Raw genomic sequence first — 102,480 nt, forward strand, 5'->3', positions numbered from 1 at the left:
GAAGGCGTATGAGATCGCACAGTCGGCGCCGCGACCGCTCAGGACGCCAGGTGCTTGTCGAGGAACGCGAGCTGGTCGGCGATGACGCGTTCGAACGCGGCGTCGACGTAGATCGCGAAATGCCCCTCGGGATAGGTCTTGACCTCACCGAGGGGCGCTTCGGCGGCGTAGCGCAGGGTGGGGCCGGGGGGTGCCACCGAGTCGGTCTCGCAGACGCAGAACAGGATTGGGCATCGCACCTGCGCGGCCAGCCGGCCCGGTCGGTAGGTCATGATCTTCAGTCCGACCCGGGCGGCGACCTCGTTGGGCAGCTGTGTCCCCTCGGGGACCAGCCGCATATAGCCGGGATATGCGTCGGGCGTGCTCATCAACGCGACCTCGCCCGGATTGCCCGCTGTGGCGACCATTACCGGCGGCTTTCCGAGCCGGGCGGCGACCAGGTCACGAACTCCCAACGCCGTGACGCGTGCGGCGACCAGTGGATTCAGCACCCGCAGCGACGCGATGCCGTCGGTAAACGGACATTGCGCGACGACGGCGGCGATGCCCGGCAGCCTGGCTGCTGTTGCGATCACGTGGCCACCGCCAAACGACGTGCCCCACAGGCCTATTCGATTGTGGTTAATGCCCGGCAAAGTGCGGGCGTAGGCCACCGCCGCGACCCAGTCCGCAAGCTGCATTTTGACGTCGAGGAGCTGGCGCGGCTGCCCCTCGCTGTCGCCGAAGTTGCGGTAGTCGAAGACCAGACAGGCGTAACCGGCCGCACTGAAGCGTCCGGCGTAGGCGTCGAGCCGCATCGTGCGCACCGCGCCCAGCCCGTGCGCCATGACCAGCAGCGGCGCGTCGCCGGCGCTGTCCGGCCGGTAGAGCCAGGCGCTGAGCCGGTCATGATTGGAGTTGAACCAGACGTCCGTGCGCATGTGCCGCATCATTCCGTACCGTGGCGTGATACGAAAGACGGCGGAGGATGCGGTGAAATCGACATTGCTCTCAAAGCGAGACCTGGACTTCTTGCTCTTCGAGTGGTTGCGAATCGACGAGCTGACCAAGCGCGAACGCTTCGCCGAGCACTCTCGCGAAACGTTCGCCGACGTGCTCGAGTTGTGTGAGGAGTTGGCGGAGCGCTACTTCGCGCCGCACAACAAGAAGAGCGACGCCCACGAGCCCAGTTTCGACGGCTCCACGGTCACGATGATTCCCGAAGTGAAGGAAGCGCTCGAGGCGTTCGCCGCCGCCGATCTCACGGGTATGGCGATGGACCAGGAACTGGGTGGAGCTCAACTGCCCGCAACGGTGGCGCAAGCCGGCTTCGCGTGGCTCTCAGCCGCTAACGTCAGCACCGCCGGTTACGTGATGCTCACGATTGCCAACGCGAACCTGATCGCGAAGTTCGGCACGGCCGACCAGGTGGCGCGCTTCGTCAAGCCGATGCTGACCGGCCGGTTCGCCGGGACCATGTGCCTGTCCGAGACGCAGGCCGGCTCCTCACTGGCTGACATCACCACCCGCGCCGAACCCCGCGACGACGGCGGCTATCGGCTGTTCGGGTCGAAGATGTGGATCTCCGGTGGCGATCACGAACTGACCGACAACATCGTGCATCTGGTGTTGGCGAAGATCCCCGGCGGCCCGGCCGGCACCAAGGGCATCTCGTTGTTCATCGTTCCCAAGTACCTCGTCGGCGACGACGGCGCGGTCGGCGAGCGCAACGACGTCGTGCTGGCCGGGCTCAACCACAAGATGGGTTTCCGCGGGATCACCAACACCGTGCTGAACTTCGGAGAGGGCACCTTCCGGCCGGGCGGTGAACCGGGCGCCGTCGGCTACCTGGTCGGCGAACCGCATCGCGGCATCAGCCAGATGTTCCACATGATGAATGAAGCCCGCCTCGGTGTCGGCATGGGCGCGATCGCGCTGGGCTACACCGGTTATCTGAAGTCGTTACAGTACGCCCGTGAACGACCTCAAGGGCGGCCGCCAACAGCGAAAGACCCGGCGGCGCCACAAATTCCGATCATCGATCATGCGGACGTCAAACGCATGCTGCTGGCCCAGAAATCCTACGTGGAAGGCGCCATGGCGCTGGCGCTGTACTGTGCCAGACTGGTCGATGTCCAGCACAGCGCGGAATCGGCGGACGAACTCGACGAGGTCACATTGCTGCTGGACATCTTGACGCCGGTTGCCAAAAGCTGGCCATCGCAGTGGTGTCTGGAAGCCAACAACCTCGCGATTCAGGTGCACGGCGGCTACGGCTACACCCGCGAGTACGACGTCGAACAGCACTACCGCGACAATCGCCTCAACCCGATCCACGAGGGTACACACGGAATCCAGAGCCTGGACCTGTTGGGCCGCAAAGTCACCCAGCGCAACGGTGCCAGCCTGAGTGCACTCAACGACGCAATCTCCCAAAGCGTCGGTGCCGCCGATGCGGCCGGCGGCGAACTTGCCGAGTTCGCCGCGCAACTGGATGCCGTGAGCCGGCGCTTGACGGCGGTGACGATGACGATGTTCGGATCCGGCGACATCGACGCCGCATTGGCTAACAGCGCGATCTACCTCGAGGCCTTCGGGCACATCGCGATCGCCTGGATGTGGCTCGAGCAGCTGTTGGCCGCCCACGGCAAGACCGGCGACTTCTACGACGGCAAGCGCCAGGCCGGGCGTTACTTCTTGCGGTACGAATTACCCAAGACCGCACCACAACTCGACCTATTGGAGAGCCTGGACCGGACCACCCTGGAAATGCGCCCGGACTGGTTCTGATCAGATGAGTGTTCTGCAGGCGCTGATGGCGGCGGTCGGCGCCCCGCACGTCAGCACCGATCCAGACGTACTGGCGAATCGCAGCATCGACAACACCGGCCGGTACCGTGGCCGGGCCAGTGCGCTGGTACGGCCGGGCACGGCCGACGAGGCCGCCGACGTATTGCGGCTCTGCCGCGATGCCGGGGCGCACGTCACCATCCAGGGCGGGCGCACCTCGCTGGTGGCCGGCACCGTGCCCGAGTACCACGACGTGCTGCTATCCACCGAACGTCTGTGCCACGTCAGCGATGTCGACACCGCCGAGCGCCGCATCCGGGCCGGGGCCGGGGCCACGCTGGCGGCGGTACAGCGGGCCGCCGGTGCTGCGGGGCTGCTCTTCGGCGTCGACCTGGCCGCGCGTGACAGCGCCACCGTCGGCGGCATGGCCTCCACCAACGCCGGTGGGCTGCGCACCGTGCGCTACGGAAACATGGCCGAGCAGGTGGTCGGATTGGATGTCGCGCTGCCCGACGGGACGGTCGTGCACCGACACAGCAGCGTGCGCGCCGACAACACCGGCTATGACCTGGCGCACCTGTTCGTCGGCGCCGAAGGCACATTGGGTGTCATCACCGGGCTGGAACTGCGACTGCGCCCAATCCCGTTGCATCGGGTGACCGCAGTGTGCGGATTCTCCGAACTGGCCGCGCTAGTCGATGCCGGACAGCGGTTTCGCGACCTCGACAGCATCGCGGCGTTGGAGCTCGTCGATGGTCGGGCCAGCGTCCTGGCCGGCGAACGGCTGGGCATCGCCGCGCCGGTAGCCGGGGACTGGTTGCTGTTGGTGGAACTGGCGGCCGATCACGACCAGACCGAGCGGCTTGCCGACGCGTTGGCGGACGTGACAATGGACAGCGAGCCCGCAGTCGGCGTCGACATGGCCGCGCAGCAGCGGTTGTGGCGGGTGCGAGAATCAATGGCCGAGGTGCTCGGCGTGTATGGCCCGCCGCTGAAATTCGATGTTTCGCTGCCGCTCTCGGCGGTCGCCGGGTTCGCCGCCGACGCTGACACGCTGATCCGCCGCTGCGCCACCGATGCCATCCCGATACTGTTCGGGCATATCGGCGAGGGCAATCTGCACCTCAACGTGCTTTGCTGCACATCAGACGCGGAAGCCGCGCTCTACCCGGCGATGATGCAGTTGATCGCCGATTGCGGCGGCAACGTCAGCTCCGAGCATGGCGTCGGAAGTCGCAAACGCCGCTACGTCGGGATGTCCCGCGAGCCCGGCGACATCGCAGCGATGCGGACCATCAAGGCAGCTTTCGACCCGGCGGGCTATCTCAATGCCGCGGTGCTGTTCGATTGATGCCCACCGCGTGCCGCAACTGGGCAAGGAACTGATCGGCGTCGTCGCTTCGCACGATGTAATGCGATATCGCCACCCGAATGGCCGTCGCGGCCTTCACCGCGCCGCCCGGCCCGGGCATCAGCCGCTGCAGCCCGGCCCGCATGATCGGTATGACACGCGAGAATTCGGCGATCACGTGCTCGGGTTCGATATCGACCATCCGCACTCCGGTGTAGGAGTGCTGGTAGTCGACAATGAATCGTAGTGCGGCGTCGAGCTTCTCGACGCCTTTGAGGCCGGCCGTCGCCCGGCTCAAACCGCTGTCGAATGTGTGCCGCTCATACCGCGAGAATGCGGTCAGCAATTCGTCTTTCGACGGAAACCAGCGGTAGAGCGTCGGGCGCGAAACGCCGGCTTGGCTGGCGACGTCCGAAAGGCTGAGCTTGCGCTTGCCGTTGCGACCGAGCACCTCGGCAGTGGCGGCCAGGATCCGCTGTTGGGTCGAGGTGTCGCCCCCGGACATCGTGTCCACATCCGCACCTTTACAAAATATTGTTGAAGTGTCACCCTCTCCTGGTGCCATCCTCAACGGCCCCTGTGATTCTAAAGCGTGTCACCCACGATCTCGGTGTAAAGCGGGACAGATGACCGGGTACAGCGCTGTCGACATCACCTCACACGAATTCTGGAGCCAGCCGTTCACCGTCCGAGACGAGAGGTTCGCCCGGCTGCGCGCAGCTGACGGACTGAGCTGGCATCCGCCGCTACCGTCGCTGTTTCCGATGGAGGAACCAGGGTTTTGGGCGCTGACCCGGCGCGAGGACATCGTCTACGCCAGCCAGCATCCTGAGCTATTCAGCTCCGCCCAAGGTGTGGCACTGGATCCGATGCCCGCCGAAGTCCAGCGCATCGCAACCTTTTTCCTGACGATGGACCCACCGCAGCACACGGTGTATCGGCAGTTGATCAGCTCGGCATTCACGCCGCGAAACATCAGGCTGATCGACGACCAGATCCACAAGAACGCGGTCAGCATCGTCGACGACCTCATCGGTGCGGGCGATATCGACTTCGTCACGGCGTGTTCGGCGCGGCTGCCGATGATGACGATCGCCGACATGCTCGGCGTCGCGCCGTCGGATCGCGAAACCGTCGCGAAGGCCGCCGAGAAGCTTTTCAGCATGAGCGATGACGAATACAGCACGTTGGAGGAGCGGGCCGCCGACACCGTCAACGAGATGATCTTCTTGAGTAATTGCGGCATCGAGTTGGCCAAGTTCCGCCGACGCCATCCCGCGGACGACCTGATGACCAGCATCGTCAACGCCGAAGTCGGCGGCCACCGGTTGACCGACGAGGAAGTGGGCGCCTTTTTGGTGCTGCTGGCGTCCGCCGGCAATGACACCACCAAACAGACCACCACCCACGCGATGATGGCCCTGGCGGCCAACCCCGGCCAGCGGGACTGGCTGGCAGCCGACTTCGACGGGCGAATCGGTTTGGCCGCTGAGGAATTCGTGCGCTGGGCCACGCCGGTGATGCAGTTCGCCCGGTTCGCCACCACCGACACCGAGATCGCGGGCCAGCCGATCAACGCCGGCGACAAGCTGGGGCTGTTCTACTGCTCGGCCAACCGCGACGAGAACGTCTTCAGCGAACCGCACACCTTCGATCTGCAGCGCTCACCCAACCCGCACCTGGGCTTCGGTGGCGGCGGTCCACATTTCTGCCTGGGCAACCGGCTGGCCAAGACCGAGTTGCGCCACTTGTTCCACGAATTGCTGACCCGCCTGGAACGGATCGAGTTTGGCGAACCGGATTTCCTCTACAGCAATTTCGTGCACGGCATCAAGCGGGTTCCGGCGTTCGTCCGGTAGCTAACCGCGGCGGCGCACCAGCACCGACTGCTGGATGCCGCCAACCGCGCCGTGCTCGTCGAACAGCGTGCCGATCGTCGTGCCGATGCCGTCGGGCCCGTAGTTGGTTTCTGCGCGGATGCCGATCCATTCCCCGTCGGGAACCCGGTGTATGTGGACGACGAGATCGGTGTTGAGAAACGTCCACTTCCTGATGTCGAGTTTGGCGCCAATGCCGTTGGCGTCGTCGGCCACCGCGAAGAGCCGCTCCAGCTGAGTCATCGTCTCGCCCTTGACGAGATCGACCGTCGGGCTGATCCACGATTCGCCGGGACCGTCGTTGAGCGGTGGGGTCAGCCACCGCCAGTCGAGGCTGTGCACATAGTTGCGGTCCCAATCCTTTTCGAGGTTGCGGCTGCGCGCTTCACCGAGCGGACGAAGCGGCGGTTCGGCGGCTCGCGTCACATCGTGGGTGTCCTGCTGCGCTAACCGCCAGCCGCTGGCGCGGGCGACCGGCCGAGGCCGGCCGTCGGGGCCCGGCGCCAGCATTTCAGTGCTGACCAATTCGATCTGTTTGCCGGAGCGCTCCAGTTGCGAGCGCACCCAGAAGTCGCCCTCGGCGGGAACGGGCCCGAGCAGGTCGACGACCACCCTGCTCAGCCGGGTGTCGTCGCGCTGATCGCACCGCTCGAGGCCACGCACCAACAGCGCCGACACCGGTGCGGCGTGCTGGATTGCCGCCGACCACGTACTGCGCACCAAGTCGGTCGCGACGAACTTCTCTCCCAGCGGGTCGGTGGCGTCGATCAGTTCGTAATACGAGTCGGTCATCGTTCACCTTTCAGGGCAGGCCGGCGCCGGGGATGTCGACGGTGACCGTGTCGAGGCGGGAGAGCCGGGTGCCGATCAACCTCTTGGGGTAGGCGTCGGTGCTCGACAGTAGAAACAGCGTGCGGCGCTCGGGCCCACCGAGCGTGCAGGCGATCGCGGCGCGCTCACCGATGTCGATGCGGTCAGTGACGGTGCCGCCGTGGGTAATTCGCTCGAACTGGTGCGCCAGCGTCATCGACGTCCAGACCCCGCCCGCGGCGTCCAGCGTGATGCCGTCGGGTGGGCCGTCGAGGTTGTCGGCGAATACGTGCCGGTCGGTGAGCCCGCCGTCGCCGTCGATGCGGAATCCGGTGAGTCGGCGGCCGATCGACTCGGCGACAATCAAGGTCTGCCGGTCCGGTGTGATCACCATGCCGTTGGGAAAGTCCAGATCGCCGGCCACCACAGTCACCGAACCGTCGGGGTCCAGCCGCACGATGACCCCGCCGTGGAAGGCCTGCGAGCCGATGTATGCGCGTCCGGCCTCGTCGACGACCATGTCCCCGAGGCTGGCCGGTACGGCATCGGCGAGATCCGCTGCGGTGGTGATTGTTTCACCGTCATAGCACAACACCAACCGGTCTTCAGTGGAAGCAATCAGCAAGGATCCGTCGGGACGAAAACCGAGCCCGGACGGAGTGTGACCGGGTAGCGGCAACGTCGTCATCGATCCGCCCAACGTGACGGTGTGCACCGCCTCGCCCAGCATGTCGGAGAACCACAGCAGGCCTTCGAACCAGCGCGGTCCCTCGCCGAAGCAGAACTCCTTGGCCAGCGGTGTGAGCGTCATTGGAGTTCTCGTGCGACGGCGGCGTGGTACGCGTCGATGTAGGCAGGGTTGACGATGCGGAAGAAGGCATCCGGGAGCGGGGCTTCTTTGTCGGCTTCGATCGTCATCGTGCGGGTGAACAGCGTGACGCCGTGGCCAGGGTTGGTGAAGTGATATTCGATCGTCATGCGGCCCGCCAAACCGCCGTTGCCGTCGTGATCGTGGCCCAGCCGGCCGACCGAGTTGAACACAAACAGCTTGGGCCGCATGGCGATGGCCAGATGCCAGGTAAACAGTTTGTCGCCGGCGGGACCCGCTTCCACCCAGGTATCGCCGACCTGGAGCGGGACTTGCGGCAGATCGCCGATGTGCGCGCTGCCGGGGTAGGTTTTCGTCCAGTTGGCCGGATCGGTGACGAAGTCGTAGACGGTCTCGGCGCAGTGGGTGAATGCCGTTTGGGAGCTCGTGGTGACGATGCCCAATCTGATGCCTTTCTACGCAGGTGGCCGGCCTGGCCGCTAGCTTTACATATATGTTCGAAAGTGTCACGCTGTAAGCCATGACGACCGAAGCCGATCAGACCCAATGGTCAGTGTCCGGGCTGCTTGAGCTGTTCGATGTGCGAACCGACGGTACCGACCGGTTCACCGGCGACACCGGCCTCGCCGGCGCCGACGAGCGTCAGGTGGTGGAGGGCACGCAGGTGCTCGCGCAGGTGATTGTCGCTGCGGCCAAACGGTTCCCGGAGAAATCGGTGCGTTCTGCGCATGCGGTGTTCGCCCGCGCCGTGACGGTGGGGCCGCCGGTCGAGTTGGAGATCGACGTGGTCCACGAGGGCCGGTCGACGGCCACGGCGGTCGTGGCTGCCGTGCAGAATGGTCGGCGCTGTATGACGGTGACCGTGCTGGCCGACGTCTCCTCGGCAGATGTCATCAGCCATCACCTTTCCCGTCCCGAGGTCACTGCGCCCGCCGACGCCAACGTCTCGGAAATGCCGATGGTCGGACGACAATTGCGGCTGGTCGACGTCGTCGATGTCAACAGTCCCGACGAGGTGGGCCCGCCGGAGTTGTATGCCTGGCTGCACTATGACCCGATCCCGACGCGCGACGAGCTGGCCAAGGCATTGATCGCCTACTTCACCGGTCATCTGGGCATCTCGACCACGATGCGCGCCCACGCGGGTATCGGCACCAGCCAGTCGCATCTGACGGTGTCGACCGCACCGATGACGGTGACGGTCAGCTTCCACGAACCGGTGCGCTGGGACGGCTGGCTGCTGTACTCGCACGAAAGCACACAGGTCGGCGCGGGCATGTCATATATCCGCGGCACGGTGCACACCGAGGAAGGCGACCTGCTCGCGTCGTTCACCCAGGAAGCATTGATCCGGCCGATGCGGGGCAGTGACACCGCGATCGCCGTCCAGTCGCGGATATAGCGGTGTACGCGGCTTCAGCCGCACCCGACCGAGCCTGCGAGTAACGCGCCGAGACTGCCTTCACAGCGCGAGTTTTCGCCACGAGTGACTGTGGCCGCAGTCTGGGTGGCGGCCTATCTGGCCGACGGCAGTTCTGCGATGACGTCGGCCCGCGCCGCGTCGAAGCTCAGAAAACCCTTGATCGGCAAGCTTTCCGGCGGCGGGTCCGGGTAACTCCAGGCGACGTCCTCCACCACGGCGTCACCGATGACTACCCCCCAGTAGGTCGCATACCCCTTGTAGTTGCAATAGGTCGAGGTGTCGGTGCGCCGCAGCAGATCCGTGCGAACCAACGACGGGTCCACGTAGAGCCGCGGCGGCAGCGCGGTCTCGAACACGATCACGGTGTCGTCGGTGTCCACCAGCGTCGTTCCCCGAACGTCGACGCGTAACCGCCGTCGCGTCGGGCGGCAGTCGACCCGGTGATACGGGTTCGGCGGATAGTGCACCAGCGTGCGGCCCTCGTCCAGCCAGGTGTCGACCGCGTCCCAGGGCACCGTGACATAGCCGGGGGCCTCGGGCTCGGGCGCGCTGGGCAAGTCGCCGACCTCGTCGGCGGGAAAGGCGTAGGACAGCGGTCGATTCCGGCGGTGTACCAACAATGCAAGTTCGGTGTCGATAACGGTGTGTCCGCCGAGAAACGCTTGCACGCGGCGCGGATGCGACTCGACGTACACCAGACCGTCGGGCAATGGTGCCGAGAACCGGCCGGCGGGCTCATCGCTCAGCGGCCCTCTGCCGGCAACCAGGCTCATGTCCACACCATAGTCGATACTTGCAGTATGGCGCCAGTAGCGCCATAATGGCGCCATGCCGAGTGTGCAGATCAAAGACGTGCCGGAAGAGACGCACCGGGTCCTGCGTGAGCGCGCTGCTCGCGCGCACCAGTCGTTGCAGGAATACCTCCGCAGCCGACTTATCGCTGAAGCAGGTCAGCCGACTCTCGATGAGGTGCTGGACCGGCTTGCGACCCGAAAAGGTGGCTCTGTGTCATTTCGCACCGCAGTAAACCACCTTCGGGACGAACGTGATCGTCGTTGATGCGAGCGTATTGGCCGTGGCCCTCGGCGATGACGGTCCGGACGGGCAACGCGCGCGGCATCGCTTGGCGGGTGAAACCTTGGCTGCACCTGAACTCGTGGACCTTGAGGTCTTGTCAGTGTTGCGCCGTCAGGTTACCGCTCGAGTGATGCCTGCGCGCCGAGCATCCGAGGCGACAGCCGATTTGGCCGATCTGGCGCTTTGGCGCTCGCCTCATCGGCCGCTGCTAGAACGGATTTGGCAGCTGAGACACGCCATTACGCCTTACGACGGCGCATACGTGTCGCTGGCGGAAGCGCTGGGCGCAGTGCTGGTAACCGCAGATGCCCGCCTAGCGCGAGCGCCCGGGGCGAAATGCAGAATCGAAGTATTGAGCTGACGCACTGCCGATCAGCTGTCGCCGTTCAGCGGCGATCTCAGCCCGACCGCGTGGCGAAGCTGCGCCAGGAATTGATCGGCGTCATCACTGCGCACGATGTAGTGCGCGACGGCGACCCGGATGGCAGTGGCCGCCTTGACCCCTCCGTTCGGCCCCGGCAGTAGCCGCTGTAGCCGCGCCCGCATCACCGGAATCACGTCGGCCAGTTGGGAAATCGTGACTTCGGGTTCGACGTCGACAACCCGGACCCCCGAGTAAGACTGCTGGTATTCGACGATGAAGCGCAACGCGGCCTCGAGCTTGTCCGATCCGTGCAAGCCGGCGGTTGCGCGGCTGATACCACTGTCGAACATCTGGCGCTCGTAGTCGCCGAAAGCGTCGAGCAGTTCTTCTTTCGACGCGAACCATCGGTAGAGCGTCGGCCGGGAAACCCCGGCCTGCAGCGCGACATCGGACAAGCTCAGCTTGGTCAGGCCGTTGCGGCTGAGTACCTCGGCAGTGGCCACCAGTATCCGGTCCCGGGTGCTCACGACGACAGCGATTTCTCGAGCAACGCCACCGTGTCCAGATCCGTCAGGGCCGCGACGCCTCGCCGCACGCCTTCCAGCGCGATGCTTTCGGCTTGCATGCCGCCCATGCCCGCGGTGATCAACGGCGCCACATAGGCATACAGGGCAGCGGTTCGGTAGCGCTCCCACAACTCTTCGCGATCGAGGAGCGGGCCGCCACTCGCCGCCAGCGTTCGACGATATTCGTCGAGCAATTCGCGCTCGCTGGCCTGGCGGTCGGCGGTGGTCATGCCGGTAATCAGGGTGTAGGCGAGCTCGCGGGTGGGATGTCCACGGCGCACAGCCTGCCAGTCAAGCAGTCCCGCCGCTCCGTTTCGGAAGTAGACGTTGCCCGGGTGTGCGTCACCGTGCACCACCGTGTGCGGCGGCGTATCGATCAATTGCGCGACGGCACGGTAATTCTCGTCGATGAAGCGACCGGCTTCCACAGGTATCGACGTGCGTTCGGCCAGCCGGCGGGCGGATGTTTTGAGCAGAGTGCCTGTCAGCAGCGAAGTGTGATCACCCGATGCGCTATAAACCCAGCGAGGCAGGCGCCCCCAAAACGTTGCGTGCAGCCGGGCCAGCACCTCCACGACCAGACCGGCTTGGTCTTTGTCCAGCGGATGCAGGGTGTCGGGAAACTCGCACTCGTCGACCGCCAGGTCCTCCAGCACCAACACGTAGCGGCCGGTCAGCAAGTCGAACGCCGACCCATACGAGTGGGGAACCCCGACCAGCCCCGAGGACAGCTCGCGGTAGAACCGGACCTCGGTGTGCGCGAGCCGGCCCAGCTCACCCATCAGCCGCGTGGCCACCGTCTGCGCCGTCATCTTGACGAACACCGATCCCGGAACGCCGTCGCCGCGCAGCGCCAGCCGCGCCCGTGACGATGTGCCCGAGTCGCCGGCGATGAGCGACACCGACGACACGGGTCTCCCGATGAGCCGGGACAGCACCGTCGGGTTGAGATCTGCGAGCCGCCGCGGAAACGAGCGGAGTCCGCCGACGAGTGCATCGGTGGCCACCCGCTGCACCCCCCGGCCCAGGTGGGCGGCCAAACCCGCGGCGGGCACCGCGCGGCGGATCGTCCGGGCCGCCGCCGATGAAATCCCGGAATTGCCTGCCACCGGCCGCTAGCCTCCTAGGTCCGCGAGGGTATCCGCGTAGTTTACGAACCAGCGCAGAAGTGTAAAGAGTTTCGTCGAAATCATCGGAGGATCCGCGTGGCTGGACCACTGGAAGGCACGAAGGTCGTCGAACTCGGCGTCTGGGTGGCGGGCCCGGCGGCGGGCGGCATCCTGGCCGACTGGGGTGCCGACGTCGTCAAGGTCGAGCCGCCCGCCGGTGATCCGGGGCGCACATTCGCCCGGATCCTGGGTGGTGGGCTGGACACCAACCCGCCGTTCGAAATGGACAACCGCTCCAAGCGCAGCGTCGTCCTCGATCTCACCGGCGAGCACGGCCGTGCTGCCGCACTCGAATTGCTCAGTGACGCAGACGTTTTCCTCACTAACGTGCGCCCCGGCGCGCTGCACCGGTTAGGGCTGGACTACGAAACGGTGGCCGTCGACAATCCCCGTTTGGTTTACGGCTTGATCACGGGGTACGGGCTGACCGGACCCGACGCCGACCGCGCCGCCTACGACGTCGCGGCCTACTGGGCCCGTGCCGGCCTCGCTCATCTGCTGACGCGCCCCGGAGACACGCCGCCGTTTCAACGGGGCGGCATGGGTGATCACACCGTGGGCATGACGCTGGCCGCCGGGGTCTGCGCCGCACTGATCGCCCGCGCGCGCACCGGCACCGGTCAGCTGGTGACCACCTCGCTGTACCGGCAGGGCGCATACACGGTCAGTTTCGACCTCAACACGTTCCTGCTGACCGGCCAGTCGATCGCGATCGGCCAACGCGAGTCGATGGGCAACCCGTGCATGAACAATTACGTGGCCGGTGACGGGCGGCGCTTCTGGATTGTCGGCCTCGAGGGGGAGCGGCATTGGCCGCCGTTGTGCCGGGTGGTGGGTCGCCCGGAGTGGCTGTCCGATCCGCGCTTCGCACGGCCGCGGTCCCGTGCGGCGAACGCTGCCGCGTTGATTACCGAGTTGGACGAGGTCTTCTCCGCCAAATCGCTGGCCGAATGGGCGGAAATCTTTGCTCGCGAGCCGGACTTCTTCTGGTCGCCGATCAACACGATCGAAGACGTCGTGGCTGACGACCAGTTTCACGCGGCGGGCGGCCTGGTGAACGTACCGGACGGGGCCGCAGGCGTTTCCATGGTTGCGACACCGGTCGACTTTCACGGCACGCCGTGGGCGCCGCGCCATACCGCACCGAACCTCGGCGAGCACACCGATGAAGTCCTCGCCGAGTTGCAATCAAGTCGAGACACCTAGAGGCTTTACAGATTCGCTTAAAAATGTCACGCTGATGACCGATTGCGGTGCGGTCCCACTGCAGCCGCTCAGCCCCGTTACGCACTGAGGATGATGCGATGACGACGTCGACCGTGATTAGCGTTGCGTCAAAGCCCCGTTCACGCCGAAGCGAAGACGCCCGGCAAAGCCCGAAGTATCGGCTTGATGTTCTGGCGTCCGACGTTGTCGACGTGGTGTGCTCGGCCGGCGGTTGGTTGTTCGACCGGGTGATGGCCGGATGGGAGGTCAATGTCCTGTTGCCGCAGAACCAGGACGTTCGGCCACTGCAAATCCTGGGGGTGCGCTGCTTGGATCTGCACACTGAGCTGAGCACACCACTGGCCGGATCGGGGCTGGCGGTCAGCGCCGGGGCCTTGGCGGTGGACTCGCGCATTCGGGACGCGGTGCTCGAGGCACTGGACCACAGTCTGACCGACGTCACGTTGTGGGGTGACGATTGGCCGTTGGCGGTCGATCGTCGGACAGCTGCCGCACAGCACGTGCTCAGCGCGGCCGCACGGTCTTTCAAACGCCACGCGCTCGCGGCGGCCGGGACGGCGTTGCCGGTCGGCCCCACCGAGAGCTTGCGCAGCCACCTCAAAACGTGTTCGCCGGTCGGTTCGGAACTGATCCTGGTCGATTGATGCGCACGTACCACAACCACACGCTGCTCTATCTGCACGAGACCATCGCATTGGGCTGCGGGCGCAGCGACCGCTTCGCCGAGGTGTTCACCGACAGCTACCAGCCGATGATGACCGACCTCGGCGCCCGGCTGTTCGGGATGTGGGAAACCAGCACCTACAACGGTCACTGGCCGCAGGTCACCGTGATCTGGGAAATCGACACGTTCGCCGACTACGCGCGCATCGGCGCTGCGCAGGCGCGCGGCGGCAGCCACGAGGCGCAGGCGGCCAAGTGGTCGGCATTCCTGTCGGAGATCGCAGCGTCAGGGGAGGGCCGGATCATGTATCCGGGGCCCAGCAACAAGACGCTCACCCAGCTGCGCGAGGCGAACTTCGATGCGACCGTGGTGATCCAGGAGATCATGCAAACCAAACCCGGACGTCAGGACGACTACATCCGTGAGCTGGAACGGCTGTACGTGCCGTGGTCGGAGCGGACCGGAAAGCGCTGGCTCGGCTCGTTCACCACCACCTTCCGCTACAACGAGGTCATTCATTATTGGGCGCTGGATGGCGGCTGGGAATGCTTCGCCGAGCACTACCCGTCCTGGAAGGAGAACCCGCCCGCCGAGATCGTCACCTGGATGAGTGTGGCCCCCGCGTTGCGCGACGGTTGGGAAGACTCGATCCTGCAGGCGCTACCGCCGTCGCCGCTGCAATGACTGCGGCACAGAGCTTTACCTACGACCCGTTCGATCCGGCGGTGATGGACGATCCGCTGCCGTACTACTGGGAGCTGCGGAATCACCACCCGCTCTACTACATTCCCAAGTGGGACACCTACGCTGTTTCGCGGTTCGAGGACATCTGGCGGGTATTGGAAGTCAACGACGGAACCTTCGTCGCTTCTGAGGGAACCCTGCCCGCTGCAACGGTTTTGGCAAACCACAACGACGGACCGGTGCCTGACCCGCCGTTACATCCGCTGCCGTTTCACGCCATGTTCGACGCGCCGATCTACGACGGCATCCGCCGGGCGCACGGACGGCCGCTGCGCCCGCGATCGGTGACCCAGTACGAAGCGCGAATCCGTGAGCTGGCCAACCAGCGGCTGGATGAGTTGCTACCGCGTGGACGCCTAGATCTGACCCAGGACTACGGCGGCATTGTGGCCGCCGCGATGGTGTGCGACTTGCTGGGCCTGCCAACAGATCTGGCGGCAGACATACTCGCCGCGGTCAATGCCGGCAGCCTGCCCCAGCCCGAGGCCGGAGTCGACACCGCAACGGCTCGCCCCGGTTATCTGGAATACCTCACTCCCGTCGTCAAGCGCCGGCGTGCGAGCTCGTCCGACGGTGAGCTACCGGTCGTCGACGGGTTGTTCGACTACCGACTGCCCGACGGCAGCGCACTCGACGACGTCGAGGCGGCGACCCAGTTGCTGTGCGTGTTGATCGGCGGGACGGAGACCGTGCCCAAAATCGTCGCCCATGGACTGTGGGAACTCGGCCAGCACCCGGCTCAATTGGCGGCCGTGCGGGCGGATCCGGAAAACAACGTGCCTGTGGTGCGTGATGAGATGGTCCGCTATTGCGCACCGGCGCAATGGTTTGCGCGGACCGCACGAAAACCGTTCACGATGCACGGCACCACACTCCGGCCGGGACAGCGGATCATCACATTGCTAGCGTCGGCCAACCGCGACGAACGCGAATATCCGCAGCCCGACGAGTTCATCTGGAACAGGCCCATCAAACGATCGCTGGCTTTTGGGCGCGGTCAGCACTTTTGCCTGGGCTATCACCTCGCCCGCCTCGAGATCGAGATCCTGGTGCACGAGTGGCTGCGGCGAGTGCCCGACTACCGGATCATCAGCGAAGCCGCATTCCGGCCGGCGTCCAGCTTCCAGTGGGGCTGGAGCAGCGTCCCGGTGGAGGTCTGACGTGTGGTCCTACCGAATCGTCGCTCCCTATCAGTTCGAGCGGACCGCCATCGACGACAAGACCCCGGAGTGCCTTGGTGATCGCCAGGTGTTGCTGCGGTTCTTGGCAGCCGGAGTCTGCGGCAGCGATCTGCCGGCGTTTCGCGGTGTGCGGGGCCGGCTTCCGGGAGACGACGGCCGCAGCGGCGCCGAAAAAGACGGCTACCCGATCCACGAAGTCGTCGGCGAGGTGATCGCCAGCCGCCACCCCGAGCACCGGCCCGGGGACCGGCTGGTGGGTTGGGCGTCCGGGTTCGACGGATTGATGGAACGGGTGGTCAGCGACGGCGACGGCCTCGCCCCGTACGACCCGGCGCTGACACCGCAACAAGCGATCGGCCTGCAGCCGTTGGCGTGTGTGCTCTACGCCGTCGAGCAGCTGCCCGCACTGGACGGTCGCACCGTCGCAATCCTGGGGCAGGGATCGATCGGACTGCTGTTCTCCTATGTGGCCAAGGCGGCGGGCGCCCGGCACGTCACCGGCGTGGACCCCATCGACCGGGCCGGCGTGGCAGCAGCATTCGGCGTCGACACCATGGTGCGCGCCACCAGCGACCGGTGGGTCAGCCAGCTGGCCCGAAATGACCGGGCCGACATCGTCATCGAAGCCGTCGGCCATCAAGTCGCCACCCTCAGTCACGCCATCGACGCCGCCGCGCCGGGCGGCACGATCTGCTATTTCGGCGTCGCCGACGACGAGAGCTATCCGATCAGCATGCGCACCATGCTGCGCAACAACCTGACGCTGAAATCCGGTGTCACCTTGGAACGCCGGCGGGTTTTGGACCTCGCCAACAAGTTCGCCGCCGAGCATCCCGAACTGCTCACGACCTATCTCACCCACACCTTCGACATAGCCCATGTCCAGGACGCTTTCGAGCTGGCCTGTCGCCCGGCCCCGGAGCGCGTCAAGATTGCGATCGCAGGTTCGACATGACCGGAAGCCGGCTGCGACAGGCGTTAAACGAGAAAACTCCGCTGTGGGGCGGCTGGGTCACCGGGCCGACACTGATCGGGCCCGAGGAATTCGCCCGCGCCGGCTACGATTACGTCGGTCTCGACACTCAGCACAGCTACCTCGGCGATGCTGACGTCGCCGCGATGTTGCGCCGCCTGGAGCATGTGCCGATCGCCACGGTGGTGCGAGTGCCCTCGGCCGACCCGGCACCGATCGGGCGAGTGCTCGACGCCGGTGCCGACGCTGTCGTCATCGCGATGATCGAATCGGCCGACCAGGCCGCCGCCGCCGTTGCCGCTACCCGATACCCCCCATCGGGAGTGCGCAGCTTCGGACCGTTGCGGCCGAGCCTGGGCCGCGACACTGCCGAGTTAGAGTCCCGGGCAAGCGTATTCGCGATGATTGAAACTGCGGCAGCACTGGCGGACCTGCAGCGGATCTGCGCTGTCCCAGGGCTTACCGGTATTTACGTCGGACCCGCCGACCTCGCGTTATCCATGGGCGTGCCGGTCGCGGCAGCATATAGCCATCCAGACGTGCGCGAGGCGATGGCCACGATTCATCGCGCGGCCTCGACGGCGGGCCTGGTCACTGGAGTGCACGCCGGAAGCGGGACGACGGGCCGCGTCATGGCCGAACTGGAATTTCACATGATCACCTTGATGTCGGAATCCCAAGCCTTGCGGTGCGGTGCACTCCAGCATCTTCACGAGGCAACGTCGCCATGACAACGGACGACCGCGTCGCCGTGGTCACCGGCGCCGCCCGCGGACAGGGCCGGGCCATCGTGGAACGACTGCGCGCCGACGGGTTTCGCGTCGCGGCCGCTGACATCAGCGCCCCGGAACTGATCGCCGCCGTCGACGCGATGCACGACGACGCGGTGATCGCGGTTGCGCTCGACGTGACGTCGGCGTCTCAATGGGGCGAGGCTGTCGCCACGGTCGTCGATCGGTTCGGGGCGTTGAGCGTGTTGGTCAACAATGCGGGCGTGCTGCACCGGGCGGCCATCGACGAGGAATCTGTCGAGGGGTTCGAAACCGCTTGGCGGGTCAATTGTCTGGGCGCATTCCTGGGTATCCGCGCCGCGCTCGATCAATTGCGGACCGCAAAAGACGCGGCCATCGTCAACACTTGCAGTACCGGCGCGATCCGGGCCTTTCCGCGACACGCCGCATACGGCTCCTCGAAGTGGGCACTGCGCGGGCTTACCCAAACCGCGGCGGCCGAACTGGCCGCATCGGGTATCCGGGTCAACGCGGTGTTTCCCGGACCGATCGCGACGCCGATGCTCGACGATGTCACTCAAGCACGGTTAGTGGCAACGTCGGTGTCCGGCCGTATCGGGCAGCCGACCGAAGTCGCCGACGCGGTCGCCTTTTTGGTGTCGGAGAAGGCGTCGTTCATCACCGGCGCCGAACTCGTCGTCGACGGTGGGCAATGCCTCGCAATTCAATGACTGTCGGCATCATCGGGGCCGGGCCAGGCGGGTTGGCTTTGGGAATATTACTGGCCCGCGCCGGCTTTCACGACTTCGCCATCTTCGACCGCGAGGACGGCGTCGGGGGAACATGGCGAATCAACACCTATCCGGGGCTGGCCTGTGACGTGAAGTCACATCTGTACTCCTACTCGTTCGCGCTGAACCCACACTGGTCCCGGCTGTGGTCCGGCCAGCCGGAGATCCTGGCGTACTTCGAACACTGCGCCAAACACTATGACCTGAACCGGCATTTGCAGCTGGGCACCGAGATACGTTCGGCACAGTGGAACCCGAATTCACAGCAGTGGCGGTTGACCACCACGACCGGCGAGCACCATTGCTTCGACATGGTGGTCTCGGCTGTCGGACTGTTCACCCGCGCGGTACTGCCCGACCTTGTCGAGGAGCAGCCGTTCACCGGAACGGTGCTGCACTCGTCTCGGTGGGACCATTCCGTCGACCTCGAGAACGCGCGCATCGCCGTCCTGGGAACCGGATCGACCGCCGCGCAGCTGGTGCCGGAGCTGGCCAAGGTCGCCGCCAAGGTCTATTCGGTGCAACGCTCGGCGACCTGGATACTGCCTAAGCCGGATCGTCCGTACAGCCCGAGGGAGCGTTGGGTATTCGCCCACATCCCGATGGCGAAGAGGCTGTACCGCACCCGGTTATGGCTACGCAGCGAGGCGAACATCTCCGTGATCGAGCATGGCAGCGACAAGACCCGGGAATTCACCGACATCGCCTTGCGTCTGCTGGAAAAGACGATCGACGACGAACAATTGCGCCGCAGGTTGACTCCTGACCACCCAATGGGCTGCAAGCGACTGGTCTTCTCGTCGGACTACCTGGCGGCGCTGGGCCGGCCCAATGTCGAGGTCCTCGACAGCCCGGCGCGGTTTCTGCGGGCCCGGTCTCTGGTGACCGAGGACGGCACCGAACGCGACGTCGATGTGGTGGTGTGCGCCACCGGCTACGCCGCCGCCGACTATCTCGGCGAGATCGACGTGGTCGGCGAGGGCGGGAGAACGTTGCGTGACGTCTGGCGCGACGGAGCCCACGCCTATCTGGGCATGGCAGTACCGGGATTTCCCAACTTCTTCACGCTGTACGGCCCCAACACCAACGTCGGGTCGAACAGCGTGATCTTTGTGCTGGAAGCGCAGGCGCGCTACATCGTGCGGGTGCTGAAATATCTGCGGCGCAAACGTAAGTCGTACGTGTCGGTGCAGCCCGCCGCGATGGTCCGGTTTCTGGCCAAGATCGACCAATGGATGCAGGGCACTGTCTGGACCACCCGGTGCAGCAACTACTTTCGCGCGCCCAACGGACGCGTCGTCACGCAGTGGCCGCGCAGCGCGCGCGCCTTTTGGGGAATGACACGGCGATTCAAGCCCGCCGATTTCACCTTTGACCCGGTACCTGCCGTCAAGCCAACCGCCCACCTAGGAAGCGGCTAGCGGTGGAGCGACTCGACCCGGTCGTGCGTGCGGTCGCGACAACACGCACAGATCTGTCACTGGACATGATTGGCCCGACCCGCGAGTCGCTCAACCAGCGCCGCAGTCTGGCGGCGACAGACACCGACCTCACCGGGCTGGCAGTCAGCACCGAGACCGCCGGGTCGGTGCCGGTGCGGATCTATCGCGGCGGGCCGTCGCCGGCGCCTGCCGTCGTCTACTGTCACGCCGGAGCGTTCGTCCTGGGCAACCTTGACATCGATCACCGCCAGTGCGTCGAGCTGGCCCGTCGCGGATATTGCACGGTGATATCCGTTGACTACCGGCTCGCGCCCGAAAACCCTTATCCGGCTGGGCTCGACGATGCCGTCGCGGCCCTGCGTTGGGTGTGCACCAATGCGAGGCACCTCGATATCGACGCGTCCCGGCTGGCCGTCGCCGGCAGCAGCGCCGGCGCCGCGTTGGCAGCGTGTCTCGCGCAACGCGCGGCCCCTGGTGTGGTGTTTCAGCTGCTGCATCAGCCGGTGCTCGACGACCGGAACACCGCGTCGAAAACCGAATTCACGGCCACCCCGGCGTTCGACGGCCCCGCCGCCACCCTGATGTGGCGGTATTACCTGGGCGACGCGCGCGCATCCGCAGCTGCGGTGCCGGCACGGCGCACCTCAGTGGCCGGATTGCCGCCGGCGTTCATCAGCTGCGCGGAAATCGACCCGCTTCGCGACGAAGCACTTGACTACGCGGCGCGACTGTTGCGCGCGGGCATCGCCACCGAAGTGCATCTTTTTCCCGGCACCTGCCATGGCTTCGATTCGCTGCTGCCCGACTGGGAAATCTCGCAGCAGCTCTTCGAGTTGCAGGGCCGGGCGCTGCAGCGGATCTTCTACGGGCCGGCGTCGAAAGCGATGAGCTGACGCACGGCGGTGCCGTCAGCGAGCCGATCCATCGCGACATTGATGTCGTCGAGCGAGATCGTCGACGACACCAAGGACTCCACCGGCAGCCGGCCCGCGCGCCACAGTTCGACGAACCGCGGGATATCCCGCGCAGGTACCGCCGAACCCAGGTAGCTGCCGATCAGGGAGCGGCCTTCGGCGACAAAACCCAACGGCGACACGCTGATTCGGGCATCCGGGGGCGGCAGGCCCACGGTGATCGTCCGGCCGCCCGGCGAGGTCAACTCGATCGCCGTCTGCAACGCGGCGGGGTGGCCGGCGGCCTCGATGACGATGGGCGCCTTGACGCCGGCATCGGCGGCCGCCTGCGGCGTGTACATCTCGTGTGCCCCGAGACTGCTTGCGGCCGTGAGCTTCTCGGGTAGCTGGTCAACGGCGACGACGCGGACGTCGTGGTAGGCCAGCGCGGTCAGCACGGCAGCCATGCCGACGCCGCCCAGTCCGACGACGGCCACCGTCTGACCTGGCCGTGGCTTGCCGACGTTGAGCACCGCACCTCCACCGGTCAGCACCGCACACCCCAGCAGCGCCGCCACAGCAGGCGGAACATCGGGTGAGACGGGAACGACACTGGCGCGGTGCACGACGGCATGGGTGGCAAAACCTGACACGCCAAGGTGGTGGTACACCGGCCGGCTGTCGCGGCTCAGCCGCATCCCGCCGCCCAGCAACGTGCCGGCGGTGTTGGCAGCGCTGCCCGGCTCGCACGGCGTCAATCCTTCGGTGGCGCAGGCCGCGCAGTGGCCGCAGCGCGGCAGAAATGCCATCACTACCCGCTGACCAATGCTCAGGTCTGCGACATCCGCACCGATTCGTTCGACGATTCCGGCCGCTTCGTGACCCAACAGCATCGGCACCGGTCGGACCCGGTTGCCGTTGACTACCGACAGGTCGGAGTGGCATACGCCGGCAGCTTCGATACGGACCTGCAGCTCACCGGCTTCCGGGCCCGCCAAGTCAAGATCGTCGACGCTGATCGGCCGCGATTGCGCGTAGGGCCGAGGGGATCCGATGCGCTCCAGCACGGCGCCTCGAATGTGGAGCATGTTCGAATACAACCATGACGGTGTTTTCTGAGGGGCCGCCCGCCCCGGACGGACTCACTAGCCGCGACTTTCCGGTGCATTGGCCGGTCCACACTCGATGGGCCGACAACGACATGTTCGGTCACCTCAACAATGCGGTGTACTACCAACTTTTCGATACCGCGATCAACGGCTGGATCAATACCAGCGTCGGCGTCGATCCGCTCACCATGCCGTTGCTGGGCATCGTCGCCGAATCGGGTTGTCGCTACTTCTCCGAGTTACGTTTCCCGGAGCGCCTGATCGTCGGCCTGGCGGTCACTCGGCTGGGACGCAGCAGCGTCACCTATCGGCTGGGGGTTTTCCGCGCCGCCGACGACGAGCCGCAGGCGATCACCGCACTTGGACACTGGGTCCACGTCTACGTCGATCGCGTCAGCCGCAAAGCGCAACCGATTCCCGAGGGTATTCGTGCGCTGCTGTCGACGGCCTGTGTCGACTCTTAGCGTCGGCGCCGTGACGCAGAAGTGAGGGCTGTGGATCCGGCCGAAATCACGACCATGGCTTCTGTTTCGCGTCAGATAACCTAGCCCGATGCCGATCGTGAGCAAGACCGTCGAGGTCGCGGCCGACGCGGCTTCGATCATGGCCATCGTCGCCGACTTCGAGTCGTATCCGCAATGGAACGAAGAGATCAAAGGTCTTTGGGTGCTGGCCCGCTACGACGACGGCCGGCCGAGCCAGCTGCGGCTCGACACCGCCGTGCAGGGCATCGAGGGCACCTATATCCAGGCGGTGTACTACCCGAGCCCGACCCAGATCCAGACCGTGATGCAGCAGGGCGACCTGTTCAAAAAGCAGGAGCAGTTGTTCAGCGTGGTGGAGATGGGTGCGACGTCGCTGCTGACCGTGGACATGGATGTCGAGCCCGCGATGCCGGTACCCGCGCCGATGGTCAAGAAGATGATCAACAACGCACTGGACTACCTGGCGGACAACCTCAAGCAGCGCGCCGAGCAACCAACCAACTCATAACCGTTGGCTGTTCGCCGTGACGGCCGATGCGGATGGGGTGTTTAGCCCCAGATTCCGCTGCGGTCCAGCTTTTCGGTCAGGCGACGTGCGCCGTCGGCGAACTGCCAAGCGGTGTGTTCGACGACGGCGTCGACGTCGCGGCCGCGCAGTGCGGCGATCAGCTGCCGGTGGTTATCGACGGCGGCCCTGCCCCAGTCCCCGTCCGCGGCGTAGACCAGCAACGGCATATACCTTGCGACGTGCAGCAGAAACCAGGCCAGCTTGATCCGTCCGGTGGCGTGGTTGAAGGTCCGGTGAAACGCGAACTCCAGCGCCGCAACCGCCTCGGTGTCGGTGGTCGCCACCGCTGCCGAGAGCGCTTCGTTGACGCGCTCGAGTTCATCGATGTCGGCATCGGTGATGTTTTCGGTGGCTGTCGTGGCCAACTCCCGGGCGATGGTGGCTTGCAGCCAGAAAATGTCGTCGACGTCCTGCCGGGTGAGCGGCAGCACGACGTGACCACGGTGCGGCTCGAGTTGCACCATGCCCTCGCCGCGCAGTTTCAGTAGCGCCTCGCGCACCGGCGTAACGCTGACTCCGAGTTTGGCCGCGGTCTCATCGAGTCGAATGAACGTCCCCGGCGGCAGTGCACCGGACATGATCGCCGCCCGCAAGTGGCCCGCCACCTCGTCGGATAGCTGCGCGCGGCGCAGCGGAAGCCGGCTGCGACGCTGCATAGGAGTCGGTGCGTTCACGGGCCCTTTCGTATTGTCATCGGGACTTGTCTTCGCGGCGCGAAGACCATAGTGTGACCCAGACAACACTATGTTTTATCAAATATCAACTTCATGGCGTACGTGCGACGAAGGGATTCACTAGTTGACCGCGCAGCTCTCCGGCGAGCAGACCACCGCCACCGACCAGCCGTATCGCGCCCGACGGCAGAACTGGGTGAACCAACTCGAACGGCATGCATTGATGCAGCCCGGTGCGACGGCATTGAGGTTCCTGGGCAACACCATCACGTGGGCCGAACTCCTGCACCGGGTCACCGCGTTGGCCGATGCGTTGAGCCGCCGCGGGGTGGGCTTCGGGGACCGGGTGATGATCTTGATGCTGAACCGGACCGAGTTTGTCGAGTCGGTGCTGGCCGCCAACATGCTCGGCGCGATCGCGGTTCCGGTGAACTTCCGGCTCACGCCGCCCGAGATTGCATTTCTTGTCGAGGACTGCGAGGCGCGGGTGATCATCACCGAACCCGTGCTGGCCGCGGTGGCGACCGGCGTCGCAAACCTCACCCCGGTGCTCGGCAAGATCATCGTCGCCGGCGGTGCGAGCGAAGAAGGCGTGCAGGGGTACGAAGAACTGATCGCCGAGTCCGGCGATAGCAACCAACCGGTGGACATCCCCAATGACTCGCCGGCGCTGATCATGTACACCTCGGGCACCACCGGGCGGCCGAAGGGCGCGGTACTTACGCACACCAATCTCACCGGTCAAACAATGACCGGGTTGTACACCCACGGCGTAGACGCCGACGACGTCGGCTTCATCGGCGTCCCGTTCTTTCACATCGCCGGGGTAGGCAACATGCTGACCGGGATGCTGCTGGGGATTCCGACGGTGATCCACCCGTTAGGCGCATTCGATCCCGGTCAGTTGCTCGACGTACTGGCCGCCGAACGAGTCACCGGCATCTTTTTGGTGCCGGCCCAATGGCAGGCGGTATGTGCTGCGCAACAAGCCAATCCCCGTGACGTTCGGTTGCGGGTCATTTCGTGGGGCGCGGCGCCGGCATCCGACACGCTGCTGCGGCAGATGTCGGAAACCTTTCCGGGAGCGCAGATATTGGCTGCGTTCGGACAGACCGAGATGTCGCCGGTCACCTGCATGTTGCTCGGCGAAGACGCGATCCGTAAGCGTGGATCGGTCGGCAAGGTGATCCCCACCGTCGCTGCCCGGGTGGTCGACGACGACATGAACGACGTGCCCGTCGGCCAGGTCGGCGAAATCGTCTACCGCGCACCGACCTTGATGAGCGGCTACTGGAACAACCCCGAAGCTACCGCCGAAGCGTTTGCCGGAGGCTGGTTCCATTCGGGTGACCTGGTTCGGATGGACGAAGACGGCTACGTGTGGGTCGTCGACCGCAAGAAGGACATGATCATCTCCGGCGGGGAGAACATCTACTGCGCCGAAGTGGAAAACGTGCTCGCTGCCCACCCGGGCATCGTCGAGGTCGCCATCATCGGCCGCACGCACGAAAAGTGGGGCGAAGTACCGATTGCCGTGGCGGCGGTGTCCCAGACCGACCTGCGCCTAGCAGATCTCGACGAATTCCTCACCGAACGACTCGCGCGCTATAAGCACCCCAAAGGGCTCGAGATCGTCGACGCGCTGCCCCGCAACCCGGCCGGAAAGGTTCTCAAAACCGAACTGCGCACTCGCTACGGCGCGCCGAACCCTCCCGAAAGCGCGTCTGTGTCAAGCGATCCTGGGGCCGAGGCAGCAGGCTGACATAACGAAAACACTCCAGGTGAGACTGACAAAGGGTCAATAGTGCAGATGCGGTGCCAGCAGAGCGAGCCATCGGGTATGGTCCTGTGGTCTCTCTTACTACCTGCCAGTAGGGAGACGGCGGTCACACCCGCGAATACAGGGCGAGGAGGACGCGTGCGACACGATCCGCTGTTGCGCCGCGAGGCACGAGGCTCCATCGCAAGGGGGCTCCGGTGACGTCGACGCAGCCACGGCTAACCGATTACGTCCGCGACCAACTAGGTCCGCCGCTGGTCCTCGTCGGCGGCTTCTTCCGGATGTGCGTGCTGACCGGTAAGGCGTTGTTCCGCTGGCCGTTCGAATGGCGCGAGTTCATCCAGCAGTGCTGGTTCATCATCAGGGTCGCATTTCTGCCGACCATGGCGGTCTCGATACCGGTGACGGTGCTGTTCGTCTTCACGTTCAACATCCTGCTGATCCAGGTGGGCGCCGCCGACATCTCGGGTGCGGGCGCGGGGGTCGCTGTGGTCACCCAGATCGGGCCGATCGTGACGGTACTGGTGGTCGCCGGAGCGGCGGCCACAGCCATCTGTGCCGACCTGGGTGCACGCACCATCCGCGAGGAAATCGACGCGATGGAGGTGCTCGGCATCGACCCCATTCACCGGTTGGTGCTGCCCCGGGTTGTCGCCTGCGCCTTGGTCGCGATGTTGCTCAACGCCTTGGTGAGCATGGTGGGATTGGTGGGCGGCTTCATTTTCGGCGTCTACCTCCAGAACGTGTCCGGCGGCGCCTACCTCGCCACGTTGACCCTGATCACCGGGCTGCCCGAAGTGGTCATCGCGACAATCAAAGCCTTGACATTCGGACTGATCGCCGGCCTGGTTGGCTGCTACCGAGGGCTGACCACCAGCGGCGGTTCCAAGGGTCTGGGCACCGCCGTCAACGAGACCGTGGTGCTGTGTGTGGTCGCGCTGTACGCGGTCAACGTGATTCTGACTGCCATCGGTGTGAAGTTCGGAACGGCGGCCCGGATATGACGATGGCCCAAGTACTACGTGCCCGCTTCCCGCGGGCAGCCGGCAGTCTTCGTCGTTACGGCGGCGCTGCGGGCCGACCGCTCGAAGAAGCCGGGAAGATGGGCTGGTTCGCGCTGATCGGCGGCCGCGACATGCTGTGGGCGGTGACCCGTTACCGCACGGAAATCGTACGGCTGGTCGCCCAACTCGGCATGGGCACCGGTGCCATGGCCGTCGTCGGCGGCACCGCCGTGATCATCGCCTTTGTGACACTGTCCTCTGGCTCCCTGGTCGCCCTTCAGGGTTTTTCGGCGCTAAGCCAGATCGGTATCCAGACGCTGCTCGGGTTCGTCGCGGCGCTGATCAACGTTCGCCTCGTTGCCCCGGTCGTCTCCGGCGTCGTGCTTGCGGCCACCGTCGGCGCCGGTGCTACCGCGGAATTGGGCGCCATGCGGATCAGCGAAGAGATCGACGCACTGGAAGTGATGGGCATCAAGTCGATGGCGTATCTGGTGTCCACCCGGGCGCTGGCCGGACTGGTGGTGATCATCCCGCTCTACGCACTGGGGCTGATCACGTCGTTCCTGGCGCCGCAAGTTGTCACCACGGTGTTCTTCGGTCAGCCTTCCGGCACCTACGAGCATTATTTCCGGACGTTCCTGCGCCCCGACGACGTGTTTTGGTCATTCGCGGAGGTCATCATCATGGCCGGCATCGTGATGCTGACCCATTGTTACTACGGGTACACCGCAAGCGGCGGCCCGGTCGGTGTCGGTGAAGCTGTCGGCCGATCGATGCGTTTCTCGCTGGTGTCGGTGAACGTCATTGTCCTGCTGGCCGAGATGATGCTCTACGGCGTCGATCCCAACTTCGCTTTCACGGTGTAGCGGCCATGACATATCCACAGTCGAAAGAAAACAAGCCACCGTTCCAGCCGTACCGGACGGCCGGGGTGGTGGTCGCATTGGTCGGTGCGCTGGTGCTGTGGGTGGTGTACCTGCAGTACAAGGGCGATTTCACGCCGAAGACCCAGCTGACGATGCTGGCTTCACGGGCGGGTTTGGTGATGGACCCCGGCTCGAAGGTCACCTACAACGGCGTGCAGATCGGCCGGGTGGCGAGCATTTCCGAGGTGCAGAAGGACGGCAAGCCGGCGGCCAAGTTCGCTTTGGACGTGTATCCCCGCTATCTCAAGCTGATCCCGGCCAATGTGGACGCCAAAATCGTGGCGACCACACTGTTCGGGGGCAAGTACGTATCGTTCACCTCGCCGAAAGACCCGTCGAAGAAACGGATCTCGCCGCACACCACGATCGACGCGACACATGTCACGACAGAGATCAACACGGTGTTCCAGACGATCACTTCGATCACCGAAAAGGTGGATCCGGTCAAATTGAATCTGACGCTGAGCGCGGCCGCGGATGCGTTGAGCGGGTTGGGCGACAAGTTCGGACAGTCGATCGTCAACGGCAACGCCATCCTCGATGACGTCAATCCGCGAATGCCGACTATCCGTCACGACATTCAGGCACTGGCCGCTCTGGGCGATACCTACGCCAACGCAGCGCCAGACCTGCTGGAGTTCCTCAACAACGGGGCCACCACGGCACGCACACTGCACAGCCATGAAAAGGAACTGGATCAAGCGTTGTTGGCGGCGACCGGATTCGGCAACACCGGCGCCGACATCTTCGAGCGCGGCGGGCCGTATTTGGCCCGCGGCGCCGCCGATCTGGTGCCCACTGCCCAGCTGCTGCACACCTACGCGCCGGCGCTGTACTGCACCGCCCGCAACGTCGACGAGGCCGAACCGAAGATCGCCGCGGGTACGGGCGGCTTTGGCGGCTACGAACTGCGAACCCAACTCACGTTCCTGGGCGGGGCGGGACTGCTCGCGTCTCTCCCGGGGATCGGCATCACAGCGGGCACGATGGGACTCGCGGGGTTAGCCGGACTCGTCGGCGGCGCGCCGAATCCTTATATCTACCCGGAGAATCTGCCGCGGACCAACGCTCGCGGCGGGCCCGGCGGGGCGCCGGGGTGCTGGCAGCAGATCACCCGCGAGCTGTGGCCGACCCCGTATCTGGTGACGGACACCGGCGCCAGCCTGGCGCCGTACAACCACGTAGACGTCGGCTCACCGTACGCCATCGAGTACGTCTGGGGCCGCCAAGTAGGGGACAACACGATCAACCCATGAGTATCAGAGGCACTGTCATCAAGCTCGGCGCCGTCGGGGTGGTGCTGCTGCTCTTCACGGCACTGCTCGTCGTGGTGTTCGGTCAGATGCGGTTCGACCGGACCAATGGCTACTCCGCGGAGTTCAGCAATGCCAGCGGGTTGCGGAACGGCCAGTTCGTCCGCGCCGCCGGGGTGGAGATCGGCAAGGTCAAAAAGATCAAGCTGGTCGACAACGGCCGGCGGGTGCGGGTGGACTTCGACATCGACCGCTCGGTGCCGCTGTATCAGTCGACGACCGCCCAGATTCGCTACCTCAACCTGATCGGTGACCGCTACCTGGAACTCAAACGCGGTGAGGGCGAGGGCGCGGACCGGGTTCTCCCGCCCGGTGGTTTCATCCCCCTGTCGCGCACGCATCCGGCCCTGGATCTCGACGCGTTGATCGGCGGTTTCAAGCCGCTGTTTCGGGCGCTGGACCCGGAAAAGGTCAATAACATCGCGTCGGCCATCATCACCGTCTTCCAGGGCCAAGGCGGCACCATCAACGACATCCTCGACCAGACCGCGCAGCTGACCTCCCACATCGCCGAGCGTGACCAGGCGATCGGCGAGGTGGTCAAGAACCTGAACATCGTGCTGGACACCACAGTCAGGCACCGCAAGGAGTTCGACCAGACCGTCGACAACTTCGAGAAACTGATTACCGGGCTGAACAACCACGCCGATCCGCTGGCCGCAAACACCGCGAGCATCAGCAATGCCGCCGGAACGGTGGCCGACTTGCTGGCCGACAACCGGGCCCTGCTGCACGACACCCTGAACTACCTGGACCCGATCCAGCAAGCCATCATCGATCGGCGCGACCAGTACGACGACCTACTCCACCGGGCACCGACCGGAATAAACATCGTGGACCGCGCGATCGCCAGCTACGGAGACTGGATTAACTTCTACCTCTGCGACTTCACGCTGAAGACCAACGGACTGCAGCCCAACGGGCCGGTCCGCACGGTCAGGATTTTCCAGCAGCCGACAGGTAGGTGCACGCCGCAATGAGAACGCTGGAACCTCCCAACCGCCTCCGGATTGGACTCATGGGCATCATCGTGGTGGTGCTCGCCACCGCCGTCGGTCAAAGCCTCACCAGCGTGCCGATGCTGTTCGCCAAGCCGAGTTACTACGCACAGTTCCCGGACAGCGGTCAACTGCACAAGGGCGACAGGGTGCGCATCGCCGGCATGAACGTCGGCGACGTACAAGGGATCGAGATCGACGGCGACCGCGTCGTGATCAAGTTCACGACCGGGGCCAACACCATCGGCACCGAGAGCCGGCTGGCGATCAAGACCGACACCATCCTGGGTCGGAAGGTGCTCGAGATCGAGCCGCGCGGCACCCAGACACTGCGGGCGAACGCCACGCTGCCGCTGGGGCAAAGCACCACCCCGTATCAGGTTTACGACGCGTTCTTCGACGTCACCAGGGCCGCCGAGGGCTGGGACGTCGACACCGTCAAACAATCGCTGCATGTGTTGACGGAGACCGTCGATGAGACCTACCCGCACCTGAGCGACGCGCTCAAAGGGGTGGAGAAATTCTCCGACACCATCGGCAAGCGCGACGAGCAGATCACGCACTTACTCGCGCAGGCCAACCAGATCGCCAGCGTGCTGGGTGATCGCAGCGAACAGGTCGACCGGCTGTTCGTCAACGCCAACACGCTGCTGGCCGCGTTCAACGAGCGCAGCCGGGCAATCAGCGCGCTGCTGGGTAATGTGTCTGCGTTCTCGACCCAGGTGCAGGGGCTCATCAACGACAACCCCAACCTGAACCACGTGCTGGAGCAATTGCGTAGCGTCAGCGACCTGCTGATGGCCCGCAAGGAGGACTTGGTTCAAACGGTCTCCATGCTCTCCACTCACGTCACCGCCCTCAACGAAACTGTCGCGTCGGGACCGTACTTCAAGGTATCGCTGGAACAGTTTTTGCTGACGCCGTACCAGGTCCTGCAGCCGTGGGTGGATGCGGCGTTCAAGAAGCGCGGCATCGATCCCGAGGAATTCTGGCGCAACGCGGGCCTGCCGGCGTTCCGGTTCCCCGACCCCAACGGCACCCGATTCCCCAACGGTGCGCCACCCCCGGCGCCACCGGTGCTGGAGGGCATCCCGGATCATCCGGGACCGGCGGTTGCGCCGGGATCGCCGTGCTCGTACACGCCGACGCCGGACCTGCTGCCGCGGCCGTGGAACCCGATGCCGTGTGCGGGCCTCGACCAAGCGCTGGGGCCGTACGGGCCTAATGGGCCGTATCCGGTGTTGCCCGATGTCCTCTCGTCACCGCCGAACTCCAACGGCCTGCCGCCGACACCGGGAATCCCGATCGGCGGGCGACCGGGCGATGCGCCTCCGGACGTTCCCGGCACCCCGGTGCCGATCGCGCCGGGACCGCCCGGGTCGCGCAGTGAGCCGCTGGGGCCGGCCGGTCCGCCCCCACCGCCGTCGACATTCGCGCCCGGGCTGCCACCCGGACCCGCAGCGCCACCCGGACCAGGACAACAGCTGCCAGCTCCGTTCATCCCGCCCGGCGTGGGGGGAAGCCAGCCCGGCGGAGGCGGAGGCAGCCTAGGGGGGAGTAGCCCGCCACCATGAGCACCATTTTTGATATCCGCAACCTGCGGCTGCCCAAGCTGTCACGGGCGTCGGTGATCATCGGCTCGCTCGTGATTGTGCTTGCCCTGGTCGTCGGCTTCGTTGGGATTCAGCTCTACAAGAAGTTGGTCAACAACACCGTGGTGGCCTACTTCCCGGAAGCCAACGCGCTCTATTCCGGGGACGAAGTCCGGATCATGGGCGTGAAGGTGGGTGCGATCGACAAGGTCGAGCCGGCCGGCGACAAGATGAAGGTGACCTTCCACTACTCCAATAAGTACAAGGTGCCGGCCAACGCGCAGGCGTCGATCCTCAACCCCACCCTGGTGGCGGCCCGGAACATCCAATTGGATCCACCGTATCGGGGTGGTCCGGTGATGGGCGATAACGCGGTGATCCCGATCGAGCGCACCCAGGTGCCGACCGAGTGGGACGCGCTGCGCAATAGCGTCACCAACATCATCGACAAATTCGGGCCCACCAAGGAGCAGCCCAAGGGACCGTTCGGTGAGGTCATCGAGTCGTTCGCCGACGGGCTGTCCCGCAAGGGCAAGCAACTCAACGCCACGCTGGACAGCCTCTCGCGGTCGTTGACCGCGCTCAACGAGGGCCGCGGCGACTTTTTCGCCGTGGTGCGCAGTCTGGCGCTGTTCGTCAACGCGCTGCACGAGGACGACCAGAAGTTCGTTGCGCTCAACACCAACCTGGCCAAATTCACCAACAGCCTGACCGGCTCCGACCGGGACCTGGCCAACGCAATACAGCAGTTCGACGGTTTGCTCACGACTCTTCGCCCGTTCCTCGCCAAGAACCGTGAGGTGCTGACGCACGACGTCAACAACCTCGCCGACGTGACCAACGCGCTGCTCCAACCCGAACCATTGGACGCTTTGGAAACCTTGTTGCACGTATTGCCGACGGCACTGGCGAATGGGGTTAACATTTACCACCCGGCACAGGGCGCCGTCGTGGCCCAGCCGGTGTCACTCCTCGGTGCCATCGGCTTCGCGAACCCAATGCAGTTGATCTGCAGTACGATCCAGGCGGGCAGCCGGCTGGGCTACCAGGAATCTGCCGAAATCTGTGCCCAGTACCTGGCGCCGATTCTCGATGCGATCAAGTTCAACTACATACCGTTCGGGTTGAACCCGTTCACCACCGCCGCGACGCTACCCAAGCAGGTCGCCTACTCCGAGCCGCGGCTGCAACCACCGCCCGGCTACAAGGACACCACCGTCCCCGGGATCTGGGTGCCCGACACAGCACTCTCGCACCGCAACACCCAGCACGGGTGGATCACGGCGCCCGGGATGCAGGGCGTACAGGTAGGCCCGATCACGGAGGGCCTGCTGACCCCGGAATCGCTGGCCGAACTGATGGGTGGCCCGGACATCGAACCCGTTGAATCGCAGTATCAAACCCCGCCTGGGCCGCCGAACGCGTACAACGAGGAGCCCGGCCCACTGCCGTATATCGGGCAGCCCGGCAATCCGCAACCGATCTCGCCGCCGCCGCCCGGACCGGACGTGGTGCCCGGTCCCGTCGCCCCGACGCCGGCGCCGGTGTCGGGGCCGGGACCCGCAGGACCGCCGCTGCCCGCTGAGGCGGCCGCATCGACAGGAGGCGGTCAGTGAATCGGGTAATGCGCTGGGCACGCTGCCGGGTCTGGGAGGGGCTGGCTCTGTTGGTGGCCGCGCTGATGCTGAGCTCGTGCGGGTGGCGTGGTCTCTCCAACGTGACGATCCCCGGCGGCCCGGGTAGCGGATCCGGTTCCTACACCATTTATGTACAGGTGCCGGACACGCTCGCGATCAACGGCAACAGCAAGGTGCTGGTGGCCGACGTGTTAGTCGGCTCGATCCGCGACATCAAGCTCAAGAATTGGGTTGCCACTTTGACGCTGGGCTTGGACAAAGGTGTGAAGCTGCCGAGGAACGCCACCGCGAAGATCGGCCAGACCAGCCTGCTGGGCTCTCAGCACATTGAGTTGTCCGCGCCGCCCAATGCGTCGACGCAACCGCTGAAAGACGGCGACACCATCTCGCTGAAGAACTCGTCGGCGTATCCGACCATCGAGCGCACGTTGGCCGGCCTCGCGATGATATTGCGCGGCGGAGGCATCCCGAACCTCGAGGTGCTTCAAAACGAGGTCAACAACATGCTGCGCGGTCGCGCGCCACAGATCCGCGCGTTCCTCGGCAAACTGGACACCTTTACCGCCGAGCTCAACCAGCAACGCGACGACATCACCCACGCCATCGATTCCACCAACCGGCTGCTGGCCTACGTGGGCGATAGGTCGGAGGTCGTGGATCGGGTGCTGACCGAATTCCCGCCACTGATCAAGCATTTCGCCGACAAGCAACAACTGCTGATCAACGCCACCGATGCGGTGGGCCGGCTCAGCCAGGCCGCCGACCAGTACCTGTCCGAAACCCGGGGCCCACTGCATCAGAACCTGCAGTCGCTGCAGTGCCCGCTGCGGGAACTGGGCCGCGCCGCGCCTCATCTGCTCGGTGTGCTGAAGATCCTCGCCACCGTGCCGTTCGACCTCGACACCGCTCCGAAGCTGATTCGGGGTGACTTCATGAATTCGTCGATCAATCTCGACGCGACGTTGTCGACCGTTGACAATGCGTTCCTCACCGGCACCGGGCTGTCCGGTGCGTTGCGGGCGCTCGAGCAGTCGTATGGTCGCGATCCCGAAACGATGATTCCCGATGTCCGCTACACGCCGAACCCCAACGATGCCCCCGGCGGACCACTGGTGGAGAGGGCGATATGCTGACCCGTTTCATCAAACGCCAGCTGGTCCTGTTCAGCGCCATCACGGTGATCGCCCTGGTGGTGCTGGGCTGGTACTACCTGCGGATTCCGAGCCTGGTGGGTATCGGCCAGTACGAGCTGACGGCCGACCTGCCGGCGTCGGGAGGCCTGTACTCCACGGCCAACGTGACCTATCGCGGTGTCACCATCGGCAAGGTCACCGCCGTCGAGCCGACCGAACGGGGCGCACAGGCGACGATGAGCATCGATAGCCGCTACAAGATCCCGGTCGATGCGTCGGCGAACGTGCATTCGGTGTCCGCGGTCGGTGAGCAGTACCTGGACCTGGTGTCGACAGGCGATCCGGGCAAGTTCCTTTCGCCCGGACAGACCATCACCAAAGGTACGGTGCCCAGCCAGATCGGGCCGGCGCTGGACGCCGCCAACCGCGGGTTGGAAGTGCTGCCCAAAGACAAAATCGCCTCGCTGCTCGACGAGACCGCGCAAGCGGTCGGCGGGCTGGGGCCCGCGCTGCAACGGTTGGTCGACGCCACCCAGGCAATCGCCGGTGACTTCAAAACCAATATCCGCGACGTCGATGACATCATCCAAAACTCCACGCCGATCCTGGACAGCCAGGCTAATTCCAGCAGCGCGATCGAACGCTGGGCGCGCAACCTGAACGTCTTGGGCGCCCAGGCCGCGGAAAAGGACCAGGATTTGGAAAGCGTGCTGTCGAAGGCGGCGCCGACCGCCGATGACCTCGACGCGGCATTGGGCGACTTGCGGGAGTCGCTGCCGCAGACCCTGGCCAATCTCGCGGTGGTGATCGAGATGCTCAAGCGCTACCACCCCGGCGTCGAGCAGGCGCTGACGATCTTGCCGCAGATTGGTTCGTTCATCCAGACGATCTCCGTGCCGTTCGAGAAAGACCACACGCTTGTGCTGGACCTCGGGTTTGCGATCAATCAACCGCCGCCATGTTTGACCGGGTGGCCTTCGGCAGCGGAGTGGCGATCACCAGCGGACACCAGCTTGATTCCCCACCCCAAAGGCGCGTACTGCAAAATCCCGCAGGACGCCCCCTCCAATTCGGTGCGCGGAGTGCGCAACATCGAGTGCGTCGACGTTCCCGGTAAACGCGCGGCGACGCCGAAGGAGTGCCGCAGTGGCAAACCCTACGAGCCGATGGGCACCAACCCGTGGTACGGCGACCCGAACCAGATCCTCAACTGCCCGGCCCCCGGTGCCCGCTGCGATCAGCCGGTCAACCCCGGCCAGGTGATACCGGCGCCGTCGATCAACAACGGTCTGAACCCACTGCCCGCCAACAAGCTGCCGCCAGAAGGGCTGACGCCGCCGCCGAAAAACGATCCGCTGCAGCGGCCGGGCTCGGGTACCGTCCAGTGCAACGGCCAGCAGCCCAACCCGTGTGTCTACACTCCGAGCGGGGGCCCCACCGCGGTCTATAGTCCGCAGAGCGGTGAGCTGACCGGCCCCGACGGCGTTAAGTACTCGGTCAATAACTCGAGCAGCACAGGAGACGACGGATGGAAGGAGATGCTGGCGCCAGCCGGCTGAACCCAACCGATGCCGACGATTCGTCGTCTTCGGAGGTAAAGAGCGAGGATTCGTCCGAATCCGAGGTAGGAGCCGACCAGGCCAGTACCGAGGCAACCGCCGACGATGACTCCGAGGGAGGGGACTCTCTTGTTGCCGAGCGGAATTCCTCGCGTCTGGGACGACGGTGGTTGATCGGCATCACCGCGGCGCTTCTCGTGTTGGCCGGCGCTGTCGGTACCGGTGGCTATTTCGCGCTGCGCGCCAACCAGGAGAGCCAGGCCATCGCGCGCAACGACGCGGAAGCCGTACAGGCCGCAAAGGATTGCGTCGCGGCAACCCAGGCCCCCGACATCGGTGCGTTGGTTGCCAGCGAACAGAAGATCATCGACTGCGCCACCGGCGATTTCCGCAGCCAAGCGATTCTCTACAGCAATCTGTTCGTCCAGGCGTATCAGGCTGCGGACGTGCATGTCCAGGTGTCCGATCTGCGTGCGGCGGCGGAACGGAGCAGTGGTGAGGGGCCGGTCGACGTGCTGGTGGCACTCCGAGTAAAAGTGTCCAACAGTGAAGCGCAGGACCGAGAAGTGGGCTACCGATTGCGGGTGACGATGGTACCCGCTGAAGGCGAATACCGGATTGCCAAGCTTGAGCAGGTGGCGAAGTGACGGTGGTGCTCGAAGAGACCGAGACCACGCCGGAATTCGAAGCGGCAGCGCCGAATAACCTGGCGCGCTGGCAGATCCGCGCGGCTGCGTTCGTCACCGATGTGTTGCCTGGCGTTGCCGTAGTGGCGACGATGGCGTTGGTCTCGTTGGCGGTGCCGGTGCGCAGCACGTGGTGGTGGCTATGCATTTCGGTCTCAGCGACCGTGATACTGCTGACTTTGATCAACCGGACGGTGTGGCCGGCGAACCGCGGCTGGAGCCTGGGCCGTGCCCTCATGGGAATCTCCGTTGTGTGCCCAGACGGGGGTTCCCCCGGACTGGGGCGGTTGCTGTTGCGAGACCTCGCCCACCTACTGGACACCATCTCGGTATTCGTGGGCTGGCTATGGCCGCTGTGGGACGCGCGCCGACGGACCTTCGCCGACTTGCTGCTGCGCACCGAGGTGCGTCGCGTCCGACCGGATCAGCGGCCCGGCAGCATCCGGCGACTCGCCGCAATCGTGGTCTCGGGCGCGGTGCTGCTGTGCGTAGGCGGTGCCGCGTTGAGCTTCACGGTGGTCTTCCTGCATGATCGTGGGTCCGACCAGACCCGCGCCGCGATCCAGGCGCAGGGACCGAAGATTGTCACCGAGATGCTGACCTACGAGCCGAAATCGTTGCAGGAGGATTTCGCTCGGGCGCTGTCGCTGACGACCGACAAATACCGGACGCAGTTGGCTGCCCAGCAGGAGGAAGTGCAAAAGGGCCACCCCGTCGTCAACGAGTATTGGGTGACCAACAGCGCAGTGCTGTCCGCGACGCCGGATCGGGCGACGATGCTGTTGTTTTTGCAGGGCCACCGCGGCGGGGAGGACCGGGAGCGTTACATCACCGCCACCGTTCGGGTTTCGTTTGTCAAAGGCACAGACGCGCGCTGGCTCGTCGACGACCTGTCGGTGGTCACAAAACCCAAACCACCCAAGAGCGCAAAATGAGCCCCCGCCGCCGAATTCAGCTTGGCGAAGAGCCGCTCCTCATCGAGCGGATACCGAAAACATCGCTGTGGTCGCGCCTAACGGCGCGGCGGTTGAGGTTACCGCGCCAGTGGTGGAAACCGTCGCGGCAGTGGGCCGCGCCCATGGCGATCGCCGTCGCCGGGCTGCTTGCGGCAGGCGCGATCACGTCGTCCTCGCTCATCCTGGTCGACCACAGGTCGCACCACCAGGCAGCGATGAAGGAAGTCGACGTGCTCGGCTTCGCTCGGTCGTTCATGACAAGCTTCACGACGCTGGATCCGTTTCACGCCAACGACTACGTGGAGGGGCTATTGGCCCAGGGCACAGGTGATTTCGCCAAGCAGTACCGTGAAAAGGAGAACCAGGTCCTCCTTCACGTCGCCCAAGCTGAGCCTACCAAGGGCACTGCTCTGGAAGCCGGCGTTGAAAGGTGGAATGACGACGGCAGCGCAAACCTGCTGGTGGCCACCGAAGTCACGTATAAGTCGCCCGACGGAAAGCAAACAATCGAGAACACGAATCGTTGGGTGTTAACCGCTCAGCGGGAAGGCGACCAGTGGAAGATCAGCAGCCTCCAGCAAGTGCTCTGACAAACAACCGCCCGCCACATCGGAAGCGCCGGTGGGCGCGGCTTCGTCGAGGCCGCAATAAGGCCACGGCGGCTCGAACCGAGGAAGTCGGCTCGGCCTCCAGCGTGCCTGAGCCCGACGCCACCGCCGAGACCGAAGCTGCCGAACCAGACGCCCAGCCACCCGAATTGGCGGCGTCCCACGATGAACCCTCGGCCGAAGAGGGGGCCGAAAGCGTCGAAAGTAACGAGGCCGCAACTCGGCCCGCCAACGGCGGTTCTGACCAGATCGGCGTCGACGAAGCGCAAGACACTGACGGCGACACCGAGCGCGAAGGAGATGTCGACGAATTACCGGCCGCGGAAACCGCCGCCAGACGACCGGCCGGCCGGCGGCTTGCCATTGCTGTAGCCGCTGCGGCCGTACTGTTCGTAGGCTCTGCAGCGTTCGCCGGTGCGACCCTACAGCCATACCTGACCGATCGCGCCACCGTGGCTACCAAGCTGCAAGTCGCGCGCACTGCCGCCAACGCGATCACGACATTGTGGACCTACAATCCGGACAACATGGATAAACTGGCTGATCGCTCGGCGCAGTACCTCAGCGGCGATTTCGAAGCCCAGTACCGCAAATACATCGATGCGGTCGTCCCGCCCAACAAGCAAGCGCAGATCACCAACACCACTGAGGTCACCGGTGCAGCGGTGGAATCTCTGAACCCGACAAACGCCACCGCGATCGTGTACACCAATACAACATCTACCAGCCCACTGACGAAAAACGTTCCGACGCTGAGGTACCTGTCCTACCGGCTGATGATGAAACGCGACCACGCGCGCTGGTTGGTGACCAAGATGAACACCATCACCTCCTTGGATTTGACGCCCCACGTGTAAGGCAGCTCACCGAAAGGTACTGGCCCCGATGGCTGCTGGCGCGATCGTCTCGCCGGTATCCGATCGACTGACCGTTGCGGCGCTGCTGCTGCTGACCTTCGCCACCGGCCTGGTCGACGCGATCAGTGTGTTGATCCTCGGTCACGTGTTCGTCGCGAACATGACAGGCAATGTCATCTTCCTGGGTTTCTGGTTCGTGCCGAGCGCCGGCGTCGACCTGACCGCAGCGGTCGTCGCCTTCGCGGGGTTCCTCGTCGGCACTGTGCTCGGCGGCCGCTTGATTCGCATCCTCGGACACCAGACCCGGCGGTGGCTGACAGCGGCACTCGGCTTGGAGGTCACCATCTTGGTGGTGCTGTCAATTTTGGCCGGCACCGGCATCCTGAACTATCACTCCAATACGAAACTCATCCTGATCGCCGGCCTGGCACTGACTTTCGGCGTGCAGAACGCCACCGCACGCCAGTTCCGCATCCAGGAGCTCACCACCACCGTGCTGACGTCGACCGTCGTCGGCCTCGGAGTAGACAGCCGGCTTGCCGGCGGCGGCGGTGAACGTGAAAAGCTGCGCTACAGCGTGATCGCCGCGATGTGCGGTGGTGCCATTCTGGGCGCGACGCTGTCTCGGGTCATGGTGGCGCCGGTGATCGGATTGGCCGCCGCTGTGGTCACGGTGAGCCTGCTGATCTTTCGGTTCGGCCGACCCTGACGCGGCTTAATTGAACGCGAGCCAGCTGGGTAGTGCCCGTTCACGGGAGTCGCACAGTACCTGGCGGGTGTCGCAGGACCCTTTGGGAACCCCGGCGCCGGCCCACATGCCGCCGGTGTCGCGGCGCAGTACGATTGCCGACGATCCACCGCCGTCGAGCAAAACCGCAGTGTCGCTGTTCAATCCGCGGAACAGATCCTGGATGTTATCTGGTGTGTAGCTGCCGCCCTGGAACACATACATCTCGTCTTTGGGCTTGGAGTAGGCGATGGCCGTACGTGCCGCGCTCGGGCCATCGTCGTTGAGCTGGCCGGTGCTGCCGGGCGACAACAGACCCAGCCCGCTCACCGCGACGAACGGCTCGCCCTTGTCCACCAAGCCCTGTACGACCGGGGTGGCGGCGTCGTAGTCCCTGCCGTCCCGACCGCCTCTGGGCCATACCACGAATGGCGCACCGCGCGTCGGCATGATCATCGTTGCCAAGGCGCTCCAGTGCTCGTTGCCGCCCGAGAGGCCCTGTTTGCCGGCATAGGCCACCGTGCCGGTGACCGCTTGGTTGGCCCGGCCTTGGCCGCGGGTGTTGTCGACGTAGGCGCCCAGCGGCGAGCTGCAGCCCGTCGACCGCCACGACCCGCCCTTTTGGCCCCGCACGTCGAAGAAGTTGGCGTTGATGGCAATTGTCGGTTGGCCCAGCAGCTGCCAAGCCTGCAGCGGCGAGTAGATCTCGGAGGCCTGCATCAGCCCGTCGCCGGTACGCGCTCCGGGGGTACGTTCACACCGCGATTGCGCACCGCGGTGGCTGTCCACCAGCAAGTGCGGTGAAAGACGTTGCGAGGCAGCCTTGATGATCATCAAATGGCCGCCACTGGTGCCGTCGTACCAGCTGCCGCCGGCATTGAGCATCGGCGCGGGGTGGCCGGCGCCGAAGTTGTACACCAGGTAGGAACCCCGGGTCCCGGCGATGGCGCTGGCCAGCAAATCCCGCGCCTCGGCGCGGGCCACCGGTTGCCCCACACTGGTGGCCACGGCCACGCACAACATCGCCACGGCGCAGCAAGCTGCCATGCGCCGGAAGGTGACGGCGAGAGTCGACACGGGGGGACCTTTCGGCGCGGACGTCGATACAACAAGCACACCATTAACCACGCCTATAACAGAGTCAACTTGCGTAACGATCGGATGACGCTTTGGCCGCGCCGCAATGACGTTCCGCTGCTTGGACTTTCCGGCGAGTTGACCGCCCGGCCGGACTGAGCGCTACTCGGAAGCGGGCGTCGTTTCGTCGGCGCCGGACGCGGGCTCCTCCGTTGGTGTCGCGTCACCACGGTCCGGCGGTTGCCCGCTGGCCGATGGTTCGGCCGCAGCCGGAATCCGGTGGTAACCCCGACGGTCGTAGATCCGGGTGACGATGCCGCCAAGCAGCAGGCCGATCACCAATCCGATCGTCGTCAAGATCAGCGCATGAGTCAATCCGGCGTCGGCATGACCATCGAGGTATAGCAGTGCCCGCGCGCCGAGAAAGACTTGATGCATGGGCTCGAACTTGGCCAGCCAACCGAAGAACGGCGGCGCGGCCTCCAATGGAACGGTCGCCCCCGCTGACGGCAGTCCGAGGATGACGAACAGCAACATGCTGACCAGGAGGCCAACGGAACCCAGCACGGCGATCAGCGACGTCGACGTCACGCCGACCGCGACGATCGCGAACACCCCGTAAAGCCACAACGCGCGGCCGTGGGGGATGGGCATGCCCAACCCGTTGGCGATCATCATGTAGACGGCAGACGTCAACAGTGCCAACACCACCATCAACGCCCATTTGACCAGTAGCGTGCGGAACCGCGAGATGTTGACCTGCTCGGCGAACCGGTATACCGGCCCGAATTCGGCTGGCGCATAACCGAGCATCGAGTCCACCAGTGTGCTGACCACGATGCTGCCGGTGAAGCCGGCCAGCAAGAGCAACAGCGCGTAGTAGAACGCGGAAAGGCCGTTGCCGGTGCCATTGGGAAGAGGCTTATAAACTTCGCTTTGGATATCGATGGGGTTGGCCAGCATCGCCGTGACTCCGGCGGCCATCGGCGCGGCGTTGGTCTGCAGCGAGACTTCTTCCGAAAGCCGTTGGCCCACTTTGCGGTTGACCGCGTCAGTGGCCCGGGAAAGTGTCTGACCGGCGATGCTTGAAGCCAACGTACCGGCCCGCGGGTTCGTCGAGACGACGATAACCGGTCGGTCGATGCCGCCTGGGGCCACCACGTTTTTCGCGAAGGTCTGCAACTTTGACGAGAAGTTGGGCGGTATCCCCACCGCGCCGTAGACCTTTGCGGTGTCCAGTTGGTGCAGGGCCTCTTTGCGGGTTAGGACGCGCACGTCGAATTTGTCTTTGTCCAGGCCGGCGACCAGACCCTTGACGACCTGCGCACCCGTCGGTCCGGCGTCCTGGTTGACGACCGCCACCGGAAAGTGCCGCAGGCTGGTCATCGGTGTGAGGATGCCGCCCAGGTACAAGGCGGCCAGTGCTGACAATACGGCCAATGTGACGACAATCGGCACCGCCCAGAACCGCACCGTCCGGGTCGCTTTCACGGTGGCCGCTGCGTGGTGCTGAGGTTGAGGCATACCCGCTCCTGTCGTCGGGCCTACCCTATGTCGGCGGAAGACGGCGGGTGGTGATTACGCCGCCACGTTAGGAGATCCGCAAAAGAGGGAACTCCCGGTTGACGATGGCGTCAGAGGACGCTTCGGCGGCAAACAGAGGAGCAGCAATGATTGGAACAATCGTCAGCGCCATTGTCATCGGATTGATCGTCGGCGCACTTGCGCGCCTGGTAATGCCGGGCCCGCAACACATCGGCATCATCATGACAATCCTGCTCGGCTTCGTCGGTTCGTTAGTCGGATCGTGGCTGACCTACAAGCTTGGATACACCAACGCAAACGGAGGGTGGGAAGTCATTCCCTTCTTGGTCGGCGTCGCTGTCGCGGTCCTGCTGATTGCCATCTACGTGGGCATCACCGGGCGCAGTGGCAGCCAGGTCGGCGGGCGCCGGATGGGGCTTCGGCGCTAGCCGCCCAACCCGGTACGCATCTCCCAGACCAGGATTTCTGACGGCTCACCGGCGGTTAGCCGGCGCCCGCCGGAATCGGTGAAGCGGACAGCGTCGCCGTCGACGACCTTGCCGAGGCCTTCGACGTCGACGCTGCCGCGCGCCGCGAACAGGTGCACATAGCGCGCCGACGGCAATTCGACTGCCTCACCGGGACGCAGCCGCGCGCCGTGTAGAGCCGCTGAACGGTTGCCGATGGTGATCGCGGCATCATGGCCGGGGATGCCGGAGGCGATGGTGACCAGCCGGCCGGCCAGCAATTGGTCGCCGACCTCGTCCTGCTGGTAGCCGGGGGCGGCGCCAGATTGGTCGGGCGTCACCCACATCTGAACGAAATGTACTGGCTCGCTATCAGAGTCGTTCTTCTCCGAATGCAGGATGCCGCTGCCGGCCGACATGCGCTGCGCCAGACCCGGGTACACCACTCCGGAATTGCCTGCCGAATCACGGTGGGCCAGTGCGCCGTCCAGCACCCAGGTGACGATCTCCATGTCACGGTGCGGGTGCATGTCAAAGCCCGAACCCGGTTCGACGATGTCGTCGTTGTTGACCAGCAGCACGCCGTGGTGGGTGTTGTCCGGGTCGTAGTGATCACCGAACGAGAACGAGTGCCGTGAGTTCAGCCAGGACGTCTTGGTGACGGCACGGTCCTGCGCACGTCTGATGTCGACGGTGGCAGGCACAGGCTCCACGGTACCCGCCCGTGAACCTTTACCAGTCGGCCTCGGTGTATTGGATGACACCGCGAATGTTCTTGCCGTCGAGCATGTCCTGGTAGCCGTCGTTAATGTCTTCGAGCCGGTAGGTGTTGGTGACCATCTCGTCGACCTTCAGCAGCCCGGACTTGTACAGCCCGACCAGCCGCGGCGTTTCGATGTGCGAATTGCCGCCGCCGAAGATGTTGCCTTTCAACGTTTTCTGCAACATCGTGAACAGGAACAAGTTGAGCTTGACGTCGACGTCGGTCATAGCGCCCATGCCGGTCACCACGCAGGTACCCGTTTTGGCGGTCAGAATCATCGCCTCTTCGATCATCTCCCCGCGCATCTCGCCGACGGCGATGATGGTCTTGTCGGCCATCAGGCCGTAGCTGAGGTCGATCATCGGGGCGATGGCTTCGGCCATGGACGGATAGACATGGGTGGCGCCGAACTTGATGGCCTGCTCACGTTTGAACTCCACCGGGTCGATCGCGATGACATGCTTGGCTCCGGAGAGCACCGCGCCCTGTAGCGCACTCATCCCGATGCCGCCCACACCGACGATCGCCACCGTCTCACCGGGCTGCACCTGCGCGACGTTGGTCGCGGATCCAAATCCGGTCGGCACCGCACAACCCAGGATCGCCGCCGACTCGAACGGCACGTCGGGGTCGATCTTGACCACGGAATCCTTGTGCACCGTCATGTAGGGGGCGAACGTGCCGAGCAGGTTCATCGGCGACACGTCATGAGTCCCGGCGCGCACCCGGGAAGTGCCGTCGGCGATCGCCTTGCCGCCCAACAACACCGCGCCGCGATCGCAGAGTGACCGGAAGCCCTTCAGGCAGGGCGGGCAGGCACCGCAGGCCGGGATGAACGCCAGGATGACGTGGTCGCCCTCTTCCAGTCCGGTGACTCCCTTGCCGACCTTGGTGACGACGCCGGCGCCTTCATGGCCGCCGAGAGCGGGTAGTCCGATCGGGGTGGCCCCGGTGGTCAGGTGGTAGTCGGAGTGGCACATGCCCGCGGCATGCATCCTGATCTGAACCTCGTCGTCGACGGGATCGCCGACCTCGATCTCGTCGACTGCGAATGGCGAGTTCAGCTCCCATAGCAGTGCGCCCTTGGTCTTCATCCGAGCGATCTTAGCCAACGAGCCAGAACACGTTACAGAACAGCCCCTGATTTATCGCCTGAGCTGCTCATATGGTGCCCTACATGGTCTTGTGTGGAACCCCGACCGTCAGGCCTCCGTCGATGGGAAACTCCGCACCGGTGGAGTACGACGACTCGTCTGAGGCCAGGTACACCACGCAGGCGGACACCTCGCCGGGTTCGGCTGCGCGACCCAACGGGATCTGCAGAAAGTCCTCGGGGATGCCCGCTGTCATCGGGGTGCGAATCATGCCCGGATGAATCGAGTTGACCCGGATATTGTGCGGCGCCAACTCCAGCGCCGCGGCCTTGGCCAGCCCGCGTACCCCGAACTTGGAGGCGACGTAGCCGTACAGACCGGGGCTGCCGCGCAGGCCCTCGACGGACGAGATGTTGATGATCGACCCACCGCCGGCCGCGATCATCGGTTCGACGGCGGCCTGCATGCCCAGGAATGTCCCGGTCAGGTTGATGTCGATGATCTTCTGCCAGTCGGCAAGCGGGAAGTTCTGCAGCGTGTTGCCGTTGACGATGCCGGCATTGTTGACAAGCACGTTCAGGATGCCGAACTCGCCCGTCGCCGCCTCCACCGCCGCCTTCCACTGGTCGGGCTGGGTGACGTCGAGGTGGACGAACCGGGCGGCGGCGCCCAGTTCCTCAGCCAGCGCCTTGCCCTCGTCGTCGAGAATGTCGCCGGCGACCACCCGCGCTCCTTCGGCAACCAATGCCCGCGCGTGCGCAGCGCCCATGCCGCGGGCGCCGCCACTGATCAGTGCGACTTTTCCGTCTACGCGCCCCATGGCGGGTCAGGCTACCCCGCGGCCCAGCAGCGTCTGTGCCTGCGTGAGTGCCGCGTCGAGTTCGCTCAGCGTCAACGACTGCGAGCGGCCCAGGTGGATTTCGATTTGATATTCCGGCTGATTGGTGCTGCCGAAGATCGGCAATACAACGAATTCTGTTGACGGCAAGTCCGTTTCGAGCGTCCTGGTTACCGAGCGCAGTGTCACCATCGTCATCAGCGTGCTGAGCTGGCGGGTCACTTGTGCCGTCGGCTCCAGCGAGGCCAGCACGGCGCTGAGGCGATCGTGCAGCGAGGCGTGGGCGTCGTCGAACCGCCATGCTCCGCAGCCGCGATCGCGGATGTCGGCGAGGACTTGCCGGTGTGCGGCGATATCGGCACGGCTGAGCCGCGGAGTGATGCGGCGCAGCCACCCGTCGACCGCATCGTCGTCGCGCCAGGCCATAGCGACCAGGCCGAAGGGCGGATCGATCGGGAACCGTTGGCCGACGGCATGTTCACTGTCGGTGCCGTGGCCCACCGCGTCGACGGTGGTCAGATGGGTCGCGCCGATTCTGGACATCGAGCACCCGGCGCCGAGTTGCTGGTGCAGAAACACCAGTGTTTCGCGGCCACGATCGAGCAGCGGGAACTGCGTGCGCAGGCCGTGCACGAGCCCGAATAGGCCACTGCCCAACACGTACCGCCGGTCACGCCGCGACACCCAGGTACGACGCTCGAGTTCGGTCAGCACCAGGGCACACGTCGAGGTGCTGATGTCGCATATCTTGGCCAGCTCGGCCGAGGTCAAACCCTGGTGTGAATGGGCAAGTGCAGCAAGGACATCCATAACTCGGCGAGTGGGCGGCGACTTGGCCATTGACGAAGCCATGATCACCTCCCTACGATTTGGCCAGCATATTGGAATTTGTGTCCTAATAATAGGAGACTGCATTGCTGAAGGTTGGCGTTTGGGGTCCGGGATCGATGGGGTTGATCGCCCTGCGCGGCGTGATTGACCATCCGAAGTTGCAACTGGTCGACCTGGTGGTCCACAGCGACGCGAAGGCGGGGAGCGACGCGGGGCAGTTGTGCGGAATCGACACCGTCGGGGTGACCGCAACGCAAGACCCCGCTGCACTGCTCGCCGGTGACGCCGACGCGGTGGTCTACGCGGCGGCGGCCAACCTGCGCCCGGTGGAGGCGATCGCGGATATGGCGTCGATTCTGCGCGCAGGCAAGAACGTGGTGTCCTGCTCGGTGGTTCCGCTGGTGTTCCCCGAGGCCGTCGACGCCGCGTTCACCGAGCCACTGTGCGAGGCCGCGCTGGCCGGCGGTGCGTCGCTTTTCACCACCGGTATCGACACTGGGTTCGCCAATGACGTTCTACCGCTGATGCTTTCGGGGGTTTCGCGGGTCATTGAAAGCGTGCGGGTGACCGAAATGTTCAACTACGCTACCTATCCGGACAAGGCGGCGGTCTACGAGATCCTCGGGTTCGGCAAGCCGCCGGAGTTCGCTGCGTTCGCGGCGCAACCGGGAATGTTCACTTTCGGTTGGGGTCCGGTGTTGCACCAGCTCGGCGCCGGGCTGGGGGTGGAGATCGAGCACATCGAGGAGAACGTGGAGCGGGTCGCGGCCAACGAGTCGTTCGACACCCCGACCGGCCACATCGCAGCGGGCACGATCGGCGCCATGCGCTCCACTCTGACCGGCCACGTCGACGGAAGACCGACGTTCGTGATCGATCACGTCACCCGCATGCGCGACGACATTGCGCCGGAGTGGCCGCAGCCGCACATTTCGATCGAGCCAAAAGATCTCGGATATGGATTGGCGTCTGGTCGCGGCCTGTATCGCGTGGAAATCGAGGGCTCGCCGAGCATGCGCTGTGAGTTCGAGATGGCCGACGACCATGATCACGATCTGGGGGCGCGGATCGCCGGCGCCTCGCGAATGGTGAACGCCATTCCGGCGGTGTGCCAGGCGCAGCCTGGACTGCTCTCGGCGTTAGATCTTCCGCTGATCACCGGCGCCGGAGCGGTGCGCCCCGTCGTCGGCCCGCCAGCCGACAGCCGGCTGTTCTGACGTCTAGGTACCGAGTGACCAGTTGCGTCCATGCCCTGCAGCGGAGAGTGATGCCAATCAAAGGCCGGCAGGCAGGCCGAATTTCGCGAACAGTGAGGTGTCGAGGAAGGCGACGACATGGCTGACGCCGGTGTCGGTCACGTCGAGCACCTGCAGTTGGAACGGGAGATGTCTGTCGCCGTCGCGCATGTACATCGCCGCGGCGGGCTGGCCGTTGGCGACCAACGGCAGCAGGCGCATATCACCGGCCGCTTGCGCAGGGCACTGTTGGCGGATCAGGGTGGCGATCGCGCCCGGGCCCTGATACCAGCCGACGAACGGGGGCATCTCCCAAATCGCCTCGGTGGTAAACAACTTCACCAGCCGGTCGACGTCGTAGTCCTCGAACGCCGCGATGTAGCGGGCCAGCCGATCCTGCGTTTCCGCCGAATCCGGCGCAGCCAAGCGATCCTCGGCGCTGGGCCCGGCGGCGTCCAATTGGGCGCGGGCCCGTTGCAGGAGGCTGTTGACGGCGGCGGTGCTCGTGCCGATCGCCTCGGCCACCTCGGCGGCCTTCCACTGCAGCACGTCGCGCAGCACCAACACCGCCCGCTGCCGCGTTGACAGGTGTTGCAGTGCCGCGACAAACGCCAGCCGCACCGATTCACGCGAGCCGACGATCACCGCAGGGTCAGCCGGATCGTTCGACGCGTCGGGCAGCGGCTCCAGCCAGGGCACCTCGGTGCGTTCCACCAACTCCGCCGTCGGGTCGGAGCTGGGCGCCCCCAGCCCGCTCGGCAACGGTCGGCGTGCCCGACCCTCGAGCGCAGTCAGGCAGGTGTTGGTGGCAATGCGGTGCAGCCAAGTCCGCACCGACGACTTGCCCTCGAAACGGTCGAAGGCCTTCCAGGCCCGCAGATAGGTTTCCTGGACCAGGTCTTCGGCGTCGTGCAGCGAACCTGTCATGCGGTAGCAATGCGCGAGCAGTTCACGACGGTAGGGTTCGGCGTGGGTGGAGAAATCGCCGCCTTCGAGGCCTTCTGCGAGCAGGCTCACCCGAGTGAGCCTACGCAGAACGTGTGACATGCTGCCGGTGATGACTACGACCCGTACCGAACGAAACTTCGACGGCGTCGGCGGCGTACGCATCGTCTACGACGTCTGGACCCCCGACACCGCACCACGCGCGGTTGTCGTCCTCTCCCACGGCCTGGGTGAACACGCCGGCCGCTACGACCACGTTGCGCAGCGGTTCGGTGCGGCCGGCCTGGTCACCTATGCGCTCGATCACCGTGGGCACGGCCGTTCGGGCGGCAAGCGCGTGCTGGTCAAGGACATCTCCGAGTACACCGGCGACTTTGGCACCCTCGTCAGCATCGCCGCCAAGGAGCACCCGGGATGCAAATGCATTGTGCTGGGCCACAGCATGGGCGGCGGCATTGTGTTCGCCTACGGCGTCGAACGCCCGGACAACTACGACTTGATGGTGCTGTCCGGGCCTGCCGTCGCGGCACAATCCGCTGTGCCGAAGTTGCTGGCGCTGACGGCGAAGACCCTCGGCGCCGTGGCTCCGGGTTTGCCGGTGCAGGAGCTCGACGCCAACGCAATATCCCGCGACCCGGCGGTGGTCGACGCTTACAACACCGACCCGTTGGTGCACCACGGCAAGGTTCCCGCCGGCATCGCCCGCGCGCTGCTGCTGGTTGGCGAGACGATGCCGCGTCGCGCGCCGGCGCTGACCGCGCCGCTGCTGATCGTGCACGGCTCCGAAGATCGGCTGATCACCGTCGAGGGCAGCCACCGGCTGGTCGAGGCGGTGGGCAGTCCCGACGTTGAGCTGAAGGTCTATCCCGGGCTCTACCACGAGGTATTCAACGAACCCGAGCGCGATCAGGTGCTCGACGACGTGGTGTCCTGGATCGACGCGCGGCTGTGAATAGCCGGAGGGCGATGTCGTCCCCGTCTACTAGCTTGGCGGTATGACCCGCGCCGGCGACGATGCAGAGCGCCCGGGGCACCCCAGCTTGCGAGGGGACGATGAGGAGGAGCGGCGCCTATGACCGACGACAAGATGCTGGCGCGGATCGCGGCACTGTTGCGACAAGCCGAAGGCACCGACAACGTCCATGAGGCCGAGGCGTTCATGGCGGCCGCGCAACGGCTGGCGACTGCGACATCCATCGACTTGGCGGTAGCCCGATCGCACGCCACCAAGCGCACGCCCGCGCAGACGCCGGTCCAGCGCACCATCAGCATCGGCGATGCCGGCACCAAGGGTTTGCGTACCTATGTGCAGCTGTTCGTGGTGATCGCCCACGCCAACGACGTGCGCTGCGATGTGGCGTCGAATTCGACGTTCGTCTATGCCTATGGGTTCGCCGAGGACATCGACACCACCCATGCGTTGTACGCGAGCCTGGTGGTCCAAATGGTGCGTGCCTCGGATGCCTACATCGCTACCGGTGCGCACCGGCCCACCCCGACGATCACCGCGCGGCTCAATTTTCAGCTGGCGTTCGGGTCCCGGATCGGTCACCGACTGACCGAGACCCGTGAGCAGACTCAGCGCGAAGCCAAAAAGGACCGCGGCCGTGCCCCGGGAACCGCTATCGCGCTACGCAACAAAGAAATCGAGCTACGTGACCACTACCGGGGGGCGTCAAAAGCGCGCGGTACCTGGCAGGCCAGCCGGGCATCAGCGGGCTACTCCTCGGCGGCGCGGCGGGCGGGTGATCGGGCCGGTAAGCGGGCGCGGCTGGGCAACAGTCCGGAGCTGTCGGGGGCGCACACCGCGCTGGATCGGTGAGCTCCGAAAACTCTGCTCCCCGCGACGCACAGCGCTCGAAGGTCTATGCCGCTGAGGAATTCGTTCGGACGCTATTCGAGCGCGCCGCTGAACACGGGTCGGGCGACGTCGAATTCTTCGGCGGGCGGTTGACCTTACCGCCCGAAGCTCGCTTTGCCTCGGTTGCGGCGGTGCAGCGCTACGTCGACGACGTGCTGGCGTTGCCGACGGTACGGCAGCAGTGGCCGCACATCCTGCCGCTGAGGGTGCGCTCTCGGCGGGCGGCCACCGCGGCGCACTACGAAAATCATGACGGCGCGGGGGTTATTGCTGTGCCAGATCGCGACACCGCCGACTGGGCGATGCGCGAACTGGTGGTGCTGCACGAGATCACGCATCATCTGTGCGATGCGCAGCCGCCGCATGGGCCGCAGTTCGTGGTGTCCATGTGCACACTGGCCGAGTTGGTGATGGGCCCGGAGCTCGGATACCTGTTGCGGGTGGTGTACGCCAGAGAGGGCGTCCGGTAGGGCTACGGTTGAGCGGGTGAGCGAAATAGGCGCGGTGCTCCCCACCGACACCGACGTCGACATTCGTGCCCGCGAGGCCGAGGCGCAGATGACCGACGACGAGCGGTTTTCGCTGCTGCGCAGTGTGATGGGTGCCAACGAGTTGTTGCCGGTGCGCGATGAGCGCATTCCGCCTGACGTCCCGATGAGTGCCGGTTATGTGCCCGGCGTCCCGCGCCTCGGTGTTCCGGCACTGCTGATGAGTGACGCCAGTCTGGGGATCACCAACCCCGGCTTCCGGCCCGGAGATACTGCCACCGCGCTGCCCGCCAGTCTGGCGCTGGCCGCCGGCTTCGATCCGGAGCTGGCCCGTGCCGCTGGAGAGGCGATCGGGTCTGAGGCCCGCAGCCGCGGCTTCAACGTGTTACTGGCCGGCGGCATCAATCTCGCCCGAGACCCACGCAATGGCCGAAACTTCGAATACCTTTCCGAGGACCCGCTTTTGAGTGCCACGATTGCCGCCGCGTCAATCGAGGGCATCCAGCAGCAAGGCGTCATATCCACGATCAAGCACTACTCGCTGAACTGCAGCGAAACCAACCGGCACTGGTTGAATGCCGTTATCGAACCGTCGGCCCATCGCGAATCGGACCTGCTAGCGTTCGAGATTGCGATCGAGCGCGCACAACCCGGCGCGGTGATGACTGCCTACAACAAAGTCAACGGCGACTACGCAGGCGGCAACGACATCCTGATCAACGACGTGCTGAAAACCGCTTGGGGATACCGCGGTTGGGTGATGTCCGACTGGGGCGCGACACGAAGCTGGGAGTTCGCGCTTGAGGGCCTCGATCAGGAATCCGGAGCACAGATTGACGCATTGTTCTGGCAGGCGGAGGCGTTCGGTGACCAGCTCAAAGCCGCCTACGCCGCAGGCACGCTACCCAAAAAGCGTCTCTCGGACATGACGCGCCGGATCCTGCGATCCATTTACGCTGTCGGCGCCGACCGATGGGACCCCGTGCCCACGCCGGATATGCATGTCCACCATGACATCGCGTTGCAGGTTGCCAGGCAGGGCATCGTGTTGTTGAAAAACGATGGGGTGCTGCCGCTTTCATCAAGTGTCAACATCGTCACGGTCGGCGGATGTGCGCAGCTGGGCGTGGTGGCCGGTTGCGGGTCGAGCACCGTGGTTCCGCCCGGTGGCTATGCTCACGTCGTTCCGCTCGACTGGCCCGGGGGTCTGCGCAACCTCTATGTGTTGCCGTCGTCGCCGGTAACCGAGTTGCGAACCCATCTCCCGGGCGCGCGGGTGGAGTTCGATCCCGGTGTCAGTCCGGGGGAGGCGGCGGTGGCGGCACGACGCGCAGATGTCGCGATCGTCTTCGCTGTCCGCGTGGAAGGAGAAGGTCTCGACAGCGTCGACATGTCGCTGCCCTGGGGTCAAGACGCGGTGATTGCCGCTGTCGCGGAGGCCAACCCGAATACCGTGGTAGTGCTGCAGACCGGCAATCCGGTCGAGATGCCCTGGCGCCACGCGGTCAGGGCGATTGTGCAGGCCTGGTACCCGGGGCAGGGCGGTGGCCAGGCGATCGCGGAAGTCATTGCCGGGCAAGTCAACCCGTCGGGCCGATTGCCGATCACGTTTCCCGTCGACCTGGGCCAGACTCCGCGGCCCGAGTTGCCGGGGCTGGGCGAGCCGTGGGGCACTCCAACGACCATCGACTACACCGAAGGTGCCGAGGTCGGCTATCGGTGGTTCGCCAAGCAAGGCCGCGCTCCGCTGTTCGCGTTCGGGCACGGTCTGTCCTACACGACCTTCGAGTACCGCGATCTACAAGTGCGCGGCGGCGCCACCGTCACCGCAAGCTTCACCGTGGCGAACACCGGCAACCGCCGCGGCGCCGACGTGCCACAGCTATATCTGACGGCCGCACCGGCGGGACCACGGATGCGATTGCTCGGATTCGAGCGACTTGAACTCGAGCCAGCCGAAACTCGCCTGGTCACCATCGAGGCGGACCCGAGGCTACTGGCCCGCTATGACGGGGAGGCCGGCAGTTGGCGAATCGATGAGGGCTCGTATGCGGTGGCAATCGGCGCGTCGGCGAGCGCGTTGACACTGACCGCGGAAACCGAGCTAGCCGGCCGCCACTTCGGGCGATGACCGGCTAGCCCGGACCGCGAATTCCATATCTAGCTGACGGCGACCAATTCATCGCCGCAAGTGCAACGGTACGGTTCGCCGGCACCGGCGCAATGGCATGCGACCTCGATACGAACGCGGCACCCGCAGCCCTCGTGGCCACAGGTGAGAACAGTCTCTGCCTCGTTGCTGCCCATGTGTTTCACCCTTATCTGTGTCGGGGACCCCAGTTGCTCGGCGGGATCCGGGTATTTCCGAGTGCCTGCCCTGGCGAGGACAACCACTTGCTCACCATATACCCCATACGGGTATGCCGTAAAGCCCAGCGACGGAACTTTGTGGTGCCAATCCGCTAGCGTGGACCGCATGACCCCGCAGCCAAATCCCAAGGACGTGGACGCATTCCTGGACACCACCGTCGTCGGCGAGGATCCGGAATTGACCGCGGTGCTGGACGCCAGCGCGGCGGCTGGGCTACCGCAGATCGCCGTTTCGGCTCAACAGGGCAAGTTTCTCTACCTACTGGCCGGTGCGATCCGGGCGCGGCGAATCCTGGAGATCGGGACGCTGGGTGGTTACAGCACCGTCTGGTTGGCGCGCGCAGCCGGTCCGGGCGGACAGGTGGTGACGCTGGAATATGAGCCCAGGCACGCCGAGGTGGCGCGAGCGAACATGTCCCGCGCCGGCGTCGATGATCGGGTGGAGGTGGTGGTCGGCCCCGCGTTGGAGACGTTGCCCACGCTGACCGGCGGCCCGTTCGACTTGGTATTCATCGACGCTGACAAAGAAAACAACCTCGGCTACCTGGATTGGGCGGTTCGGCTGGCCAGGCCGGGGTCAGTCATCGTGGTGGACAACGTGATTCGTGAAGGGCACATCTTGACGCCGGAACCCGATGACCGTTTGATGCAGGTGGTGCGTCAGACACTGCAGGTGATGGGTGAGCATCCGCGGCTGGATACCGCGGTGATTCAGACGGTCGGCGCCAAAGAATGGGACGGCTTCGCGATGGCGTTGGTCAAGTGACCGTCAGGGCGTCAGATCCTCGACCGCCTGCTGAGCCGACGTGATCGTGCTGATCCGCAACGCGGTTTCGCCGGCGTAGAGGGCGCAAGAGTCCACCGCCGAATCCGGCATGCCCGCCAGCGGCGCCAATGGTGTGAATACCGGCAGCGCAGCAGATTGCAGGCGGGTGAGCTTGCCTGGGTCGAGATTAGCGAGCACGGACAGCCACCGACTGCTGGCGCTGATGGCACTGGGCAATGCCTTCGCGGACCCGTCGCCGCGGCACCAGCGACGGGTGGCCGCGTTCGGAACAACGCGGTGCCGTAACGGCCAACTCACGCTGAAGAGCGTGGTTTCCACTGTCTTCTCGGCGTTGATGACGCGTCGCTGGTATTCGGGGTGTGCGCCGGCTTCCTTGGTCAACAGGAATTTCGTGCCGGCGATGACGCCGACGGCGCCGTTGTCGAGCGCCGCGCGGGTGTCGGCGGCGGTGGCGATGCCGCCGGCTGAGAACACCGGACGGCCGCCGGCTGCCGCCAACGCCTGGGGTAAAAACTCGAGCGCCGGTACGGTTCCGACCAGATGGCCGCCGGCTTCGCGGCCCTGTGCGATCAAACCGTCAGCGCTCCAGTCGATTGCCTCGCGGACCTGCATGCCGGTGCCGACCATCACGAAGACGAAGATCCCGGCGTCGCGCAGGCGCTCGACAATGTCACGGTCACCGCCGAATGCCACCACCGCAACGTCAACCCGGTTGTCGATGCAGACGTCGACGTGACCGCGCCGCACGAACGGCATGAGCAGGTTCACCGCGACGGCGCGGCCGGGTGCCTCGGCCCGCACTTGGTCGATCGCCGCTCGCAGTTGGCCGGGCGGCGCCAGCCCCAGTGTGCCCAGGCCGCCGGCTTTCGCGACGGCACCGGCCAGGTCTGCGCCGGCCAGTCCGCCGCCCATGCCGGCTTGGCCGATCGGGACGTCGAGTCGCAGTCGATCCGCGATGTCCATGGCTCACCTTCCGTTCGGCGCGAGCGTGCGTCTTCCCGGTTCAATGCTCGGCGTGTCGACCGGGGACACGCACGTTCGCGCAATAAAAGGGGGCTAGCTGCAGACCGCGCCGATCGCGGCCGAACCGACCAGCTTGACGTATTTGGCTAACACGCCGGTGGTGTACCGCGGCGGCAGCGGGGTGAAACCGGCACGGCGAGCGGCGAACTCGTCGGCATCGACCAAGACGTCGAGGGTGGCGTTGGCCACGTCCAGCCGGACGCGGTCGCCGTCGCGCAGGAAGGCGATCGGTCCGGCGTCGACGGCCTCGGGGGCGACATGGCCGACGCATAAGCCGGTGGTGCCGCCGGAAAACCGACCGTCGGTCAACAACAGCACGTCCTTGCCCAGACCGGCGCCCTTGATGGCGCCGGTGATTGCCAGCATTTCGCGCATTCCGGGCCCGCCCTTGGGACCCTCGTAGCGGATCACCACCGCGTCGCCTGCGGTGATGGTGCCGTCTTCGAGAGCATCGAGCGCCGCCCGCTCCCGGTCGAAAACCCTTGCGGTGCCCTCGAAGACATCGGAGTCGAAGCCCGCCGACTTGACCACCGCGCCCTCCGGCGCCAGCGATCCGTGCAGGATGGTGATGCCCCCGGTCGGATGGATCGGGTTGTCCAAGGCGCGCAGCACCTTGCCGTCGGGATCCGGCGGGGCGATGTGCGCGAGGTTGTCGGCCACGGTTTTGCCGGTCACCGTCAGGCAGTCACCATGCAACAGGCCGGCATCCAGCAGCGCTTTCATCATCACCGGCACGCCGCCGATCCGGTCAACGTCGAACATCACATGGCGCCCGAACGGCTTGACGTCGGCGAGGTGTGGCACTTTCGACCCGATGCGGCTGAAGTCCGCCAGCGACAGCTCGACGCCGGCCTCGTAGGCGATGGCCAGCAGATGCAGCACCGCGTTGGTCGAGCCGCCGAACGCCATCACCACCGCGATCGCGTTCTCGAACGCCTCCTTGGTGAGGATGTCGCGGGCGGTGATGCCGCGACGCAGCAATTCGACCACCGCCTCACCGCTGTGCCGCGCGAAGGCATCCCGGCGGCGATCGGTGGCCGGCGGTGCCGCACTGCCGGGCAGTGACATCCCCAGCGCCTCAGCCGCACTGGCCATCGTGTTGGCGGTATACATACCGCCGCAGGCGCCCTCGCCGGGGCAGATGGCCCGCTCGATCGCGTCGACGTCTTCGCGCGGCATCAGGCCACGCGCACACGCGCCGATCGCCTCGAAGGCGTCGATGATCGTCACGTCGCGCTCGCTGCCGTCGGACAGCTTGGCGCGCCCGGGCAGGATCGAGCCCGCGTAGAGAAACACCGCCGCCAGATCCAGTCGGGCAGCGGCCATCAGCATTCCCGGCAGCGACTTGTCACAGCCGGCCAGCAGCACCGAGCCGTCGAGGCGCTCGGCCTGCATCACGGTTTCGACGCTGTCGGCGATCACTTCGCGGGACACCAACGAGAAGTGCATGCCCTCGTGACCCATCGAGATGCCGTCGGACACCGAAATCGTGCCGAACTCAAGCGGATAGCCGCCCGCGGCGAAGACGCCGTCCTTCACGGCCTTGGCCAGCCGGTCCAGCGACAGGTTGCACGGCGTGATCTCGTTCCACGACGAGGCCACCCCGATCTGGGGTTTGGCGAAGTCGTCGTCATCCATGCCGACCGCGCGCAACATTCCACGGGCGGCGGCTTTTTCCAGGCCGTCGGTGACGTCGCGGCTGCGGGGTTTGATGTCCGGGGCGACGGTCGACGAGTCAGTGCTGTGGGCCATTGGCCAAGTATGCTCGTGACCTCGTAGCCGCCCAAATTAATTTAATACCCTACGGGGGTATAGGGTACTGTGGCGGTATGCCGCGTGCATTGCGCAGCTCGGTGCCACGATGCTGGGAGGGTAGATGACATCCGCACACGGGTATTCGTCACAGAAGGACAACTACGCCAAGCGGCTGCGCCGCATCGAGGGCCAGGTGCGTGGCATCGCGAAGATGATCGACGACGACAAGTACTGCATCGACGTCCTCACCCAGATCAGTGCCGTCAACAGTGCGCTGCGCTCGGTGGCGCTGAACCTGCTGAACGAACATCTGGGTCATTGCGTCACCCGCGCGGTGGCCGACGGCGGCGACGAGGCCGAGGAGAAGCTCGCCGAAGCCTCTGCGGCGATCGCGCGACTCGTCCGGTCCTGATCCGCGGGCCGCGCCGAATCGCGTGATTGAGTCATCGGCGTGGCGGCAGTGCGTACGGTAGGTGCAGCGCGATCGTGTCGTAAGCCGGCCGACGCCACATCCGACGCCATGACTGCCCAAACCGGAACAACCAGCACCAGACCGTGGACGCCGCGGATCGCGATGCAATTGACGGTGCTGGCCGCGGCGGCGTTCATCTATGTCACCGCCGAAGTCGTGCCGGTAGGCGCCCTGCCGGCCATTGCCCGCGACCTGCACGTCAGCTTGGCTCTGGTCGCTACCCTGCTGTCCTGGTACGCGCTGGTGGCAGCGTTGACGACGATCCCGCTGGTGCGTTGGACCGCGCATTGGCCGCGACGGCGGACGCTGCTGTTGACCCTGGTGTGTCTGACCGTCTCCCAGCTCGTCTCGGCGCTGGCCCCGAATTTCGCGGTGCTGGCCGGCGGGCGGGCGCTCTGCGCGGTCACCCACGGTTTGATGTGGTCGGTGATCGCACCGATCGCGACCCGGCTGGTGCCGCCCAGCCACGCCGGCCGCGCGACGACGGCGATCTATGTGGGCACCAGCCTGGCACTGGTGGTCGGCAGCCCGTTGACGGCGGCGATGAGCTTGGTGTGGGGCTGGCGGTGGGCCGTCGTGTGCGTGACCGTCGCCGCGGCGATCGTCACCGCCGCCGCATGGCTGGTGCTGCCGGTGATGGTGCTGTCTGCCGAGCAGCTCGAGCGGGTCGGCCCGGCGGCCCGCCACCACCGCAACGGCCGGTTATGGACGGTCAGCTTGCTCACCATGGTGGCGGTCGGGGCCCATTTCATCTCCTACACCTTCATCGTGGTGATCATCCGCGACGTCGTCGGCATCCGCGGACCGAACCTGGCCTGGGTGCTGGCCATATACGGCGTGGCGGGCCTGGTGGCAGTCCCGGTGGTGGCACGCCCGTTGGACCGCCGACCCAAGCGTGCGGTCATCATCTGTATGACCGGCTTGGCGGCGGCGTTTGTTTTGCTGACCGGACTCGCCTTCAGTGAGCAGCGCGCCGCGGCCGCAGCGCTGGTGGGAACCGGCGCCATCGTGCTGTGGGGTGCGATGGCGACCGCGGTGTCACCGCTGCTGCAGTCGGCGGCGATGCGGAACGCCGCCGACGATCCCGACGGCGCATCCGCGCTGTATGTCACGGCGTTCCAGGTCGGCATCATGGCGGGTTCGCTGGCCGGCGGGCTGCTCTTTGAGCACAGCGTGCCGGTGATGCTGGCCGCGTCGGCGGCCCTGATGGGTGTCGCGCTGGCCGGGATGACGGCGAGCCGGCACATGTTCGATGTGCCCGTGCCGGCGGAGCGACCGTAACGTTCCCCACTGCACACCGATTAACACAGCAGGTCAGCGCTGTGAAGCACCGCGCGCGGCGCTCGCTGAGCCGGTAGCGGATCGCCGTGCTGTGCCACACTGGTTGAGATTGTGACTGGAGGTATGCATATGTCGCGACGCACGAGGCGGTTTCTCGTCGCCGCTGTCAGCACGGCCGGGATGGCCGCTGCGCTGACGCTGGGCAGTGGTTCGGCATTGGCCGACCCCGACCAGCCGCCACCCGATCCGGCCGCGGTCGATGCCGCGCCGGCCGACGCGCCGGCCCCCCCGCCGCCCTGGGCCGATCCGTTCGCGCCGCCCCCGCCGCCAGACGCGCCGGCGCCACCACCCGCGGACCCGCTCGCGGCACCGCCGCCGGCCTCCCCGGCAGGGGCGCCAGCACCGGCTGCGACGCCCGCCGGCCCGGCAGCCGGGCAGAACCCAGAGCCGTTCACCGGCCAGCCGCCGTTCCTGCCGCCGACCTTCACCCCGGTCAGCGGCTCGATGGTGGGGGTGGCCCAGCCGATCATCATCAACTTCCAGCGGCCGATCGCCGACAAGCCGATGGCCGAGCAGGCGATCCACATCTCGTCGACCCCGCCGGTGCCCGGCAAGTTCTACTGGATGACCCCCAGCCAAGTGCGCTGGCGCCCGATCAACTTCTGGCCGGCCCACACCAACGTGCACATCGATGCCGCTGGAACCACGTCGGACTTCCACACCGGCGACGCGCTGGTGGCGACAGCCGACGACGCCACTCACACGATGACCGTCACGCGGAACGGGACCGTGGAGAAAACCATTCCGATGTCGATGGGGATGGCGGCCGGCGGCCACCACACGGCCAACGGCACCTATTACGTGCTCGACAAGAAGGCCAAGATGGTGATGGATTCCACCACGTATGGGGTGCCGGTCAACTCGACCTACGGCTACAAGGTGGATGTCGAGAACGCCGTCATGTTCGACAACAGCGGTGATTTCGTCCACAGCGCGCCGTGGTCGGTGGCCGATCAGGGCAAGCGAAATGTCAGCCACGGCTGCATCAACATCAGCCCGTCCAACGCCAAGTGGTTCTTCGACAACTTCGGCACCGGTGATCCCATCGTGGTGAAGAACTCCGTCGGTACCTACAGCAAGAACGACGGCTCCAATGACTGGCAGCTCTAGCTCGTCGCGAAAGTGCAACTACCGACGGCGTTACTCGTAAAACGCGTCGGTAGTTGCACTTTCGCGATCAGTAGTCAGTTCCAGATGCGCACCCGGCGGGCCGGGTCCAGGTACAGCGCGTCGTTGTCGGCCACATCGAAGGCGTCGTAAAACGCGTCGAGGTTGCGGATCACGCCGTTGCAGCGAAACTCCGGCGGGGAGTGCGGGTCGATCGCCAGGCGCCGGATCGCTTCGGCGTCACGTGATTTGGCCCGCCATACCTGCGCCCAGCCGAAGAACACCCGCTGCACACCGGTCAGCCCGTCAATCACCGGGGCGGGTTGGCCGTTCAGCGACAACTCATAGGCCAGCAGCGCGATTGACAGCCCGCCCAGATCGCCGATGTTCTCCCCGACGGTGAACGCGCCGTTCACGTGGTGGCCATCGTCGAGCCCGCGGGGTGTGTAGACCTCGTACTGCTCGATCAGTGCCCCGGTGCGCGCGCCGAACTCGCTGCGGTCGTCGTCGGTCCACCAGTCGACCAGGTTGCCGTCGCCGTCGTACTTGGCGCCCTGGTCGTCGAAGCCGTGGCCGATCTCGTGGCCGATCACCGCGCCGATACCGCCGTAGTTGGCGGCGTCGTCGGCCCCGGGGTCAAAAAACGGCGGCTGCAAAATTCCTGCCGGGAAGACGATTTCATTCATCCCCGGGTTGTAGTAGGCGTTGACGGTCTGCGGTGTCATGAACCATTCGTCGCGATCGACCGGACCGCCGAGCTTGGCCAGTTCGCGGTCATGGTTGACCGCATAACCGCGGCGGTAGCTGCCGTAGAGGTCGTCGCGATCGATCACCAGCGTCGAGTAGTCGCGCCATTTCTTCGGGTAGCCGACCTTGGCGGTGAACTTGTCCAGCTTGTCCAGCGCGCGTTGCCGGGTCTGCGGTGTCATCCAGTCCAGGTTGGTGATGCTGATCCGATACGCCTCGCGCAGGTTGTGCACCAGCGCATCGATGCGGGCCTTGGCGTCTGGTGGGAAATGCCGCTGCACGTAAAGCTTCCCGACGATGTCGCCCAAGAGGCCTTCCACCAGCGACACGCCGCGCTTCCAGCGCTCCCGGATCTCCTCGGCCCCAGTCAGCCTGCGGCCGTAGAACGCGAAGTCCTCGCGCACCAGCGCATCGGTGAGCAGTCCGGCGCGGGAATGAATCAACCGCCAGCGCGCCCACCGCTTCCAGTCGTCAAACTCCTCACTGCGCCACAGTGCCGCCAACGCGGTCAGGTAATCCGGTTGGCGCACAACGAGTTCGGTGCCTTGCTCGGGCGTGCTGCCCAGCCCGCCCACCCAGCCGGCCCAACCGAAGCCCGGTGCCTGCGTCTCTAGATCAGCCAGCGTGCGCAGGTTGTAGGTGAGCTCGGCGTCGCGGCGTTTGACCACGTCCCAGTGCGCGGTGGCGAGTTTGGTCTCCAGGGCCACGATCCGGGCGGCGGTCTCAGCGTGCTCCGCCGAATCCCCGCCGTACACCAGCGCGAACATCCGCGCGATGTGGCCAGGGTAGGCGGCCAGCAGCTCGGCGTGCTGCTCGTCGCGGTAGTAGGACTCGTCGGGCAACCCGATGCCCGACTGGGTGACGTGCATCAGGTAACGGGTCGAATTCTTCGAATCGGTGTCGATGTACATGCCGGCCCCGCCGCCCACGCCGGTGCGCTGCAACGCGCCGACGAGGGCCGCCAGCGCGTCGGGGTCGGCGGCCTCGTCAATCCCGGCCAACTCGTCGAGCAGCGGCGCCACGCCGCGGCGTTCCACCGCGTCCTCGTCGAGAAAGCCGGCGTAGAGGTCGCCGATGCGTTGTTCATCGGAGCCGGCGGCCGCGCCGGTTTCACCGGCCTCCGCGATCAGGTCACGGACCTGGACCTCGGCCCGGTCGAACAGTGAGCGAAAGGCGCCGTCGGTGGCGCGGTCGGCCGGGATGCGATATTCGTCCAGCCAGCGGCCGTTGACGTGACCGAACAGGTCGTCTTGGGGGCGGGCGTTGGCGTCGACGTGGCTCAGGTCGATACCCGAGCGGATGGCTTCTACCGTCACCCCGCCATCCTTCCATCTTCAGCGGCGGTGGCCGGGCGGCTGCCGGCGCCCGGTAGCCTCACGGCCATGCCCGACGGGGAGCAGACCGAGCCGACGGCCGCCGACGAGACAGCCGAACCGTCGAGTGGGCCGGTCTTCTCGGCCTACGGCATGGCATCGGCGGTGTTGGGTGTGCTGTCGGTCGCGGCGATCGTGCTGGGCGCCCTCATCTGGTCTGCACACCGCGGTGACCTCGACGAGCGCCACCATCAGAGCCGGGTTCTGCAGACAGCCGCGGATTGGACCGGGGTGCTGATCAACATGAACACCGACAACGTCGACTCCAGCCTGCAACGGCTACACGACGGCACCGTCGGCCAACTCAACGTCGACTTCGACTCCGCGATCCAGCCCTACCGCCAAGTGGTGCAGAAACTGCAGACCCGCAGCGCCGGCCAGATCGAGACCATCGCGATCGAAGCGGTACACCACGACCCGGACGCCCAGCCCGGCACCCGCCCGCCGGCTGAACCGCTGCCGGCCGGCATGGCCACGCGCACCGACTCGGTCATGGTGGTCGCCACGTCGGTCAGCGAGAACACGGGCGGCAAGCCGCGGATCGTCCCCTGGAGTCTGCGGCTCGGCGTCTCTGACGTGGACGGCAAGCTGCTGATCTCACGCCTGGAGTCGATTCGATGAGGAATACGTGGCGGCTATTGGCGTTCGATGTGGCAGCACCGGTGGCCGCGATCGGCGCGCTGCTGATGATCGGGGTTGTTCTCGGCTGGCCGCTGTGGTGGGTATCGGCGTGCTCGGTACTGGTGCTGTTGATCGTCGAGGGCGTGGTGGTCAACTTTGTGCTGCTGCGCCGTGATTCGGTCACCGTCGGCACCGACGACGACGGGCCCGGGCTGCGACTGGCCGTGGCGGGCGTATGTGCCGCTGCGTTGGTGGCCGCCGTCGTGGTCGGGTATACCCGCTGGACCGTGCCGGACCGCGACCTCAAACACGACGCGACCGAGGTGGTGGCGATCGCGACCGGACTGGCCGAGGCGACGGGGTCGTTCACCCCGGGTGCGCCCAACGCCTCGATCGATCGCGCGACAGCGATGATGGTGCCCGACAAGGCTGGTGGGCTCAAGGAGCAATACCTGAAGGCCACCGAAGACGTGAAACACCGCCATGTCACTGCGCAGGCTCAGACGCTGTCGGCCGGCGTCGAGGCGATCGGGCCGTCGCGCGCTGTGGTGGCGGTGATCCTGCGAGTGACCCAGAGCGCACCGGGGGAGGAGCCCAGCCGTGGCAGACGTGCCCTGCAGGTTGCCCTCACCAAGGACAGCGGCCGCTGGCTGGTGCTCGATTTGGCCCCGATCAACCCCCGCTAGCGGCAACCGACGCCGGCGTCAGCGCAGGCGCGCGTGCTCGACCATCAGGCAACGGTCCATCACGACTTGCAGCCCAGCGGCCGCGGCGTCTCGGCCCACCTGCTCATGCCACAAACCCTGCTGCAGCCACAGGATTTTTGGGCGTGGTTGCAGAGCGAGCGTGTCGGCCAGTACGGCGGGCAACTCCTCGAGGCGGCGGAAGACGTCGACCATGTCGGGCACTACCGGCAGGTCGGACAGGCGCGGATAGACCCGGGCGCCGTCGATCTCCGTGATAGTCGGGTTGACTGGAAACACTTGATACTGGCCGGTCGAGATCAGATACGAGTAGATCTCATAGCTGGGTCGGCTGTGGTTGGCCGATGCCCCGACCACCGCGATCGTCTGGGTGTCCTGCAGGATGCGTCGCAACGTGGCGGCATCGGGTTGACCGGTCATCAGTTGTTTCCAGGCGGCCGACGCGTACGCGCATTGGCAAACCGGTCGGACAGCCGGCGCATCCGGATCATCAGCGACGCCGACGGGCTGTCCGCGGCATCGAGATAGCCGGCGAACTCGTCGACGGGTACGCCGATGCGCGACGCGAATTCGTCTTGTTCGAGCCCGGATCGCTCGACCAGCACCTGCACGTGGCGGGCGACTTCCTTACGCTCGTTGGCCTCCAGGTGAGCGCGGGCGCGCTCCAGCACCTCGGCGAGCGCCTTGGCTATCCCGTAGGGACGCGAGCGCTCCAGCACCTCTTCGACCTGGCGGGCCGTCCGGCCGTACGGGTCACGTTTGAGAGCGACGGCGATTTGTTTCCAGGTCGCGATATCGCCGCTTTCCAGCGCCGAACTGATCGCCGAAGTGGACCAGAACTCGACCGGCTGATCGGCTTGAGAGGCGCCGCCACGCGGCTGCGACACCGGACCGCGGTCGGCGGCGGGCCGACGTGGCGCCGGCCCGGGGCGTCGGTCCGCTGCCAACGTCACCTCGCATCCTCCAGCATTGCTACCGCCACCGACAGGCAGCGCGCTCTGACCTTCTCCCAGTCTGCCTTCCCATCCGGGTCCGGCCAACCGTCCTCGTCGACATCGGCGGGATGTGGATCCGCGAGCCGACGCACCAACTGGGTAGCGATCCATTGCCGCCTGGCTGATTGACAACCGTAGTACCTGTCCATCCCGGCCAGCACCACCGCGGCCGTTTCAGGCTCCATCACCTCGACCAGCTCAGCAAATTCGACGTAGTCGCGGCTGCTGTTGCGGGACATGATCAGGTAGCCCTTGAAACGCAGTGTTTCGGCGCCGGTCGGGATTTGCAGGCGGTCGCCGGTGGGCAGCTGCACGTGAGTGGTTTCCACCGGGCTGCGACGCTCGCACACCGGCTGTTCGACGTCGCTGTCGGAGGCTTCGGTTTGCAATGCGTCCAGCGCCACCGAGAGCCGGCCGCGCCACACCGTGACCGGGTGCACCGGGCGTACCGCCCGCGGCGCCGCCCGGACGCCGTTGCGGGACGCCAGGCCGCCGACGAATTTGCGGGCCCTCGATCCACCGTTGCCGGCGGCTGCGGTAACCAGAGCGGTCCGGTTGGCGGACGCGTCGTCGCCACCTTTAACCCGTCCCCGTAGCTCGCCGCCGCGCCCGCTTCCGGTGAACGCCAGCGGGTCGGCCACGCAGATCGCATCGGGGGCAAGGTTCTTGAGTTTGGCCGCGGACTTGAGCACCATGCGCAGGTCAGCGCCGGGCACCACCGGCGCGGAGATGTCGTCGGGGATCATCACGACGTCGCCCAGATCGACCATCGGCAGCGGCTTTTCGAAGTCCACCGACGGCAGGATGCGGTGCAACCAGGCGGGCAGCCACCAGTTCCACTGGTCGAACATCGCCATCAGCGCCGGGACCATCACCAGCCGCACCACGGTGGCATCCACCGCGATCGCAACCGCGCACGCCACCCCGATCTCGGCGACCAGCGGCATGCCGGCGAACGCGAAACCGATGAACACCGCGATCATGATCAGCGCCGCGCTGGTGATGGTGCGCGCGCTGGTGCTCACCCCGTAGGCCACCGCGTCATGGGTGTTGCCGGTCTGTAGGAAGCGTTCCCGGATCCGGGTCAGCAAGAAGATCTCGTAGTCCATCGACAAGCCGAAGGTCATCGCCAGGACCAGGGGCGGAACTGTGCTGTCGATCGAGGTGATCGGTGTGAAGCCGAGCTGTTCCAGCCAGCCCCACTGAAAAACCATCACCAGGCTGCCGTAGGCGGCCGCCACCGACAACACGGTCATCAGCACGCCTTTGAAGGCCAACAACACCGACTGGATCGACACCAGCAGCATGACGAACGCGATCAGTGCGACGAACACCAGCACCAGCGGCTGCGTCTTCGACACCTGGTCGTCGAAATCTTTGATCAGCGCGGTCGGGCCGCCGACGTCGACTTGTGCCGAACCGACCTCGGGCAGGCGGGACAACTGGGTCCGCATCCAGTCGATGGTGTTGCGGGCCGCCAGACTCTCGGGGTCGACCGACAACACGGCAGAGAGCATCGCGCTGCTGTTGTTGTCGGCGAACACCGGCGGTGCCACGGTGACGACATCGGGGGCCTGCGCAAGCTCGTGGCGGATCGCCCCGAGTGCCTGGCTGTGGCCCGGCGAGGACGCATCCCCGTTCGGGAAGGTCACCAGCACCTGCACCGGGCCCAGCGCGCCGGGTCCCAGCGCTTCGGCTGCCCCCGCAACGCCGGCGCGGATCTCATGCGACGAGTCGAACTGCCGCAGCAGGCTGTTGCCCAAAATCATCGACAGCGCCGGCGCCGCCATCGCGATGAGGACCGCCGATGCGGCCAACGCCGATGCCCACGGCCGGCGCATCACCCAACCGATCCAGAGGGTCCAGAACCGTGACACCGTGGTCTCGGGTCGCCGCGACCAGTGCAGCGCCGCGGATCTCTTGGCGGCCGCCCGCCCGAACGTCGCCAATACCGCCGGCGTCATGGTGGTCGAGGTCAGCATCGCCACCGCGACCGCAAGGATCGCGCCCGTCGCCATCGACGCCAGCGCCGGGGTGTCGATCAGGTAGATCCCGGTCAACGAGGCGATGACCGTCATGCCGGACAGCACCACTGCCAGTCCCGAGGTGCCCATCGCCGCGTCGACGGCCTCCTGCGGTTGACGTCCGGCCCGCAGTTCCTCGCGGAAGCGCATCAAGATGAACAGTGAATAGTCGACGGCCAGCGCGATGCCGAACATCGACACCGTCGAGGTGACGAATACCGACATCGTGGTGTAGGCCGACAGCAGATAGACCAGGCCCATCGTGATGGCGACCGTGCAGATGCCGAGTGCCAGCGGGATCGCCGCGGCCGCAAGCGAACCGAACACCGCGAGCAGCACGATCAGGATGATCGGCAGATTCCATCGCTCGGCGGCGGCGATGTCGTGTTTGGTGTTGGCCGCCGCGGCCGTGCTGAGCGCACCCTGGCCGATGACATAGAGGCGCACCCGGCCGTTCTCGATCTGTCCGGACCGGTCGCCGTGAACACCGACTTTGGTGCGCAGCTTCTTGGCGGCGTCACTGGCGCTGGCGCCGGTGTTGTTGGCGTCCAGTCGCAGCGACACCACATAGGGACGGTCTGGCTGCGGCGCCCGCTGGGTGGGGTTGGGCACGATCGCCACGTCGGCCACTTCGCCGGCGACCCGCTTCAGCATCGCGACCGCGTCGTTCATGTCTTGGTAGCTGGCGTCCGCGCGCGGCGCGGCCACCAGCGCCAGCGGTGATGCGCCCTGGTCGGGGTAATGTGCCTCGAGTTCGTCATGGACGCTCAGCGACTGTGAGCCGGCCACCTCGAAGCCGCCGCCGGTGAGGTGACCCGATTCGGTCACCGTCAGATAGATCGCGGGGATCAGCGCCAGCAACCAACCCGTGAAGACCAACCAGCGGAATCGGCGCAGGTTACTGCTGAGGCGCATTATGAATTGCTGGATTTCTTGTCTCCCCGCATTCTCCCGCGTTGCGTGCTGGCGAGCCTACCGCAGCATGGGGTAATGTTTTGCGGCTTGGCGGTCTCTGAGCAGCAACAACTCGGCAACGGGCGCCAATCCACAGCAGCCTCTCAGCCGTGCGAATTGGCCGGGCCGCCGCACCCGATGGCAGGATGTCGGCTGATCGCCGACGTCGAGGAGTTATCGATGACTTTCCTGCCTGGGAGCACACTGCGCCGCAGCCTGCTGGGCGTGCTGACCGCCACTGCGCTGGGCGGGACCGCGGCGGTGGCGTTGGCTGTGCCGTCGGCGGTCGGTGCCGCGGATCCCTGCGCTGCCAGCGAGATGGCCCGGACGGTCAGTTCCGTGGCGAAGTCCGCTGGTGACTATCTGGATTCACACCCGGAGACCAACCAGGCGATGACCACGATCATGCAGCAGCCCGCCGGACCCCAATCGGTCACGTCGCTGAAGACCTACTTCGAAGCCAATCCCAAGGTGGCCGGCGATTTGGCGTCGATCTCGCAGCCGCTCACCGGCTTATCGACAAGGTGCAAGCTGCCGATTTCGATCCCGCAGGTGCTCGGGGCCATGCAGGCTGCGCAGGGCGGGCTTCCGGGTGGGCTGCCCGGCGGCTTGCCGGGAGGTGCAGCGGCGCAGGCGGTCGCCGGGATGCAGGGCACGGTTCCGGCGGCGACGGGACCGCTTCCGGGTCCGCCCCCGCCGCCGTCAACCCCGGGCAGATAGCCGCTCAGCCCTCGTTTCGCATCGGGTTATTGCCGTGCTGCTCCAGCGGGGGCAGCGGGCCTTGCAGTGCGTTGTCGGACGGATCGGCGAGCGAGGTTCCGTTTTGCGGTGTCGCCGGCCCGCTGTGAGCCTGAGCGTCGGTTGTGGTTTCGGTTTCGGCGTTCGTTTCCAACGCGTCAGGGTCGGCCTCGTTCTCGGTGCGGAACATGAAGAAGAACGCCACCCAGCCGATTGCGGCCAGCAACAACCAGCTGATCAGCCGGTAGATCAGCATCGCTGAAATCGCGGTGGGCAGCGTCATGCCGCTGGATACCAGGCCGGGCACCAGAACCGCTTCGACCACCAACAGTCCACCGGGCAGCAGCGGTATGGTGCCGACCGCGCGGGCAGCGGCGTAGGCGACGGTCAGTCCGGCCACCGACGCATTGCCGCCGGCGGCGTAGGCGGCGAAGCCCAGACAGGCCACGTCGGCGATCCAGTTGAACAGCGACCAACCGAACGCCAGGGAAAGGTCGCGGCGGCTCAGACTGACAGATTCCAACTGGTGCAGCGTCTCGCGCCACTTGTTCAGGCCGGTGTCGGCCGGCTTGCCGCGCACCGAGTTGATCCAGGACAACACCCGGGCGCCGATGCCGTCGATCAGTTCCGGCCGCGATGCCACCGCCTGGGCGAGCAGCAGCAAGGCGACGAAGCCGCCGAGCGTGAACAGCAACGAGAACGGGTTGTTCTTCGCGCCCAGGAAGAAGGCGCCACCCAGACCGAGCAGCGCCAGCCCCACCGCCTGCAGTACGCCCGACATCACCAGCTGCCACGACGCCACTACCGTCGAAGCCCCCCAAAGCCGTTGCTGCCGTAGCAAAAACGTGGCTGACAGCACCGGCCCACCGGGCAGCGTGGTGCTCAGCGAGTTGGCGGCGTAGAACGCGGCTTCCGACCGCCATTGTCTGACGTGCACTCCGGCGGATCTCAGCAGCGTGCGTTGGATCTGCGCGAAGCTGTGCATCGACGCACCGGCTGCGACCGCGGCGGCCAGCAGCCACCACCACTTGGCTGTGTAAAGGCTCTTCCATGCCTTGGCCAACTGGTCCCAGACCAGCACCACTTCGACGGCGAGCACGATCGCGACGATGCCCAGGACCACCCAACGAAGCCACCAATACTTGCCGTGGCCCGGCAGTTGCTGCTGACCGTCGACGGTTTTGGACGGTGCGTCGTGCGACACGTGGTTTAGGGTAGCCGCGCAGGTGACACCATGTTCGCCGCCGCGGCGGGCCGTGTCGCCATCGGCACCGGTTTGTTAGCAGGCTGCTGCGGTGGATCGACGGTTACGCTTACCGGCATGCCGTCGATCGACGACTCGGTTGAGCCCCTCGTCCGCAAGACAGCCGCCTGGGCCTGGCGATTATTGGTCATCCTGGCCGCCGTTGTCGCGTTCCTCTGGGTCGTCAAAAAGCTGGAAATCATCGTCGTCCCGGTGCTGCTGGCGTTGATGCTCAGCGCTCTGCTGGTGCCGGCGGTGGATTGGTTGGATCGCCGGCGCGTGCCACGCGGCGCCGGGGTGACGCTGGTGTTGCTGAGCGGCTTTGCGATTCTGGGCGGCATTCTGTCGTTCGTCATCACCCAGTTCGTCATCGGACTGCCGGATTTGATCGACCGGGTCACCCAAAGCATTGACTCCACTCGCAAATGGCTGATCGAAGGCCCCCTGCATGTGAGCCGTCAGCAAATTGACAACGCAGGCAACACCGCGATCGAGACGCTGCAGAACAACCAGGCGAAGCTGACCAGCGGCGCGTTGTCCACAGCGGCGACCCTCACCGAGATCGTCACCGCCGGGCTGATGATGCTGTTCACGCTGATCTTCTTCCTCTACGGCGGCCGCAACATCTGGCAGTACGTCACCAAGATCTTCCCGGTCAGCGCGCGCGACCGGGTACGCGCCGCCGGGCTGGCCGGATACGGGTCGCTGATCGGTTACGTACGCGGCACCTCGCTGGTGGCGTTGGTCGACGCGGCGGGCGTGGGCATCGGGCTGGCGATCCTGGGTGTGCCGCTGGCTCTTCCGTTGGCCTCGCTGGTGTTCCTCGGCGCCTTCATTCCGCTGATCGGTGCCGTAATCAGTGGCTTTCTGGCCGTCGTGGTGGCGCTGCTCGCCAAGGGATTCGTCTACGCGCTGATCACTTTGGGCATCATCGTCGGGGTCAACCAACTCGAGGCGCACATCCTGCAGCCGCTGGTGATGGGGCGAGCGGTAGCGATCCATCCGCTGGCGATCGTGTTGGCGATCTCCACCGGCGGGGTGCTGGCCGGGATCGTCGGCGCGCTGCTGTCTGTCCCGACGGTGGCGTTCCTCAATAACGCTTTCAAAGTGCTGCTCGCCCGGGAACCGTCGGAGGAGGCCGACGAGCTCACCGAGAACGGCGACGCGATCATGGAGGCCGAACCCGACGACGTCGAAGCCGAGTCGGCGACCGACCGCTCGAGCTAGAACCGTCCTTCGCGGCGCAGCAGATCCTGCGCGCTGAGACCGCCGCCACGGCGTCGGGGCCGGTCGGCGTTGGGGGAATCCGCACCGCGAGAATTCAGCTTCTCGGTTGCCGCGTCGGAATCGCTGTCATCCGGTGGCGCGATCGGGATGGCGGTGGTGGTATCACCTTCGTCGGAGGATGCCTCCTCGACGGGCCGGTCCGGCGGCACCGGCGTGGCATTGCCAGTGTCGCGCGAATCAGCTTGCTGCTCAGCTTGTTTCGGGCCACGCAGCTCGTTGAGCCAGGATTCGATCTCGCGATCTCCCGCACCGGCGGGCGGTTCGCTCGTGGCGGGCCTGCCGGTCGATGCGGGTGGGTGTTCGCCGCCGCGGGCGGAAGCGGGCGCGCCATCCCTGGGCTTGGGGATGCGGGTCGTCGCCGGCTCGTCTGAGTTGTCCGGCTCCGGAACTCGCATCCGGGTGGTACTGGCGGTCGACGGTGCCTCTGCAACCGGCGGCCGCTGATCCGGCCGGACGGGCGGACGCCGACGGGCAGGCCCTTCCACCGGGTGGGTGGGATCGTGCGGGGGGCGAGGTTTTGCGGCAGCCGGGACGAGCGCCGCGACGGGGGCCTGTTGGGGTCGACGAGTCGGTCGTTTGCGCTCGGCGGGCAGGTGGATCTCACCGAGCCCCAGGCGGTTCTGCAGCCGCTTCATCCACCGAGGTGCCCACCAACAGTCATCGCCGAGCAACTTCATCACCGCCGGCACCAGGAACATCCGCACCACGGTCGCGTCCAGCAGCAGGGCCGCCACCAAGCCGAACGCCAGGTATTTCATCATTACCAGGTCGGAGAACACGAACGAGCCGGCGACCACGGCCATGATCAGCGCCGCCGCGGTGATCAGCCGTCCAGTGGTCGCCGTGCCGATCCGAATCGCCTCCGAAGTGGACATCCCGGATTCCCGCGCCTCCACCATCCGGGAGACCAGGAATACCTCGTAGTCGGTGGCCAAGCCCCAGCCCACCGCGACCACCAGCGCGATGATGATCACCATCAACGGCGTGGGGGTGAAGTTCAGCAACCCCGCACCGTGCCCGTCGACAAAGATCCAGGTCAGGATGCCCAGCGTGGACCCGAGCGTCAACGCGCTCATCACCGTGGCCTTGAGTGGCAGCACCACCGACCCGAACGCCAGGAACATCAACAGGGTGGTGGTGGTCAGCAGGATCACCAGCATCAGTGGGCCCTTGGCGGACAAAGCGTGGATGCTGTCCTGCTCGAGCGCGGGGGTGCCGCCGACCAGGAGCTTGAGCCCTTTGGGGGCGGGGATCGCCCGCAGGTCCTTGATCTTCTGCGCGGCGTCGTTGCGGGTGATCAGGCCATTTTCGATCACCCGCACCGACTTGTCCTTCGACGCGCCCGGGAGCTCGGGGCGTTCCTTCCACATGTCGGCCGGATTGTTGTCGGGCTTGACGAACCCGCTGATCGCCATCGCCTTGTTGCGGACGTCGGCGACCTGCTGGTTGGTGACGTCCTTGTGGTTGTCGGATTCGATCACCAGCGTCAGCTTCTCGGTGCGGAATCCCGGGAAGATCTTGTCGAACTGCTCTTGGGCCACTCGGGCGGAGTTGTCCGGTGGCAGGTACTTCTCGCTCATGCCGCCGAAGGACAGCTTGCCCAACGGGATGATCAACAGGATCATCGCGACCACGATCGGGACGGCGAACGCCAGCGGCCGCTTCATCACAATGTTGACCAGCTTGCCCCAGAACTCGCCCTCGACTTCCTCGCGCGTCTTCGTCTTCTGGGTCTTCTCGGCCAGGAAGTTCAGCCACCAGTTCATCGGCTTCCAGTTACGGAAGAACGGCACCCGCAACAGGGTTCGCACCCCGAGCGCGTCGACGTGGGGGCCCAGCACGCCCAGGCAGGCCGGCAGCAGCGTGATCGACAGCAGCGCCGCCAGCCCCACCGCCGCGAAGATGGCGTAGGTCAGCCCCTTCACGAAGCCCTGCGGCAGCACGAGCAGTGCGGCGCCCGAGACGATGATCACTACCGCGGAGAACACCACGGTCCGACCGGCGGTCATCACACTGCGCCGCACCGCGGCCTCGGTGTCGTAGCCTTCGGCGATCTCCTCGCGGAAGCGGCTCACCATGAACAGCCCGTAGTCGATAGCGAGAGCCAAACCGACCATGCTGATGACCGGCTGGGCGAAGAAGTTCACCGGCCCGAAGAGGGTGACCAACCGCAGGATGCCCGTCGCCCCCGCGATGCTCAAACCGCCGACCATCACCGGCAGGCCGGCGGCGACCACCCCGCCGAACACGAAGAACAGCACCACCGCCACCAGGGGCAGCGCCAGGACTTCCATCCGCGTCTGGTCGGTGGCGATGGTGCCGGTCAATGCGTCGGCGATCGGTTGCAAACCGGCCAGTTTGACTGTGCCGCCGTCGAGCTTTTGCAGACTCGGCTCGACGGCCTGGTAATTCTTCAGGATGGTGTCGTCGTCGTCGCCCTTGAGCTGAATGGACACGAAGGCATGCTGTTTGTCGGCGTCGGCCATATTGTGCAGCGCCTCGGGGTTGGTGAAGTATCCCACCCAACTGAGCACCTGGTCCGGGTGGTCGCTTTTGACCTTGTTGAGCCCGTTTTTGATGCTGTCGAACCACTGCTTGTCGTCGACGGTCTTACCCTTGGGCGCCGTGAAAACGGCAACAACGTGGCTGGTGCGGTCGCGCCCGTACGCCTCGTCGCCGTGGATTGACGCCTGCACCGACTGGCTGCCCTCGTCGTAGAACCCGCTCTGGGTGACGTGCTTACCGAGACTCATCCCGAAAATGCCGCCGCCGAGGCACAACGCCACCATGACCCCGATTACGATGAATCGGTAGCGGTAGACAGTTCGACCCCACCAGGCGAACACGTAAGCTCCTTACTGGATCTGCGACGACCCGCGCATTGCTTTTGAGTTGTCACACACGCGAGGTCAGTAGCGACGACAGCGGCCGGAACGGCTGCAGCCACGCCCCCTGGTCAGGCAGCGAATCCAGTCCGATTCGCGGTAGCGACTCCCGGAAAACACCAGGTATGTCCTCCAGGTCGACGAACTCCAAGGTATCCGACGCTAACGCCCAACTCGCATGTTCGCGAAATCCGAGCACTTGAACGGGAACCCCGTCGCGGGCGATCTCTTCCAGCGGCTGGCGGAAAGCTTGGCCGTCCGCGGACGCCACCATCAGTGCCGCAAGCCCCTCGCCGCGGCGCTGCGCGATGTGGTGGAGCATATCGCTGTCGACGTCGCTGTCCTCGTCGATCTTCGGCTTGGCGAAGACGGCGAACCCCACGTTGCGCAGCGCATCGACCCATGGCCGGACCACTTCGGCGCTGCCCGGCGCGATGTTGGTGAAGACGGTGGCTTCGGGTTCAGCCGAGCCGTCTTCACCACCGGCGGTCACATCGGCGGTGCGGGAGAGTAACCAGCGGCCGAGCGCGTCGAAACGGGGCCGTTCCAGTGCAGTGGGCCGGCGGCCCAGGATGGAACCCAGGCCCATGTCCAGGTTGGGTGCATCCCACACCAGCAGCACCCGCGATGCGGCCGGTGCCACGCCGCCGGGCGTGACCGGGTCAGGTGTCTCGGTGCCGGCTTGTTCCGTCACGCTCATGGTTGGCGTCTTTCCCAGACCAACTCGGTCACGGCGCTGCCGGCGTCGCGGGCCTTGGTCTCGTATTTGGTGATCGGCCGAACAACCGAGATCGGCAGGCCCGGGGTGTCGGGACGCAGCCGGTGCAGCCGTGGTTCGGCGTCGCCGACCTCGCCGATCTGCTCGGCGTAGCCAGGGTGATCGGTCGCCGCATGCAGCACGCCGCCCGGACGCAGTCGATCGGCGATCAGGGCCACCGTGGCCGGTTGCAGGAGCCGGCGCTTGTGGTGGCGGGCCTTGGGCCACGGATCCGGGAAGAACACCCGCACCCCGGCGAGCGCGGCAGGGGCGACGAGATGGTCCAGTACGTCGACGGCGTCTCCGCGGATCAATCGGATGTTGGTGACATTCTCGCGTTCGATCGCACTCAACAGCTGCGCCAGGCCACGGCGGTACACCTCGACTGCGATCACATCGACGTCCGGCTCTTCCTGTGCCATCGCGAGCGTGGAAGTCCCAGTGCCGCAACCGATCTCCAGAACCACCGGGGCTTCACGCCCGAACCAGGCGCCGACATCCAACTGTGCGGCCGGGCCGTCCGGGCCGCGGGCGGCCATGCCGAGTTCCGGCCAGAGCCGCTCCCAGGTCCGCTGCTGGGCGTTGCTGAGAGCCGAACGCCGGGTGCGGAAACTGGTCGTGCGGGGATAGTTGCCGGTCGTGCGCTGCGCTGACACCGCCGTATCGGGGCGTGCCTCTACCCCGGGCTGTGCCTGCATTTGTCCATGGTTACCCATAAACCCATCAGGTAGCCGTCCGTGGTGCAGATTGATACCCAACAGTTGCCTTCTACCGTGGCGGGTGGCTCGCGGCACGGCGACGCAGATGCCACCATTCGATAAGGTCCTGCGCGCCGGTTCCTCACCCCCGCTCGGCCAGAATGGCAGGCCGGGCAATCGACGGGCAACCAGACAATCTGATGTAGCAGGCGGACATGATCGGACAGCGGTACCGGGATTTCGTCGACGAGCTGGCGCGATACACCGCCCAGACCGACGACGATCGATGCGCGGGAATCGCCGAGCGGCTCGATGCACCGGTCCGGGTGGTCGTCTGCGGGCGCCGCGGAGTGGGTCGCCGGACTGTCGCGCGGGCCCTCACCCGCGCCGGTATCGCCGTGACAGCGTCGCAGGGCGATGCGGACCTGCAGGTCTACGTCATCGCCGAGGTGGTCAAACCTGAGGACCGCGACGCCGTCGCGGCCGCGCGCCGGCCGGTGCTGGCGGTGCTCAACAAGACCGACATCGCCGCCGGACCAACCGCTGCGCTGGGAGTACCCGTCGAGCCCATGGTGGCAGTGCTGGCCGTCGCCGTACTCGACGGCTTGCTGGACGACACGATGTGGGCCGCGCTGCGGCTGCTGGCCGGGGAGCCGGCCGACGTGAGTTCGCCGGACAGTTTCCTGGCCGCCGCCCACCCGCTGCCCGTGCAGCTTCGGCGGCGGCTGGTGGACACGCTCGACCTCTTCGGCGTCATCCGGGCGACCGCCGCCATCGACTCCGGAGTCGCGTCAGTCCAGAACAGGCTGCGCCGGCTGAGCCGCATCGACGCCGTCGTCGACGCCGTCGCGGCCGCCGGCGCCGAGGTGCGGTATCAGCGGTTGCTCGACGCCATCGCCGACTTGGAGGCGATGGCCGTCACCGACTCGTCGGTTGCCGCGTTTTTGGCCCGCGATCAGACGGTGATCGCCCGGATGGCTGCCGCGATCGACGTCGTCGAGGCCGCCGGCCTGCACGTCGACCGGTGCGACAGCCCCGCAGCGCACCTGCGGCGCGCGGTGCGCTGGCAACGGTACGGCCGGGGTCCGGTGGCGAGCACCCACCGCGCCTGCGGCGCCGACATCGCCAAGGGCTCGTTGCGGCTGTGGTCACAGGCTGGGCGCGCATGACCCGCGACCCGGTTGTCGAGGTGGATGCATTGGTTGGCGCCATCAGTCCGCGGCTGACTGCTCCCGTTGTTGAGCGCCGCGACGCCGTGCTGGTCACCGGTCCGTGGCTCGCCGGCGTCAGCGGCGTGCTCGCCGCGCTGCGCCAACGGTTGCCCCGGCACACATTTGTCGAGCCCACGGACCTGACCGCGGGGGAGGCGCCGACGGCCGTGGTGTTCGTCGTGTCCGCGGCCGCCGCGTTGACCGGATCCGACTGTGCACTGCTTGATGCCGCCGCGGCTGACACCGACGTGGTGATCGCTGTGGTGTCCAAGATCGACCGGCACCGCAACTGGCGCGAGACGCTGGCCGACAACCGTGACGCGTTGGCGGAGCACGCGCCGCGCTATTGCCGGGTGCCTTGGGTAGGAGCGGCCGCAGCGCCGGAATGCGGTGCTGCACGCGTCGACGAGCTGGTTGCCGCGGTCGACGAGCAACTTGCCGCCCCGGCTATTGCGCGACGAAACCGGTTGCGGGCCTGGGAATCCCGGTTGCAAACGGTCGCCTGCCGGTATGAGCGGGAGGCCGAGGGCGCGGGTCGGCGCGCGCGTGTCGACAACCTGCGCGAGCAGCGCAACACGCTGCTGCGGGAACGGCGGCTGACCAAATCCGAGCGCAGCATCGCGCTGCGCAGCCAGACCCAACAGGCCCGGGTCCAGCTGGCCTATTTCGCTCGCAACCGCTGCGCATCGGTGCGTTCGGAGCTGCAGGAGGATGCGGCCGCGCTGACCCGGCGCAAACTGCCCGAGTTCGACGCCTATGCCCGCGACCGCATCGAAGAGGTGGTTACCGAGGTGGACGAGGGCATCACGACGCATCTGACCGATGTCGCCCACGTGCTGAAGCTGGCAGTGGAACCACCGCCCAGCGCGCTGCCCGAGATCGACATTCCGGCGCCGCCGTTGAAGTCGCGGCGGCTGGAAACCCGGCTGATGCTGCTGTTGGGCGCCGGCTTCGGGTTGGGGGTGGCGCTGACGCTGAGCCGGCTGCTGGTCGACTTGGCTCCGGGTCTGACCGCCGCCGGCGCGGCCGGCTGTGTGGTGGTCGGACTGGCGGTAACTGTTCTGGTGGTGGGCACTCGTGGCCTGCTGGCTGATCGCGCGGTGCTCGACCGCTGGGTCGGCGAGGCGACGGGTTCGCTGCGGTCCGGGGTCGAGCAGTTGGTCGCTACCCGGGTACTGGCCGCCGAATCCGCGCTGAGCGCCGCGCTCAGTGAATACGACGAGGCGGAAAGCACCCGGCTGGCCGATCAGATCGGCGGCATCGACGCCGAACTGCGCGAGCATGCCGTCGTCGCGGCGAGGGCGGCCGCCCTGCGGGACCGGGAAATGCCGACGCTGCGAGCGGCGCTGGAAGCGATCCGCGACGAACTGGGTGAACCGCATCAGAGGCCAGTGGAGACGGTATCGGTGCCCACGGCTGTGGCAGATGAGGCGATCTGAATCGTTCCCGTGAGCTAGCTGATACACGCCCGCGCCTTTTTGGGTATACGGCCCGCGATAACCTGTATTAAGGACTACCGCAAACCAGCTGCGCAACATCAACGCAGAAGAGTGCAGGAGATTTCGATGACCTCAGCGACCATTCCCGGTCTGGATACCGCGCCGACAAACCACCAGGGCCTGCTGTCCTGGGTGGCGGAGGTCGCCGAGCTCACCGAGCCTGAGCGGGTGGTGTTCGCCGACGGCTCCGACGAGGAGTGGCTGCGGCTGGCCGAGCAACTGGTCGAGGCCGGCACGTTGAAGAAGCTGAACGAGAAGAAGCACCCCAATTCGTACTTGGCGCTCTCAGATCCGTCCGACGTGGCGCGGGTCGAATCCCGGACCTTCATCTGCTCGGAGCGCAAGGAAGGCGCCGGCCCGACCAACAACTGGATGGATCCCGCGGAGATGCGCTCGACCATGACCCCGCTCTACCGCGGCTGCATGCGCGGTCGCACCATGTGGGTGGTGCCATTCTGCATGGGTCCGCTCGGCGCCGACGACCCCAAGCTCGGCGTGGAGATCACGGACTCCGAGTACGTCGTGATCTCAATGAAGGTGATGACCCGGATGGGTAAGGCCGCGCTCGAGAAGCTGGGCGACGACGGCTTCTTCGTCAAGGCGCTGCATTCCGTCGGCGCACCGCTGGAGCCCGGCCAAAAGGACGTGCCGTGGCCCTGCAACGACACCAAATACATCACCCATTTCCCGGAGACTCGGGAGATCTGGAGCTATGGCTCGGGTTATGGCGGCAACGCGCTGCTGGGCAAGAAGTGCTACTCGCTGCGGATCGCCTCGGCGATGGCCCACGACGAGGGCTGGCTGGCTGAGCACATGCTGATCCTCAAGCTGATCTCGCCGGAGAACAAGGCGTACTACTTCGCCGCCGCGTTCCCGTCGGCGTGCGGCAAGACCAACCTGGCGATGCTGCAGCCGACCATTCCGGGCTGGCGTGCGGAGACGCTCGGCGACGACATCGCCTGGATGCGGTTCGGCAAGGACGGCCGGCTCTATGCGGTTAATCCCGAGTTCGGCTTCTTCGGGGTCGCGCCCGGCACCAACTGGAAGTCCAACCCCAACGCCATGCGCACCATCGAGGGCGGCAACACCGTCTTCACCAACGTCGCGCTCACCGACGACAACGACGTGTGGTGGGAAGGCCTGGAGGGCGAGCCGGATCACCTGATCGACTGGAAGGGCAACGACTGGGTTATCCGCGAGACGGAAACCAAAGCCGCCCACCCGAATTCGCGGTACTGCACGCCGATGTCGCAGTGTCCCATCCTGGCACCGGAGTGGGACGACCCGCAGGGCGTGCCGATCTCGGGCATCCTGTTCGGCGCCCGCCGCAAGACCACGGTGCCGCTGGTGACCGAGGCCCGCGACTGGCAGCACGGTGTGTTCATGGGCGCCACCATGGGCAGCGAGCAGACCGCCGCCGCCGAGGGCAAGGTCGGCACCGTGCGACGCGACCCGATGGCGATGCTGCCGTTCCTGGGCTACCACGTCGGCGACTACTTCCAGCACTGGCTGGACCTCGGCAAGAACTCTGATGACTCCAAGCTGCCGAAGGTGTTCTTCGTCAACTGGTTCCGCCGCGGCGACGACGGCAAGTTCCTCTGGCCGGGCTTCGGCGAGAACAGCCGGGTGCTGAAGTGGATCGTCGACCGCATCGAGCACCAGGCCGGGGGTCAGGACACCCCGATCGGCGTCGTTCCCACGGCCGAGGACCTCGACCTGGACGGGTTGGATGTCGACGCCGCCGATGTCGACCGGGCGTTGGCGGTCAGTGCCGACGAATGGCGCGAAGAGCTGCCGATGATCGAAGAGTGGTTCGAGTTCGTCGGCGAGAAGTTGCCGACCGGCGTCAAAGACGAGTTCGAGGCGCTCAAGCAGCGGCTGGGCTAACGCTTCCCGCCCTTTTTCCCGCGAGTGTGCGTTGTCCCTTTTTCCCGCGAGCGTGCGTGTCCCCGGTCGACACGCCGGGGAAATCACCGGGCCTATGCACCCTCGCGGCGTGGACACGACCACTTGACACCCGTCAAGTTTGACGGCGGTACAGTCTGCGCATGCAGATCCGCGAGCACGTCGGCGTCCATAAACCCGCTGTCATCCTGCATCCGTCCGGCACGGTCATCACCTTCGACGAGCTGGAGGCCCGCGCCAATCGATTGGCGCACTACTTCCGGCGGGCGGGTCTGGCCGAAGGGGGCGTCGTCGCGATCCTCATGGAGAACAACGAGCACCTCCACGCGATTATGTGGGCGGCTCGGCGCAGCGGCCTGTACTACGTACCGATCAACACTCACCTGACCGCGCCGGAGGCTGCGTACATCGTCGACAACAGCGCCGCCAAGGCGATCATCGGCTCGGCCGCGCTGCGCAAGACGTGTGAGAACCTGGCCGAGCACTTACCCGACGGCCTGCCCGACCTGCTGCTGATCGCTGACGATGATCTCGAGGGTTGGCAGCGCTACCCGGAATGCGTTGCTGATCAACCGGATACACCGATCGCCGACGAAATCGAAGGTGATCTGTTGCAGTATTCGTCGGGCACCACGGGTCGGCCCAAAGGCATCAAACGCGTACTGCCGCATGTCCCGCCGTCGGAGGCGCCCGGCATGATGTCGATGCTGGTGGAGGTCTGGATGACGCCCGAATCCGTCTACCTGAGTCCAGCGCCGCTGTATCACACCGCCCCGTCAGTGTGGTCGATGAGCGCGCAAGCGGCGGGCATCACCACAGTAGTGTTGGAGAAATTCGATCCTGAAGGCTGCCTCGATGCCATCCAGCGCCACCGGGTCACCCACGCTCAGTTCGTTCCCGCACACTTTACTCGTATGATGAAACTGCCTGCGGCTGTGCGAAATTCGTACGACATGTCATCACTGCAGCGCGTGATGCACGCGGCAGCGCCCTGTCCAGTGGAGATCAAGCAGCAGATGATCGACTGGTGGGGGCCGATCATCGACGAGTACTACGCCTCCTCCGAGGCGCACGGTTCGACGCTGATCAGCGCCGACGAATGGCTGGCTCACCCCGGGTCGGTTGGCAAGCCGATGATGTGTGTGGTGCACATCCTCGACGAGAATGGCAACGAGTTGCCGCCGAATCAGGCCGGAGAAATCTACTTCGAGGGCGGCAACGCCTTCGAGTACCTCAACGACCCGGACAAGACGGCCAAGTCGCGCGACCAGCACGGTTGGGCGACCGTCGGTGACGTCGGCTACCTCGACGACGAAGGCTACCTGTATCTGACCGACCGCCGCCACCACATGATCATCTCCGGGGGAGTGAACATCTACCCGCAAGAAGCCGAGAACCTGCTCGTCACCCATCCCAAAGTCCTTGACGCGGCGGTCTTCGGCATCCCCGACGTCGAGATGGGTCAAAGCGTCAAGGCGGTGGTGCAGACGGTCAACCCAGTCGATTCCACCGAACAGTTCGCCGACGAGTTGCTGACCTGGCTGCGAGATCGCCTGTCGCACTACAAATGCCCACGGTCGGTATCGTTCGAGGAACAGCTGCCGCGCACCGAAACCGGCAAAATGTTCAAAGGCGAACTGGTCAAGAAGTATTCGGTGTGACGCTCGTCGAGTTGCCTTCCGGCATCGTCGTCGGCAGCAACAGCGAAAGTGCCAGTGACGAGGCGACTTTCACGCTGACAGAGCAGCCCTGCGACGACCGACGAGTGATCACTGTGCCGTCCGTCGAGGTTGCAGTCACCGAACTCGCGGCGCGGCTGGAACGCTGGCCGCTCGCCGCCGCGGTATGCGACGACGTACTACGAACCATCGACCCGGCCGGCCCGACGTTGGCCGGCGTGGTCACCGAGTCGCTGGCCTATTCCACGTTGCAGTCCGGCCCGGAGTTCACCCGCTGGCTCGCCGAACGGGGGCCCGCCCGGATGCCCGACATTGCCGACCCGGTCCAGGCCGATCGCGACGACGATACGCTGCGCATCGCCTTCAACCGGCCGTCGCGCCACAACGCGTTTTCCACCGACGCCCGCGCCGCGCTCTTAGAGGCGCTGGCCGTAGCGCAACTCGACCCGTCAATTGACGAGGTGGTACTTAGCGGAAATGGGCCGTCGTTTTGCAGTGGCGGCGACCTCGCAGAATTCGGCACGTTCGCTGATCCGGCCAGCGCACACCTGGCCCGCACCCGGCACAGTCCCGCCCTGGTGCTCGATGCGCTAACCAGCCGGCTCGGTCCGCGCTGCCGGGCCGAGGTGCACGGTCAGGTACTGGGCAGTGGTTTGGAGATGGCGGCGTTCTGCGGTCGAGTTGAAGCGCAACCGAATTCGGTGTTCGGGCTGCCCGAGCTGGCCCTCGGCCTGATCCCCGGCGCTGGCGGCACCGTCAGCATCACGCGCCGGATCGGGCGTTGGCGCACAGCGTATTTGGTGCTGTCCGGCCAGACAATCGACACTGCGACAGCGCTGACATGGGGGCTAGTAGATACCGTCGGCTAACCCGAACTAGATCCCGCCGCGGGCAACCAGCTGCCCGGCAATGACATTGCGCTGAATCTCGTTGGTGCCTTCGCCGACAATCATCAGCGGCGCGTCGCGAAAGTACCGCTCGACGTCGTATTCGGTGGAGTAGCCATAGCCGCCGTGAATACGGACGGCATTCAAGGCGATTTCCATCGCCACCTCCGAGGCGAACAGCTTGGCCATTCCGGCCTCCATGTCACAGCGCTCGCCGCTGTCGTAGCGCTCGGCGGCATAGCGCGTGAGCTGACGCGCGGCGGTGAGCTTGGTGGCCATGTCGGCCAGATAGTTGCCGACGGCCTGATGCTTCCAGATCGGCTTGCCGAAGCTTTCCCGTTGTCGGGCATAGGCCAGCGCATCCTCCAAAGCTGCTGTTGCGACTCCCAGCGCCCGCGAAGCCACCTGAATGCGGCCGGTTTCAAGGCCTTTCATCATCTGCGCAAAACCCTGCCCCGGCGCATCGCCGAGTACGGCTGACGCCGGCACGCGATAGCCGTCAAACGACAGCTCGCAGCTTTCGACGCCCTTGTAGCCAAGTTTGGGTAGATCTCGCGAGATCGTCAGGCCCGGCCCCGGTTCGACGAGCACCACCGAGATACCGGCGTGGCGCGGTGTGGCTTGTGGATCGGTCTTACACAACAACGCAATAAGCCCGGACCGCCTGGCATTGCTGATCCAGGTCTTGGACCCATTGATCACCAGATCGGAGCCGTCGGGCAGCGCGGTCGTCGACATGTTCTGCAGATCGCTGCCGCCGCCCGGCTCGGTCAGCGCCATCGTGGCCCGCAGCTCGCCGGTGGCCATCGCCGGCAGATAGCGACGCGTCTGTTCCTCGGTGCCGAATTGAGCGAGCAGCTTGGCGACGACGGTGTGTCCACCCATCGCGCCGGCCAGGCTCATCCAGCCGCGCGCCAGCTCCTGGGTGACCAGCACATAGCACGGCATCGACACCGGCGACCCGCCGTACTCCTCGGGGATGGCCAGACCGTAGATTCCGATGCGCTTCATCTGCTCGATCCACGCTTCGGGATACTCGTTGGCATGCTCGACCTCGCGCACCGTCGGCTTGACCTCTTTGTCGACGAATTCCCGCACCGTGTCGACCAGCATCGCCTCTTCGTCCGTCATACGGCCATGCTGACACGGGTGGTAACCCAATGACCGGCGGCCCGTACTTTGACGACCTGCACGTCGGCCAGGTCTTTCCCGCCGCTCCCGCGATGACACTGACCCCCGGAGCGGCCGCCGTCCATCAGAGCATCCTGGGTGATCGGCTGCGGTTGCCGCTGGATGCCGAGTTGTCGCTGGCCGTCACCGGGTCGACGACACCGCTGGCCCACCCCGGTCTGGTCTGTGACGTCGCCATCGGGCAGTCGACATTGGTGACCCAGCACGTCAAGGCCAACCTGTTCTACCGCGGGCTGGTGTTCTACCGCTTCCCCGCCATCGGCGACAGCTTGTTCACCCGCACCGAGGTCGTGGGGCTGAAGAAAAACTCGGCCAAACCCGGACGGGCGCCCACCGGGCTGGTGGCCTTGCGGATGACCACCATCGACCAGGCCGACCGCTTGGTCCTCGACTTTTATCGCTGCGCCATGCTGCCGCTGAGTCCAAAGGCCGAATCGAACGCCGCGGAGCACACCGACGACCTGTCCACAATTGGCGCCGATCTGGCGCCGCCGCCGCTAGCCACCCACGAATGGAATGGCGATGTGTTCCGCCAGCGCATCCCGGGCCCACATTTCGAATCCACCATGCCCGGAATGCTGCTGCACAGCAGCGGCGACGTCGTCAGTAGCGCACCCGAACTGGCCCGGCTGACCCTGAATATCGCCGCGGTCCATCATGATTCGCGTGTCGGCGGGCGCCGGCTGGTATACGGCGGGCACACTATCGGGCTGGCTTTGGCGCAGGCCACCCGGTTGCTGCCGAACCTGGCCACCGTGTTGAGCTGGCAGTCCTGTGACCACACCGGTCCGGTGCACGAGGGCGACACACTGTACAGCGAGCTGCATGTGGAGTCCGCGGACGCGGTGAACAACGGTGGTGTCCTGGGACTGCGGTCGGTGGTCTACGCCGCGGGCGATGTGGAAGCCGACCGGCAGGTGCTGGATTGGCGGTTTACCGCGCTGCAGTTCTGACCCGTGGGACACCTTTGCGTCGGCTCGTGGCGGAAAAGGACAATAGGGAAGTGGATTCGGCCTCGACGGACTGGGCCGGCAGCGGGCTGGCCCAGCTGACCGGCCAGCCCGACGGTCCGGCCGACTTCTCCCGCTCGGCGGTGCTGACCGAAGCCCGTCGGGTAGCCGCGGACATCGCTGAACTCACTGCTGTCGAAGTCGACGCCGCCACCGTATTGGCCGGCCGCGCGGCGCTGCTCGGGCTGACCCGGCAGGGTCGCATCTCGGCGGGCGGTGCGACTCGGCTGCTGCGCACCGCCGACGGCTGGTGTGCGATCGCGCTGCCTCGCGCCGACGACATCGAGGCGTTGCCCGCGCTGCTGGAAACTCACGCGGTCCCCGCCGACCCGTGGTCGGCGTTAACAGATTGGGCCGCAGTACATTCCGCGCATGATATTGTCGCTCGCGCCCAGCTGCTGGATATCGCCGCAGCGGCGCTGAGCGAGTCCGCGCCGGCCGCACCGGCGGTGCAGCCGATCGGTAGCGGCGCCGAGGCGCGCGCGCCGGACGGATTGCTGGTCGCCGACCTGTCGTCGCTGTGGGCGGGACCGTTGTGCGCCCAGTTGCTCGCCCGCGCCGGCGCCGTCGTGGTCAAGGTGGAAACGGTGGCCCGCCCCGATGGCACCCGCCGCGGCGAACCCGCGTTCTTCGACTGGATGAACTTCGGAAAACTATGCTATGCGATAGATTTCGAGAATGACCCGCAGGCGCTGCGCGATCTGCTGATAGCCGCCGACGTCGTGATCGAAGGTTCACGCCCGGCTGCGCTAAGACGGCGCCGGCTCAGCGTCGACGACATGCCCGCCCGGCCCGGCCGGGTTTGGCTGCGCATCGGCGGTTACCTCGGACAACCGGACCGGCCGGCGTTCGGCGACGACGCCGCGGTAGCCGGCGGGCTCGTCGGCTTGGGCGCCGACGAGCCGGTGTTCTGCGGCGACGCCATCGCCGACCCGCTCAGCGGCCTGGAGGCGACGCGGGCGGTGGCGCAGTCACTACGCCGGGGCGGCGGCGAACTGATCGACGTGTCGATGGCCGGCGTGGCTGCGCGGTATGCCGCACTGTCGCAGGCTCCCTCGAACTCCGAGGCGTCCGTCGCTCCGCCGCGGCCGCCGCCACCGGTGCCGTCGGCATCGCCGCTGGGCGCAGACAACGCCGCGGTGAAGCGCATCGTCAGTGAAAGGCGCGGTACGCCATGCTAATTCGGGGGGCCACCCGGCTAGACGGCGCCGTGCTCGACATTCGGGTCGGCGCGGCGATCGACGAGGTGGATGAACAACTCACACCGCTGCCCGGCGAAGACGTGTTCGATGCACGTGGCGGAACCGTGCTACCCGGCCTACACGACCATCACGTCCACCTGCACTCCGCGGCGGCGGCCGAGACGTCGGTGCACGTTGGGCCCCCGCGGGTGCGAGACCGCCAAGCCCTCGCCGACGCGCTGGCCACCGCCGAAGTCGGTGACGACGGTTGGGTCCGTGCCGTGGGCTACCACGACTCGGTTGCCGGACCGCTGGACCGGACGACGCTGGATGCTCTGGTGCCGAGCGTGCCGCTGCGGATACAGCACCGCAGCGGCCTACTGTGGATCCTCAACTCGGCAGGTCTGGCCCGCATCGGGCTGTCCGAGCACACCGACGGTCGGGTGCGCAGCGCCGACCCAGTCTGGTCGAACGCGCTGAGTCGGCGGCAGACCAATCTCGCTGACCTCAGCCGTCGGCTGAGCCGTTACGGCGTCACCGGAATCACCGACGCCACACCGGATCTCGAAATCGCAGACGTCGTGCAATTGAAAGAGTTGCAGCGCCGCGGCATCCTGCGTCAACGCGTGCATTGCCTGTCGCCGGGCAAGCGCATCCTGCACGACGACAACCTCGACCTCGACGAGCTCACCCACTGGATTGCCGAACGGCACCACACCGGCGCCCCGGTCGCCGTTCACTGCGTGACGGCCGCCCAATTGATCGTGACGATCGCGGCCCTGCGTCAGGCCGGCACGCATCCACGTGACCGCATCGAACATGCCGCGGTGGTGCCGTCCGATGCCCTCGACGATCTCGCTGAGCTCGGCACGACGGTGGTGACCCAACCCAACTTCGTCGCCGAGCGCGGCGACCAGTACCTGGTCGAGGTGCCCGCCGACGAGCACCATCAACTGTGGCGGGTTGCGTCGCTGCTGCTAGCCGGTGTTCCCGCCGCGCTGTCGACCGATATGCCTTTCGGCGAGGGCGACCCGTGGGCGGCCATGCGTGCCGCGGTACACCGCACCACCCCGAGTGGCGCTGTGCTCAACGCCGGCGAATGCATCCCGGAGCGACGGGCGGTGATGATGTTTTTGGGTTGGCCCGAACATCCCAGCCGTGTTCGCACCGTCGAACCGGGACAGCCGGGCGACTTGTGCCTGTTGACTGCCCCACCCGAAGCCGCGCTGGCCGAACTGGACGCTGATCTCGTAGCCGCCACCATCATCGGCGGCAAGATCGTCTACGCGCGTTCCTGAGCCGCGAGCGTGCGCGAAAACGGTTCTCGGCCCGGCGTGTCGGCCGGGGACACGCACGCTCGCGCCAAAGAAGACCCGCGTCAAAAAGAGGCGCGCAGGACGTCGCACTGACGGGCAAAAAAGGCTTGGGACACTTGAGCTTTCGGAGCTATCAGGTCAAAGCCGTGGAACGCCCCGACAATTTCCTCGACGGGGCATGGCACCCCGGCGGCGCGGAGACGCTCCGCGTAGGCCAGATCCTCGTCGTAGAACAAGTCGTGCGTGCCGACGCCGATCCAGGCCGGAGCCAATCCGCTCAGGTCGTCGCGGCGTGCCGGAACGGCGACCTGCGGGTCGGCGCCGCCGAGATAGGCGGTCCAGCCGAACCGATTGCTGTCGGGACTCCACAGCCGATAGTTGCAGTTCTTCGGGATGTTGACACTGCGGTCATCGAGCATCGGATAGGCCAGCACCTGCATGCTGGGCGTGACTTCGCCGCGGTCCCGCGCCAACAGTGCCAGCGCCGCCGCCAACCCGCCGCCGGCGCTGGCGCCGCCGATGGCCACCCGCGCCGGATCTACCGACGGCAGCCGGGCCAGCCAGGTCAACGCCGAATAGCAGTCCTCCAGCGGCGCAGGGTAGGGATGCTCGGGTGCCAACCGGTAGTCCACCGCAGCGACCGTGATCCCCAGCTCATCGCTGAACCGGCGGCACAGCCGGTCGTCTTGCCGTGCGCTGCCGACCACGTAGCCGCCGCCGTGGATCCACAGCAGCGCGGGCGCCTGCTGGGTGAGCCCGACCGGTCGGTGCAGCCGCACACCCGCACCCGACTCGAGGGTGAGCGCTTCGACGCCGTCGACGTGGCCTCGCCAGATCAGTCCCGACAACGCCCTGATCAGGTGCAACGTCCGCGGTGTGACCAGTGTTCGCGGCGCAACGCGGGCGATTCTGCGGAGGTCAGGGTGGAAATCGGTGCTGGGCATCGAACCAGTATGACGACGACACCAAGACGACGACTCGGCGGCGATCGCCGTTTGGACCGACCCCCCGCGAGGTACGCTCCCGGGATGGTGCGCCCTGCGACCCGATATCCCGGTCCGACCATGGCTAGCCGCGCGAGATGGTTGCTGCGTGCCCGCCCCGCCGACTACATGCTGGCACTCAGCGTCGCAACGACGTCGCTGCCCGTGGTGGGCAGGCATCTGGAGCCGCTGGGCGGTGTGACCGCGATGGGCGTCTGGGGCTGCCGTGTGCTACCGGAATTCCTCTCCACGGCGGCCAAGGCGTGGCTTACCCCGGGCGTGGTGGAGATCCGCAAACGTGACCGCGACCAGACGCAGGCCGTCTCCGCGGCCGCGCTGCGCGGCATCGTGTCCGCGAAAGACCTGGACATCGAATGGCCCCAACCCGAACGAACCCCGCCGGTGTGGCAAGCGCTGCGGCACCGACGTCACCTCTACCGCGCCGGTGTCCGATACGGGGAACACCCGGCCCAACTGCTCGACGTGTGGCGCCGTAAAGACTTGCCGGTTCGTCCGGCGCCGGTGCTGATCTTCGTGCCCGGCGGGGCCTGGGTGCACGGGAGCCGCGTTCTGCAGGGCTATGCGCTGATGTCGCACCTGGCCGAACTGGGCTGGGTATGCCTGTCGATCGACTACCGGGTCGCGCCGCACCACCGCTGGCCGAGCCACATCACCGATGTCAAATCCGCGATCGCATGGGCCCGCGCCAATGTCGACAAATTCGGCGGCGACCGCAATTTCGTTGCGGTAGCAGGTTCTTCGGCGGGTGGCCATCTGTCTGCGTTGGCCGGGCTGACCGGCAACGACCCTGAGCTGCAGGCTGGGTTGGCGCCGGGCTCGGACACTGCGGTCGACGCGGTGGTCGGGGTTTACGGCCGATACGACTGGGAGGACCGCTCGACCGCCGAGCGGGTCCGGTTCGTCGATTTTCTGGAGCGGGTGGTGGTCAACCGGCGCATCGACCGTCATCCCGACGTGTTCCGCAAGGCCTCGCCGATCGCCCGGGTGCATCCAGATGCCCCGCCGTTCCTGGTAATTCACGGCAGCAACGACACGGTGATCCCGGTGGCGCAGGCGCGCAGCTTCGTCGAGCGGCTTCGAGCGGTGTCCCGCTCGGTGGTCAGCTACGTGGAGCTGCCCGGCGCCGGCCACGGCTTCGACCTGACCGACGGCGCCCGCACCGGCGCGATGGCCACCACCATCGGACTGTTCCTCAACCAAGTCCACCGCAACCATGCGCTGATCGGAGCCAAAGAGGTCATCTGAACACCGGCCGACTGTAAGGTCGCCTGCACAGGGAGGTGGGGCGGTGAAGAGGCTCAGCGGCTGGGACGCGGTGCTGCTGTACAGCGAGACGCCGAATGTGCATATGCACACCCTCAAGGTCGCGGTGATCGAGCTGGACGCCGAGCGTCGTGACTTTGATATCGACACGTTCCGCCGGGTCATCCACAGTCGGCTCTACAAGTTGGAACCGTTCTGCTACCAGCTCGTCGACATTCCGATGAAGTTCCATCACCCGATGTGGCGGGAAGGCTGCGAGGTAGACCTGACCTACCACATCCGTCCGTGGCGGCTACCCGCGCCGGGCGGGCGCCGTGAGCTAGACGAGGCGATCGGCGAGATTGCCAGCACACCGCTGGACCGCCGCCGCCCGCTGTGGGAGATGTATTTCGTCGAGGGCCTGGCAGACGACCGCATCGCGGTGGTCGGCAAGATCCACCACGCGCTCGCCGATGGCGTCGCCGCCGCGAATCTGCTGGCTCGCGGCATGGACCTGGCATCGGGTCCGCAGACCGGCCGCGACCAGTTTAGGCCCGACCCCGCGCCGTCCAAGGGGGAGTTGGTGCGGTCGGCGTTCGGTGATCACATGCGTCACCTTGGGCGGATCCCGGCGACCGTCCGCTACACCGCCGAGGGTGTCAGCCGGGTTCGCCGCAGTTCGCGCAAATTGTCACCGGAGTTGACGCGACCGTTCACCCCGCCGCCGAGCTTTATGAACCACATGCTCACGCCGCAGCGCACATTCGCCACCGCCACCCTGGCGTTGTCCGACATCAAGGAGACCGGCAAGGCGCTCGGCGTCACGATCAACGACCTCGTGCTGGCCCTCTCCAGCGGGGCGTTGCGCAAACTGTCGCTGCACTATGACGGCAAGGCCGAGCATCCGCTACTGGCCTCAGTGCCGATGAGTTTCGACTTCTCGCCGGACCGGATCTCGGGGAACCGTTTCAGCGGTGTGCTGGTGGCGCTACCCGTCGACGTCGACGATCCGCTGGAGCGGGTGCGGCTCTCGCACGATTTCGCGGTGTCCGCCAAGGAAAGCCACCAGCTCATCGGGCCGGAACTGATCAGCCGGTGGGCGGCGTACTTTCCGCCGGCCCCCGCAGAGTCGCTGTTCCGATGGCTGGCTGGCCGCGACGGACAGAACAAGGTGCTCAACCTCAACATCTCCAACGTTCCGGGACCGCGCGAACGCGGCCGCGTCGGCGGCGCGCTGGTCACCGAGATCTATTCGGTGGGCCCCTTGACCGCCGGCAGCGGACTGAACATCACCGTGTGGAGCTACGTCGACCAGCTCAATATTTCGGTGCTGGCCGACGGCACCACCGTCGAGGACCCGCATGAGGTGACCGACGCCATGATCGAAGAGTTCATTGAAATACGCCGAGCCGCAGGACTTTCGGAGAAACTGACGGTCGTCGAAATTGCGATGGCGCAGGCCTAGGGCGACGGCGACGAATCGAGTTGGGCCAGCAGATCGCGGCGGGCGATCTTCCCGGTACTGCTGCGCGGCAACTCCGAAAGCACGACGATCTCCCGCGGCACTTTGTAATTGGCCAGATTGTCGCGGACATGCTGCTTGAGGATGTCGGGGGTCGCCGACCCCGCAAGCACGACGAACGCCGCCAAGCGCTGCCCGTACTGCTCGTCGTCGACTCCGAGCACCGCGGCCTCGGCGACATCGGGATGGGTCATCAGCGTCTTCTCCACCTCGATGGGGTAGACGTTCTCGCCGCCGGAGACGATCATCTCGTCGTCGCGACCGACCACATAGAGCCGGCCGGCCTCATCGAGACGGCCGACGTCGCCGGATGCCATGAAGCCCTCGTGAAAGTCCTTGGTAGTACCGGAGGTATAGCCGTCGAACCGGTTGGTGTTACGCACGAAAATCTGGCCCACCTCGCCGGTGGGCACCTCGCGGAATTCGCTGTCGAGGATGCGGATCTCGGTTCCGACGGCGGGCTTGCCGGCGGTGTCGGGGGCGGCCCGTAGGTCTTCGGGTGTGGCGGTAGCGATCATGCCCGCCTCGGTGGCGTTGTAGTTGTTGTAGATCACGTCGCCGAATTCGTCCATGAACCGGGTGACCACGTCGGGGCGCATCCGCGAACCTGATGCGGTGGCGAATCGCAGTGATCGACCGCTGTACTTCCGCCGCACGTCGTCGGGCAAGTCCATGATCCGGTCGAACATCACCGGCACCACGGACAAGCCGGTGGCCTGGTAGCGGTCGATGAGATCGAGAGTGGCCTCGGGGTCGAATTTGCGCCGCGTCACCACAGTGCAGCCCAGTGAGGCGGCGAACACCAACTGTGAAAAGCCCCAGGCGTGAAACATCGGCGCCACCACCACGATCGTCTCCTCGGTGTGCCACGGCACCCGATCCAGGATCGCCTGGAGCTCGTTGGCCCCGCCGCCGGAATGCTTGGCGCCCTTAGGGTTTCCGGTAGTTCCGGATGTCAGCAGAATGAGCTTGCCTTTGCGTCCCGGCTTGGTGGCTCGCCGGCCGGCGTGGTCGGCGATGAGTTTCTCAACGGTGAGGTCGTGTGGTTGCTCGGTCCAGGCGACGATGCGGACGGTGTCGGGCCGGTCGAGCAGCGCGCGGTCCACCGAATCGGTGAACTCCTCGTCGTAGATCACCGCGTCCACGCCCTCGCGGTCGACCACCTCGGCCAGCGCCGGCCCGGCGAACGAGGTGTTGAGCAGCAACACGTCGGCGCCGATCCGGTTGGCCGCGACCAACGCCTCGACGAAGCCGCGGTGGTTGCGGCACATGATCCCGACTACCGCCGGCGTCCCGGCGGGCAGCGCCTGCAAGGCCGCGGCCAACGCGTCGCCGCGCCGGTCGAGCTCGCGGTATGTCAACGTCCCCAACTCGTCGATCAAGGCCGCGCGGTTGGGACAGCGCTGCGCCGACATCGCGAATCCGCTTGTGACGGTGAGGCCTTCGCGGCGCACAGCTGCGGTGATTCGCAGATACTTGTCAGGTCGCAGGGGTGCGATGATTCCTGCGCGGACCATGCTGGCCAACAGGCCGAACGGTGCCACCGGTACTAGCCGATGATCGGGAGGCGGCGCTCTTTGGCCAACTTGTCGAGCGCCTTTTGCATGACATGGCGGACGTGGGCGTCGACCTCGTCGACGTCGGGCTCCTCACCGAACTGGGCGGTTATGTGGATCGGCTCGAGCACCTGCATGACGATCTTGGTCGGCAGCGGCAGGTTTGGCGGCACCACTGCGGAAAGCCCGAACGGGAAGCCCACCGAGATCGGCAGGATCTTTACCCGCATCAGCTTGTCCAACCGCAGCGCCTTGGCCAGCCACGTGCCACGCGACAGGTAAAGCTGGCTTTCCTGTCCGCCGACGGCCACCGCGGGAACGATCGGCACCCCGGCGTTGATCGCCGCGCGCACATACCCGGTGCGCCCGTCGAAATCGATGGTGTTCTCGGACAGGGTGGGCCGGTAGACGTCGTAGTCACCGCCGGGGAACACCACCACCACGCCACCGGACCGCAGCGCCTCGTCGGCGTTCTCGTGGTTGGCGCGGATGAAGCCGGCCCGGATGAAGAAGTCGGCGGTGGGGCCGGTGTGTAACACGTCGTGGCTCAGCGTGTAGACCGGCCGGTCGTAGCCGAACTTCTCGTAGAACCCGGTGGCGAAAACCGGAACATCCATCGGGAACAATCCGCCCGAGTGGTTGGACACCACCAGGGCGCCGCCCGACGGGAAGGTCTCCAGCCCGCGTACCTCCGCGCGGTGGTAGCCCTTGATGAGCGGACGGAGCCATCCGATCACGCGTTCGGTGAGGCCGGGATCCCACTTCGATATTTCGGTTGGTTCGATATCGGTGGCGGTCAACGGTCCCCCTGGGATTTTGTGCTGATTTGGCTGTGATGCTAGCCCAGCGCCTTCCGGCCGAAGTCACTCGGACAAGGTCGTTACGATCTCCTCGACAGATGTCACTGCATTCGAAGGAGCACACAGCGTCGTGAGCGAAGATGCCGGCAACACCGAACCTGAAGTTCTGGTCGAACAGCGCGACCGGATCCTGATCATCACGATCAACCGGCCCAAGGCCAAGAACGCGGTGAACGCCGCGGTCAGCAAGGGCCTGGCCGATGCGATGGACCGTCTCGACGGCGACGCGGGTCTGTCGGTGGCGATTCTGACCGGTGCCGACGGATCCTTCTGCGCGGGCATGGATCTCAAGGCATTCGCCCGGGGTGAGAACGTCGTCGTCGAAGGCCGCGGGATGGGCTTCACCGAACGCCCACCGACCAAGCCGCTGATCGCCGCCGTCGAGGGCTACGCGTTGGCCGGCGGCACCGAACTGGCGCTGGCCACCGACCTGATCGTGGCGTCCAAGGAGTCGGCCTTCGGTATCCCCGAAGTCAAACGCGGGTTGGTCGCCGGCGGCGGGGGGCTGCTGCGATTGCCGCACCGCATCCCGTACGCCATCGCGATGGAACTCGCTCTGACCGGCGACAACCTGTCCGCCGAGCGCGCGCACGCACTGGGGCTGGTCAATGTTCTGGCGGAGCCCGGGACGGCGCTGGACGCGGCCATCGCGCTGGCCGAGAAGATCACCGCCAACGGTCCGCTGGCGGTGGCCGCCACCAAGCGGATCATCGTCGAATCCCGCGGGTGGAGCCCGGAGGCCATGTTCGGCGAGCAGCTGAAGATTCTGATGCCGGTCTTTGCCTCCAACGACGCGAAGGAAGGCGCGATCGCGTTCGCCGAGAAACGCCCGCCGCGCTGGACGGGCAGCTGAGTCGCAGCGGGTCACCGCGAATGGATCTCCCGGCGTATTTCGCCCGCATCGGCTACACCGGATCGACAGCTCCGACGTTGGAGACGTTGACCGGCGTGGTGGCCGGCCATACCCGCCACATCCCGTTCGAGAACCTCGACCCGCTGTTGGGTGTGCCGGTGGCTGACCTGAGCGCAGATGCGCTGACCGACAAGCTGGTGGATCGCCGCCGCGGCGGGTACTGCTACGAGCACAACAACCTAATGCGGTACGTGCTCGCCGATTTGGGCTTCGAGAGCGACCGGCTGGCCGGCCGGGTGGTGTGGATGAACCCGGCCGGGCTGGATGGTCCACCGCACGCTGAGACACATCAGGCGCTTGCGGTACGCATTCCCGGCGTCGACGAACCGTATCTGGTCGACGTCGGGTTCGGCGGGCAGACGCTGCCGTCGCCGATTCGGCTCACCGTCGGGCCGGTCCAGCAGACCCGTCACGAGCCGTACCGGTTGCGGACCCACGGTCGCGACTACGTCCTGGAGGCGCTGGTGCGCGGTGAGTGGCAGCCGCTGTACACCTTCGGCGCGGATCCGCGTCCGCTGATCGATATGGAAGTCGGAAGCTGGTACGTGTCGACGCATCCGGGGTCGACCTTTGTCGTCGGGCTCAGCGCTGCGTTGGTCACCGACGAGGCGCGTTGGAACTTGCGCGGCCGCAACCTCGCCGTCCACGCCGACGGGGCAACCGAGCGGATCCGGTTCGACGACGCCGGACAGGTGCTCGACGCGCTGGCCAATCGGTTCGGCATCGACGTGTCGGGTCTTGGCGATGTGGAGGCTCGGGTCGCCGAGGTTCTCGACAACTAGTTGATCTAAACTACAGCCAGGCATGACACTTTTGACGATCTTTGTAACGCGCTGGCACCACAGAAAGTTCGACGATTGAGCATTTCGTTACTTCTCGAGATGGCTGTGTCGAGCAACCCTGACCGAACCGCCGTCGTCTCCGGCGACACCCGGCTGACAACTCAGCAGCTCAGCGATCTCGCCGACGGCGGCGCGGGCGTCATCGCCGGCTCGAATGCGCAGCATGTGGCCTACGTCGGCACCGGCGGGGCGATGCTGCCGCTGCTGATCTTCGCGTCGGCGCGCGCCGCAGTGACATTCACCCCGATCAACTACCGGCTTTCGAGCGAGGGCATTCAGGCCTTGATCGGTCGGTTGCCCGAACCGCTGGTAATCGTCGACGACCGCTACCGGGAGATGGTCGGAAACACCGGTAAGCACGTGATCGGCTCCGACGAGTTCCGGGCCAGCGCCGGCGCCGCGGAACCCGCCGCGGAGTTCGCCGACCCGGAGTCGACCGCGATCGTGCTGTTCACCTCGGGCACCACGTCGCAGCCCAAGGCCGTCGAGTTGTCACACAACAACCTGACCAGCTACATCACCGGAACCGTGGAATTCGGGTTGGCTGAGCCGACCGACGCGGCGCTGATCTGTTTGCCGCCCTACCACATTGCCGGTGTCAGCGCGGCGCTGTCGAATCTGTATGCGGGCCGAACGATGGTGTACCTGCCGGTCTTTGACGCCGAGGAGTGGGTGCGGCTGATCAACGCCGAGCACGTCACCACTGCGACGGTGGTCCCGACCATGCTCGACCGGATCGTCACCGTGCTGGAGACTGGCCGGCATGAGCTGCCGTCGCTGCGCAGCCTGGCCTACGGCGGCTCAAAGGTGGGGTTGCCACTGGTGCGCCGGGCGCTGGAGTTGTTGCCCGACGTAGGGTTCGTCAACGCCTATGGACTGACCGAGACGAGCTCGACCATCGCTGTGCTGACTCCGGAAGACCACCGCGCGGCGCAGTCGGCGTCGGATCCCGCCGTCATCAAGCGCCTGGCTTCGGTGGGTCAGCCGGTGCCGAGCATCGAGGTGCAGATCCGCGACGAGAACGGCGTCCTGCTTCCGGCTGGACAAACCGGTGAGTTGTTCGTGCGCGGCGAGCAGGTCTCGGGCCGCTACACCGGGATCGGATCGGTGCTCGACGACCAAGGGTGGTTCCCGACTCGGGACATCGCCACGCTGGACGAAGGCGGCTATCTGTTCATCGGCGGGCGCAGCGACGACACCATCATCCGCGGCGGTGAGAACATCGCACCTGCCGAGTTGGAGGATGTGCTGATCGAACATGCCCACGTGCGTGATGTCGCGGTGGTCGGCGTCGACGACCCGCGGTGGGGCCAGGCGATCGTCGCGGTGGTGGTGCCCGCTCCCGGCATCGAGCCAGACCCCGACGAGCTCCGCGAGCACGTCCGCAAAAGCCTGCGCGGTTCGCGCACCCCCGACCGCGTCGTGTTCCGCGACGAGCTGCCCACCAATGCGACCGGCAAAGTGCTTCGTCGCGAGATCGTCGAATCCCTCAGAACCCTAGGAACATTAGGATCGAAAACATGATCAAGAACGGAACCCGTTTAGCCAGCCAAGTGTGCGACACGCAGGTCATCGTCGTGCGCAGCGCCGACAGCCTCGACGATCTGCGCTGTGGCGGTGCGCCGATGGTGGCTTTGGACGCTGAGCGTTCCGGCGACCTGGACCCGGCGTTCGCCGACGGCAACGTGATGGGCAAACGCTACGTCGACGAGACCGGCGCCGAGGTGCTGGTGACCAAAGCCGGCGCGGGAACGCTGGCTATCGGTCAGACCGCGCTGAGCCTCAAGGAAGCCAAGCCGCTTCCGGCCAGCGATTAACTCCTCTGCGCGAACAGACGAAGAATCGCACGATTTCGGGACGAAACGTGCGATTCTTCGTCTGGTCGCGCTACTTCGGGACTCCGTTACGACGGACGAATTCCCTTGCCTTGATCAAGAATTCGAGTTGAGTGTGGACCTCGCGCAGCGGCTCGGCGCTGCGCTTCGAGCGGCATAGCACCACCGCGCCCTCCAGCGTGGCGATCGACATCACCGCCAGCGAGGCCGCGTCCGACTCGGGAAAGCCGTCGGCAACGAACGCCCGCGACAGGGCGGTACACCAACGGCCGAAAATCTGTCCGGCCTCGGCGGTCAATTGCGGTTCCTCGTCGGCCGAGCCGATCGCCGCCGCCACCACCGGGCAGCCGGCGTTGAAGTCGCTGTTGTCCAACAGGCGTTCCCAGAACTCGACGAAGTCGCGCAGCAGCGCCATCGCGCCCAGCTCGATGGAATCATCGATTGTGGCCGTGATCGCATCGCCGGCGTAGCGCAGCGCTTCGGTCAGGATCTGGTTACGGCCGTCGGGGAAGTGGTAGTAGACCGATCCCCGCGGCGTACCGCTGCGGGTGAGCACCTCGTCGATGGTCACCCCGGCGGCGCCGCGTTCACGCATCACCTCGGCGGCGCTGACCAGCATCTTAATGCGGGTTTTACCGCGCTTGGCACTAGTGGCCATTGGGGTCATCGCGATGCCTAGGCAGCGTGCGGGGAAGGCGGCTGCGGGACTCGCTGGTGCAGGCCAGGCGGTTGCAGCCGCACCGAGCGCAACGATGCGCTACGCAAGTCGGGAATCTGGCGGGTGAACCGATAGCCGGCGATGTTGAGTTCGACGATCCACATGATCTTCTCCTGCCTCATGCGCCGGCTTACCGGCTCATGATTATGCCGAGCAGCATATAACAAGCCGTTTCTTTGACACAAGAACTATACGCTTTTCACGGTAAATCCCCATTTCAACGGTCCATACGGTGTCCAGCTCCCGATAATTACCTGCCAAATATTATGCTGGATTGCATATTATCTAGCGTTGGGATGTACTTGGCCAATGTCTGACACCTCGCTGCCAACCCTGGAGACCGTGTCGCTCGAACGCGACGGTCACGTCCTGCTGATCGGCCTGAACCGGCCGGACAAACGCAACGCCTTCAACCGCACGATGCTGGCCGATCTGTCCCGCGCCTACGGTGTACTGGAGTCCGCCTCCGACGTCCGCGCCGGCGTGCTGTTCGCGCACGGCGACCACTTCACCGGCGGCCTGGACTTGGTCGACGTCGCCCCGGCGATCGCCTCGGGCGAACTGCCGTCCCCAGCAGGCGGGCGCGACCCGTGGCGCCTCGACGGCCCCTGGACCATTCCGCTGGTCGCCGTCGCGCAGGGCTGGTGCATGACGCTGGGCATCGAGCTGCTGTTGGCCGCCGATATCCGCGTCGCGGCGACCGGCACCCGGTTCGCGCAGCTCGAGGTGCAACGCGGCATCTATCCGTTCGGCGGTGCGACCATCCGCTTGCCCCGGGTGGCGGGCTGGGGCAACGCCATGCGCTGGCTGTTGACCGGCGACGAGTTCGACGCCGCCGAGGCGCATCGCATCGGCCTGGTTCAAGACGTCGCCGACGACGCCGCGACCGCACTGGCCCGCGGGCGGGAAATCGCGCACACCATCGCCAATCGCGCCGCGCCCCTGGGTGTTCGGGCCACCCTGGCCTCGGCGCAGTTGGCGGCCGAACGCGGCGGGGCAGCCGCGGCCGAGCGGCTTCGGCCAGAAGTGGCCGCACTATTCGGCAGCGCCGACGCCGCCGAGGGCGTGCAGTCGTTCGTCGAGCGCCGGCAAGCCCGATTCCAGGGACAGTAACGGCGTTAGGTTCGGCGCAGGCTTGACTGGGACGCCGGCCCCACACCCCATTAATGACGGGGCGGGGCCCGTGCCGGCCGCGTATCCCGAATCGCGTGGAACGTGGTGACGATCGACGGATGAACGCTAGGCGGGGCGTGGGATGGCGGCCAGCGGCGACTGACCGATCCACGTGGGCACCGCGTGTCGCACCTGCGACGGCGCGTCGATGGATACCGACCCGTCGAGTAGCGCACGCGACCAGGACACGTCACCGCGCCAGATAAAGGTAAGTGCGCGCAGGGTGCACGATACCGTCGCGGCGACGTCGTAGCCGGGATCGAAGTCGCAGACGTCGGCTCGGCCGTCGGCGACCACGAGCCACCACGACGACGACGCCTTCGGTGCGACGCTCGATAGCCGGAACGCCAGCACGGTCCTCTCACGCGGCCATTTGTCGATCGGCACATGGCGATGGATGTCCCACATCAGCAGGTGCGGGTCGAGCTCGTCGTCGCCGATTTCGGGAATCCACCGCACACCCCAGGTGCCGATTGCCTGCACGACGTCGTGCAGCTCCTTGCCGCACGGCGTCAGTGTGTACGACGTCCGTCCTTCGGCCTCAGATCGTTCGACGAGACCCGCGCGGGTCAATGTCTGCAGCCGCTTGGACAGTAGGGCCGGCGACATCTTGGGTACGCCACGACGCACGTCGTTGAAGTGTCTACTGCCCTCGAGTAATTCACGCACCACCAGCATCGTCCACCGCTCGTCGAGCAGCTCCATGGCTTTGGCGACGGGGCAGAACTGACCGTAGGACGGCATGTTGTGACGGTACATCCGGGAGCGGCCGGTGGTACAGATTCAGAACCGCGACCGGTTCAGATTTGGCACTGGAATCGCCCAGCTGATGAACGGACGATTCTTCATGCAGCACAAGCTTCGAACGAGGAGATCACCGTGACTGCTGATGCCGCCACCACCGCTGACCGCGACCTGGCCGGCAAACATCGCGCGGTCTGGGCGACCGGCGACTACCGCATAGTTGCCAGCGACGTGGTCGCGCCCCTTGGACCGGTGCTGGTGCAAGCCAGCGGTATCGGACCAGGTGACCGCTTGCTTGATGTGGCTGCCGGAACCGGCAACGCCTCGATCCCCGCCGCGGCGGCCGGGGCCTGCGTGGTCGCGAGCGACCTAACTCCTGAGTTGTTGGAAGTCGGACGCGCGGCGGCTGCCGAGCGCGGTGTCGAACTCGAATGGACGGAGGCCGATGCCGAGGCACTGCCGTTCGACGACAACGGCTTTGACGCGGTGGTGTCTTGTATCGGCGTAATGTTCGCCCCGCATCATCAACGGGCTGCCGACGAGCTGGTCCGCGTGTGCCGTCCCGGCGGAACGCTCGCGCTGGTCAATTGGACACCCGAGGGCTTCATCGGTCAGATGTTCGCGGCGATGAAGCGCTTCGCGCCGACGCCATCACCGGGGGTACAGCCACCGCCGCTGTGGGGCAACGAAGACTACGTCAAGCAGCTGCTGGGGGACCGGGTCACCGATTTGGCCATGCAGCGACGCATGTTGACCGTCGACCTGTTCGCCACCGGAGAGGCATTCCGCGACTTTTTCAAGGCCAACTATGGACCGACGATCACCACGTATCGCAACGTCGCAGCACACCCCGACCGGGTCGCCGCGCTCGATGCCGCGTTGGCCGAGCTAGGGCAACGATTCCTGGCCGTGTCATCGACGATGCACTGGGAGTATCTGCTTATCACCGCGCGCAAGCGCTAGCAGCTGGTCAAAAGAGATGAAAACATGAAATTTTCCCGACTTGGCACGGCGATCGCGGCGGGCGTCATCGCGCTCGGTGCGACGGTCTTGACCGCACCCGTGTCCAACGCGGAAGCAGAATCGACGATCAAGAGCGATTGCAAAGCTGCTGGCGGCACATACAACTCAAGCGTCGGCAGCGACGGGCACCGATACTCTGACTGTTGCTACAAGGACATCAACGGCGCCGACACCTGCGATGGCTACGTTGACGGAACTTATTCCCAGACCTGTGGCGACGACGGCTGCTATAGCACCATGGCACCGCCAAACAACGGAAATCCTTCGCACCGGCCGGTGCACCCTCCAATTGCTCCCGTCGCGCCGCCGGAAGCGGTGCCGTAATACGCCGGCCGATGTAGCCGCGTGAGTCGCAGCTAACTGTCGGAGGTATAACCCATCGGCATCAGCACGCTCTTCTGCTGAGTGAAGTGCTCGACACCTTCCGGCCCGTTTTCGCGCCCGATGCCCGAGTTCTTATAGCCGCCGAATGGACAGCAGGGATCGAACGCGTACCAGTTGATGGCGTACGTCCCGGTGCGGATCTTCTCCGAGATCTCGATGCCGCGCGGCACATTGGCGGTCCACACGCTGCCGGCCAGGCCGTAGACCGAGTCGTTGGCGATCTTGATCGCGTCTTCCTCGGTGTCGTAGGGAATGATGCTCAGCACCGGCCCGAAGATCTCCTCCTGGGCGATCGTCATCTCATTGTTGACGTCGGCGAACACCGTGGGTTGAACGAAGAAGCCGGTGTCCAGACCGTCGGGGCGGCCGCCGCCACACACCAACCGGGCGCCCTCCTCGATACCTTTGGCGATGTAGCCCTCCACCCGGGCGCGTTGCTTCTCCGAGATCAGCGAACCGATCTGGGCGGTTGGGTCCGACGGCAGGCCAACGGGCAGCGCCTGTGCGAAAGCGCTTACAGCATCCACGATCTCGTCGTAGCGGGAGCGGGGCGCCAGGATGCGGGTCTGGGCTACACAGGCCTGCCCGGTGTTCATGATGCCGGAGAACACCAACATCGGGACGGCCGCGGCCAGGTCGACGTCGTCGAGGACGATCGCGGCTGATTTCCCGCCGAGCTCCAACGTGCACGGCTTGAGCAGGTCCGCGGCACGTCGGCCGATCTCCTTGCCGACGCCCGAGCTGCCGGTGAAGGTGAAGATGTCGACGTCGCGGTTGGATGTCAGTGCCTGCCCGGTCTCGATTCCGCCCGGCACTATCGACAGCACACCCTCGGGCAGGCCGGCTTCGGCGAATACCTCCGCCAAAGCGTTTGCGCTCAACGGTGTTTCGGCGGCCGGCTTAAGCACTACCGTGCAGCCGGCCAGCAGCGCCGGACCCAGCTTGTTGACGGCCAGGAACAGCGGCACGTTCCAGGCGATGATCGCGCCGACGACGCCGACCGGCTCGCGATGGACGATGCTTTGTCCGTATCCGCCGTTGCGGGTCTCTTTCCACTTGACCTGGTCGACAGCGGGGCCGGCGAAGAAGTTCAGCGCCCCTATCGAGCTCATCCAGTGCATCGTTTCGATGGTCATTTGCGGCTGACCGGTCTCGCTCGCGAGGAGCTGGGTGAACAGGTCCTTGCGCTCCTCCATCAACCTGAGCGCGTTGGCGATCACGGCCGCGCGCTCCTTCGGCGGCGTGGTCGGCCAGGGGCCGCTGTCGAACGCCGCGCGGGCCGCGGCGACCGCGGCGTCGACGTCGGCTGCTGCCGCCACCGGCACCTTCCCAACGTATTCGCCGGTGGCCGGGCAGTGCACCTCGATGACGTCGGAGGTCGACGGTTCGGTCCATTTCCCGCCGATGAACAGCTTGTCGTATTCGGTCGTCTGGCTGTCGGTCATGGTCATGGCGTCACCCTACCCAGCGACAGGCAAAACGAGAACACGTTTCAATCAAGTGCCGTCGTTATGGAGCGGCGGCCGTAGCACCAGCACCAAGTTGCTCACCAGGAACTCGCGCAGCACTGGGACCGACGTCAGCCGCCACGCCCATCGGGGGTGGTAGCGCGGGAATGCGGACACCAGGGCGCCGGTACTGACCGCCCAGTCCAGTCCGTCGGCCGCCGACACCGCAAACAACGACGACCCGTAGTCGTTCTTCGCTCGATGGCCGTGTTTGCGGGCGTAGCGCGCGGCGGCGCGCGCACCGCCCAGATAGTGGGAGAGGCCCATCTCATGTCCGCCGAACGGACCTAGCCACACCGTGTACGACAGGACTACCAGCCCACCCGGGCGGGTCACCCGCAGCATCTCGCCACCCAACTGCCATGGGCGCCGAACGTGCTCGGCCACATTGGATGACAGGCAGATGTCCACCGAGTCATCGGCGAACGGCAGCGCCATGCCCGACGCACGGACGAATGGGCCCGCCACACGTGCATTCGTCGGCGTCGCCGCATGGATCTCGCTCGGATCCGGCTCGACTCCGATATACCGGATCCCGGCGTCGGCAAAAGCCGTCGCGAAATAGCCTGGGCCACCGCCGACGTCGAGCAGCGTGCACCCGGTCGGGCCGGTGCCATGAATGCCGCGCCACAAATCGCCGACCATCTGCGCGGTGTCGCTGGCCAGTGCCCCGTAGAACCGGTCGGGATCCGACTGCTCGTAGCGGAACGCGGACAGCAGCCGCAGCGAGCGGGACAGCGTCGCCCGACGCGCGAACGCATCGGTGACCGCCATCGACCT

99 protein-coding genes are annotated in these 102,480 nt (G+C 65.9%); 62 read left to right on the plus strand and 37 right to left on the minus strand.

Annotated elements, in window-relative coordinates; translation table 11 throughout:
• Window positions 1-38: 38 nt before the first annotated feature.
• Window positions 39-929 carry an alpha/beta hydrolase gene (locus AC5Y42_RS18825; RefSeq protein WP_499900105.1) on the minus strand — a complete coding sequence of 297 codons (891 nt, stop codon included), beginning with the start codon at window positions 927-929 and terminating at the stop codon, window positions 39-41.
• Between the two features lie 43 nt (window positions 930-972).
• On the opposite strand from AC5Y42_RS18825, the gene AC5Y42_RS18830 reads away from it, so the two are divergent.
• Together AC5Y42_RS18830 and AC5Y42_RS18835 are read left to right on the plus strand one after the other, a co-directional pair.
• Window positions 973-2,769 (plus strand): acyl-CoA dehydrogenase, encoded by a 1,797-nt coding sequence (locus tag AC5Y42_RS18830; protein WP_499900106.1) that lies wholly within the window; start codon window positions 973-975, stop codon window positions 2,767-2,769.
• Window positions 2,770-2,773: 4 nt separating this feature from the next.
• Window positions 2,774-4,120, plus strand: a complete 1,347-nt coding sequence (locus tag AC5Y42_RS18835) for an FAD-binding oxidoreductase (protein ID WP_499900107.1) — start codon at window positions 2,774-2,776, stop codon at window positions 4,118-4,120.
• Here the strand turns inward: AC5Y42_RS18835 and AC5Y42_RS18840 are convergent.
• Entirely contained in the window at window positions 4,095-4,625 is a 531-nt protein-coding gene (locus AC5Y42_RS18840) for a TetR/AcrR family transcriptional regulator (protein ID WP_499900172.1), read from the minus strand. The genes AC5Y42_RS18835 and AC5Y42_RS18840 overlap by 26 nt on opposite strands.
• 121 nt (window positions 4,626-4,746) lie before the next feature.
• On the opposite strand from AC5Y42_RS18840, the gene AC5Y42_RS18845 reads away from it, so the two are divergent.
• Entirely contained in the window at window positions 4,747-5,979 is a 1,233-nt protein-coding gene (locus tag AC5Y42_RS18845; RefSeq protein WP_499900108.1) for a cytochrome P450, read from the plus strand.
• Here the strand turns inward: AC5Y42_RS18845 and AC5Y42_RS18850 are convergent, their stop codons facing one another.
• The 3 genes from AC5Y42_RS18850 to AC5Y42_RS18860 are packed head-to-tail and all read right to left on the minus strand — an operon-like array spanning window position 5,980 to window position 8,079.
• Window positions 5,980-6,789, minus strand: coding sequence for a thioesterase family protein (locus AC5Y42_RS18850; RefSeq protein WP_499900109.1), 810 nt, complete (start codon window positions 6,787-6,789; stop codon window positions 5,980-5,982). It abuts the gene before it with no gap.
• Between the two features lie 10 nt (window positions 6,790-6,799).
• Window positions 6,800-7,618, minus strand: a complete 819-nt coding sequence (locus AC5Y42_RS18855; protein WP_499900110.1) for an SMP-30/gluconolactonase/LRE family protein — start codon at window positions 7,616-7,618, stop codon at window positions 6,800-6,802.
• Entirely contained in the window at window positions 7,615-8,079 is a 465-nt protein-coding gene (locus AC5Y42_RS18860) for an SRPBCC family protein (protein WP_499900111.1), read from the minus strand. Before AC5Y42_RS18860 ends, AC5Y42_RS18855 begins: the two co-directional genes overlap by 4 nt.
• Window positions 8,080-8,156: 77 nt before the next feature.
• Between AC5Y42_RS18860 and AC5Y42_RS18865 the strand changes: the two genes are divergently transcribed.
• Window positions 8,157-9,038 (plus strand): acyl-CoA thioesterase, encoded by an 882-nt coding sequence (locus tag AC5Y42_RS18865; protein ID WP_499900112.1) that lies wholly within the window; start codon window positions 8,157-8,159, stop codon window positions 9,036-9,038.
• Window positions 9,039-9,151: 113 nt separating this feature from the next.
• Here the strand turns inward: AC5Y42_RS18865 and AC5Y42_RS18870 are convergent, their stop codons facing one another.
• Entirely contained in the window at window positions 9,152-9,832 is a 681-nt protein-coding gene (locus AC5Y42_RS18870; RefSeq protein WP_499900113.1) for a DUF427 domain-containing protein, read from the minus strand.
• Between the two features lie 55 nt (window positions 9,833-9,887).
• On the opposite strand from AC5Y42_RS18870, the gene AC5Y42_RS18875 reads away from it, so the two are divergent.
• A complete protein-coding gene (locus AC5Y42_RS18875) occupies window positions 9,888-10,118 on the plus strand; it encodes a FitA-like ribbon-helix-helix domain-containing protein (protein ID WP_499900114.1) in 231 nt (76 codons plus the stop codon).
• A gap of 16 nt (window positions 10,119-10,134) precedes the next feature.
• On the plus strand, window positions 10,135-10,497 hold the full coding sequence (locus AC5Y42_RS18880; protein WP_499900173.1) for a type II toxin-antitoxin system VapC family toxin: 363 nt from the start codon (window positions 10,135-10,137) through the stop codon (window positions 10,495-10,497).
• 11 nt (window positions 10,498-10,508) lie between these two features.
• Here the strand turns inward: AC5Y42_RS18880 and AC5Y42_RS18885 are convergent, their stop codons facing one another.
• Window positions 10,509-11,027 carry a TetR/AcrR family transcriptional regulator gene (locus AC5Y42_RS18885; protein ID WP_499900115.1) on the minus strand — a complete coding sequence of 173 codons (519 nt, stop codon included), beginning with the start codon at window positions 11,025-11,027 and terminating at the stop codon, window positions 10,509-10,511.
• Window positions 11,024-12,175 carry a phosphotransferase gene (locus AC5Y42_RS18890; RefSeq protein WP_499900116.1) on the minus strand — a complete coding sequence of 384 codons (1,152 nt, stop codon included), beginning with the start codon at window positions 12,173-12,175 and terminating at the stop codon, window positions 11,024-11,026. Before AC5Y42_RS18890 ends, AC5Y42_RS18885 begins: the two co-directional genes overlap by 4 nt.
• A 96-nt stretch (window positions 12,176-12,271) precedes the next feature.
• On the opposite strand from AC5Y42_RS18890, the gene AC5Y42_RS18895 reads away from it, so the two are divergent.
• From AC5Y42_RS18895 to AC5Y42_RS18935, 9 genes are all read left to right on the plus strand, one after another.
• Window positions 12,272-13,441 carry a CaiB/BaiF CoA transferase family protein gene (locus AC5Y42_RS18895; protein WP_499900117.1) on the plus strand — a complete coding sequence of 390 codons (1,170 nt, stop codon included), beginning with the start codon at window positions 12,272-12,274 and terminating at the stop codon, window positions 13,439-13,441.
• A gap of 98 nt (window positions 13,442-13,539) precedes the next feature.
• Entirely contained in the window at window positions 13,540-14,106 is a 567-nt protein-coding gene (locus tag AC5Y42_RS18900) for a hypothetical protein (protein ID WP_499900118.1), read from the plus strand.
• A complete protein-coding gene (locus tag AC5Y42_RS18905; protein WP_499900119.1) occupies window positions 14,106-14,810 on the plus strand; it encodes an NIPSNAP family protein in 705 nt (234 codons plus the stop codon). The genes AC5Y42_RS18900 and AC5Y42_RS18905 overlap by 1 nt, the downstream gene beginning before the upstream one ends.
• The gene (locus tag AC5Y42_RS18910; protein WP_499900120.1) at window positions 14,807-16,030 is read left to right on the plus strand and encodes a cytochrome P450; all 1,224 of its coding nucleotides are present in this window, start codon (window positions 14,807-14,809) and stop codon (window positions 16,028-16,030) included. Before AC5Y42_RS18905 ends, AC5Y42_RS18910 begins: the two co-directional genes overlap by 4 nt.
• A 1-nt stretch (window position 16,031) precedes the next feature.
• Complete coding sequence (locus AC5Y42_RS18915) at window positions 16,032-17,006, plus strand: zinc-binding dehydrogenase (protein ID WP_499900121.1); 975 nt, start codon at window positions 16,032-16,034, stop codon at window positions 17,004-17,006.
• Complete coding sequence (locus tag AC5Y42_RS18920) at window positions 17,003-17,755, plus strand: HpcH/HpaI aldolase family protein (RefSeq protein WP_499900122.1); 753 nt, start codon at window positions 17,003-17,005, stop codon at window positions 17,753-17,755. The genes AC5Y42_RS18915 and AC5Y42_RS18920 overlap by 4 nt, the downstream gene beginning before the upstream one ends.
• Window positions 17,752-18,486 carry an SDR family NAD(P)-dependent oxidoreductase gene (locus AC5Y42_RS18925; protein WP_499900123.1) on the plus strand — a complete coding sequence of 245 codons (735 nt, stop codon included), beginning with the start codon at window positions 17,752-17,754 and terminating at the stop codon, window positions 18,484-18,486. The genes AC5Y42_RS18920 and AC5Y42_RS18925 overlap by 4 nt, the downstream gene beginning before the upstream one ends.
• Window positions 18,468-19,967, plus strand: coding sequence for a flavin-containing monooxygenase (locus tag AC5Y42_RS18930; RefSeq protein ID WP_499900124.1), 1,500 nt, complete (start codon window positions 18,468-18,470; stop codon window positions 19,965-19,967). The genes AC5Y42_RS18925 and AC5Y42_RS18930 overlap by 19 nt, the downstream gene beginning before the upstream one ends.
• Before the next feature lie 2 nt (window positions 19,968-19,969).
• The gene (locus AC5Y42_RS18935; protein ID WP_499900125.1) at window positions 19,970-20,881 is read left to right on the plus strand and encodes an alpha/beta hydrolase; all 912 of its coding nucleotides are present in this window, start codon (window positions 19,970-19,972) and stop codon (window positions 20,879-20,881) included.
• Here AC5Y42_RS18935 and AC5Y42_RS18940 read toward each other — a convergent pair.
• Complete coding sequence (locus AC5Y42_RS18940) at window positions 20,851-21,969, minus strand: alcohol dehydrogenase catalytic domain-containing protein (protein WP_499900126.1); 1,119 nt, start codon at window positions 21,967-21,969, stop codon at window positions 20,851-20,853. The two genes, AC5Y42_RS18935 and AC5Y42_RS18940, sit on opposite strands and share 31 nt — an antisense overlap.
• A gap of 14 nt (window positions 21,970-21,983) precedes the next feature.
• Here AC5Y42_RS18940 and AC5Y42_RS18945 point away from each other — a divergent pair, with 14 nt between their 5' ends.
• Both AC5Y42_RS18945 and AC5Y42_RS18950 read left to right on the plus strand, forming a co-directional pair.
• Complete coding sequence (locus tag AC5Y42_RS18945; RefSeq protein WP_499900127.1) at window positions 21,984-22,454, plus strand: acyl-CoA thioesterase; 471 nt, start codon at window positions 21,984-21,986, stop codon at window positions 22,452-22,454.
• Window positions 22,455-22,542: 88 nt separating this feature from the next.
• Window positions 22,543-22,983, plus strand: coding sequence for an SRPBCC family protein (locus AC5Y42_RS18950; protein WP_499887937.1), 441 nt, complete (start codon window positions 22,543-22,545; stop codon window positions 22,981-22,983).
• Between the two features lie 41 nt (window positions 22,984-23,024).
• Here AC5Y42_RS18950 and AC5Y42_RS18955 read toward each other — a convergent pair whose 3' ends face one another.
• On the minus strand, window positions 23,025-23,717 hold the full coding sequence (locus tag AC5Y42_RS18955; RefSeq protein ID WP_499887935.1) for a GntR family transcriptional regulator: 693 nt from the start codon (window positions 23,715-23,717) through the stop codon (window positions 23,025-23,027).
• Window positions 23,718-23,841: 124 nt separating this feature from the next.
• On the opposite strand from AC5Y42_RS18955, the gene fadD5 reads away from it, so the two are divergent.
• From fadD5 to AC5Y42_RS19025, 14 genes are all read left to right on the plus strand, one after another.
• A complete protein-coding gene (fadD5, locus tag AC5Y42_RS18960) occupies window positions 23,842-25,479 on the plus strand; it encodes a fatty-acid--CoA ligase FadD5 (RefSeq protein WP_499887933.1) in 1,638 nt (545 codons plus the stop codon).
• 215 nt (window positions 25,480-25,694) lie between these two features.
• Complete coding sequence (locus tag AC5Y42_RS18965; RefSeq protein ID WP_499887932.1) at window positions 25,695-26,501, plus strand: MlaE family ABC transporter permease; 807 nt, start codon at window positions 25,695-25,697, stop codon at window positions 26,499-26,501.
• On the plus strand, window positions 26,498-27,367 hold the full coding sequence (locus AC5Y42_RS18970) for an ABC transporter permease (RefSeq protein WP_499887930.1): 870 nt from the start codon (window positions 26,498-26,500) through the stop codon (window positions 27,365-27,367). Before AC5Y42_RS18965 ends, AC5Y42_RS18970 begins: the two co-directional genes overlap by 4 nt.
• Window positions 27,368-27,372: 5 nt before the next feature.
• Complete coding sequence (locus AC5Y42_RS18975) at window positions 27,373-28,683, plus strand: MCE family protein (protein WP_499887928.1); 1,311 nt, start codon at window positions 27,373-27,375, stop codon at window positions 28,681-28,683.
• The gene (locus AC5Y42_RS18980; protein WP_499887926.1) at window positions 28,680-29,720 is read left to right on the plus strand and encodes a virulence factor Mce family protein; all 1,041 of its coding nucleotides are present in this window, start codon (window positions 28,680-28,682) and stop codon (window positions 29,718-29,720) included. The genes AC5Y42_RS18975 and AC5Y42_RS18980 overlap by 4 nt, the downstream gene beginning before the upstream one ends.
• Window positions 29,717-31,312 carry a virulence factor Mce family protein gene (locus AC5Y42_RS18985; RefSeq protein WP_499887924.1) on the plus strand — a complete coding sequence of 532 codons (1,596 nt, stop codon included), beginning with the start codon at window positions 29,717-29,719 and terminating at the stop codon, window positions 31,310-31,312. Before AC5Y42_RS18980 ends, AC5Y42_RS18985 begins: the two co-directional genes overlap by 4 nt.
• Complete coding sequence (locus AC5Y42_RS18990; protein WP_499887922.1) at window positions 31,309-32,946, plus strand: virulence factor Mce family protein; 1,638 nt, start codon at window positions 31,309-31,311, stop codon at window positions 32,944-32,946. Before AC5Y42_RS18985 ends, AC5Y42_RS18990 begins: the two co-directional genes overlap by 4 nt.
• Window positions 32,947-32,954: 8 nt before the next feature.
• Window positions 32,955-34,100 (plus strand): virulence factor Mce family protein, encoded by a 1,146-nt coding sequence (locus AC5Y42_RS18995; RefSeq protein WP_499888047.1) that lies wholly within the window; start codon window positions 32,955-32,957, stop codon window positions 34,098-34,100.
• Window positions 34,094-35,659, plus strand: a complete 1,566-nt coding sequence (locus tag AC5Y42_RS19000; protein ID WP_499887920.1) for a virulence factor Mce family protein — start codon at window positions 34,094-34,096, stop codon at window positions 35,657-35,659. Before AC5Y42_RS18995 ends, AC5Y42_RS19000 begins: the two co-directional genes overlap by 7 nt.
• Window positions 35,629-36,306, plus strand: a complete 678-nt coding sequence (locus AC5Y42_RS19005) for an Rv1363c family protein (RefSeq protein WP_499887918.1) — start codon at window positions 35,629-35,631, stop codon at window positions 36,304-36,306. Before AC5Y42_RS19000 ends, AC5Y42_RS19005 begins: the two co-directional genes overlap by 31 nt.
• On the plus strand, window positions 36,303-37,280 hold the full coding sequence (locus AC5Y42_RS19010) for an RDD family protein (RefSeq protein WP_499887916.1): 978 nt from the start codon (window positions 36,303-36,305) through the stop codon (window positions 37,278-37,280). Before AC5Y42_RS19005 ends, AC5Y42_RS19010 begins: the two co-directional genes overlap by 4 nt.
• Window positions 37,277-37,891, plus strand: coding sequence for an Rv1363c family protein (locus tag AC5Y42_RS19015; protein ID WP_499887915.1), 615 nt, complete (start codon window positions 37,277-37,279; stop codon window positions 37,889-37,891). The genes AC5Y42_RS19010 and AC5Y42_RS19015 overlap by 4 nt, the downstream gene beginning before the upstream one ends.
• Before the next feature lie 167 nt (window positions 37,892-38,058).
• Window positions 38,059-38,766, plus strand: coding sequence for a hypothetical protein (locus AC5Y42_RS19020; protein WP_499888045.1), 708 nt, complete (start codon window positions 38,059-38,061; stop codon window positions 38,764-38,766).
• A gap of 28 nt (window positions 38,767-38,794) precedes the next feature.
• On the plus strand, window positions 38,795-39,475 hold the full coding sequence (locus tag AC5Y42_RS19025; protein ID WP_499887913.1) for a YoaK family protein: 681 nt from the start codon (window positions 38,795-38,797) through the stop codon (window positions 39,473-39,475).
• 6 nt (window positions 39,476-39,481) lie between these two features.
• Here AC5Y42_RS19025 and AC5Y42_RS19030 read toward each other — a convergent pair whose 3' ends face one another.
• Together AC5Y42_RS19030 and AC5Y42_RS19035 are read right to left on the minus strand one after the other, a co-directional pair.
• Entirely contained in the window at window positions 39,482-40,540 is a 1,059-nt protein-coding gene (locus AC5Y42_RS19030; protein ID WP_499888043.1) for a phosphodiester glycosidase family protein, read from the minus strand.
• Between the two features lie 192 nt (window positions 40,541-40,732).
• Window positions 40,733-42,094 (minus strand): YhgE/Pip domain-containing protein, encoded by a 1,362-nt coding sequence (locus AC5Y42_RS19035; RefSeq protein ID WP_499900128.1) that lies wholly within the window; start codon window positions 42,092-42,094, stop codon window positions 40,733-40,735.
• A gap of 146 nt (window positions 42,095-42,240) precedes the next feature.
• Between AC5Y42_RS19035 and AC5Y42_RS19040 the strand changes: the two genes are divergently transcribed.
• Window positions 42,241-42,543 carry a GlsB/YeaQ/YmgE family stress response membrane protein gene (locus AC5Y42_RS19040; RefSeq protein ID WP_065014801.1) on the plus strand — a complete coding sequence of 101 codons (303 nt, stop codon included), beginning with the start codon at window positions 42,241-42,243 and terminating at the stop codon, window positions 42,541-42,543.
• On the opposite strand, the gene AC5Y42_RS19045 is transcribed toward AC5Y42_RS19040, so the two are convergent.
• The 4 genes from AC5Y42_RS19045 to AC5Y42_RS19060 all read right to left on the minus strand — a co-directional run bounded on the left by AC5Y42_RS19045 (window position 42,540) and on the right by AC5Y42_RS19060 (window position 46,108).
• On the minus strand, window positions 42,540-43,265 hold the full coding sequence (locus tag AC5Y42_RS19045; protein WP_499887910.1) for a pirin family protein: 726 nt from the start codon (window positions 43,263-43,265) through the stop codon (window positions 42,540-42,542). The genes AC5Y42_RS19040 and AC5Y42_RS19045 overlap by 4 nt on opposite strands.
• Before the next feature lie 28 nt (window positions 43,266-43,293).
• Entirely contained in the window at window positions 43,294-44,418 is a 1,125-nt protein-coding gene (locus AC5Y42_RS19050; protein ID WP_499887908.1) for an NDMA-dependent alcohol dehydrogenase, read from the minus strand.
• A gap of 79 nt (window positions 44,419-44,497) precedes the next feature.
• Window positions 44,498-45,238 carry a glucose 1-dehydrogenase gene (locus AC5Y42_RS19055; protein ID WP_499887907.1) on the minus strand — a complete coding sequence of 247 codons (741 nt, stop codon included), beginning with the start codon at window positions 45,236-45,238 and terminating at the stop codon, window positions 44,498-44,500.
• Between the two features lie 6 nt (window positions 45,239-45,244).
• Window positions 45,245-46,108: a helix-turn-helix domain-containing protein gene (locus AC5Y42_RS19060; RefSeq protein WP_499900129.1), complete on the minus strand. Its 864-nt coding sequence runs from the start codon at window positions 46,106-46,108 to the stop codon at window positions 45,245-45,247.
• A 62-nt stretch (window positions 46,109-46,170) separates the two neighbouring features.
• Here AC5Y42_RS19060 and AC5Y42_RS19065 point away from each other — a divergent pair, with 62 nt between their 5' ends.
• Complete coding sequence (locus AC5Y42_RS19065; RefSeq protein ID WP_499900130.1) at window positions 46,171-47,304, plus strand: NAD(P)H-dependent amine dehydrogenase family protein; 1,134 nt, start codon at window positions 46,171-46,173, stop codon at window positions 47,302-47,304.
• A gap of 57 nt (window positions 47,305-47,361) precedes the next feature.
• Here the strand turns inward: AC5Y42_RS19065 and AC5Y42_RS19070 are convergent, their stop codons facing one another.
• Window positions 47,362-48,432 carry a sigma-70 family RNA polymerase sigma factor gene (locus AC5Y42_RS19070; RefSeq protein ID WP_499900131.1) on the minus strand — a complete coding sequence of 357 codons (1,071 nt, stop codon included), beginning with the start codon at window positions 48,430-48,432 and terminating at the stop codon, window positions 47,362-47,364.
• On the opposite strand from AC5Y42_RS19070, the gene AC5Y42_RS19075 reads away from it, so the two are divergent.
• The 4 genes from AC5Y42_RS19075 to AC5Y42_RS19090 all read left to right on the plus strand — a co-directional run bounded on the left by AC5Y42_RS19075 (window position 48,380) and on the right by AC5Y42_RS19090 (window position 52,747).
• Window positions 48,380-49,219, plus strand: coding sequence for an alpha/beta hydrolase (locus tag AC5Y42_RS19075; RefSeq protein WP_499900132.1), 840 nt, complete (start codon window positions 48,380-48,382; stop codon window positions 49,217-49,219). The two genes, AC5Y42_RS19070 and AC5Y42_RS19075, sit on opposite strands and share 53 nt — an antisense overlap.
• Before the next feature lie 120 nt (window positions 49,220-49,339).
• Complete coding sequence (locus tag AC5Y42_RS19080; protein WP_499900133.1) at window positions 49,340-50,089, plus strand: DUF2786 domain-containing protein; 750 nt, start codon at window positions 49,340-49,342, stop codon at window positions 50,087-50,089.
• Window positions 50,086-50,598 (plus strand): TIGR04338 family metallohydrolase, encoded by a 513-nt coding sequence (locus AC5Y42_RS19085; RefSeq protein ID WP_499900134.1) that lies wholly within the window; start codon window positions 50,086-50,088, stop codon window positions 50,596-50,598. The genes AC5Y42_RS19080 and AC5Y42_RS19085 overlap by 4 nt, the downstream gene beginning before the upstream one ends.
• An 88-nt stretch (window positions 50,599-50,686) precedes the next feature.
• Window positions 50,687-52,747 (plus strand): beta-glucosidase, encoded by a 2,061-nt coding sequence (locus AC5Y42_RS19090; RefSeq protein ID WP_499900174.1) that lies wholly within the window; start codon window positions 50,687-50,689, stop codon window positions 52,745-52,747.
• Between the two features lie 29 nt (window positions 52,748-52,776).
• Here the strand turns inward: AC5Y42_RS19090 and mymT are convergent, their stop codons facing one another.
• Window positions 52,777-52,938: a copper-binding metallothionein MymT gene (gene mymT / locus AC5Y42_RS19095; protein WP_499900175.1), complete on the minus strand. Its 162-nt coding sequence runs from the start codon at window positions 52,936-52,938 to the stop codon at window positions 52,777-52,779.
• A 154-nt stretch (window positions 52,939-53,092) separates the two neighbouring features.
• Here mymT and AC5Y42_RS19100 point away from each other — a divergent pair, with 154 nt between their 5' ends.
• Entirely contained in the window at window positions 53,093-53,752 is a 660-nt protein-coding gene (locus AC5Y42_RS19100) for an O-methyltransferase (protein ID WP_499900135.1), read from the plus strand.
• Window positions 53,753-53,755: 3 nt separating this feature from the next.
• Here AC5Y42_RS19100 and AC5Y42_RS19105 read toward each other — a convergent pair whose 3' ends face one another.
• Window positions 53,756-54,736, minus strand: a complete 981-nt coding sequence (locus AC5Y42_RS19105; protein WP_499900136.1) for an NAD(P)H-dependent flavin oxidoreductase — start codon at window positions 54,734-54,736, stop codon at window positions 53,756-53,758.
• Window positions 54,737-54,829: 93 nt separating this feature from the next.
• Window positions 54,830-56,548 (minus strand): dihydroxy-acid dehydratase, encoded by a 1,719-nt coding sequence (ilvD, locus tag AC5Y42_RS19110; protein WP_499900137.1) that lies wholly within the window; start codon window positions 56,546-56,548, stop codon window positions 54,830-54,832.
• 124 nt (window positions 56,549-56,672) lie between these two features.
• Here ilvD and ricR point away from each other — a divergent pair, with 124 nt between their 5' ends.
• The 3 genes from ricR (at window position 56,673) to AC5Y42_RS19125 (ending at window position 59,474) form a co-directional block, all read left to right on the plus strand.
• A complete protein-coding gene (gene ricR / locus AC5Y42_RS19115; RefSeq protein ID WP_499900138.1) occupies window positions 56,673-56,963 on the plus strand; it encodes a copper-sensing transcriptional repressor RicR in 291 nt (96 codons plus the stop codon).
• A gap of 108 nt (window positions 56,964-57,071) precedes the next feature.
• A complete protein-coding gene (locus AC5Y42_RS19120; protein ID WP_499900139.1) occupies window positions 57,072-58,304 on the plus strand; it encodes an MFS transporter in 1,233 nt (410 codons plus the stop codon).
• A 129-nt stretch (window positions 58,305-58,433) separates the two neighbouring features.
• Window positions 58,434-59,474, plus strand: a complete 1,041-nt coding sequence (locus tag AC5Y42_RS19125) for a L,D-transpeptidase (protein WP_499900140.1) — start codon at window positions 58,434-58,436, stop codon at window positions 59,472-59,474.
• 74 nt (window positions 59,475-59,548) lie between these two features.
• Here the strand turns inward: AC5Y42_RS19125 and AC5Y42_RS19130 are convergent, their stop codons facing one another.
• Window positions 59,549-61,534 (minus strand): M13 family metallopeptidase, encoded by a 1,986-nt coding sequence (locus tag AC5Y42_RS19130; protein ID WP_499900141.1) that lies wholly within the window; start codon window positions 61,532-61,534, stop codon window positions 59,549-59,551.
• A gap of 66 nt (window positions 61,535-61,600) precedes the next feature.
• On the opposite strand from AC5Y42_RS19130, the gene AC5Y42_RS19135 reads away from it, so the two are divergent.
• On the plus strand, window positions 61,601-62,212 hold the full coding sequence (locus tag AC5Y42_RS19135) for a hypothetical protein (RefSeq protein WP_499900142.1): 612 nt from the start codon (window positions 61,601-61,603) through the stop codon (window positions 62,210-62,212).
• Window positions 62,209-62,898: a hypothetical protein gene (locus AC5Y42_RS19140; protein WP_499900143.1), complete on the plus strand. Its 690-nt coding sequence runs from the start codon at window positions 62,209-62,211 to the stop codon at window positions 62,896-62,898. Before AC5Y42_RS19135 ends, AC5Y42_RS19140 begins: the two co-directional genes overlap by 4 nt.
• Window positions 62,899-62,916: 18 nt before the next feature.
• Here AC5Y42_RS19140 and AC5Y42_RS19145 read toward each other — a convergent pair whose 3' ends face one another.
• Genes AC5Y42_RS19145 through AC5Y42_RS19155 form a run of 3 tightly spaced genes read right to left on the minus strand, consistent with a single transcriptional unit; the run spans window position 62,917 to window position 66,853 of the window.
• The gene (locus AC5Y42_RS19145) at window positions 62,917-63,336 is read right to left on the minus strand and encodes a CoA-binding protein (RefSeq protein WP_499900144.1); all 420 of its coding nucleotides are present in this window, start codon (window positions 63,334-63,336) and stop codon (window positions 62,917-62,919) included.
• Window positions 63,336-63,869, minus strand: a complete 534-nt coding sequence (locus AC5Y42_RS19150) for an XRE family transcriptional regulator (RefSeq protein WP_499900145.1) — start codon at window positions 63,867-63,869, stop codon at window positions 63,336-63,338. The genes AC5Y42_RS19145 and AC5Y42_RS19150 overlap by 1 nt, the downstream gene beginning before the upstream one ends.
• Window positions 63,866-66,853 (minus strand): MMPL family transporter, encoded by a 2,988-nt coding sequence (locus AC5Y42_RS19155; RefSeq protein ID WP_499900176.1) that lies wholly within the window; start codon window positions 66,851-66,853, stop codon window positions 63,866-63,868. The genes AC5Y42_RS19150 and AC5Y42_RS19155 overlap by 4 nt, the downstream gene beginning before the upstream one ends.
• 216 nt (window positions 66,854-67,069) lie before the next feature.
• Between AC5Y42_RS19155 and AC5Y42_RS19160 the strand changes: the two genes are divergently transcribed.
• Entirely contained in the window at window positions 67,070-67,609 is a 540-nt protein-coding gene (locus AC5Y42_RS19160) for a hemophore (protein ID WP_499900177.1), read from the plus strand.
• 4 nt (window positions 67,610-67,613) lie between these two features.
• On the opposite strand, the gene AC5Y42_RS19165 is transcribed toward AC5Y42_RS19160, so the two are convergent.
• Window positions 67,614-68,831, minus strand: coding sequence for a lysylphosphatidylglycerol synthase transmembrane domain-containing protein (locus AC5Y42_RS19165; protein ID WP_499900146.1), 1,218 nt, complete (start codon window positions 68,829-68,831; stop codon window positions 67,614-67,616).
• Window positions 68,832-68,948: 117 nt separating this feature from the next.
• Here AC5Y42_RS19165 and AC5Y42_RS19170 point away from each other — a divergent pair, with 117 nt between their 5' ends.
• Window positions 68,949-70,097, plus strand: coding sequence for an AI-2E family transporter (locus AC5Y42_RS19170; protein WP_499900147.1), 1,149 nt, complete (start codon window positions 68,949-68,951; stop codon window positions 70,095-70,097).
• Here AC5Y42_RS19170 and mmpL3 read toward each other — a convergent pair.
• From mmpL3 to trmB, 3 genes are read right to left on the minus strand one after another with little or no spacing between them, the layout of a single operon-like run.
• Window positions 70,094-73,003 (minus strand): trehalose monomycolate exporter MmpL3, encoded by a 2,910-nt coding sequence (gene mmpL3 / locus AC5Y42_RS19175; RefSeq protein ID WP_499900148.1) that lies wholly within the window; start codon window positions 73,001-73,003, stop codon window positions 70,094-70,096. The genes AC5Y42_RS19170 and mmpL3 overlap by 4 nt on opposite strands.
• Before the next feature lie 49 nt (window positions 73,004-73,052).
• Window positions 73,053-73,742: an NYN domain-containing protein gene (locus AC5Y42_RS19180; RefSeq protein ID WP_499900149.1), complete on the minus strand. Its 690-nt coding sequence runs from the start codon at window positions 73,740-73,742 to the stop codon at window positions 73,053-73,055.
• Entirely contained in the window at window positions 73,739-74,515 is a 777-nt protein-coding gene (gene trmB / locus AC5Y42_RS19185; protein WP_499900178.1) for a tRNA (guanosine(46)-N7)-methyltransferase TrmB, read from the minus strand. The genes AC5Y42_RS19180 and trmB overlap by 4 nt, the downstream gene beginning before the upstream one ends.
• 197 nt (window positions 74,516-74,712) lie before the next feature.
• Here trmB and AC5Y42_RS19190 point away from each other — a divergent pair, with 197 nt between their 5' ends.
• The 5 genes from AC5Y42_RS19190 (at window position 74,713) to AC5Y42_RS19210 (ending at window position 81,660) form a co-directional block, all read left to right on the plus strand.
• Window positions 74,713-75,666, plus strand: a complete 954-nt coding sequence (locus tag AC5Y42_RS19190; protein ID WP_499900150.1) for a hypothetical protein — start codon at window positions 74,713-74,715, stop codon at window positions 75,664-75,666.
• On the plus strand, window positions 75,663-77,147 hold the full coding sequence (locus AC5Y42_RS19195) for a hypothetical protein (RefSeq protein WP_499900151.1): 1,485 nt from the start codon (window positions 75,663-75,665) through the stop codon (window positions 77,145-77,147). Before AC5Y42_RS19190 ends, AC5Y42_RS19195 begins: the two co-directional genes overlap by 4 nt.
• A 126-nt stretch (window positions 77,148-77,273) precedes the next feature.
• The gene (locus AC5Y42_RS19200) at window positions 77,274-79,094 is read left to right on the plus strand and encodes a phosphoenolpyruvate carboxykinase (GTP) (protein ID WP_499900152.1); all 1,821 of its coding nucleotides are present in this window, start codon (window positions 77,274-77,276) and stop codon (window positions 79,092-79,094) included.
• 161 nt (window positions 79,095-79,255) lie between these two features.
• Window positions 79,256-80,773, plus strand: a complete 1,518-nt coding sequence (gene fadD4 / locus AC5Y42_RS19205) for a fatty-acid--CoA ligase FadD4 (RefSeq protein WP_499900153.1) — start codon at window positions 79,256-79,258, stop codon at window positions 80,771-80,773.
• Entirely contained in the window at window positions 80,770-81,660 is an 891-nt protein-coding gene (locus tag AC5Y42_RS19210) for an enoyl-CoA hydratase/isomerase family protein (RefSeq protein WP_499900154.1), read from the plus strand. Before fadD4 ends, AC5Y42_RS19210 begins: the two co-directional genes overlap by 4 nt.
• Window positions 81,661-81,666: 6 nt before the next feature.
• On the opposite strand, the gene AC5Y42_RS19215 is transcribed toward AC5Y42_RS19210, so the two are convergent.
• Window positions 81,667-82,809, minus strand: coding sequence for an acyl-CoA dehydrogenase family protein (locus AC5Y42_RS19215; RefSeq protein WP_499900155.1), 1,143 nt, complete (start codon window positions 82,807-82,809; stop codon window positions 81,667-81,669).
• A 29-nt stretch (window positions 82,810-82,838) separates the two neighbouring features.
• On the opposite strand from AC5Y42_RS19215, the gene AC5Y42_RS19220 reads away from it, so the two are divergent.
• The 3 genes from AC5Y42_RS19220 to AC5Y42_RS19230 are packed head-to-tail and all read left to right on the plus strand — an operon-like array spanning window position 82,839 to window position 86,358.
• Window positions 82,839-83,822: a MaoC family dehydratase gene (locus tag AC5Y42_RS19220; protein ID WP_499900156.1), complete on the plus strand. Its 984-nt coding sequence runs from the start codon at window positions 82,839-82,841 to the stop codon at window positions 83,820-83,822.
• 50 nt (window positions 83,823-83,872) lie between these two features.
• The gene (locus AC5Y42_RS19225; RefSeq protein WP_499900157.1) at window positions 83,873-85,060 is read left to right on the plus strand and encodes a CoA transferase; all 1,188 of its coding nucleotides are present in this window, start codon (window positions 83,873-83,875) and stop codon (window positions 85,058-85,060) included.
• Entirely contained in the window at window positions 85,054-86,358 is a 1,305-nt protein-coding gene (locus tag AC5Y42_RS19230; RefSeq protein ID WP_499900158.1) for an amidohydrolase family protein, read from the plus strand. The genes AC5Y42_RS19225 and AC5Y42_RS19230 overlap by 7 nt, the downstream gene beginning before the upstream one ends.
• A gap of 80 nt (window positions 86,359-86,438) precedes the next feature.
• Here AC5Y42_RS19230 and AC5Y42_RS19235 read toward each other — a convergent pair whose 3' ends face one another.
• Window positions 86,439-87,320 (minus strand): alpha/beta hydrolase, encoded by an 882-nt coding sequence (locus AC5Y42_RS19235; protein WP_499900159.1) that lies wholly within the window; start codon window positions 87,318-87,320, stop codon window positions 86,439-86,441.
• Window positions 87,321-87,440: 120 nt separating this feature from the next.
• Between AC5Y42_RS19235 and AC5Y42_RS19240 the strand changes: the two genes are divergently transcribed.
• A complete protein-coding gene (locus AC5Y42_RS19240) occupies window positions 87,441-88,625 on the plus strand; it encodes an alpha/beta hydrolase fold domain-containing protein (RefSeq protein WP_499900179.1) in 1,185 nt (394 codons plus the stop codon).
• Between the two features lie 43 nt (window positions 88,626-88,668).
• The gene (locus AC5Y42_RS19245; RefSeq protein WP_499900160.1) at window positions 88,669-90,087 is read left to right on the plus strand and encodes a WS/DGAT/MGAT family O-acyltransferase; all 1,419 of its coding nucleotides are present in this window, start codon (window positions 88,669-88,671) and stop codon (window positions 90,085-90,087) included.
• Here AC5Y42_RS19245 and fadD12 read toward each other — a convergent pair.
• Window positions 90,084-91,688, minus strand: coding sequence for an acyl-CoA ligase FadD12 (fadD12, locus tag AC5Y42_RS19250; RefSeq protein ID WP_499900161.1), 1,605 nt, complete (start codon window positions 91,686-91,688; stop codon window positions 90,084-90,086). The genes AC5Y42_RS19245 and fadD12 overlap by 4 nt on opposite strands.
• 5 nt (window positions 91,689-91,693) lie before the next feature.
• Window positions 91,694-92,500 carry a 1-acyl-sn-glycerol-3-phosphate acyltransferase gene (locus AC5Y42_RS19255; protein ID WP_499900162.1) on the minus strand — a complete coding sequence of 269 codons (807 nt, stop codon included), beginning with the start codon at window positions 92,498-92,500 and terminating at the stop codon, window positions 91,694-91,696.
• A gap of 130 nt (window positions 92,501-92,630) precedes the next feature.
• On the opposite strand from AC5Y42_RS19255, the gene AC5Y42_RS19260 reads away from it, so the two are divergent.
• The 4 genes from AC5Y42_RS19260 (at window position 92,631) to AC5Y42_RS19275 (ending at window position 96,132) form a co-directional block, all read left to right on the plus strand.
• Window positions 92,631-93,413, plus strand: a complete 783-nt coding sequence (locus AC5Y42_RS19260; protein WP_499900163.1) for a crotonase/enoyl-CoA hydratase family protein — start codon at window positions 92,631-92,633, stop codon at window positions 93,411-93,413.
• Window positions 93,414-93,433: 20 nt separating this feature from the next.
• Window positions 93,434-94,255, plus strand: coding sequence for an arylamine N-acetyltransferase family protein (locus AC5Y42_RS19265; protein WP_499900164.1), 822 nt, complete (start codon window positions 93,434-93,436; stop codon window positions 94,253-94,255).
• A 75-nt stretch (window positions 94,256-94,330) separates the two neighbouring features.
• Window positions 94,331-95,839, plus strand: coding sequence for a class I adenylate-forming enzyme family protein (locus AC5Y42_RS19270; protein WP_499900165.1), 1,509 nt, complete (start codon window positions 94,331-94,333; stop codon window positions 95,837-95,839).
• Complete coding sequence (locus AC5Y42_RS19275; protein ID WP_499887845.1) at window positions 95,836-96,132, plus strand: hypothetical protein; 297 nt, start codon at window positions 95,836-95,838, stop codon at window positions 96,130-96,132. The genes AC5Y42_RS19270 and AC5Y42_RS19275 overlap by 4 nt, the downstream gene beginning before the upstream one ends.
• 70 nt (window positions 96,133-96,202) lie before the next feature.
• Here AC5Y42_RS19275 and AC5Y42_RS19280 read toward each other — a convergent pair whose 3' ends face one another.
• Both AC5Y42_RS19280 and AC5Y42_RS19285 read right to left on the minus strand, forming a co-directional pair.
• Window positions 96,203-96,817 carry a TetR/AcrR family transcriptional regulator gene (locus tag AC5Y42_RS19280; RefSeq protein ID WP_499900166.1) on the minus strand — a complete coding sequence of 205 codons (615 nt, stop codon included), beginning with the start codon at window positions 96,815-96,817 and terminating at the stop codon, window positions 96,203-96,205.
• A gap of 8 nt (window positions 96,818-96,825) precedes the next feature.
• Entirely contained in the window at window positions 96,826-96,990 is a 165-nt protein-coding gene (locus tag AC5Y42_RS19285) for a hypothetical protein (protein WP_499900167.1), read from the minus strand.
• Window positions 96,991-97,177: 187 nt separating this feature from the next.
• On the opposite strand from AC5Y42_RS19285, the gene AC5Y42_RS19290 reads away from it, so the two are divergent.
• Entirely contained in the window at window positions 97,178-97,981 is an 804-nt protein-coding gene (locus AC5Y42_RS19290) for a crotonase/enoyl-CoA hydratase family protein (RefSeq protein ID WP_499900168.1), read from the plus strand.
• A 126-nt stretch (window positions 97,982-98,107) separates the two neighbouring features.
• Here AC5Y42_RS19290 and AC5Y42_RS19295 read toward each other — a convergent pair whose 3' ends face one another.
• On the minus strand, window positions 98,108-98,785 hold the full coding sequence (locus AC5Y42_RS19295) for a winged helix-turn-helix transcriptional regulator (RefSeq protein ID WP_499900169.1): 678 nt from the start codon (window positions 98,783-98,785) through the stop codon (window positions 98,108-98,110).
• A gap of 135 nt (window positions 98,786-98,920) precedes the next feature.
• Between AC5Y42_RS19295 and AC5Y42_RS19300 the strand changes: the two genes are divergently transcribed.
• Both AC5Y42_RS19300 and AC5Y42_RS19305 read left to right on the plus strand, forming a co-directional pair.
• Entirely contained in the window at window positions 98,921-99,748 is an 828-nt protein-coding gene (locus AC5Y42_RS19300; protein ID WP_499900170.1) for a class I SAM-dependent methyltransferase, read from the plus strand.
• Window positions 99,749-99,772: 24 nt separating this feature from the next.
• Window positions 99,773-100,132, plus strand: coding sequence for a hypothetical protein (locus AC5Y42_RS19305; RefSeq protein WP_499900171.1), 360 nt, complete (start codon window positions 99,773-99,775; stop codon window positions 100,130-100,132).
• Window positions 100,133-100,164: 32 nt separating this feature from the next.
• On the opposite strand, the gene AC5Y42_RS19310 is transcribed toward AC5Y42_RS19305, so the two are convergent.
• Window positions 100,165-101,637 (minus strand): aldehyde dehydrogenase, encoded by a 1,473-nt coding sequence (locus AC5Y42_RS19310; protein WP_499900180.1) that lies wholly within the window; start codon window positions 101,635-101,637, stop codon window positions 100,165-100,167.
• A gap of 51 nt (window positions 101,638-101,688) precedes the next feature.
• Window positions 101,689-102,474 (minus strand): class I SAM-dependent methyltransferase, encoded by a 786-nt coding sequence (locus AC5Y42_RS19315; protein ID WP_499900181.1) that lies wholly within the window; start codon window positions 102,472-102,474, stop codon window positions 101,689-101,691.
• Between the last annotated feature and the right edge of the window lie 6 nt (window positions 102,475-102,480).

The organism is Mycobacterium sp. NGS48 (genome assembly GCF_059812585.1).

Bases quoted from the DNA above. Each gene is read 5' to 3' on its own strand.
- AC5Y42_RS18825 (WP_499900105.1), bottom strand. From the start codon at position 929: ATGCGGCACATGCGCACGGACGTCTGGTTCAACTCCAATCATGACCGG.
- AC5Y42_RS18835 (WP_499900107.1), top strand. From the start codon at position 2,774: ATGAGTGTTCTGCAGGCGCTGATGGCGGCGGTCGGCGCCCCGCACGTC.
- AC5Y42_RS18840 (WP_499900172.1), bottom strand. From the start codon at position 4,625: ATGTCCGGGGGCGACACCTCGACCCAACAGCGGATCCTGGCCGCCACT.
- AC5Y42_RS18845 (WP_499900108.1), top strand. From the start codon at position 4,747: ATGACCGGGTACAGCGCTGTCGACATCACCTCACACGAATTCTGGAGC.
- AC5Y42_RS18850 (WP_499900109.1), bottom strand. From the start codon at position 6,789: ATGACCGACTCGTATTACGAACTGATCGACGCCACCGACCCGCTGGGA.
- AC5Y42_RS18855 (WP_499900110.1), bottom strand. From the start codon at position 7,618: ATGACGCTCACACCGCTGGCCAAGGAGTTCTGCTTCGGCGAGGGACCG.
- AC5Y42_RS18865 (WP_499900112.1), top strand. From the start codon at position 8,157: ATGACGACCGAAGCCGATCAGACCCAATGGTCAGTGTCCGGGCTGCTT.
- AC5Y42_RS18870 (WP_499900113.1), bottom strand. From the start codon at position 9,832: ATGAGCCTGGTTGCCGGCAGAGGGCCGCTGAGCGATGAGCCCGCCGGC.
- AC5Y42_RS18875 (WP_499900114.1), top strand. From the start codon at position 9,888: ATGCCGAGTGTGCAGATCAAAGACGTGCCGGAAGAGACGCACCGGGTC.
- AC5Y42_RS18900 (WP_499900118.1), top strand. From the start codon at position 13,540: ATGACGACGTCGACCGTGATTAGCGTTGCGTCAAAGCCCCGTTCACGC.
- AC5Y42_RS18905 (WP_499900119.1), top strand. From the start codon at position 14,106: ATGCGCACGTACCACAACCACACGCTGCTCTATCTGCACGAGACCATC.
- AC5Y42_RS18910 (WP_499900120.1), top strand. From the start codon at position 14,807: ATGACTGCGGCACAGAGCTTTACCTACGACCCGTTCGATCCGGCGGTG.
- AC5Y42_RS18920 (WP_499900122.1), top strand. From the start codon at position 17,003: ATGACCGGAAGCCGGCTGCGACAGGCGTTAAACGAGAAAACTCCGCTG.
- AC5Y42_RS18925 (WP_499900123.1), top strand. From the start codon at position 17,752: ATGACAACGGACGACCGCGTCGCCGTGGTCACCGGCGCCGCCCGCGGA.
- AC5Y42_RS18930 (WP_499900124.1), top strand. From the start codon at position 18,468: ATGCCTCGCAATTCAATGACTGTCGGCATCATCGGGGCCGGGCCAGGC.
- AC5Y42_RS18940 (WP_499900126.1), bottom strand. From the start codon at position 21,969: ATGCTCCACATTCGAGGCGCCGTGCTGGAGCGCATCGGATCCCCTCGG.
- AC5Y42_RS18945 (WP_499900127.1), top strand. From the start codon at position 21,984: ATGACGGTGTTTTCTGAGGGGCCGCCCGCCCCGGACGGACTCACTAGC.
- AC5Y42_RS18950 (WP_499887937.1), top strand. From the start codon at position 22,543: ATGCCGATCGTGAGCAAGACCGTCGAGGTCGCGGCCGACGCGGCTTCG.
- AC5Y42_RS18970 (WP_499887930.1), top strand. From the start codon at position 26,498: ATGACGATGGCCCAAGTACTACGTGCCCGCTTCCCGCGGGCAGCCGGC.
- AC5Y42_RS18975 (WP_499887928.1), top strand. From the start codon at position 27,373: ATGACATATCCACAGTCGAAAGAAAACAAGCCACCGTTCCAGCCGTAC.
- AC5Y42_RS18980 (WP_499887926.1), top strand. From the start codon at position 28,680: ATGAGTATCAGAGGCACTGTCATCAAGCTCGGCGCCGTCGGGGTGGTG.
- AC5Y42_RS18985 (WP_499887924.1), top strand. From the start codon at position 29,717: ATGAGAACGCTGGAACCTCCCAACCGCCTCCGGATTGGACTCATGGGC.
- AC5Y42_RS18990 (WP_499887922.1), top strand. From the start codon at position 31,309: ATGAGCACCATTTTTGATATCCGCAACCTGCGGCTGCCCAAGCTGTCA.
- AC5Y42_RS18995 (WP_499888047.1), top strand. From the start codon at position 32,955: ATGCGCTGGGCACGCTGCCGGGTCTGGGAGGGGCTGGCTCTGTTGGTG.
- AC5Y42_RS19000 (WP_499887920.1), top strand. From the start codon at position 34,094: ATGCTGACCCGTTTCATCAAACGCCAGCTGGTCCTGTTCAGCGCCATC.
- AC5Y42_RS19005 (WP_499887918.1), top strand. From the start codon at position 35,629: ATGGAAGGAGATGCTGGCGCCAGCCGGCTGAACCCAACCGATGCCGAC.
- AC5Y42_RS19015 (WP_499887915.1), top strand. From the start codon at position 37,277: ATGAGCCCCCGCCGCCGAATTCAGCTTGGCGAAGAGCCGCTCCTCATC.
- AC5Y42_RS19025 (WP_499887913.1), top strand. From the start codon at position 38,795: ATGGCTGCTGGCGCGATCGTCTCGCCGGTATCCGATCGACTGACCGTT.
- AC5Y42_RS19030 (WP_499888043.1), bottom strand. From the start codon at position 40,540: ATGGCAGCTTGCTGCGCCGTGGCGATGTTGTGCGTGGCCGTGGCCACC.
- AC5Y42_RS19035 (WP_499900128.1), bottom strand. From the start codon at position 42,094: ATGCCTCAACCTCAGCACCACGCAGCGGCCACCGTGAAAGCGACCCGG.
- AC5Y42_RS19040 (WP_065014801.1), top strand. From the start codon at position 42,241: ATGATTGGAACAATCGTCAGCGCCATTGTCATCGGATTGATCGTCGGC.
- AC5Y42_RS19050 (WP_499887908.1), bottom strand. From the start codon at position 44,418: ATGAAGACCAAGGGCGCACTGCTATGGGAGCTGAACTCGCCATTCGCA.
- AC5Y42_RS19055 (WP_499887907.1), bottom strand. From the start codon at position 45,238: ATGGGGCGCGTAGACGGAAAAGTCGCACTGATCAGTGGCGGCGCCCGC.
- AC5Y42_RS19060 (WP_499900129.1), bottom strand. From the start codon at position 46,108: ATGGCTTCGTCAATGGCCAAGTCGCCGCCCACTCGCCGAGTTATGGAT.
- AC5Y42_RS19075 (WP_499900132.1), top strand. From the start codon at position 48,380: ATGACTACGACCCGTACCGAACGAAACTTCGACGGCGTCGGCGGCGTA.
- AC5Y42_RS19070 (WP_499900131.1), bottom strand. From the start codon at position 48,432: ATGCGTACGCCGCCGACGCCGTCGAAGTTTCGTTCGGTACGGGTCGTA.
- AC5Y42_RS19080 (WP_499900133.1), top strand. From the start codon at position 49,340: ATGACCGACGACAAGATGCTGGCGCGGATCGCGGCACTGTTGCGACAA.
- AC5Y42_RS19090 (WP_499900174.1), top strand. From the start codon at position 50,687: ATGACCGACGACGAGCGGTTTTCGCTGCTGCGCAGTGTGATGGGTGCC.
- AC5Y42_RS19100 (WP_499900135.1), top strand. From the start codon at position 53,093: ATGACCCCGCAGCCAAATCCCAAGGACGTGGACGCATTCCTGGACACC.
- AC5Y42_RS19105 (WP_499900136.1), bottom strand. From the start codon at position 54,736: ATGGACATCGCGGATCGACTGCGACTCGACGTCCCGATCGGCCAAGCC.
- ilvD (WP_499900137.1), bottom strand. From the start codon at position 56,548: ATGGCCCACAGCACTGACTCGTCGACCGTCGCCCCGGACATCAAACCC.
- ricR (WP_499900138.1), top strand. From the start codon at position 56,673: ATGACATCCGCACACGGGTATTCGTCACAGAAGGACAACTACGCCAAG.
- AC5Y42_RS19120 (WP_499900139.1), top strand. From the start codon at position 57,072: ATGACTGCCCAAACCGGAACAACCAGCACCAGACCGTGGACGCCGCGG.
- AC5Y42_RS19125 (WP_499900140.1), top strand. From the start codon at position 58,434: ATGTCGCGACGCACGAGGCGGTTTCTCGTCGCCGCTGTCAGCACGGCC.
- AC5Y42_RS19135 (WP_499900142.1), top strand. From the start codon at position 61,601: ATGCCCGACGGGGAGCAGACCGAGCCGACGGCCGCCGACGAGACAGCC.
- AC5Y42_RS19140 (WP_499900143.1), top strand. From the start codon at position 62,209: ATGAGGAATACGTGGCGGCTATTGGCGTTCGATGTGGCAGCACCGGTG.
- AC5Y42_RS19145 (WP_499900144.1), bottom strand. From the start codon at position 63,336: ATGACCGGTCAACCCGATGCCGCCACGTTGCGACGCATCCTGCAGGAC.
- AC5Y42_RS19160 (WP_499900177.1), top strand. From the start codon at position 67,070: ATGACTTTCCTGCCTGGGAGCACACTGCGCCGCAGCCTGCTGGGCGTG.
- AC5Y42_RS19170 (WP_499900147.1), top strand. From the start codon at position 68,949: ATGCCGTCGATCGACGACTCGGTTGAGCCCCTCGTCCGCAAGACAGCC.
- AC5Y42_RS19180 (WP_499900149.1), bottom strand. From the start codon at position 73,742: ATGAGCGTGACGGAACAAGCCGGCACCGAGACACCTGACCCGGTCACG.
- trmB (WP_499900178.1), bottom strand. From the start codon at position 74,515: ATGGGTAACCATGGACAAATGCAGGCACAGCCCGGGGTAGAGGCACGC.
- AC5Y42_RS19190 (WP_499900150.1), top strand. From the start codon at position 74,713: ATGATCGGACAGCGGTACCGGGATTTCGTCGACGAGCTGGCGCGATAC.
- AC5Y42_RS19195 (WP_499900151.1), top strand. From the start codon at position 75,663: ATGACCCGCGACCCGGTTGTCGAGGTGGATGCATTGGTTGGCGCCATC.
- AC5Y42_RS19200 (WP_499900152.1), top strand. From the start codon at position 77,274: ATGACCTCAGCGACCATTCCCGGTCTGGATACCGCGCCGACAAACCAC.
- fadD4 (WP_499900153.1), top strand. From the start codon at position 79,256: ATGCAGATCCGCGAGCACGTCGGCGTCCATAAACCCGCTGTCATCCTG.
- AC5Y42_RS19215 (WP_499900155.1), bottom strand. From the start codon at position 82,809: ATGACGGACGAAGAGGCGATGCTGGTCGACACGGTGCGGGAATTCGTC.
- AC5Y42_RS19220 (WP_499900156.1), top strand. From the start codon at position 82,839: ATGACCGGCGGCCCGTACTTTGACGACCTGCACGTCGGCCAGGTCTTT.
- AC5Y42_RS19230 (WP_499900158.1), top strand. From the start codon at position 85,054: ATGCTAATTCGGGGGGCCACCCGGCTAGACGGCGCCGTGCTCGACATT.
- AC5Y42_RS19235 (WP_499900159.1), bottom strand. From the start codon at position 87,320: ATGCCCAGCACCGATTTCCACCCTGACCTCCGCAGAATCGCCCGCGTT.
- AC5Y42_RS19240 (WP_499900179.1), top strand. From the start codon at position 87,441: ATGGCTAGCCGCGCGAGATGGTTGCTGCGTGCCCGCCCCGCCGACTAC.
- AC5Y42_RS19265 (WP_499900164.1), top strand. From the start codon at position 93,434: ATGGATCTCCCGGCGTATTTCGCCCGCATCGGCTACACCGGATCGACA.
- AC5Y42_RS19275 (WP_499887845.1), top strand. From the start codon at position 95,836: ATGATCAAGAACGGAACCCGTTTAGCCAGCCAAGTGTGCGACACGCAG.
- AC5Y42_RS19280 (WP_499900166.1), bottom strand. From the start codon at position 96,817: ATGACCCCAATGGCCACTAGTGCCAAGCGCGGTAAAACCCGCATTAAG.
- AC5Y42_RS19285 (WP_499900167.1), bottom strand. From the start codon at position 96,990: ATGAGGCAGGAGAAGATCATGTGGATCGTCGAACTCAACATCGCCGGC.
- AC5Y42_RS19290 (WP_499900168.1), top strand. From the start codon at position 97,178: ATGTCTGACACCTCGCTGCCAACCCTGGAGACCGTGTCGCTCGAACGC.
- AC5Y42_RS19295 (WP_499900169.1), bottom strand. From the start codon at position 98,785: ATGCCGTCCTACGGTCAGTTCTGCCCCGTCGCCAAAGCCATGGAGCTG.
- AC5Y42_RS19305 (WP_499900171.1), top strand. From the start codon at position 99,773: ATGAAATTTTCCCGACTTGGCACGGCGATCGCGGCGGGCGTCATCGCG.
- AC5Y42_RS19310 (WP_499900180.1), bottom strand. From the start codon at position 101,637: ATGACCGACAGCCAGACGACCGAATACGACAAGCTGTTCATCGGCGGG.
- AC5Y42_RS19315 (WP_499900181.1), bottom strand. From the start codon at position 102,474: ATGGCGGTCACCGATGCGTTCGCGCGTCGGGCGACGCTGTCCCGCTCG.